Here is a 113,909-nt window from a genome sequence, read left to right as displayed (position 1 = left end):
AAGCACTCGTCGCCGCTCTCCAGGAACCGGTAGTAGAGCCGGTAGTCCGCCGCGTGCACCGGGAACGCGTCCGTGCCGAACAGCACCCGCTCCGGGAACCGCCGGATCAGCGCGCGGGCGGCGCGCGGTCGGCGTCCCAGCTCGGCCATCCGTCCCGCGATGTCGATATGGAAGTTCGGATACCGCTCCAGCAGCGAACCCACCCAGCCCAGATCCTCGGCGCAGCCCGCGTGCGCACCGATGAACACCGTGTCCGGCTGGGCGGCCACCAGCGACTCCAGCGCGCCCAGCAGCGTACGGGCGGACGGGTGGTGCGGGGCGGCGAACGACCAGTCGGGGTTGGCGAGGATCTCCTCCAGCCGCTCGTTCGCGGCATCGGGCGGCTCGAAGAAGGCGAGCGGATCGGCCGTGTGGATGAGGACCGGCAGCCCCAGCGCCCCGGCCTCCGCGAAGACCGGGGCGAGCCTGGGGTCATCGGGCCGCACCAGCGCACCGCCGCCGTCGGTGACGGTCAGCCCGAGGTCCTTCCAGACCTTGAGCCCCCGGGCGCCGGCGGCGGCGGCCCGCCGCAGATCCGCCACCAGCAGGTCCGTACCGTCCGGCTCCCGGAGCCTGCCCCAGTCCAGCTGGGCGAAGGTCAGGAACCGGCCGGGGTGGGCCTGGTCGTACCGCTCGAGGTTCTCCTCCAGGTCCCGCCCCACGCGGCCGTCCAGATTGACCACACAGCGCACCCCGCAGCCGTCCATCACCGCCAGCAGCTCCGCCACGTCGGGCACCATCCAGCCGCCGTCCCCGGACAGCCAGCGGCCCAGGTGGTTATGGACGTCCACGCACTCCGTCCACGGCCGCTCCACCTCGGTGACCGGGCCGGACAGCACCGGGCGTGGGGCGTAGTCGGCGAGCGGCAGGGCGCGGAGCCGGGCGAGTTCGCCGCCCCCCAGGGGCCCGCTCACCCGGCGGCCTTCCCGGCCGATCCCCCGGCCGCCGGCGCCTCGAACGGCGCGGCCACCCGTGCGGCGGACTGCGCGGCCCCCAGGACACCCAGGATCCGCGACACCTCCTGCGCCATCGCCTCCCGGGCGGGGCCCAGGTAGCGCCTCGGGTCGACAAGCTCCGGCCGGTCCGCGAGGACGCCCCGCACCGCGCCGGTGAACACCGAGTTGAGATGCGTGGAGAGGTTCACCTTGCGGATACCGGCCCGGACGGCCGCCGCGAGCACCGGGTCGGGCACGCCGGAGGAGCCGTGCAGCACCAGCGGCACCGGCACGGCCTCGCGCAGCGCACCGATCAGCTCCAGATCGAGCTGCGCCCGCCGCTCGGTCATCGCGTGCGAGGAACCGACGGCGACGGCGAGCGCGTCCACCCCCGTCTCGGCGACGAAGCGCGCCGCCTCGCCCGGATCGGTGCGCACCCCGGGGGCGTGGGCGCCGTCCTTGCCGCCGACCTCACCCAGCTCCGCCTCCACCCAGACGCCGCGCTCGTGGCACCAGTCGGTGATCTCGCGCGTGGTGGCGAGGTTCTCGCCCCACGGCAGCCGCGCGCCGTCGTACATCACCGAGGCCACGCCGCAGGAGACGGCCGCACGGATCAGCTCCGGCTCGGTCGCGTGGTCGAGGTGCAGGGAGGCGGGGGTGTCCGTGGCGGCGATGGCCTCCAGTGCGGCGGCGGCCAGCGGGCGCAGGGCGCCCCGGTAGCCGACCGCGTTCTCGCTGACCTGCACGACCACCGGCGCCCGGGCCCGTGCGGCGCCGTCGAGCACCGCCTCCAGCTGCTCCAGCAGTACGGCGTTGAAGGCGCCCGTGCCGTGGCCGCCCGCCTCGGCGGCGTCCATCAGCCGCGCCGTGCCCAGCAGCGTCATGACGCCTGGGCCAGGACCACGGAGCGGGTGAGGTTCGGCGGGTTGTCGACGTCACGGCCGAGGCCGTCCGCCAGCTCCGCCGCAACCCGCTGCGCCTTGATCATCTCGGCGAGCGGGTCGAGCCCGGACCTCAGCAGGCGGGCACCGGTGGCCCCGATCTGTTCGGCCAGTCCGTCCGGCAGGCCGCCCAGCGCCCAGACGGCGCGGCCGGGCGCCGCGACGCCGATCGGGCCGTGCCGGTACTCCATCGCCGGATACGCCTCGGTCCACCAGGCGGCGGCCTCGCGTACCTTCAGCGCGGCCTCCAGGGCCAGGCCGTTCGTCCAGCCGGTGCCGAGGAAGGTGATCTGCGAGGCCGCCAGCACCTCGGGGTCCAGTGCTTCGCGGACGGCGGTGGAGGCGTCCGCAAGCGCCTGGCCCAAGTCCTCGCCCAGGTGCGCTCGGAGCAGGACGAGCTGGGTGGTGGGGAAGCGCGTCTGGACGACGGAGCGCTCGTCGGCGAAGTCGAGTACGACGGTGTCGTCGGCCAGCGCGGTCACGGGGGAGTCCGGGACGGCGGTCAGGGCGGTGCTGCGGATGCGGCCCCGTACCTGCTCCAAGGCGTGCAGCACCTCGGTCGTGGTACCGGAACGCGTCAGCGCGACCACCCGGTCGTACTCCCGCTCCAGCGGGGCTTCGGAGGCGGCGAAGGCGTCGGTCACGCCGTGGCCCGCGGCCTCGCGCAGGGCGGCGTACGACTGGGCCATGAACCATGAGGTGCCGCAGCCGATGACCGCCACCCGCTCTCCGGACTTCGGCAGCGCGGCGGCGTGGCGCGGCAGCAGCGCGATGGCCTGCCGCCAGCAGTCGGGCTGGGATGCGATCTCGTCTGCGGTGTGCGACATGGCCTCTCCTAGGCTCTGGCGGATAATGCGCAAGTTGAGCAACATTGTGCTCGAAGCTGAGCGGATTTACTCAGTTCTATCAGAACTGCGCGTGCGGGGGCGAGAGCGCCCCGGCGCGGGGGTGAGCGGGGAGGGCGCGAGGAGCGGGTGAGCGGGGCGAGCGCAGCAGGGCAGCCGGGCGCGCCTGCCCGCAGCGCCCGCACGGGAGCGGAGGGTCAGCTCATGCGGAGGGCGAGGAAGAAGTCCAGCTTGTCCTCGAGGCGGGACAGATCGCGCCCCGTCAGCTGTTCGATACGCCCCATCCGGTAGCGGAGCGTGTTGACGTGAAGATGCAGCCGCGACGCGCACCTCGTCCAGGAACCGTCGGAGGCGAGGAACGCCTCCAGGGTGGGCAGCAGTTCCGCCCGGTGCCGCTGGTCGTAGTCGCGCAGCGGCTGGAGCAGCCGCGCGGTGAAGGCCCGCCGCACGTCGTCCGGTACGAAGGGCAGCAGCAGCACGTGTGAGGCCAGTTCCGCGTGCCCCGCCGCGCGGACGCGGCCACTGTGGGCGGCGGCCACCCGCCGGGCGTGCCGGGCCTCCTCCAGCGCGCCGCGCAGACCCTCCGCCGAGTGCACGGCGGCGCTCACGCCCACCGAGAGCCGCCCGTCCTGTGCCAGGCCGCGCTCCAGAGGCTCACGGATTGAGGCGACGAGCTCGGCGGCGTCCAGCTCGGTGGAGTCCCGGGCCGCCCGGTCGCCCGCCCCACCCATTCCTCCGCCGCCGGTCGGGGGCAGCGGCACCAGGGCGACGGCTTCGTCGGCGGCGTGGGCGACGGCGATCCGGTAAGCCGCGTCGGGCGCGTCGACGGCGTCGGCGTCGGAGGCCTGGGCTTCCGGGGCCGGGAGGATCTGCCCGGCGAGGATCTCCTCCAGCAGCGACTGGGTGGCGCTGCCGTCACCGCTGGCGCCCTCGCCCGGCTCCTCCCACTCCACTTGGGCCACCACCACCTGCCAGCACGGCATCGCCCCCGGCTGCAGCTCCGGCACCAGCACCTGGCCCGCGGCCCGCAGCCGCGCGGCGGTCTCGGCGGGCGGCGCGCCGGACTGCACGAGTTCCAGTACCTCCTGGGCGAGCCGCCTGCGCATCGTCAGGGACGAGTCCCCGTGTTCGCGCTCGGCGGCGATCAGCTGGGTGACGCCCTCCAGCAGGTCGAGGCGCTCACCGGGCCAGTCGGCCGGGTCCGCACGCACGGCCAGCAGCCAGTCGGACAGCACGGCGGCGCGCGCATCAGCGGCGCCGGTCCGGACGGGGAAGAGCGCGTAGTCGGCCCCGTCCCCGCCGGTGACGCGGTACGGGCTGCGCTGCCCCGCCCGTACGGCCGCGAGATGGGCGCCCGCCAGCCGGGTGCGGACCGTTTCGGGCAGCCGCTGGGCGCCGCCGCCCGAACCGGCCATCAGCCGGCCGGTGGGGGAGAGCACCCAGGCGCGCAGATCCAGGTCGGAGACGAGCAGATCGAGCACCGCGTCGAGGCCGCCGCCGCCAGGGCCGGAGGACATCAGCCTGCGGTGGCGCTCCACGACGGCAGCCAGATCACCGGCCCGCTCCGTCGACACCTGCCGCACCACATGCTCGGTGATCGTCGCGAAGGCGACATCCTCGACGACTGCGAAGAGCGGCAGCCGGTGGCGGGCGCAGGCGATCGTCAGATCCTCCGGAACCGCGCCCAGCTCGGCCTCGCCGGCCGCCAGCGCGGCCACCCCGGCGGCGGCCAGGATGCGGACGAAGGGCTCGGAGTCCTCCGCCGTGCGGTGCCAGGCGAGACCGGTGAGGACCAGTTCCCCGCCGGAGAGGTAGCGGCTCGGATCGCGCAGGTCGGTGGTCATCACCCCGCGCACGGTGCGGTCCAGTTCCTCTACGCCGCCGAGCAGCCGCAGGCCGAGCTCCGGTGTGTCCAGCAGTGCGCGCAGCCGCATGTCGTCGCCGCCGTTCCGTTGCCCGAATGATGCCGTGCCCAGTGCCAGTGCCAGTGCCAGCGGTCAGTGACCGGTACCCGGTGACCAGTGCAGAGCCGAGTGCGGTGTGCGACGGCGCGGACACCGTGTGCTGATGGCCCCCCGGCTTTCGTTCGAATCTACAAGACGCGGCCCCGGGGCAGCCAGCCGGTTCATGGTTTCGGTGACTGCACCCGATGGCGCGCGCGTCGGTCTACTTGCCCCACAGCTCGTGAACGCAACATGAACCGCCCCGGCTCACCGCAGTCCGAAGCCCGGCCCCAGAGCGACCCGAGAAGAGAAACGCATGGAGTTCCTGCGCCCTGCCGACTGGGGGGAAGCGCTGGCCGCCAAGGCCGAGCATCCCTCGGCCGTTCCCCTCGCGGGCGGCACCGACGTGATGGTCGAGATCAACTTCGACCACCGCCGGCCCGAGTACCTGCTCGACCTCAACCGCATCGCCGAGCTCGGCGAGTGGCAGACGGACACGGAGTACGTACGACTCGGCGCCTCCGTCTCCTACACCAGGATCATGGAGAGCCTCAGCACCGAACTCTCCGGCCTCGCCCTGGCCGGTCACACCGTCGGCTCCCCGCAGATCCGCAACCGGGGCAGCGTCGGCGGCAACCTCGGTGCGGCCTCGCCCGCCGGAGACTCACACCCCGCGCTGCTCGCGGCGGGCTCCGAGGTCGAGGTGGAGTCGGTGCGCGGCAGCCGCCGCATCCCGGTGGAGGAGTTCTTCACCGGGGTCAAGCGGAACGCGCTCGCCGAGGACGAACTGATCCGCGCCGTACACATCAAGAAGGCGTCCGGACCGCAGCAGTTCTCCAAGGTCGGCACCCGCAACGCGATGGTCATCGCCGTCTGCGCCTTCGGTATCGCCCTGCACCCGGACACCCGTACGGTCCGCACCGGGATCGGCTCCGCCGCGCCCACTCCGGTACGGGCCCGCGCCGCCGAGGACTTCCTGGACGCCGCGCTGGAGGAGGGCGGCTTCTGGGACAGCGGCAAGACCCTTCCGCCTTCGCTCGCCGCGGAGTTCGCCACCCTGGCGTCCGGGGCCTGCAACCCCATCGACGACGTGCGCGGCAGTGCGAAGTACCGCCGCCACGCGGTGTCGGTGATGGCCCGCCGGACCCTCGGCTGGACCTGGGAGAGCTACCGCGCCGGACACACGGGCGGCACCGGCGGCACCGGACACAACGGCCACACTCCGGAAGGAGACGCGTCATGCGTGTGACATTCCAGGTCAACGGACGTCCCTACGAGGCCGACGACGTGTGGGAGGGCGAGTCGCTGCTCTACGTACTGCGGGAGCGCATGGGCCTGCCCGGTTCCAAGAACGCCTGCGAGCAGGGCGAGTGCGGCTCCTGCACGGTCCGTCTCGACGGTGACCCGGTCTGCGCCTGTCTCGTCGCGGCAGGCCAGGTCGAGGGCCGCGAGGTGGTCACCGTCGAGGGGCTGGCCGACCTCGCCCGGGAACGCGCGGAGGGCGGCTGCGGGACCGGAGCCTGCGGCAGCCGGGGCGGCGGAGCACGGAGCACCGCGGCGCGCGGCACCTCCGTGGACGAGGCCCGGCGCTGGGAGGCGCGACCGGCGGGCGCGGAGTCCGGCGCACGCACCGGCGAGTCCGCAGCGCTGGCCCCCGTGCAGCAGGCGTTCATCGACGCGGGAGCCGTCCAGTGCGGCTTCTGCACGCCCGGCCTGCTGGTCGCCGCGGACGAGCTGATCGAGCGCACCGGGCAGCCCTCGGACGCGGACATCCGCGAGGCGCTGTCCGGCAACCTCTGCCGCTGCACCGGCTACGAGGCGATCCTCGATGCCGTCCGCCTCGCCGCCGCGCGCAGCACTGACGGCGGCACCGCAACCGACGGCGGCACCGGCCCCGGCGAGGGCACCGGCACCGGAAGTCCCGCGGCCCCGGCCGCCGGAACGGGAGCCTGACCGCCATGGGCGTGACGAGGACACCCACCAGCCTCAGCCAGGGCAGCCGCACCCGGGGCGGCATCGGCGAATCCACCCTCCGCCCCGACGGCACTCTCAAGGTCACCGGCGAGTTCGCCTACGCCTCCGACATGTGGCACGAGGACATGCTCTGGGGCTACACCCTGCGCAGCCCGCACGCGCACGCCGAGATCGTCTCCGTCGACACCTCCGAGGCGCTCGCCCAGCCCGGCGTCCGCGCGGTCCTCACCTACGACGACCTGCCCACCGAGGTGAAGACGTACGGCCTGGAGGTCCCGGACACCCCGGTGCTGGCGCACGGCCGGGTCCGCCATCACGGCGAGCCGGTGGCCATCATCGCCGCCGACCACCCGGAGACCGCGCGCCGGGCCGCCGCGAAGATCAGGGTCGAGTACGCCGAACTCCCGGTCGTGCACGACGAGGCATCCGCCACCGCCCCCGGTGCGCCGCTGCTGCACCCGAACCGCGCAGACGACCACGGGCGGCATGTGCCGCATCCCAACATCGTGCACCGCCAGCCCATCGTCCGCGGCGACGCCGCGGCGGCAAAGGAGACGGCCGACGTCGTCGTCTCCGGCGAGTACGAGGTCGGCATGCAGGACCAGGCGTTCCTCGGCCCGGAGTCCGGCCTCGCCGTGCCCGCCGAGGACGGCGGCGTCGACCTCTATGTCGCCACCCAGTGGCTGCACGCCGACCTGCGCCAGATCGCCCCCGTCCTCGGCCTGCCCGAGGACAAGATCCGGATGACGCTCGCCGGTGTCGGCGGCGCCTTCGGCGGCCGGGAGGATCTGTCGATGCAGATCCACTCCTGTCTGCTGGCCCTGCGCACCGGCAGGCCCGTCAAGATCGTCTACAACCGGTTCGAGTCCTTCTTCGGCCATGTGCACCGGCACCCGGCGAAGCTCTGGTACGAGCACGGCGCCACCAAGGACGGCCGCATCACGCACATGAAGTGCCGGATCGTCCTGGACGGCGGGGCCTACGCCTCCACCTCCCCGGCCGTCGTCGGCAACGCCGCCTCCCTCGCCGTCGGCCCGTACGCGATCGACGACGTGGACATCGAGGCTCTCGCCCTCTACACGAACAACCCGCCCTGCGGTGCCATGCGCGGCTTCGGCGCGGTCCAGGCATGCTTCGCCTACGAGTCGCAGATGGACCGGCTCGCGGCGGAACTCGGACTGGACCCGGTGGAGTTCCGCCGCCGCAACGCCATGTCGCAGGGCACCTTCATGCCCACCGGCCAGCGGGTCGACTCCCCGGCACCGGTCGCCGAGATACTGCGGCGGCTCAAGGCGATGCCGCTGCCGCCCGAGCGCCAGTGGGAGTCCGCGGGCCGCTCGGGCACGGCCACCGACGTGCGGGCGCTGCCCGGCGGCCTCTCCAACACCACCCACGGCGAAGGCGTCGTACGCGGGGTCGGCTACGCGGTCGGGATAAAGAACGTCGGCTTCTCCGAGGGCTTCGACGACTACTCCACCGCCCGGGTACGGCTCCAGGTGGTCGGCGGCGAACCGGTCGCCACCGTGCACACCGCGATGGCCGAGGTCGGGCAGGGCGGCGTCACCGTGCACGCCCAGATCGCCCGGACCGAGCTGGGCGTCACCCAGGTGAGCATCGCACCGGCCGATACGAAGGTCGGCTCGGCGGGATCCACCTCCGCCTCCCGTCAGACCTATGTGACCGGCGGCGCGATCAAGAACGCCTGCGAGGCCGTGCGCGAACAGGTGCTGCAGATCGGCCGCGCCCGGTTCGGCACCTACCACCCGGCCTGGAACACCGCCGAACTGCTGCTGGAGGACGGCAAGGTGGTCACCGACGGCGGTGAGGTGCTGGCCCCGCTGGCGGAGGTGCTGGAGGACGAGACGGTGGAGGCCGATCTGGAGTGGCGCCACCGCCCCACCGAGGCACTCGACGTGCGCACGGGCCAGGGCTTCGGGCACGTCCAGTACTCCTTCGCCGCACACCGCGCGGTCGTCGAGGTCGACACCGAACTCGGCCTGGTCAAGGTCGTCGAGCTCGCCTGCGCGCAGGACGTCGGCAAGGCGCTCAACCCGCAGTCGGTGATCGGCCAGATACAGGGCGGGACGACGCAGGGGCTCGGCCTCGCGGTCATGGAGGAGATCGTGGTGAGCCCGGGGGCGAAGGTGTGCAACCCGTCCTTCACCGACTATCTGATCCCGACGATCCTCGACACGCCGACCATTCCCGTCGACATCCTCGAGCTTGCCGACGAGCACGCCCCGTACGGACTGCGCGGCGTCGGCGAGGCACCCACGCTCTCCTCGACCCCCGCGGTGCTGTCCGCCATCCGGCAGGCGACGGGGCTGGCCCTGAAGCGGGTGCCGGTGCGGCCCGAACACCTGACCGGGACGTAGCGCCGTACCAGCGGCAGGCCGACATGTCACAGGAACCGGCGCAGGCGGCGGCAGGGCTCCGGCCCGCGCCGGAAGCCTGCGGCGGGCCTCGGCGGAGGCCGCCGCACCACGCCGCACCGCCACACAGTTCCACCGCCACACAGTCCCCCGGGTGGGGGTGTCACACGCCCCCGTCCGGACCCGCCGGTCCCCGGAAGACCGGTGCACACCCGAAGCGGCTCCCTCCCGCGGAGCCGCAGACGTCTCGGGCCGTCCCCCGTGTCGTGCGATCCCGAATCCCGTGCATCCGGCGCCGCGTCGGCGAGTCTTGCCCAACGCGGCGGCCAGGTGTCCACGGGTGCCCCTGTGAACCTTGGGAGAAGCCACACAATGACCCAGCCGACAGCGGGGCCGAAAACCACGGTGGAGGACGCGGGCACCGGCTCGCGTCCCCCCGCCGGGCGGTCCTGGCTCGACAGGTACTTCCACATATCCGACCGAGGATCCACCGTCGCGCGGGAGGTGCGCGGCGGCGTCACCACCTTCATGGCGATGTGCTACATCCTGCTGCTCAACCCGGTGATCCTCTCCGTCCCCGATGTCACCGACGCCCGCCTGGACGCGGGCGAGGTGGCCACCGCCACGGCGCTCGCCGCCGCCGCGACCACCCTCGCGATGGGCCTGCTCGGCAACGTCCCGCTCGCGCTCGCGGCGGGGCTGAGCGTGTCCGCCGTGATGGCCTTCCAGGTCGCCCCCGAGATGACCTGGGCCAACGCGATGGCCATGTGCCTGGTCTACGGCGCCGTGATCATCCTGCTGGTCGTCACCGGCCTGCGGGAACTGATCATGCGGGCGATCCCGCTGGCGATGAAACATGCGATCACGATGGGCATCGGCCTGTTCGTCTGCCTCATCGGGCTGGTCCAGGCGGGTTTCGTGACCAGCATGGGAGGCCCCGGCGGGGAGGCAGGTGCCAAGCCGATCCAGCTCGGCACCCACGACCAGCTCAGCGGCTGGCCGGTGCTGTGCTTCGCCGTCACCGTCCTGCTGATCTTCCTGCTCCAGGTGCGCAAGGTCCCCGGTGCCATCCTGATCGGCATCGTCGGCGGCACACTGCTCGCCGCCGCCGTGCACCAGTTCACCGGTATGAGCAAGAAGGACTGGGGTGGACTGAACGCGCCAGAGATCACCGGCTCGGTCGTCAGCGCCCCCGACTTCGGCCTCTTCGGGGACGTGTCCTTCGACGGCATGGCCGACGTCGGCGGCATCACCGTGGCCGTCATCGTCTTCACGCTGGTGCTGGCCGGGTTCTTCGACGCGATGGGCACCATCATCGGCGTCGGCCAGCAGGCCGGACTCGTGGAGAGGGACGGCCGGATGCCCGGCCTCAGCAAGGCCCTCGCGATCGACGGCGCGGGCGGGGTGGTCGGCGGTCTCGCCGGCGCCTCCGGACAGACCGTCTTCGTGGAGTCGACAGCCGGGGTGGGCGACGGCGCCCGTACGGGCTTCGCCAGTGTGATCACCGGCCTCGGCTTCACCCTGTGCCTGTTCTTCACTCCGTTGGCCCAGGTCATTCCCACCCAGGTCGCGGCGGGCGCGCTGGTCGTCATCGGCGCGATGATGATGAGCAACGCACAGCACATCGACTGGAACGACCCGGCCACCTCGATCCCGGTCTTCCTGACGACCGTCCTGATGCCGTTCACCTACTCCATCACCGCGGGGATCGCGGCGGGCGTCATCAGCTACGTCGTCATCAAGGCCGCACAGGGCAGGTGGCGGGAGCCCGGTTGGCTGATGTGGGTGCTCTCCGCCGTCTTCCTCTGCTACTTCTCGCTCGGCCCGATCGAGGGTTGGCTCGGAGTGAAGTAGCCCCGCCCTTCCGCGCACTCCCGCGCACTTCCGCCTTCCGCCCTTCCCGTCCCCTCCGTCCGACAAGGAGAAAGCAGATGCTGGACATCGCCGAAGAACTGAACCGGTGGTGCGAGCAGGGCCGCGACTTCGCCGTGGCCACGGTCGTGGCGGTCAGCGGCAGCGCTCCCCGTGCCCCCGGCGCGGCGCTCGCCGTCGACGCCGACGGCACCGTGATCGGAAGCGTCTCGGGCGGCTGTGTGGAGGGGGCGGTGTACGAGCTGTGCCGCGAGGCGCTCCAGGACGGCGGCACCGTCCTGGAGCGGTTCGGCTACAGCGACGAGGACGCCTTCGCCGTGGGACTGACCTGCGGCGGTGTCATCGACATCCTGGTCACCCCGGTGCGGGCAACCGCGCCGGGGCGGGCAGCTCTCGCCACGGCGCTGGCCGCCGCCGCCTCCGGCGGTGCGGTCGCCCTGGTGCGGGTCACCTCGGGGCCCGCCGAACTGCTCGGCCGGATGCTGTACGTCGAAGGCGGCCCGCAGCAGGGAGCGGAGACCGAGAAGGGTCCCGGAGCGGGCCCCGGAAACGGCCCCGGAAACGGCGGTGGCACGCTCGGCGGCCACCCGGAGCTGGACCGTACGGCCGCCGCCGAGGCCGCCGCCCTGCTCGACGCCGGCCGCACCGGCACCGTGGAGACCGGCGCCGAGGGCGGGCGGTGCGGTCAGCCGCTCACCCTGCTTGTCGAATCCAGCGTCCCGCCCCCGCGCATGCTGGTCTTCGGCGCCGTCGACTTCGCCGCCGCCCTGGTCCGTACGGGCGTCTTCCTCGGCTACCGGGTCACCGTCTGCGATGCCCGGCCCGTCTTCGCCACCCCTGCCCGCTTCCCGGAGGCGCATCAGGTGGTCGTCGACTGGCCGCACCGCTATCTCGACTCCACCGAGGTGGACGGGCGCACCGTGGTGTGCGTGCTGACCCACGAAGCGAAGTTCGACGTGCCGCTGCTGGAGCGGGCGCTGCGACTGCCCGTCGCCTATGTGGGCGCGATGGGCTCCCGCCGCACCCACGAGGACCGTCTCGGACGGCTCCGTGCGGCGGGGCTCGGCGAACTCGAGCTGGCCAGGCTGCGCTCCCCGATCGGGCTCGACCTCGGGGCGCGCACGCCCGAGGAGACCGCGCTGTCCATCGCCGCGGAGATCGTCGCCAACCGCCGGGGCGGCACCGGCGCACCGCTGACCGGGGCGCACACCCCGATCCACCATGACGGGGCCACGCCGCCGGGAAGGATCGGCTCGGTGGCGTGAGGACGGGTCTCGTCGACAGACCCTACGAGGAGGGCGCCGGAAGACGCTCCGGCAGATTCGCCTCCTCGCCGCAGCCCATCGCCGTCGCCATCGCCCGGGACACCGAGTGCAGGATCGTCATGGCCGCCTTGGCGCGGGCGGCGTCACTCATCTTCGCGTGGCCGTCCGTGCGCGGCACGTTCACATGTCCGCCCACCCTGGGCGACGCGCTTCCGGCGAGCGCCTTGCCGCACAGGAAGGTGAGGTCCGCGCCCGAGGCGCTCGCGCGGGCCGCTTCCCCCAGCGGGTAGCCGGTGTCCGTCGCCGTCTCCTCTTCCTCTCCCGCCCGTCCCGCCCCTTCCGGGAGATGGGCGAACTCGATCTCGATGAGCGGGTGTTCGGGAGTGCTGCGCGAGCTGTAGACGAGGCACACCTTGGTGCGCGACGTGATGATCTCCTCGGAGCCGACGATTCTGTCCCGGGCGGTCTCGAAGGAGGCGCCCTCGGGAGCCTGGAAGCTGTCGTCCCGGCTCAGGGTGTCCAGGGCCCGCTGGGCCTCCGCGTTGAGCGAGGAGTGACAGAGCTGGGCTGCGGGCGTGCTGTCCTCCTCCTTCTCCCCGCCCGTGCACGCGGAAGCGACGACTGCCGTCGCCAGTGCGAGAGCGGGCAGCAGCAGCCCGCGGCGGGATGCGGATTCTCCGCTGCGTGATCGCGGCAAGATGCTCATCCTGTGTGCGGTCCCTGGCCTTCGCGGTCGGATGCTCCCGGCCCGTATCCGAGATAGGCGTTCTTGAGTTCCCTGATCAGGGTGCCGTTCGCGTCGGTGTCGCTCCCCTGATTCAGGAGGTGCCTTTCCGCCGTGCCGCCCAGGTCGCGCTCACCCATCTGGAAGATGTCCTCCGTGTTGGGTTTCTCCGGAAGATCCGCGCCGCCGAACAGCGTCTCCCCGCCGAACTGCTTGCCGAACTCGGCAAGCGCGCCCGTGGCGATGGGGATGGCCACCCCCCAGGGCCCTGATTTACCCGCGATGTTGAGCAGCACGTTCTGGGCCGCCGGCGTTCCCGCGCTGATCCCCACCCGCCGCCAGTCGTCGGATTTCAGATAGGCGTCCTGCGCGGCCGCGGAGTCGGCGCCGTACTGCGCTTCGATGGCCCGCATGCGGGACGCGTCGAGGATGCCGCGCGCCTCGGCCTCGGCCAGCAGCGCGCCCTTGCCCGTCACGTAGTTCTCGTCCCCCTCGGAGGGAGGGTTCTCGGCGAACCGGCCCAGGGTGTAGAGGTGTTCCGCCTGGTTCATGAGGCCGTGCGAGGTCTCGTTCTGGCCGAGCACGCTGAGGAAGTCGACCGCCTGTTCGCGGCCGAACTCGGCGTGCCCCTTGTATCCGGGCGGGAAGTACTCGCCCATCTTGGTCTCGCCCAGGCCGGACAGGTCCCGGTTGAGGTCGTCCACGTAGGCCCCGCCCATGGCGCCCAGGGCTTCCGCCATCGCGGGCTGCTCGTTGAGCAGCTTGGGGCCGTCGTCGCCGCCGTAGGTGTGGACGACCTGCTCCATCACGTCCGCGGTGGCGGCCGAGCGCCGGTTCTCGCCGCTGGCGAGCGCCTCGTCATCCCAGGCGTAACCCGTCGTCGCCGCGGTGAGCGCGTGTCCGAGTGCCTCGTGGCCGCCGATCGGTATCGGCTTGCCGTTGTCGCCGGTGTAGAACCAGTCCCGCTCGGTGGTGAGGTACCTGAAGTTGTCGTTGAGCTCGCCGTCGCTGTCCAGGTGGCCGTTCACCTTGTCGGGCCGGAAGTAGTCGGTGGCGACTTCAGGGTTGTGGCCCAGCGCCTCCAGCATGCCCGTGACGGGGTCGTGGCCGGTGTCGTACTCGCCCTTGCCGTGGTGCAGGTTCAGCACTCCGATGTCGGCCTGGTTACCCCAGTAGGGGCGCCCCTCGGTGTTGTTCTTCTTGTCCCAGGCGGTGAGTTCGTCGCTGTACTTGGTGAGGAAACCCGACTCGTACTTCCCGAAGCGCATCAGGTTGCTCATGATCTGGTAGCCGTACGGGTTGCTGCTGCCGCCGGTCTCCACCCGCTGCGGGCCCATCCGGAGGACCTCCTGCTTCCACTCCTTCATCTCCGGGCTGCCCGAGTGCGAGGCGGTGGCCAGCGTCGTGCCGAGGGACTCCTGGAGGCTCTTGGCGGTCTTCCACCACGCCTTCTCGTCGATCTTCGTGTCGGGATACAGCGGATTGTTCGGGTGCGTGGCGTTGTACCAGAGCTGGAGGGTCTTCTCCGGACCGAGCCGGGTGGCGAACTGCTCGGCGAACAGCGGGTCCTGGCTGTGCCGGGCCAGCACGGCGTTCATCTGCGCCAGTTGCGTGGAGGTCACCTTGCCCTGTTCGATCCCGGCCAGGTCCAGCACGGTCCGCAGATCCTCGGCGGCCGCCTTTCGGGCCTCGCCCAGGCTGTTGTAGGCGCCGCTGTTGAAGCCGCGGGCCGTGCCGTTGACATCCGCGGTGAGGGCCTGCACCAGCGCGGCGTCCGCCTCGTTCGCCTTGGTGATCGCGTTGCGGGTGCGCTCCCGGTAGGCCGCGAACGCCTCCTGGTAGGACTTCGTCATCGAGGCGCGGTGCTTCTCCTCGTCGTCCGGCAGATCGAGGTACACGGAGCCGTCCGCCTTGTTCAGGCGGAGGTACTTGTGGCCCTCCAACTCCTTCTCGATGGCGTCCAGCACACCCTTCGCCTGGGAGAACTGCTCCACTCCCTCGCTGAGTACGGAGTGCACCCGGCGTGACTCCTCCGCCGCCGCCGTCAGCTGCGCCCGGACCTTGCGGAACCTGCGCTCCGCGGCGTCGGCGGTCTCGCCCTCCCAGTTGGAGTCGGCGAGCCCCTTGGCGACCTCCGTGTTGAAGTTCGTCCCGACCTGGCTGAACTTTCCCGGTGCCTGGCCCCACTTGGTGACCGCTTCGCGGAGCGCGGTGAGGTCGACGTTCTTCACCTCGGTGTAGGTGAGCTGCCCGGTCACGGGTTCCCCCCGGACTTTCCGCCGCTGCTGCTCCTGGAGCCGCCGAGGGACTGTGCGCGCTTCTTGTCCTCGGCCGTGAAGGCGTCCGCTCCGCTGCGCAGTGCCTTCGCGGTACCGGTGAACTCCTCCTTCACGTAGGACATCTGGTCCCTCCAGCGCTCCTGGAAGGTGGTGATCGCCTTGGCGGTGGCGAAGCCCTTGAGGGAGCCGGTCACCTGCCCGGTCTCCGTCATCACCTCGTCGTCGGCCTTGAGGAACTGCCCGCGCACGGTCTCGGCCTTGCCCGCCCTGCCCCGCAGTACGGACTCCGTCACGTTCAGGGTCTTCCCCCCGCCCGGCCCGCCTCCCGTGCTCGGGTGGCCCCCGCCTCCTCCGCCGCCGTTCAGCCGCATGCTCGTGGACCCGGGTGACTGGTGGGCTGCCGTCAGCTGCGCCCACTCCTCGTCGAATGTCACTCTGTCCTCCTGGTCACTCATTGCCGGCGCGAAGCCTTGCGGGGCAGCCGGAACGTATCGATCCGACACGAACGCCAGATGAAGGGCAGTTGGGGGCCCGCTGAACGCATGGTCCGCTTTCGGCCGAGGGGCAGGGCCGGGAGCACCCGGCCGATTCGCATGAGTGACCGGTCAAGGACAGCCGACAGCCACGGGCTGGCGACTGCGCGGGAGATCGCTGTACGCCGCACCCGGCTCACCGAGCGGAGCCGGACAGTGCGGCAAGCTGCCCGCGCCGCCGAGTCCGGCGCCCAGGGTTTCAGGGCGCGGGGTCCGGCTCTTACGGCTCGTACGCGGTGGTGAGGAAGTCCAGGACGAGGGGGCTGGCGTGGGTGCGGAACTCCTCGAAGTAGGCGTGCCGGGCTTCGGGGATCAGATGGAGTCGGGCGTTGGGGATGCGGTCGGAGAGCAGGTGTGCGTTGGCGGTGGGGTTGAGCAGGTCGTCGCTTCCGTGGACGACCAGGGTGGGTGCGCTGATGTCCGGCAGGATGTCCCAGGCGTCGTGCCGGTTGCTGGCCGCGAGGTGGTGGCGCCGGGCGTGGGCAGGCATAGCGGGGTCGCCGAGGGTGTGGTGCGAGCCGGGATGGGAGGCGAGCCACCGGGGGGTGTACATCAGCTCCAGCAGGGCCTGTCGCGCGGCTCCGGGCTGAGGTTGCGCCAGGGCTTGGCGGACGTCGTTGCCCCGTTCGACGCTGTGCGGGCCGCCGGGTGAGGTGCAGCCGAGAACCAGGGCGCCCACCCGGTGGGGGTGGCGGGCCGCGAGCTGCTGGGCCACCCGTCCGCCCATGGACGCGCCGTAGACGTCGGCCCGGTCGATGCCGAGTTCGTCGAGGACGGCGATGACGTCCTGGGCGAACAGTTGGGTGCTGTAGGGGGTGTCGGGCTTGTCGCTGTCGCCGGTGCCGCGGTAGTCGAGCGTGAGGGTGCTGCGAGCGGGGTGGAAGTCGGCGCGAGTCGCGTCCCACCAGTGGTGGTTGTTGGCCTGGCCCGCCAGCAGGACCAGCGGCGTCCCCTGGCCCTGGAGCTGGTAGGCGACGCGGGTTCCGTCCGGTGCCATCGCGTGCGTCATCGGCTTCCCCGCTCCCGCGGGGGATCTGTCCGGGCCCGAGTGGGCGGTGGAGCCGGGGCGACCGTCTTGGTGTGCTTCGTCGCCACCAGCCGTGCAGGGCGGCCTCTGGAAGAAGTACCGGCCCGGCCCTCAGACACCCGCTGCCACCGCGGCGCCCATCCCCAGCAGGACGAGGCCGGTCGTCACACTGAGCCCCCGCAGGACAGTCGGCCGCGATATCAAGGCGCGCCCTCGGCCGACGGCCCAGGTGAGCAACAGGTACCAGGAGGCACTGACGAGCGCCCACAGAGCTCCCAGGGCGACGGTCGACAGGAACACCGGCCCCTTCGCCGTCACGAATTGGGGCAGCACCGAGACGGCGAACACGCCGGCCTTCGGGTTGCCGAGGTTGGTGCTCAGGCCGGTGAGGTATCCGCCCGCGAAGCCGGTGCGGCGCCCGCCTTCGCGGGGCGGACGGGTGGAGGCGGTGGTGAGCGCGGTCCGCAGCGTGTTCACCCCGAGGATCATCAGCACGATGCCGCCTGCGATCCGGAGCACCGCGTACGCGTGCGGGCTGGCCAGCAGGGCAGCGGACAGCCCGGCCGCGGCGGCCGTGGACCACAGCAGGAAGCCGGTGGCGTTGCCCGCGAGCGTGCCTCGGAATGTGCGCTGCCCGCCTTCCAGAACCTGCCGGATCATCATGGCTTGACTCGCGCCTGGCAGCATCGCCAGCAGCAATGTGGTGGCGATGAAAGCGGGCACATGCGTAGGCATGGGGAGAGAACCCTTCCAGGGGTCGCAGTCGATGGGTGCACCACCAGGCTTCCTCTCCCGCACTTATAAGAGAAGTTAAAAGAGAAGGGTGCAGCGTTAGGGTTGGTGAATGGTGGTGGACCCGGGACAGCTCCGGCTTCTCGCGTTGATCGAGCGGCACGGCTCCTTGACGGCGGCGGCTCACGCCCTCCAGCTCACGCCCGCGGCGGTCACACAGCAGGTGGTCAAGGCCGAGCGCGACTGGCAGGTGCCCCTGGTCAGTCGTGGTCCTCGCGGAGCAACGCTCACCGCGGCCGGTGCGCTGCTCGCCTGCCACGGTCGAACCGTGGAGGAGGCGTCGGACAAGGCCGAGGCGCAACTGGCCGCACTGCTCGGTCACCTCTCCCTACGGCTGCGGATCGGAACCTTCCAGGCGGCTGCCCTGCACCTGCTGCCACCCGCCCTGACGGCCCTGCGGCACCGCCATCCGGACGCCGACGTCTCCGTCGTGGACGTGGTGTCCGGACGCGGAGCGGACGAGATCAGCGCAGGGCGCCTGGACCTCGCCATCGTCGCCTCCTGGGGCACACCGCTCGCGCCGCCCCCGCACCTACGCGCCCACCCGCTCCTGCTGGACCCGATGGTCGTGGTTCTCCCCGACGACCACCCTCTGGCCACCGGGCAGCCCGCGGACACCGAACTGCGACTGAAACAACTGCGCGACGAATCGTGGGTTTCCATCCTGGCCGGCCACGCCGCCCGCGAGCAGTTCCACGACGCTGCCGGCGTGGCCGGCTTCACTCCCACCGTGCGGTTCGAGACCGAGTCCTACGACGTCGTCCAGGCCCTCGTCGGCACAGGCAGCGCTGTGGCTCTGGTATCGCGCCTGGCCCTGACCCATGCGCCCGGCACCACCCATCGCGAACTGGCCCACCCCAGGCCCTACCGCCAGCTCTACGCCCTGACCAAAACCGACGCCAGCCTCACACCACTCGCAGACATGCTGATCGACCTCCTACGCGATGTCGCCCGCGACATTACCGCCACCTGGGAGGCTCCCCTGCAAGAAGAACAACGCTCATCGGACTCACCGCACGGAGCCTGAAAGCCCCCGGTCCTGAATCGGCATGCCTGGTCGATGGGCGGTCGGCCCCGCCGACACGTCCGCAAACAAGTCCGCGGGCCACTCCAGCCGCCGCACCCGCTCCAGCTTGTTCACCTACGCCAGCAGGCTCTCCAGCCCCGGCGCCCCCGGGTCGGCCTTCAGCTCGGCGAAGTGCGACCGCCCGCCGCCTTCTGCTGGGCATGCACCAAGGCTGTGAGGGGGAGGTGGAGCACACCCCCCGTGTTCGCCTGATCTGGCCGGTCGACTTCACCCTCCCCGGGGTGGACCTGGCAGAGAAGGGAAATCGTCGGAAAGCAACGGAACAGCCCTCCTCTCCCTGCGGTGCGGGCACGTACGTGACCAGGTGGCCAGCCGGGGTGACCAGCCTGGGCGACCCGCCTGGGCGGTCCGCCCGGAAAAAACTCAGAAGTTTTCTGTCCGGGATGTCGAGGCGGCCGCCGCGGTTCCGATGTTTCCTGTGAGAGGCGCCCACGAAGGGCGTCACCGGCACAGGGAGCGCCACCATGAAGTACATGCTGATGATTCTCGGCAGGCAGTCCGACTACGACGCCATGAGCGGCACCAAGTCCGCCGACGGACCGGTGTGGACCGAGGCGGACCTCAAGACCATGTTCGAGTTCATGGGCGCGGTCAACAACGATCTCGCCGAATCCGGTGAACTCATCGACGGGCAGGGGCTGGCCGAGCCCTCGCAGGCGCGGCTCGTGAACGGGACCCGGGACGGGCAGCCGGTGGTCTCGGACGGGCCGTACGGAGAGACCAAGGAGGTCCTCGCCGGATACTGGGTACTCGAATGCGAGAGCATCGACCGGGCCACCGAGATCGCCGCCCGCGTCGGCGACTGCCCGGTCCCCGAGGGCGCGGCGCGCTACCCGGTGGTCGTCCACCCGATCGCCGACGGCCCGCCCGCCGATGTGTGACCGGACCAGCCCAGCGCCTGACCGGACAGTGAGCGGACGATGACCGGACAGCCGCCAGCCGAGGACCTGCTGCGCCGCCACGCGCCGCAGGTCCTCGGCGCGCTCGTACGCCGCTACGGGCACTTCTCCGCCGCCGAGGACGCGGTGCAGGAGGCGCTGCTCGCCGCCGCCGTCCAGTGGCGCGGCGAGGGCATACCGGAGAACCCTCGCGGCTGGCTGATCCGGGTCGCCTCCCGGCGGCTGACGGACCAGCTGCGCAGCGAGGAGGCCCGGCGCCGCCGGGAGGAGACGGCCGCCGCGATGACGCCGCGCGACGACTTCGTGGCGCCGCCGCCCGGCGAGGCACGCGCCCCGTCCGAGGACGACACCCTGACCCTGCTCTTCCTCTGCTGCCACCCGCAGCTGTCCGCACCCTCGCAGGTCGCGCTCACCCTGCGGGCGGTCGGCGGACTGACGACGGCGGAGATCGCCCGTGCCTACCTGGTGCCCGAGGCGACGATGGCCCAGCGCATCAGCCGCGCCAAGCAGCGGGTCAAGGCCGCCGGGGCCCGCTTTCGCACACCGCCCCCGAAGGAGCGCGCGGAGCGGCTGGACGCCGTCCTCCAGGTGCTCTACCTGATCTTCAACGAGGGCTACACGGCCTCCGCCGGCGAACAGCTGCACCGCACCGACCTCTCCGGCGAGGCGATCCGCCTCACGCGTGCCGTACGGCGGCTGCTCCCCGACGACGGGGAGGTCACCGGGCTGCTGGCACTGATGCTGCTCAGCGACGCGCGGCGGGCGGCCCGTACGGGGCCGGGCGGCGAGCTGATCCCGCTCGCCGCGCAGGACCGCGGCAGGTGGGACCAGGCCGCCATCAAGGAGGGGGTCGAGCTGGTCGAGCACGCCCTGCGTCACTTCGAACTGGGGCCCTACCAGGTGCAGGCGGCGATCGCCGCGGTCCACGATGAGGCGGCGGATGCCGAGCGCACCGACTGGCCGCAGATCCTGGCCCTGTACGACCTGCTCGACCGCTTCTGGCCCGGCCCGATGGTCTCTCTCAGCCATGCGGTCGCCGTCGCGATGGTGCGCGGTCCCCGGTTCGGCCTGGCGCTGCTGGAGAGGCTGGACGAGGACCCGCACCTGGCCGGGCACCACCGGCTCGCGGCAACGCGCGGCCACCTGCTGGAGCGCGCGGGCGACACCGAGGCGGCGCGCCTCGCACTCAGCCTCCCGGAGCGCCGCTACCTCCAGTCCCGCGCGGCCCGCCTGAGCGCCGGACCGCCCGGCTAGGGCCTGTCAGGCGCCGCGAAGGGCCGCGGTCGGGGGCCTGCGCGCCGTCAGTACATCTTGAGGTCGACCAGCAGGCCCCGGTGGTCGGAGCCCGGCAGGTCGAGGAACTGGGCGTCGGCCGCCTCGAAGTGGCGGCTGAGCAGTACGTGGTCGATCTGCGCGCCCAGCGGCGGGGAGGTGGCCGTCGGCCAGGTGGGTGTGCGGGACTGGCCCTGGAGCCGGGCGGCGTCCCGCAGACCGGTCTCCAGGATGTCCCGGAACGCGGCATGGTCCTGGGTGGCGTTGAAGTCGCCCGCGATGACCCGGGGCTGGTCACCGCGTGCGGCCCAGTCGCGCAGATTGCCCAGTTCGCGCTTCCAGGCGCCCATCGAGCTGGGTTCCGGCGGCATCGGGTGCGCGACCTGGATCCGTACCTCCCTGCCGCCTATCTCCGCGACGGCGCTGGGCATCGTCAGCTGCCCGGGCACCGGTGTCCGGGTGTGCAGCGGGTAGGTGCTCAGCAGGGCGGAGCCGCCCGCGCCGCCGGCCTCGGTGATGACCCGATGGGGGTAGGCCTCCCGCAGTTCGGCGCCGCGCAGCGCCTCGACGCACGTGCTCTCGCACTCCTGTACGGAAACCAGCTGCGGCCGCTCCCGCTGGACCTCCCGCAGCAGCGCCTCGGTGGCCTGGCCGTACTGGAGGTTCGCCGTCAGCACGCGGAAGCGGGCCGTCGGCGGATGCTCCCGCGGCGGCGGCGCGTCGGCACCATAGGGCTGGATGAACCAGCCCGTCGTCGCCAGCACGGCCACCGACCAGACCGTCACCAGCCAGCGCCGCCCCAGTACGGCCAGCGCCAGCGCCAGCCAGGCGGGGGCCAGGAACCAGGGGAGGAAGGCGAGCAGTTGGGGGATGGGAGTGGCGCCGTCGGCGTCGATGCCGCGGAACACCAGCGGCACGCTGACGGGGAACAGCAGCAGCGCCGCGCACCAGCCGAGCACCCGGCGCCGCCGGGCCCGCCGCGCGGCGGAGTCCGGTACGGCGGGCGCGGGGGCCGTGTCCGCGGTGCGCCTGATCTCGGGCGGAACCTCGCCCCGGTACTGCTCTTCCCCCGTGTGCATCCACCCGATACTGCCCCATCACCGGCCCGCGACGCGATCACGGGTCCCGTACCCGCATGTCGACGTGGGCGGAATCCGGCATCTGCGGACTGGATTCGTCCGCAAGCGCCAGTAACCTCCTCCCCATGACGACCGCACCCGTGCTGACCACCCGCGCGCTCAACCGTGCCACCCTCGACCGGCAACTGCTGCTGCGTCGCGCGCCCGTCACCACGGAGCGGGCCGTCGAGCATCTCGTCGGGCTCCAGGCCCAGGTGCCCACCAACCACTACACGTCGCTGTGGTCGCGCGTCGCCGGATTCGACGCGGAGGAGTTCTCGCGGCGCTACGAGCAGCGCGAGTTCGTACGGCTCAGCATGATGCGCGCCACCGTGCACACCGTCACCGCACGGGACGCCCTCGCGCTGCGCCCGCTCTTCCAGGTGACGCACGACCGCAGCTTCCGCTCGAACTTCGCCAAGCGGCTGACCGGCATCGACGTGGACAGCGTCGTGGCGCGCTCCCGCGAGCTGCTGGAGGAGCAGCCGCTCTCCGCCAGCGAGCTGGGGAAGCTGCTGATCGAGGAGTACCCGGAGGGCGACGTGCAGGCGCTCGGCATGGTCGCGCGCCACCTCCTGGCGCTCGTCCAGGTGCCGCCACGGGGGCTGTGGCACCGGGGCGGGCTGGCCCGGCACACCACCATGGAGCACTACCTCGGCGCGGAACCCGCCGACCTCGGCCGCCCGGACGCCTCCGCCGCCGCCCTGGACGGCCTGGTGCTGCGCTATCTCGCCGCCTTCGGCCCGGCGTCCGTGAAGGACGTGCAGACCTGGAGCGGGCTCACCCGGCTGCGCGAGGTACTGGACCGGCTGCGCGCCGAGGTGACCGTCTTCCGGGACGAGGCGGGAACCGAGCTGTTCGATCTGCCGGACGCACCCCGGCCCGACCCGGACTCCCCGGCCCCCGCCCGGTTCCTCCCGGAGTTCGACAACGTCTTCATCGGCTACCAGGACCGCAGCCGGGTGGTGAGCGACGCCGCCCTGCGGCACTTCTGGAAGGGCTTCGAGGCCCTGCCCGTCTTCCTCTCCGACGGATTCATCCGGGGCACCTGGCGGCTGGAAGCGGACAGGAAGCGCACCCGGGCCACCCTGGTGATCCGGCCGTTCGGCGGGCTCCCCGAGGCACGGCGGGAGGAGCTGGAGCAGGAGGGAGCCGAGCTGCTCGCCTTCCACACACCCGGCGCGGAGCACGACGTGAGCTGGGAGCAGTGGGACGAGGAGGAGGACGGGACGGAGGACGGCGCCGACGGGGCCGACGACGGGGAGGGCGACGGCGGCGTCACGGGAAGGGGCGCCTACCAGGACTGAGCGTCACAAGGGCTGGCGTCCGGCGGCCTCCGCGTCCGATGATGGCCGCACCCGCCGACCGACCCCCTCGACCGACCCCTTCGACCGACCCTGCGGGCCGCCCACCTGGGAGAACACATGACCCTGCCCAGCCCGACCGAATCCTTCCGCACCGCCCGGGACACCCTGCTGAGCCACCGCGAGGACTACGAAACGGCCCGCGCGCGCTTCGTCTGGCCGCGGCCCGCACACTTCAACTGGGCGCTGGACTGGTTCGACCGGATCGCGGAGGGCAACGACCGCACCGCCCTGCACATCGTCGAAGAGGACGGCACCGAGGAGCGGATCTCCTACGCGGCGATGCGCGAGCGCTCGGACCGGGTGGCCAACTGGCTGCGGACGACGGCGGGCGTACGGGCGGGCGACCGCATCGTGGTGATGCTCGGCAACCAGGCCGAACTGTGGGAGACGCTGCTCGCCGCCATGAAGCTGCGCGCGGTCGTCATCCCGGCCACCCCGCTGCTCGGCCCGGCCGACCTCGCCGACCGGATCGGCCGCGGCGGCGCCCGCCATGTGCTCGTGAGGACGGAGGACGCGGGGAAGTTCGACGGGGTGCCCGGCGAGTACACACGCATCGCCGTGGGCGGGGCCACGGGCGGCTGGCTCGCCTACGAGGAGGCCTACGACGCGCCCGCCGCGTTCGAGCCCGACGGGCCTACCCGGGCCGAGGACACCCTGCTGCTCTACTTCACCTCCGGCACCACCGCCCAGCCCAAGCTGGTGGAGCACAGCCACGTCTCCTACCCCGTCGGGCATCTGGCCACCATGTACTGGATCGGTCTGCGGCCGGGCGACGTGCATCTCAACATCTCCTCGCCGGGCTGGGCAAAACACGCCTACTCCAACTTCTTCGCCCCCTGGAACGCCGAGGCGACGATCTTCATCCACCACTACACGCGCTTCGACGCCACCCGGCTGATGGCCGAGATGGACCGGGCGGGGGTCACCAGCTTCTGCGCGCCGCCGACCGTGTGGCGCATGCTGATCCAGGCCGACCTGGGCCAGCTGAAGCACGTGCCGCGCGAGGTCGTCGCCGCCGGTGAGCCGCTGAACCCGGAGGTGATCGAGCATGTGCAGCGGCACTGGGGGGTGACCATCCGGGACGGCTTCGGGCAGACGGAGACGGCCGTGCAGGTCGCCAACACCCCGGGCCAGCGGCTCAAGCCCGGTTCCATGGGGCGCCCCACGCCGGGGTTCGAGGTGGTGCTCCTCGATCCGGTCAGCGGCGAGCCGGGCGAGGAGGGCGAGATCTGTCTCGACCTGACGGGCCCCGACGGCCGTCCGGTGGGCCTGATGACGGGCTACCAGGGAGACCCGGAGCGTACGGCTGAGGCGATGGCGGACGGCTACTACCGCACCGGCGACATCGGGACTCGGGACGCGGAGGGCTACATCACCTATGTCGGCCGCTCGGACGATGTCTTCAAGGCGTCCGACTACAAGATCTCCCCGTTCGAGCTGGAGAGTGCCCTGCTGGAACACGAGGCGGTGGCCGAGGCGGCGGTGGTGCCCTCACCCGATCCGGTGCGGCTGGCGGTACCGAAGGCGTATGTGGTGCTGGCCGAAGGCTGGGAGGCGGGAGAGGAGACCGCCAAGGCACTCTTCGCGCACTCGCGCGCGGTCCTCGCGCCGTACAAGCGGGTGCGGGTGCTGGAATTCTCCGACCTTCCGAAGACGATCTCGGGGAAGATCCGGCGGGTGGAGCTGCGTGAGCACGCGGCGGGGGAGCGGGCGTCGGGGGAGCGGGCGTCGACGGAGACCCCGGAACACCGGGAGTACCGCGAATAGCGGGCGCGGTGGCCGCAGTTCAGGCGACCGTGCGTATCAGCGCGTCCGCCGGGTCGTTGACCGGTTGAGGGGTGCCCGTCAGATCCAGTACGAACAACGGGAGCGCCAGCTCGTCCGCGCGGTTGCGGGCGTCGTGCGAATAACCGGCGAGGGAGAAGCACACCGCCGTCGCCGACTCGTTCAGGCCGTTCAGCCAGAGGGTCTCGATGTCGCGCAGCGTGGTGGGGGTGGTCGTCGGATCGACGTGGGCGACCACCTCCGGCCCCCGCAGATCCACCCCGGATGCGGGCCGGTTGCCCGCGATCCGCACCTCCGTGAAGCCCAGCCAGCGCAGATACTGCGCGGCGGCGGTCTTGGCGTCCTGCGCGGTGCGGATGGTGACGGGGCGGAAGGCGGGGCGACGGGCCGGAGGACCGGTGGGGCGGGCCGGGGACGGGCGGGCGGCGGCCGCCTCACGGGTCGCGCGCGGCGGTTCCGAACCCCTGCCGGTTCCCGAGCCCGAGCCAGAGCCGTCCGGCGTACGGTCGGCCGGGCCGCGTGGTGCGGCGGGCCGTGCCGGGCCACCGCCACTGCCCCGGCCGCCGTGCGGGGCGGTCGGCCCGGTCGGTTCGGCGGCAGCCGTCGGCGGCGGGCCGGGCGAGGCGACCGGCACGCGCACGATCGCCCCGCACACGCAGCCGAACTCCGGCTGCGGCCACTCGTCCAGCTTGCCGCAGCTCCCGCACCGCACCGGCACCCAGGACCCCGCCCACGTACGGTGCTGTACCTGGACGGGAACCCCGCCACTCAACAGCGGCAGGCTGACGGGCGCGCCGCAGGAGCACGGATAGCTGGGCGGTGCGTAGGTGTGCTCGCGGCGGCAGGTGGGACAGCGCACGGAGACGCTCTCGGCCATCTCGGGGGCTCCAGCGGGGGTTTCGTCATGACGGCGGGTTCGTCACATCGTCCCCGATGGGGTCGGATTTACGAAGCGGATCGCAGAACCGGGGGGAATCGTTTGCGCTCCGCCCCACCGGGCTGTAGTGCACCGAGCCGCGTCCCCGCGCTCAGACCATCGGCGCGATCGCGGTGGGCGCGTGGCCCGGCTCGGTTGCCAGTTCCTCGAACTCGTTGACGCTCGCGAGGTCGCTGCCGCTCATGGCGATGTTGGTCACCCGCTCCAGGATCGCCTCCACGACCACCGGGACACGGTGCTCGGCGGCGAGCTTCTTCGCCTCCTCGAACGCGGGCAGCAGCCCGTCCGGCTCGGTGACGCGCAGCGCCTTGCAGCCCAGCCCCTCCGCGACCTTGACGTGGTCGACACCGTAGGCGCCGAGTTCGGGCGCGTTGAGGTTCTCGAAGGACAGGGAGACCTGGTAGTCCATGTCGAAGTTCCGCTGCGCCTGCCGGATCAGCCCGAGGTAGGAGTTGTTGACCAGCACGTGCACGTACGGGATGCGGAACTGCGCACCGACGGCCAGTTCCTCGATCATGAACTGGAAGTCGTAGTCGCCCGAGAGCGCGACGACGCTCGCCTCCGGATCGGCCGCGGCGACACCCAGTGCGGCCGGGACCGTCCAGCCCAGTGGCCCGGCCTGGCCGCAGTTGATCCAGTGCCGCGGCCGGTAGACGTGCAGGAACTGCGCCCCGGCGATCTGGGAGAGCCCGATCGTGGAGACATAGCGGGTCTCCGGCCCGAACGCCCGGTTCATCTCCTCGTAGACGCGCTGCGGCTTCATCGGCACGTTGTCGAAGTGGGTGCGCCGCTGGAGACCGGCCCTGCGTTCCTGGACGGAGGCCGCCCAGGCGGAGCGGTCCGGCAGCGTGCCGTCGTCCGCGTGCTCGCGGGCGATCTCGACGAAGAGCGCCAGCGCGGCTCCGGCATCCGAGGCGATGCCGTAGTCCGGGGCGAAGATCTTGCCGATCTGGGTCGGCTCGATGTCGACGTGCACGAAGGTGCGGCCCTCGGTGTACGCGTCCAGCTTGCCGGTGTGGCGGTTGGCCCAGCGGTTGCCGATGCCGAGCACGAAGTCCGACTCCAGGAACGTCGCGTTGCCGTAGCGGTGCGAGGTCTGCAGACCCACCATGCCCGCGTTCAGACGGTGGTCGTCCGGGATGGCGCCCCAGCCCATCAGGGTCGGCACGACCGGGACGCCGGTCAGCTCGGCGAATTCCACGAGCAGTTCGCAGGCGTCGGCGTTGATGATGCCGCCGCCCGCAACGATCAGCGGGCGCTCCGACGCCCTCAGCATCGCCAGCGCCTTCTCGGCCTGCCGGCGGGTCGCGGCGGGCTTGTGCAGGGGCAGCGGTTCGTAGGTGTCCGGGTCGAACTCGATCTCCGTCATCTGCACGTCGATCGGCAGATCGATCAGCACCGGGCCGGGCCGCCCGGAACGCATCAGGTGGAAGGCCTCCTGGAACACCCCGGGCACCTGGGCCGCCTCCAGCACCGTGGTGGCCTTCTTGGTGACGGGCGCCGCGATGGAGGCGATGTCGACCGCCTGGAAGTCCTCCTTGTGGATCACGGCGGTGGGCGCCTGCCCGGTGATGCAGAGGATCGGGATGGAGTCACCCAGGGCGGAGTACAGCCCGGTGATCATGTCGGTGCCCGCAGGCCCCGAAGTGCCGACGCACACACCGACGTTCCCGGCCCTGGCGCGGGTGTAGCCCTCGGCCATGTGGGAGGCGCCCTCGACATGGCGGGCGAGCGTGTGGTGAATGCCGCCACCCGCCCGCAGCGCGGCGTAGAACGGGTTGATCGCGGCGCCGGGCACACCGAAGGCGGTGTCCACACCTTCGAGCTTGAGGATCTCGACTGCCGCGCGGGCAGCGGTCATTCGGGCCATTGCGTGCTCCTGTTCGAACAGGTGGATGGGGTCCGGGCGGCGGCGCCTTGGGCGCGACAGGACAGGTGTCGGCGCCGCCGCCCGGACGACTGGGGGGAGACGGGCTCGGCCGTCTCCGGTCACAGCTGCTGTCAGCCCTGGGGGCCGGACAGGCGCTCGACGCCGCGCAGCAGGGCGGAGTGGTCCAGCCCGCCGTCACCCTGGGCCCGCAGCGAGGAGACCAGGTTGGCCACCACGGCGCCGACGGGAAGGGCCGCGCCGACCTCGCGGGCGGCCTCGGTGACGATGCCCATGTCCTTGTGGTGGAGGTCGATGCGGAAGCCGGGGGCGAAGTCGCGCTTCTTGAAGTTGTCCTTCTTGCGCTCCAGCACCGTGGATCCGGCCAGTCCGCCGCCCAGTACGTCCAGTGCGGCGGCCAGGTCCACCCCGGACTTCTCCAGGAAGACCACGGCCTCGGCGCAGGCCTGGATGTTGACGGCGACGATCAGCTGGTTGGCGGCCTTCACCGTCTGCCCCGAGCCGTGCGGACCGCACAGCACCAGGGTCTTGCCCAGCGCCTCCAGTACCGGCCTCGCCTGGTCGAAGTCTGCCTGCGCACCGCCGACCATGATCGACAGCACCGCCTCGACCGCCCCCGCCTCACCGCCCGAGACGGGGGCGTCCAGCACCCGGAGTCCCCTCGCGGCGGCGGCCTCGGCCAGCTCCACCGAAGTCTGCGGGGTGATCGAGGACATGTCGATCAGCAGCGTGCCGGGCCTGGCGTTCTCCAGGATGCCGCTCTCGCCGTAGGCGATGGCCTCGACCTGGGGAGAGGCGGGGACCATGGTGATCACGATGTCGGCGTCACCGACGGCCGCGGCGATCGACGGCGCCGCCGTACCGCCGTTCCGGGTGAGCCGGTCCATCTTCTCCTGTTCCAGGGTGAAGCCGGTGACGTCGTATCCGGCCTTGATCAGGTTCTCGGCCATGGGGGAGCCCATGATGCCCAGACCGACCCAGGCGATCTTCGGAAGCTTGCTCATGAGGTACTGCCTTTCGGGGCGAGGGAGGACTTGCCCGGCCTGGAGGGGGCTCCCCCTCCGGAGCCGAAGGGCGCGCCGGTGTCGAGAGTGACGAGGTCAAGTGAGCGAGGTACGAGTGAGTGCGGTGCCGAGGAGTGTCGGCATCGGGTCCGAGCGCCCGGAGGCGAGGGAGGAGTATCAGCGCAGCGGGGTGGGGAGCCAGTCGAAGGACTCGGCGCTGGGGGTGTCACCGGGCTTGTATTCGAGGCCGATCCAGCCGTCGTAGCCGGCCTGCTTCAGGTGGCCGAGGAGATCGGGGAAGTCCAGGTCACCGGTGCCGGGAGCGCCGCGGCCGGGGTTGTCCGCGATCTGCACATGGCCGGTGCGGTCCGCGTACGAGGCGATGACCTGGTGCAGGTCCTCGCCGTTCATGGACAGGTGGTAGAGGTCCATCAGGAACCGGGCGTTGTCCAGGCCGGTCGCCGCGTTGACCTTCTCGACGACCTCGACCGCCCGGGGCGCGCTGACGATCGGGCAGCGGGGTGACTCGGGCGCGTTGAGCGCCTCGACGAGCACCACGGCTCCCACCCGGTCGGCGGCGCGGGCGGCGAGTGCGAGGTTCTCCAGTGCGAGCGCGTCCTGCTCGGCCTCGGAGGCGCCGTCGACCCGGTTCCCGTAGAGCGCGTTGAGTGCCGTGCAGCCCGTGGACTGGGCGAAGTCGGCGGCGACGTCGATGTTCGCGCGGAACTTCGCCGATTCCGCACCGGGCACGGACAGCGCGCCGCGATCGGGTCCGGGCAGCTGCCCGGCGTAGAAGTTCAGCCCGGTCAGCTTGGTGCCCGCGCTGTTCAGCGCCTTGCGCAGCGCGTCGAGATCGGACTGCTCCGGCACGGGCGCGTCAACCCAGGGCCACCACAGCTCGACGGCGCTGAACCCGGCGGCGGCGGCAGCGGCCGGGCGCTCCAGCAGCGGCAGTTCGGTGAAGAGGATCGACAGATTGACGGTGAACCGGTGCTCCGTGCTGCCGATCCCTGCGAGGGGGGCCATGGAGATCGCACTCCCTTCCCTGTCATTTCATTTTCCGCAATACGGAAGTGAGTTTCTGTGTAATGGAATACAAGTGGAAGACTGCAACCGCCATCCGGAAACTGTCAAGGGGTCGGCCCGTCGACCGCTTGAGATCCTTCGCCCGGTGCTGCCGGGGCGGTGGTGCCCGGCGGGTGGGCAGCGGGCAAGCTGGGGGCACGTGCAGTGCAGAGGAACAGGGAGTTTCCAGGGTGCGATTGCGAGTGGAGTTCACGACGGAGCCGTTCGACTTGGACGAGGCGCCGCCCCATGCCGTCGTGGCCCGGGAGACCGTGCAGGAAGCCGGGCTGGACGCGGTCGACGTCGGCCCGTTCGGCAATACCGCGGAGGGCTCTGCCGATGCGGTGCTCGACGCGGTGCGGGACATGCTGAGCCGCAGCCTGTCGGCGGGTGCCACCCGGGTCTCGGTCCAGGTGAACGTGCTGCCCGAGGGCACTGGCCAGGCCCAGGGCGAGGCACCGGAGGCGGGCGCGTGAGCGGCGAGCCGGAGCACCCCTTCATCGCCGCCGTGCGACCACTGGTCGACGCCATGGGTGCGGAGATGGTCGTGCCGTCGGAGGCGGCGGGCGACGACGTCGTGCTCAAGTGGGAGGGCGAGGAGGTGGTGGCCGTACGGCTGCCGCATCTCTCCGACTCGCTCGATCACATCCTCGCCGAGTTGGAGCGCCGCCACGGCATACCGCTGGCCCAGCTGGACCGCAGGACCAAGCAGTCGGTGGTGCGGATACTCGAGGTGCGCGGCGCCTTCACCGTGCGGCACGGGGTGGAGACCGTCGCCGGAGCGCTCGGCGTCAGCCGCTTCACGGTCTACAACTACCTGAACCGCGAGTCGGCACGGCGCGCGGAGGGCTAGGGTCTCTCGTTCGGATCGTGCCGGATTCCCGGGCCGCACCCGGGTGGTGATGAGCCGGTGCCGAGATTTCAGCAGACTTTCAACAAAGTGTTGACGCGATGTCCGGCGAGGGCTTAGCTGTTCCCCAGCCCGAACCGCACAACGGCCCCGGAGGCCCCCGTGACGTCGCGTCCCCCACCAGGCCTGACCTGGTTGAACAGCTCAGACGAGGGTGAGGCGCACGGCGCGCTCCGGGAGGTGTGCGCGTCGTTGGTCTGGGCCGAGAAGGTACTCGCCCGGCGGCCGTACGCGGATGTCTCGGCCCTGTTCGACGCGAGCGACGCCGCCATGGCGGAGCTCAGCGCCGGGGACTTGGCCGAGGCCATGTCGGGGCACCCGCCCATCGGGCGGCCCAAGCCCGGTGATCCGGCCTCGGCCCGCGAGCAGCGGGGGATGTCGGGTGCCTCGGCGGAGTTGAAGGCGGAGATGCTCGCACTCAACCTGGACTACCAGGAGCGGTTCGGTCATGTCTTCCTGATCTGCGCCACCGGCCTGAGTGCCGAGCAGCTGCGGGACGCGGTCCGTGCACGCATCGGCAACACGCCGGAGCGGGAGCGGGAGGCAGTTCGCGATGAGCTGGTGAAGATTAATCGCATCCGGCTGACCCGCCTCACGCAGCAGCACGAAGGAGCCTGACCATGAGCACCGAACACGCGCCCCCCCAAGGCAGCACCGAAAGCCCCGCCGGTCACGCAGGCGGCAGCGAGCGCGGCACGACCGTGTCCACGCACATCCTGGACACCAGCGTCGGCCGTCCGGCGGAGGGCGTGGCCGTGCAGCTCTCCGTACGTGCCGGCACGGACACCCTGTGGAAGGGGCACGTGCTCTCGGAGACCGACGCGGACGGGCGCTGCAAGAACCTTCCGGCGCTGCCGGAGGGGACCACCCACGTACGGCTCACCTTCGAGGTCGATTCGTACTTCACCCGCCACAGGCGAGCCGAGGAACAGCAGGACGCCCCCCGCGCAAGGGACAGCGGCCCGGCGAAACCGGCAGGACCGGAGAAGCCGGGGAGCGGAAGTTTCTTCCCCGAGGTGACCATCACCTTCACGGTCAGCCCGGGCGAGCACTACCACGTGCCGCTGCTGCTCAACCCGTACGGCTACTCCGTGTACCGAGGGAGCTGACACCCACATGCCCACGATTCTCGGCCAGAACCAGTACGGCAAGGCGGAGAACCGCGTCGTCAAGGTCATCCGCGACGGGGACACCCACCACATCAAGGACCTCAACGTCTCCGTCGCGCTCTCCGGCGACATGGACGACGTCCACTACTCGGGCTCCAACACCCATGTGCTGCCGACCGACACGACGAAGAACACCGTATTCGCCTTCGCCAAGGAGTACGGGATCGAGTCGCCCGAGCAGTTCGGCATCGAGCTGGCCCGCCACTTCGTGAACAGCCAGGAGCCGATCGGCAGGGCCCGCATCCGGATCGAGGAGTACAGCTGGCAGCGCATCCCGGCATCGGCCGGCGGCGCCGCGTCCGGGGGCGGCGCCGGTGAGCACCGGCACTCCTTCGTGCGGGAGGGGCAGGAGATCCGCACCGCGCAGGTCACCTTCGACGGCGAGAGCGTGGAGGTGCTGGGCGGGCTCAAGGAGCTGACCGTGCTCAACTCCACCGATTCGGAGTTCTGGGGCTTCCTCAAGGACAAGTACACGACGCTGCGCGAGGACTACGACCGGATACTCGCCACCGAGGTGGCCGCCGCCTGGCGGTACCAGTGGGCGGGAGAGGGTGTGCCGGAGCCGGACTGGAACGAGTCGTACGCCGAGGCCAGAGGCCATCTGCTGCGGGCCTTCGCCGAGACGTACTCGCTCTCCCTCCAGCAGACGCTCTACCAGATGGGCGTGCGGGTGATCGAAAACCGTCCGGAGATCGACGAGATCCGGTTCTCGATGCCCAACAAGCACCACTTCCGGGTCGATCTGGAGCCTTTCGGGCTCAAGAACGAAGCAGCCGACGGCGCCGTCTACTACGCGGCGGACCGCCCGTACGGCCTGATCGAGGGCACCGTGCTGCGGGACGGCGCGGAGGCGCGCATCCCCGTGGACCTGACGGCTCCCTGATCCGGCGTGCGACGGCAGTCTGCTGACGGCACGTCAATGAACGGCCAGTGAAGACCGCATCACTCGGCACCCGGAGCGCGCACGGCGGGGACGGTCCTGTCAGCCGTCCCCGCCGGCTCCGGCACTCAAATCACCGAGGGCCCCTGCCGTGCCCATCCGCCGAAGAGAACGAGGAACCGCGATGGCAGACCCAGTGCAGCGCACCGTCATCGAGAACTGTGCGATCGCGACCGTCGACGCCCAGGACACCGAATACACCACCGGGCATGTGGTCGTCGCCGGTGAGCTGATCGAATCCGTGGGCGCCGGGCCGGCGCCCAGGGGGCTGGAGCAGGTCGCGCGGCGCGTCGACGGCAGCGGCCACCTGGCGACCCCGGGGCTGGTCAACACCCACCATCACTTCTACCAGTGGCTCACCCGTGGACTCGCGCAGGACTCCAACCTCTTCCAGTGGCTCACCGCCCTCTATCCGACCTGGGCGCGCATCGACGAGCCGATGGTCTACGCGGCTGCCCGCGGCTCCCTGGGGATGATGGCACGCGGCGGCGTCACCACGGCCTTCGACCATCACTATGTCTTTCCGCGCGGCGCGGGCGATCTGCTGGGCGCGGAGGTCCGTGCCGCCCGCGAGATGGGCGTACGCTTCACCGCCGCCCGCGGCTCCATGGACCGCGGCGCGTCGCAGGGCGGACTGCCGCCGGACTTCGCCGTGGAGACCACCGAGGGCGCCCTGCTGGCCACCGAGGAAGCGGTGGACCGCTACCACGACGCGTCCTTCGGCTCGATGCTGCACATCGCGGTCGCGCCCTGCTCGCCCTTCTCGGTCTCCACCGAACTGCTCAGCCAGGGCGCCCTGCTGGCCCGCCGCAAGGGGGTACGGCTGCACACGCACGGCTCCGAGACGGTGGAGGAGGAGCGGTTCTGCCACGAACTGTTCGGCATGGGCCCTACCGACTACTTCGAGTCGACGGGCTGGCTCGGCGAGGACGTGTGGATGGCGCACTGCGTCCACATGAACGACTCGGACATCGCCGCGTTCGGCCGCACCGGCACCGGCGTGGCGCACTGCCCCTCCTCCAACGCCCGCCTCGCGGCCGGAATCGCCCGCGTCCCCGACATGCTGGCGGGCGGGGTGCCCGTCGGCCTCGGCGTCGACGGCACCGCCTCCAACGAGTCGGGGGAGCTGCACACCGAACTGCGCAACGCGCTGCTGGTCAACCGCCTCGGCGGCCACAAGGAGAGCGCCCTCGACGTCCGCCAGGCGCTGCGGCTGGGGACGTACGGTGGAGCGCAGGTTCTCGGCCGTTCGAGGGAGATCGGCTCGCTGGAGGCGGGCAAGCTCGCCGACCTGGTGCTGTGGAAGCTCGACGGCATCGGTCACTCGACGATCGAAGACCCGGTCGCGGCCCTGGTCCTCGGTGCCGCGGCCCCGGTCACCCTTTCGCTGGTCAGCGGCAGACCGGTGGTCGAAGGCGGGCGGCTGACCACGGCGGACGAGGGCGAGATCGCCAGGAGCGCGCGCGACGAAGCGCGGCGTCTCGCCAGGATCGCCGCCGACGCGGGCTGAACCCGCGCGGCGGCCACAGACTCCGGCCCGGGGGGACGGCCCCGGACCGGCACTGCCCCCGGGGTGCGGCACACCGTCGCACCCCGGGGGCGGGAATGATCGGTACACAGAACACCAGTACCTGGGCGTGACAGGCAGGCACCGCACAACTGCATACCGGCATGTCGATAAATCGATCACCTTGCAACCTTGCACAACGCACCTCCCTGAAACCGCGTGTCGACGGCGACACCGTTCAAACGACAGGAGGAACCGCCGTGGCCGAGACGCCCAGGTTCACCGCGCAAGGCAGTACCCCGGAGGAATCCCCGGAGCGATCCGGAGACCGGCCGGACAGCGGGTCACCACCGCCCAAACACCCCGTCGACCAGACCCTGCCCGCCGGAAAGCTCGTCGCCGCCGGACTCCAGCACGTGGCGGCCATGTACGCGGGCGTCGTGGCCCCGCCGCTGGTCGTCGGCACGGCCGTGGGACTCTCGGTCACCGAACTGACCTTCCTGATGGGCGCCAGCCTGTTCACGGCGGGCATCGCCACGCTGCTGCAGACCCTGGGCATCTGGAAGATCGGCGCCAAGCTGCCCTTCGTCAACGGCGTGACCTTCGCCGGTGTCGCCCCGATGCTGGCCATCGTCAACTCGGAGGGCCCCGAGGACGCGCTCCCCGTCATCTTCGGCTCGGTGATGGTCGCGGGGGCACTCGGCTTTCTCATCGCCCCCTACTTCAGCAAACTCGTACGGTTCTTCCCGCCGGTCGTCACCGGCACCGTCATCACCCTGATCGGCCTGTCGCTGCTGCCGGTCGCCTTCAACTGGGCTCAGGGCGGCGATGCTTCGGCATCCGACCACGGCTCCGTGAAGAACATCGCCATGGCGGGAGCGACCCTCGTCATCGTCCTGCTGCTGCGCCGCTTCACCGGCGGCTTCATGAAGCAGATCGCCGTGCTGCTGGGCCTGGTGGTGGGCACGCTCATCGCCATACCGGTCGGCATCACGGACTTCGGCGCGCTGGGGGAGGCGGACGTCGTCGGATTCCCCTCACCCTTCCACTTCGGGGCGCCGCAGTTCGCCGCCGCCGCGATCCTGTCGATGTGCATCGTCATGATCGTCTCCATGACGGAGTCCACCGCCGACATGCTGGCACTCGGCGAGATCGTCGACCGGCCCGCCGACGAGAAGACGATCGCCGCCGGTCTGCGGGCCGACACCCTCGGCTCGTTCGTCAGCCCCTTCTTCAACGGCTTCACGTGCAGCGCCTTCGCACAGAACATCGGGCTCGTCGCGATGACGCGGGTACGCAGCCGGTTCGTGGTGGCGACCGGCGGCGGCATCCTGATCCTGATGGGCCTGTGTCCCGTCGCCGCGGCGCTGATCGCGACCGTGCCGCTGCCCGTACTGGGCGGCGCCGGAGTCGTGCTCTTCGGGTCGGTTGCCGCCAGCGGCATCCAGACGCTGGTCAGGGCCCGGCTGGACCAGGACAACAACGTGATGGTGGTTGCCGTTTCGCTCGCCGTCGGGATCATCCCGATCACGGCGGAGGGCTTCTACCACTCCTTCCCGGAGAGCGCGCGGATCGTCCTCGACTCGGGCATCTCCACGGGCTGTATCGCCGCGATCGTGCTCAACTTCCTCTTCAACCACCTCGGCGGGGGCCGCGACGGGGAGCCCACCGCATCCGCCACCGAGGTCACCGCAACCGCCGATTCCGGCTCACGCAAAGAGCCCGCCCAGCCCCACGTACCGCATCCGCACGGTGAGCACCCGCTGCCGCACCCGGACCAGAAGGGCGCACCGGCGGCCTCCGGCTGAGAACCCGTGTCCCCAGAGTCTGCCGGGATCTGAGCCACCGGTGAACGGCGGCTGTCCGCAGGGCGTCAACCACCCTGCGGACAGCCGCCGTTCAGCTCGTGTTCAGCCTCTCGCGAGGCTCCCGCCACCCCACTCGCACACCGGATACCGAAGCGGTATCGATACGACGCCGGCCGGCCCGCCCCGGCCCGCCGCCGACAATCCTTCTGAGCAGTAAAGCCCCGAAGGAGCCAACCTCTTGCACGTCACCACCACCAGCCGCCGTCGGCTGCTCGCCGGCGGGTCCGCCGTCGTGGGCCTCGCCGGAATGGGCGCGGCAGCCACCGCCTTCGGCGACGAAGGCCGCACCGCCGGCGCACTCGAGCCCGACCGCGGCAAACAGTCGCGCCGCACTCCCAACTTCGTCCTCGTGCTTGCCGACGATCTCGGGCACGGCGAGGTCGGCGCCTACGGACAACGGCTCATCGCCACCCCCCGCCTGGACGAAATAGCCGCCGGCGGACTGCGGTTCACCCAGGCCTACGCACCCGCCCCGGTCTGCGCGCCCTCCCGCTGCTCAATGCTCACCGGCCTGCACAGCGGTCACGCCACCGTACGGACCAACCCCTTCCGCGGCGGCCAGCCCGGACTCGGCGACGACGACACCACCTTCGCCGAACTGCTGAGCGAACGCGGCTACCGCACCGCCTGCATCGGAAAGTGGGGCTTCGGTCCCGAGGAAGCCGACCAGCCGAGCCACCCCAACCGGCGCGGCTTCCAGGAGTTCTACGGCTACATCTCGCACGGCGCGGCGCACGACTACTACCCCGCCGAACTCTGGGACAACGGGAGACCGGTCCCGGTCCCGGCCAACCGAGGGGATGAACGAGGCAGTTACGCGCCGGAACTCTTCCGGCAGCGGGCCCTGGACTTCGTCTCCCGGCAAGCAGCCGACGACAAGCCCTTCCTGCTCTACCTCGCCCCCACCACCCCGCACGCGCCCAGCCGCGAAGTCGACCACGGCGACTACGCCGGCCACCCCTGGCCCGAGGCCGACCGGGGCCACGCCGCCCAGGTGAGCCATCTCGACGCGCTCGTCGGCGACCTCGTCGACCTGCTGCGCGCCGAGGGCCTGGCCGAGGACACCGTCCTGCTGGTCAGCAGCGACAACGGCGCGCACGAGGAAGGCGGCACCGATCCCGAACGCTTCGACGCCAACGGCTCACTGCGCGGCTACAAGCGGAACCTGTACGAGGGCGGCATCCGCGTACCGCTGATCGCCTGGGCACCCTCCCGGATCGCGCCCGGCAGCGAGACCGGCCGCCGCACGCCGCTCACGGACATGCTGCCCACCCTCGCCGAACTGGCCGGTGCCAAGGTGCCGGGCGGCCTCGACGGACTGTCACTCGCCGGACTCATCGGCGGCGACCGGTCGCCGCCGCACCCGTACCTCTACTGGTACCGCAACGATCCGCACACCTCCCCGCGCGCCCAGGCCGCCGACCGGGGCCGGGGCCGCCGGGCGTGCGAGGCGCTGCGGCAGGGCGACTGGAAGGCCGTACGCTTCGCCCCCGCCCGCGACCGCTCCGCGCCGGACGACAGCTGGGACGTAGAGCTCTACAACCTGCGCGACGACCCGGGCGAGCGGCGGAACGTCGCCGCCGAACACCCCCGGACCGTGAAGCGGCTCGTCGCCCTGATGCACGAGGCCTGGCGCGACCCGGCGCTACCCGCCCCCACGGACCGGCCGCCCGTGCACGCCTGACCCGTACCGCCGTCCGGCCTGGGGTTATCCCCACCACTGGTCCGCCAGCAGCCGTCATGGTCCGCAACGGCCGCGATCCGTAGCTTCGAGTCATCGGCTCGGAGAAGATCGCGAGAGGACGGACATGAGGCTGCGCGGCGGCAAAGGACAGAAGACGGGCGACCGGCCGGAGAGTCAGGGCACACCCGGTCACGCCGTCGAACTGCGCGGCGTCCGGCGGCAGTACGGTCGCGGCGCCGGTGCCGTGCACGCCCTCGCAGGCATCGATCTCGCCCTGCCGCGCGGCACGTTCACCGCCGTGATGGGCCCGTCCGGCTCCGGCAAGTCCACCTTCCTGCAGTGCGCGGCCGGCCTCGACCGGCCGTCGGCCGGCTCCGTACGCCTCGGGGGTACGGAGATCACGGGCATGCGCGAGAACCAGCTCACCGAGCTCCGCCGCAGCCGCCTCGGCTTCGTCTTCCAGGCATTCAACCTGCTGCCCTCCCTCACCGTGGAGCAGAACGTGCTGCTCCCGATGCGCCTCGCCGGGCAGCGCCACGACCGCCGCCGGGCGGACGCGGCACTCGCGCAGGTCGGGCTCGGTGACAAGGCGAAGCGCCGCCCCGGCGAGCTCTCCGGCGGCCAGCAGCAGCGCGTGGCCATCGCCCGCGCCCTGGTCACCAGCCCGGACGTGGTCTTCGCCGACGAGCCCACCGGCGCACTCGACACCGGCACCGCCGCCGAGATCCTCGGCCTGCTCCGGCACGCGGTGGACACCCTCGGCGCCACCGTCGTCATGGTCACCCACGATCCGGCCGCGGCCGCCTGGACCGACCGCGTGCTGTTCCTCGCGGACGGAGTCTTCACCGGCGGGCTCGACCGCGGCTCGGCGGAGCAGATCGCGGCGCGCATGGCCGCCCTCACCTCCCGCACGGGCCCGATGGCAGGGGCTGCGGCGTGAGGAGCTTCGCCCCCAACGGCCTCGCCCGCGCGGCCGTGCGCTTCAAACCCGCGTCGTTCGCGGGCACCTTCGTCGCGCTGATGATGGCGGCGCTGATCGTCTCCGCCTGCGGCATCCTCCTGGAGACGGGCGCCCGCGCGTCGGTGCCGGCGGAGCGGTACGCGAAGGCGCCGGTCGTCGTGGCGGCGGACCAGTACGCCCGCCTCGTCACGGGCAGCGGCGACAGCCGCTCCGAGTCGGCGGACCCGCTGCCGGACACGGCACCCGTGGACGCCGCGCTGGCCGAGAAGGCGGCCCGTGTGCCCGGCGCGGAGGCGGCGGTGCCGGACTTCACGTTCCCGGCGCGCCAGGGCGACGGCGCGCTGACCGGTCACGGCTGGGGATCGCACGCCTTCACCGGAGCCGCACTCACCTCCGGGGCCGCGCCCCGTACCGGCGAGGTCGTGCTCGACGCCGCCGCCGCACGGGCCGCGAAGGCCGGTGTCGGAGACACCGTCGCGCTCGAAACCGCCGCCGGCCGCGCCGGCTTCCGCGTCTCCGGACTGGCGAAGGACGGACCCGGCGACGTGCTTGAGGGAGCCACAGGCTGGTTCGCCGACACCCAGTCTCCCGCGCTCGCCGGGCATCCCGGAAAGGCCGACGCCATCGCCGTACTGGCGAAGGACGGGGCGTCCCCCGCAGACGACGCGGCCCTCGCCGCCGCCGTGAAGAAGGCGCTCGCCGGCTCCGGCGCCAAGGTGCACACCGGTGACAGCCGCGGCGGCGTCGAGGACCGCGGGCTCGGATACGCCAAGGAAGCACTCACAGGACTCGGCGGGTCCTTCGGCGGGATCGCCGCCGTGGTCGCCGTCTTCACTGCGTCCGGCACGGTGGCGCTGTCCGTCGCCCAGCGCGCCCGCGAGTTCGCGCTGCTGCGTGCCGTCGGCGCCACTCCGCGGCAGGTCCGCCGCGCGGTCGCCGCGGAGGCGCTGCTCGTCGCGCCGCTCGCCGGGCTGGTCGGCTGCCTGCCCGGGATCGGGCTCGCGCACTGGTGGTTCGGGCAGCTGGACGACCGGGGGGCCATCCCCGAGCCCGTGGACCTGCACGTCTCCTGGATCCCGCTCCTCGTCGCCGTCGGCATGGGGCTGCTGACCGCGCTCACCGCCGGCTGGGCGGCCGGGCGGCGGCCTGCGAAGACCAAGCCGGGGCAGGCGCTCACCGAGGCGTCGGTGGAGCGGCTGCGGCCGGGCGTGATCCGTACCGTGCTGGGCCTGGGTGCTGTCGTCGGCGGCGGGTTCCTCACCGTCCTCGCCGCCCGTTCGGCCGGGGATGACGCGGCCAACGCCGCCCTCGGCGTCGTCATGCTGTTCATGCTCGCCGTCGCGCTGCTCGGCCCGCTGGTGGCGCGGCTGTGCGCGGCGCTGTTCGGGCTGGCGCTGCGCGCCGGCGGCGCCGAGGCCTCCCTCGCTGCCGCCAACTCCCGTACGAACGCCCGCCGGCTGGCCTCCGCGATCACCCCGATCGTACTGGCCATCGCCTTCGCCTCGACGCTCGTGTTCATGCACACGAGCGAAAGCCACGTCGCCGCGGAGCAGCTGCGCGCCGGCGTCACCGCGGATCACGTCATCACGCACCCCGACGGGCTGCCCGCCGGGGCCGCCGACCGGGCCGCCCGCGCACCCGGCGTCGACGCGGCCGTTGGCCTGCTCGACACGCAGGTGCTGGTGCCCGTCGGGTCGGGCGGTGACCGGTGGCTGCAGGGCTCGTCAACCCAGGGCATCTCCGGCTCCGGCGCGCAGCTCGCGAAGGTGCAGGATCTCGACGTGCGCAGCGGCAGCCTGGACGGTGTCGGCAAGGGCCGTATCGCCATCGACAGGACGCTCGCCACCTCGGCGAAGGTCAAGGTCGGCGACAAGCTGCCGATGTACCTCCCGGACGGCACCGAGACCAGCCCCGAAGTCGTCGCCGTGTACGGCCGCGGGCTCGGCCTCGCCGCCGTGACCATGGACCGCGCGTCCCTCGCCGCCCACGTCACCTCGGGCTTCGAGACCACGCTGCTGGTACGTGGCGGAGACGCGAAGGCCCTCGCCCCGCTGGGCAAGGTCGCCGACGCGTCCGGCTACGCGGTCGAGCGGACGACCGACCGCGAGCTCAACGCCTGGGCCAACTACACGATGGCCGGAGTCCTGGGCGGCTTCGCCGCCGTCGCCGCCGTCAACACCCTCGTGATGACCGTCCTCGACCGCCGCCGCGAACTCGGCATGCTCCGCCTCGTCGGCGCCACCAGGCGCCAGGTGATGGACATGCTGCGCTGGGAAGGTCTGCTGGTGGCGGTGGCAGGCACCGTCCTGGGCACGGCCATCGCCGCGGCCACCCTGGTCCCGATGATGCGCGGCCTGACCGGCGAGGGCCCGTACGTACCCCCGCTCGTGTACGGCTCCTTCGCCGCGGCTGCGGTGGGCCTCGCCCTGCTCGCCGTCACGCTCCCGGCGCGAGCGGCCCTCCGCGACCGGGAGGCGCAGCGGCCGAAGCCCGCCGGGAAGCTCAGGCACCTGCCGTAGGCAGTCTCAGCGTGCCGCGTCCAGCATCCGCGTGCCCACCGTGCGCAGGTGGTCCACGAGTGCCTGCGGCTCGTGGACCTCGAACGGCACCCCGAGCAGCGCCAGCCGGTACGCCAGCCAGTCCAGCGCGTCACCGCCGGTGCGCAGCAGGCAGCGGTCAGGGCCGTCCGCCTCCAGGACGCCGGTGCCCGGCGGGAGGCGGGCGGCGGCGTCCTCCAGCGTGGTGCGGAGTGTGACCACGGCACGGTGCCGGGCGCGGGGCCCGACGATCGACGCCGTGACGAAGGCCGCCGCGTCCTCCGCGGGGAGCGTGCGGGCTTGTGCCCGTACCCCGGTGGGCCGCGGGTCAAAGACACGGTCGGCGCGGAAGGTGCGCCAGTCGTCGCGGTCCAGGTCGTAGGCGACGAGGTACCACCGCTGGTCCGCGCTGACCAGGCGGTGCGGCTCGGTGTGCCGTCGGCTCACCGCGCCGTCCCGTGCGGCGTACGAGCAGCGCAGCCGCTCGCCGTGACGGCACGCGGCGGCCAGGACGCTCAGTACGGCGGGGTCGGTCTCCGGTGCCGGTCCGCCCGTGGTCAGCACCCCGTACAGCGGGACGGTCGTGTCCTGGAGGGCCCGGACGCGTCGGCGCAGCCGCGCGGGCAGCACCTGTTCGAGCTTGGCCAGGGCGCGCAGTGAGGTCTCCTCGATGCCGGTGACACCGCCGTGCGCGGCGGTGTGCAGTCCGACGGCGATGGCCACCGCCTCGTCGTCGTCCAGCAGCAGCGGAGGCATGGCGGTGCCCGCGGCGAGGCGGTAGCCGCCGAGGGCGCCGATCGTCGCGTCGACGGGATAGCCGAGTTCCCGCAGCCGGTCGATGTCGCGGCGCACGGTGCGCGGGCTGACACCGAGCAGTTGGGACAGCTCGGTGCCGGTGCGCTCGCGTCCGGTCTGGAGGAGGGAGAGAAGCCTCAGCAACCGGCCAGGAGTGTCGCTCATGCTCCCCATGCTGCACCGGAAGGCGGCCATGTCCTGACCTGCTTCGCTCCTAGCGTGACACGCATGCACACCTCTCGCATGCACACGGAAGACGGCATCCGGATCAGCGGCGCCCGCGAGCACAACCTCCAGGACGTGTCACTGCGGATCCCCCGGGGAAAGATCACGGTCTTCACGGGTGTGTCCGGGTCCGGGAAGTCCTCGGTCGTCTTCGACACGGTCGCGGTGGAGTCGCAGCGGCAGCTGGCCGAGACCTTCACCTGGTTCGTCCGCAACCGCCTGCCCCGGCAGGAGCGGCCGAAGGCGGACGCGATCGAGCGGCTCTCCCCGGCGATCGTCGTCGACCAGCGGCGCCTGGGCGGCGGCGCGCGTTCGACGGTCGGCACGGTGACGGACATCCACGCCGTGCTGCGCGTGCTGTTCTCGCGCTGCGGCACACCGAGCGCAGGGGAGGCCTCGGCGTACTCGTTCAACGATCCGGGCGGCATGTGCCCTGGCTGCGACGGCCTCGGGCGGGTTGTGCGGCTGGACCTGGACCGTGCGCTGGACACCTCGAAGTCCCTCAACGGGGGCGCGATCCTCTTCCCCCCGGCCGCCATCGGCACCGCATGGTGGCAGATCTACGGTGAGTCCGGCCTGTTCGACCCCGACAAGCCGCTCGCACGGTACGACGACCGCGAGTGGCAACTCCTGCTGCACGGCAAGGGGTTCAGCGTGAAGCGCAGGGGCAGTACCGGCACGTACAACAACGTCTACGACGGGCTGGTCGTCGGCTTCGAACGGCTCTATGTGCACCGTGACCTCTCCACGCGCACAGAGCGCGTCCGGGAGATGGCCCGGCGCTACACGCACCACGGGGTGTGTCCGCGGTGCGCCGGCGCGCGGCTTGCCGCGCCCGCGCTGGCCTCGCGGCTGCTGGGCCGGAACATCGCCGAGATGGCGGCACTGGAGATCGGCCACCTGATCGGGGTGCTGAAGGCAGTCGAGGGGCCGGTCGGTGAGGCGGTGGCGGCACAGGCGGTGGCCTCCCTGGAACGGGTCGAGGGCATCGGGCTCGGCTATCTGAGCCTGGACCGGGAGACCTCGACCCTCTCCGGCGGGGAGGGCCAGCGGCTGCGCATGGTCCGTCATCTGGGCAGCAGCCTGACGGGGATGACGTACATCTTCGACGAACCCACCACCGGCCTGCACCCGGGCGACGTGGCGCGGCTGGGCGACCTGCTGCTGCGGCTGCGGGACAAGGGCAACACGGTGCTCGTCGTCGAGCACGACCCGGACGTGATCGCCGTCGCGGACCATGTCGTCGACATGGGGCCGGGCGCGGGGACGCGGGGCGGACACGTCATGTTCGAGGGGACCCCCGAGCAGCTGGCGGCGGCCGACACCCCGACCGGGCGCGGGCTGCGGCGGGTGACCGGGGTGAAGCGCGAGGTACGGGAGCTGGGGGAGTGGCTGACGGTCTCCTCCGCGTCGTCCGCCGCACCCGTGCACAACCTCAAGGACGTCACCCTCTCGGTACCGACCGGGGTCCTGACCGTCGTCACGGGCCCGGCGGGGTCCGGTAAGAGCACTTTGGTGTCGGAGGTGTTCGTGGCGGCGCACCCCGAGGCGATCGTGGTCGACCAGTCGGCGATAGGCGGCTCGGTGCGCTCCACACCGGCGTCGTATCTCGGCGTGCTGGACGCGATCCGCCGGGCCTTCGGGAAGGCGAACGCAGTCGCCCCCGGCCACTTCAGCTTCAACTCCGCCGGTGCCTGCCCCGGTTGCCGGGGGCGCGGCGAGATCCAGACCGATCTGGCGTTCATGGACCCGGTGACCACGACCTGCGAAGCCTGCGGCGGACGGCGCTTCACGGACGCCGTACTGGCGATGAAGCTGCGGGGGAAGTCGATCGCGGACGTGCTGGAGCTGACGGCGGGGGACGCGGTGGAGTTCTTCGCGGCCGACGAGGGGCAGGCAGCCCAAGGGGAGTTGGAGCGACGGCTGCGCGCCCTGGTGGAGGTCGGCCTCGGCTATCTGACGCTCGGTCAGCCGGTGTCCACCCTCTCAGGTGGTGAACGGCAACGGCTGAAGCTGGCGACCAGACTGCACCTGACGGGCAGCCTGTACGTACTGGACGAGCCGACGACCGGACTGCACATGACGGACGTCGACGCCCTGCTGGCACTCCTCGACCGCCTGGTCGGCAGCGGCAACACGGTGGTCGTGATCGAGCACGACCCGCAGGTCGTCAAGCACGCGGACTGGGTCGTCGACCTGGGCCCCGGCGGCGGCATGCGGGGAGGCGAGATCGTCTTCACCGGCACACCAGGCGAACTGCTCGGCCACCCCACCTCCCTGACGGCTCTTCACCTGCGCCGCACCGTCGACCGGACCGCCCGACCGGACCACCCGGCGGGGCCTCCGGTAGGCAGCCGGTAGGGCCAGCCCGACCCTGCCAGTCCACCACCTGGTGGACGGGAGGTTCAACCGGCCGATGCTGTCGGCGGCGCACCCGCGCCGACCAGCATGGATGCCATGACGAATATCCCTGTACGCATGGCCCGCTGGAGTGCCGGGCACCCTTGGCGCGCGATCGCCGGATGGTTCCTCTTCGTCGCGCTCTGCCTCGGAGCCGGGATCACGGTCGGCGGGAACGCCGCCACCGGCGAGGACTTCCGCATCGGTGAAGCAGGCAGGGGAGAGGCCCTGGCGGCCGAGGGCGGCCTGGAGCAGAAGCCGCTGGAACGCGTGCTCATCACCGCGCCGCCCCACACCGGCACACTGGACAGAGCCGCCGCCGACGCCGCCGCGCGGGACGTCACCCGACGGATGGAGAAGCTGCCCGAAGTCCGGTCAGTGGCCCCGCCGGTGCGTTCGGACGACGGCACGGCCCTCCGCGTCGACGTCACCCTCAAGGGCCCCGAACTCGAAGGCAAGAAGCATGTCGATCCCCTGCGCGCGCAGACCGAAGAGGTGCGGGAGCGCCATCCCGGTGTGCGAGTGGAGGAGACCGGCAGTCCGTCCATCAGCCAGGGTGTCGAGGAGCAGCGGGGGAGCGACCTCGCGCGCACCGAGATGGTCGCGCTGCCCGTCACACTGATCGTGCTGCTGATCGTCTTCCGCTCGGTGGCGATGGCCATGGTGCCGCTGCTGCTCGCGCTCTCCTCGATCGCCGGGGCCATCGGCCTGTCCATGCTGGCCTCGCACGCCTTCCCGGACAACGGAGTCGGCACCAACGTCATCCTGCTGATCGGCCTGGCGGTCGGTGTCGACTACACCCTCTTCTATCTCAAGCGGGACCGGGAAGAGCGGTCCCGTTCCGGCGGAGGGCTGACGTCGGAGGCCGTGGTGGAGCTGGCGGCAGCCACCTCGGGCCGGGCCGTGGTCGTCTCCGGGATGGCGGTCGCCGCCTCCAGCGCGACGCTGTACCTCGCGGGCGACGTGATCTTCTCCTCGATCGCGACCGGCGCGATCGTCGTCACCCTCGTCGCCGTGGCCAGTTCGCTGACGGTGCTGCCCGCGTTGCTGGCGAAGCTCGGCATACGGGCGGAGCGCCGGGCGGAGCGGAAGGCCGCCCGCGCGGAACAGCGGGGAAAGCCGGAGCAGCCGGCCCGGCCCCGCCGCGACACGGGCCGGTTCACCGCAGCCACGCTGCGCGTCACGAGCAGGCGGCCGGGCACCATGCTGGGCCTCGCCGTCGCCTTCATGCTCGCTCTCGCCGCTCCGCTGCTGAGTCTCAACCTGACCGACATGGGCCGCGAGATCCACTCCCGCGAGATCCCCGCCATGCAGACGTACGACCGGCTCAACGCCGCGTACCCGGAACTGAAGTCCATGCACCAGGTGCTCGTACGCGCGGAGCCCGGCCAAGCCGACGAGGTGGCCGACGCGTTGGGCGAGCTGCGACAGCGTGCCGAGGACGACCCGCTGCTCGCGGGCAAGGCGAAGCTGGCCACCTCGCCCAACCAGCGGATCAGTCTGCTGGAGTTGCCCGTGCCGCACCATGTGAGCACCGACGAGGCCCAGGAATCCCTTGACCGCGTCCGCGACACCTATGTCCCCGCCACCGTCGGCGCGTTGACCGGCACCGACGTCGCGGTGACCGGAGACGTCGCCCGCTATGCCGACTACCCCGACCACCAGAAGCGGAAGCTGCCACTGATCATCGGAGCCCTGCTGCTGGTCACCTTCGCCATGACGGTATGGGCCTTCCGCTCCGTGGTCCTCGGCCTGGTCGGCGTGGTGCTGAACCTGCTCTCCGCCGCCGCCTCGCTCGGACTGCTGGTGTTCGTCTTCCAGGGCAGCTGGGCCGAGGGGCTGCTCGGCTTCGACTCCACCGGCTCGATCGGCTCCCGCGTGCCGCTGCTCCTGCTCGTGATCCTCTTCGGCCTGTCGATGGACTACCAGGTGTTCGTCATCAGCCGGATCAGGGAGGCCGCGCTGCGCGGTGTGCCGACCCGCGAAGCCGTACTCGAAGGCGTCGGCAGCTCGGCGAGGGTGGTGACCAGCGCCGCCCTCGTGATGGTGACCGTCTTCGGCAGCTTCGTCGGCCTGCACATCATGGAGATGAAGCAGATGGGCTTCAGCCTGGCGGCCGCCGTACTGCTGGATGCCGTCATCATCCGGATCACCATTCTGCCCGCGATGATGCTGCTGCTCGGCAAGGCGAGCTGGTGGCCCTCCCGGAGCATGGCGCGGGCACAGGGCACCGACCGCACGCCCGCCGCCCCGCCGCTGGAAAAAGTAGGCTGACCAGCATGGATCAACGGCCGCAGCCCCACGACCGGTACGGAATGCGGGCGCTCCGCCGGTGGAACGACGCCCTCTGGATCGTCTTCGGCCTCTGGCCCCCGGCCATCGGTGCCTGGGACGAGTCGACGCGGTACTGGTCGTGGGCGCTGCTGGCCGTACTCGCCGTGTGCTACGCGCTGCTGCGAGGGCTTCCCGGCAACGCCTTGGTGCAACGCGGCTATCCGTACGTGCTCGTCCTGGGGCTCGGCGCGCTGTCCGTGCTGAGCAGCGGTGTGCCGGTGTTCGTGGTGGCGATGCCGCAGTTCTGGATCTTCGCGCGAAGCCCGCGGTCCTCGATCGTCCTCAGCGGCGCCGCCGCCGTGGCCTCCGTTGCCGGAAACATCCTCCGGCAGGGCGGGAACGAGGAGTTCCACACCGGAAGGCTCGTGCTCACCCTCATCGGCTACGCCGCCAGCGTGCTGATCGGAGTGTGGGTGCACCGGCTCGTCGAGCAGAGCGACGAGCGCGCCCGCCGCCTGAGCGCGGAGCTGGAGACCGCCCAGCAGCGCCTGGCCGAGGCACACCAGCGCCAGGGCGCGGCGGACGAACGGGAACGGCTCGCACGGGAGATCCACGACACCCTCGCCCAGGGCTTCGCCTCCATCATCGTGCTCGCGGAGTCGGCCCGCTCCGGCCTGGAGGCCGACCCGGCCAAGAGCGCCCAGCAGCTGCGCTCGATCGAGCACACCGCGCGGGAGAACTTCGCCGAGGCACGGGTGCTGGTCGGCTCCGCCCCGCGCAGCGGCCTCGCACCCGGCTCGGTCGCGGCCACCCTGCGCCGGACCCTGGACCGGTTCGCCGAGGACACCGGGCTCACCGTCGACGCGGACCTGCCGGACGTCGAGTGCGACCAGCAGACGCGGATCGCGTTGCTGCGCTGCACGCAGGAGTCGCTGGCCAACGTGCGCAAACACGCGCACGCCAGCACGGTCGGCGTCATCCTTGCCCAACACCCGTACGGCATCGAGCTGGAGCTCACCGACGACGGACGCGGCTTCGTCGTCGAGGACTCGCACGGCTTCGGACTCGACGGCATGCGCAAGCGCCTGGCCGAACTCGGCGGCCAACTCACCGTCACCAGCGCGCCGGGCGACGGCACCCGCGTCCTCGCGACGATCTCCACGGCGACGGCGACGGCGACGGCGGACTGACGGCTCCGCGTACCGCCGCACAGAAGCAGCCCCACTGCGCGGACTGAGCAGCGTGCTGCCCCGGTATCCGCTGGTCAGCGGCAGCAAAGCTGAACGGCCGTACTGCCTCTACGTCGTGAAGAAGTCGGTGAGCGCGCGGCCGATCTGGCCGGGGGCGTTCTCCGTGGGGATGTGATCCGCATTCGGGATACGGAGGAGCGTGGTGTGAGGCATCTCGGCGGCGAACCGCTCGGCGTACGCCACCTTCTCATGGAGATCGTCCTCGCCCCAGATCAGCAGCTTGGGCACGATGGACCTCCGCAGCGCGGGAACGAGGTCGAGGGTGTAGCGATTGTCGGCCGCGCCCGCCAGGGCCATCCAGGAGCGGCGCACCCGCTCATCGGTCCACGGATCCGCGTAGTCCGCGATCAACGACTCAGTGGCGACACCGGGCAGCACCCTCGCAATCGCCTTCCGTCGGGCGGCGAGCACGCCCTCGCCCGTGTCCGAGTCCGAGTCCCGGAATTGGGCCACGTGGGGCGCGGGCCAGGAGTCGTAGAGGACCGAGTTGACCAAGGCGAACCGGGACACGTCGAGCCGGTTGTGGGCAAGGAGGTGCTGGGCGATGGCGCCGCCGATGTCGTGGCCTGCCAGGGCGATGGGGCCGGAGAGGTTCAACGCGGCGACGAATCGAGTCACCCAGTCGGCGAGGGCTGGAACCGTGGCCGTTTCCGGGGCGAGTTGGCCTCCTGAGCGTCCCAGTCCGGGGAGGTCGACCGCGAGGGGCCGCAGCCCCGCGTCAGCGAGGTGGCCGAGCACGGGGAGCCAGACCCGGCTCCAGTACGTTCCGTGCAGCATCAGCACGGGCGGGGCGTCCTGCCGCCCTGCGGTCAAGTAGCTGGCCGGCTCGCCGCCGACCTGGACCGCGGTCCTCAGCACTGTCGTTTCGGTGGTTTCGCTCATGGGTCCACTGTGTCCTGTGCGGGTCATCCGGCCGAGAGTCCTGAAAGACACCTGAGGGTACAATCTTGCCATGCGTCCTCATCGGGTGGTGGCCCTGCTCAACCCGCCGCAGTCGCCCTTCGAACTCGCCTGCGCCACCGAGGTCTTCGGCGCCGCCCCGCAGGACGAGCCGCCCCGCTACAGCTTCCGGATCTGCGCCGAGCACCCCGGCCCTGTGCAGACCACCGCTGGCTACGCGATGCTCGTCGACACCGGCCCTGAGGCCCTGGAGCAGGCGGACACCGTGGTCGTCCCCGGCTGGCAGCCGCCGGGCGCACCCGTGCCACCGGCCGTCACCGCGGCGCTGCGGGCCGCCCACCGGCGCGGGGCGAGGATCGTCGCCATCTGTACGGGGGCCTTCGTCCTCGCCCAAGCCGGACTGCTCGACGGCCGCCGCGCCACCACCCACTGGCGCGACACCGCCCGGCTCGCCGCCGCCTTCCCCGAGGTGCAGTTGGACCAAGACGTGCTCTTCGTAGACCACGGCGACGTGGCGACCAGCGCCGGAACCGGCGCGGGCATCGACCTGTGCCTGCACCTCGTACGCTCCGACCACGGCGCGGCCTACGCCACCCAGATCGCCAGAAACATGGTCCTGCCGCCACACCGGGAGGGCAGCCAACTCCAGTACGCAGCACAGCCCGCACCAGCCAAGGCGGACGCGTCACTGGCGCCACTGCTGGAGTGGGCCACCTCCCGGCTCGACACCCGACTCACCCTCGACCGCCTCGCCGAACGCGCCGGACTGTCCAGCCGTACCCTCGCCCGGCGGTTCACAGAACAGCTCGGCACCAGCCCCGGACACTGGCTGCTCGGCCAACGCATCAACGCAGCACGAGTATTGCTGGAGCAGACCGACCTTCCGGTCGAAGCCATCGCCACCCGCGTCGGACTCACCTCGGCAGTCAACCTGCGCCGCCGCTTCCGGGCGCATCTGGGCACCACGCCCGGCGCCTACCGACGCACCTTCAGTCAAACCTGATGGTCGGGTAGCCCGAGGGCGAGATCCCCTCGGGCTACCCACCGACCGAGATCGTGCCAAACGTGCCTGGAGGCGGCCATGCGGCCATGCCCTCTGACTCGGACCCATCCGTGACAGCTACAGATAGTCCTCGATGCCCGCGCCGAACACCGCATCTTAGTTCGGCCGGGACGCTACCGCCCCCGCACCACCGGAGTGATCGCGCGGGGCATCGGCCGTCCAGGCCGGAACGGGCGCACGTGGCTTCGTGGCCGAGGAGTCGCACGGTCTTCGCGACTCGACGGCCTGCGCAAGCGCCTGGCCGAACTCGGCGGCCAACTCACCGCCACCAGCGCCCCCGGCGACGGCACACGCCTCCTGGCCACGGTTCCTTTCGGCGGCAGAGCCCTGACGGTGCTCGGTGCCCGCTTCTCCCCGATGCCGCTCACGCCTGGGCGGAGGTTCCCGAGGGTGCGGTCGGCCGGGACATCGGCGACGCCGTCGACCGGCCCTGGCTACCAGTCCTCGCCGTGCCGTAGACCGCTCTGAACTTGCGCAGTCCACAGCTGGGGCCGCGCCTCTCACCCCGGACCACAGCCTCACCCGAACGGGTGAAACCCCGGGCCGTGGTGCTGGCCTGCGACCGCGGGCGACCAGGGACGATCCCCAGCGCGACGCAACAATCCCGTTGCCCGGACACCCCGTTGGGCCCGTGATGGGCTCGTGAATTCTTCCGTATCCTCGCCGCCCGTGATGCGTCTTGCCTCCGATCCGCACTTCGAGGCAAGCGTCAACCTGGCCACCTGGGCGATGGCCCGCCGTCTGCCCCACACCCTCATGGAAGCGATCCGGCTCGGCTGGCGCACCGACCGCCGGGCCGTCATTGCCCTGGCCCTCTGCCAGCTCGGCGCCGCAGCCTTCACCTCGACGGCGCTGGCGGCCACCACCCGGGTGCTGGCGGCCGTGTTCACCGGAGACGACATCGCTGCCGGTCTTGGCGACAACCTGACCGCCGTGGTGGTGCTCGCCCTCGCCGCGTCTGGCCGCTACCTGCTGGATGCCGCCGCCCGCGCGCCCGCCGCCCGGCTCGCCCCAAGAGCCGTACGGGAGGCCGACCTGAAGGTGATCGCCGCGGCCACCGCCGCCGAGCTGGCCGCATACGAGGACCCCGGCTTCGAGGATGCCCTCGCCGCCGCGTCCGACGGTGCGGAGAAGACCGGCGAACTCATCCTCGAAGCCCAGCTGCTGACCTCGGCCGCCGCCCAGATGGCCGCCGCCGCAACCGTCGTCACCGTCCTGCACCCGATGATGCTGCCCCTGCTCGTCGCCTCGGTCATCCCGTGCGCCTGGGGCGCAGTACGGGGGCACGGATCGAGCACGCTGCCCACCACCGCAACCCTGCCGACTCCCGGCTCCGTTCGGTCTTCCGCTGCTATACCACCGAGCGCAACACGGCCGATGAGGTCCGCGCCGGCACCATGGCCGGTTTCCTCATCCACCAGTACCGCATCGTCTCCGGCCACCTGGAGGCCGAACAGCTCAAGGCCACCCGGCAGGCCCTGGTGGTACAGGGCATCGGCGACGCGCTCACCGCCGTCGGCACCGCCGCGACCTGGGGTGTGCTCGTCCTCCTGGTGGCGAGTGGCCGGATGGAGCGAGGCTGTTCCGCATCTCCCTTTCCCTGGACGACTGGGCCCGCTTCCTCGCGGTGGCCAAACCGTGGACGGCCCGCTGCGGTTCGGCCCAGGTCGCCGGGGACGGGCCGCAGCTGATCAGCGCTACGGACGTCTTCTTCACCTATCCCGGCGCCGACCGCCCCGCGCTCGACAGCGTCAGCCTGGACCTCAAGCGCGGTGAAGTCATTGCCCTGGTGGGCGAGAACGGTGCCGGCAAGAGCACCCTCGCCCAGGAGGATCGGGGCTGACCGCGAACGGTGGACTGCCCGGCGGACTCGACGGCATACGCAAGCGGCTCGCCGAACTCGGCGGCCGACTCACCGCGCGTACCGTCTTTTCCCTACTGACCGAGGCGGCAGGCGTCGTCTGCCGCTTGAACGAACTCGCGGACGCGGTGAGTGGTGTTGGTCTTCAGCCACATGGGGCCCCACCGGATCGGTGGGGCGTCGGTGAAGGGCAGGTAGACGACGTCGGGGCGCGGGTAGATCCGGGCGACGTTGTCGCCGACGGGGAAGACGCCACGGCCGAAGGCGACCAGGGTGAGGGTCTCGGTGAAGCTGGCGGCACGGGGACCGCGCGGCACCGGCGCGCCCGACGGCGTGACCGCCGGGTTCCGGTCGGCACGGAAAGCCTCGGGCATGTCGGCGGGCACCAGGACCACGGGGTGATCCGCCAGTTCCTCCACCGACACCGCCTGGCGGCCGGCCAGCGCGTGCCCGGTCGCCACCGCCAGCAGCCGCGGCTCGGACAGCAGGACCGGCCCGGCCACCACACCGGGCTGTGCGGCGATGAGGATGTCGGTGATCAGGACGTCGAGGGCACCACTTCTGAGGCGGGTGACGGCGTCATGGCCCTGCGCCTCATGGATGTGGACCTCGCAGTCGGGGTGCCGCTTGGCGAACAACGCGACCGCCTTGAGCAGCAGTTGTCCGGCGACTCCGCTGAGGAACCCCACGCGCAGTTCCCCGGTGATGCCGCGTCCGGCGTCGACCGCCCGGCGCACGGCCTCGTTCACCCCGGCGACCAGCGGGGTCAGGTCGTCGGCCAGCTGCCGGCCGATCGCCGTCAGGCGCACCTGACGGCTGGTGCGCTCGAACAGCGGCGCGCCGACCATGCGCTCCAGCTTCTTGACGGTCTGGCTCACCCGGCCGGTGGTGACTCCCAGCCGTGCGGCGGTGCGGCCGAAATGCAGCTCCTCGGCCAGCGTCAGGAACGCCTCGATCTCGTACCGTTCCAGCAATACCGCTCCCTTGAGTTCAGCTAAACGATCGTAGCGCGATCGTGCGTTGATGCCCCCACCTTCGGGCGGCATCGTTGATCACACCTCACCCGGGTGTCCCCGACAAGAACGCCGAGGGTGAGGAGTCGTGACAACCCCCGTTGGTGAGGAGATTCCGATGGCCGCTGCGCGCAAGGTCGTGGCCGGGCTGTTCGTGTCGCTGGACGGTGTGGTGGAAGCGCCGGAAGCCTGGCACTTCCCGTACGTGAACGAGGAGATGGGAGCCGCGGTCGGGCAGATGCACGCCGAGGCCGACACCATGCTGATGGGGCGGGTGACCTACGAGGCGTTCGCCGCGGTCTGGCCGCACCAGACAGGCCCCATGGCCGACGCGATCAACGGCATCCGCAAGCTCGTCGCCTCCACCACCCTGCATGAGCCCGGCTGGAACAACGCCACCGTGATCGACGGCGACGTCATCGCCGCGGTCAAGGACCTCAAGCAGCAGCCGGGCCGGAACATCAACCTGTCCGGCAGCATCAGTCTGACCCGCGCCCTGCTGGAATTCGGGCTGCTGGACGAGCTGCGACTCCTGGTCCACCCCCTCGTGCTGGGCACCGGACAGCGGCTGTTCCCGGATGGAACGAGCCAGGTACCCCTCGCCCTCACCCGCTCGGCCGTTTTCTCCACCGGCGTGCTGGACCTCACCTACCAGCCCGCCTGATCCATCCCCTTCGCAAGAACGGAAACACCGATGAACAACGCCGAGACCAAGACCCTCCAGGTTCCCGGATCCCAACTGCACTACGAGGTCCGCGGGTCGGGTCCCCTACTGCTGATGATTCCGGGCGCACCCGCCGACGCCGGAGCGCTGGCCGGGCTCGCCGACTGCCTCTCCGACCGCTACACCGTCGCCACCTACGACCAGCGCGGCCTGTCCCGCAGCCCCCTGACCGGCCCCGCCGAGGACCAGACCGTCGCGGCCTTCAGCGAGGACGCGCACCACCTGCTGGCCGCCCTGACCGACGAGCCCGCCTACGTGCTCGGCACCAGCGGCGGCGCCCTGACCGGCCTCGACCTCGCAACCCGCCACCCCGAGCAGATCCGCGCCCTGATCGCACACGAACCGCCGCTCCCGGAGGTCCTGAGCGACGCCGCGCACTGGCGGGAAGCGTTCCGCGAGGTGCACGAAACCTACCGGAGCCAGGGCCCGGGGGCGGCGATGCAGAAGTTCGTCGCCACCATCGCCGGGGACACCGAGGCATCTCCGGCAGCGATGCCGGACCCCTCCCAGATGCCGCCCGAGGCGCTGGAGATGATGGGCCGCATCCAGGGCAACCTCGACTACTTCTTCGCCCATGTGCTGCTGCCCGTGCTGCGCTTCGAACCCGACATCACCGCGCTGCGTGCGGGCCCCGTGCGGGTTGCCGTCGGCATCGGAGCCGCCTCGGGTGCAGGCGTTCCCCTCAACTCCGCCCTCGCGCTGGCCGAAAGCCTGGACGCCAAGCCGATCGAGTTCCCCGGCGACCACCAGGGCCTGGCCCTCGATCCCGTCACCAGCGCCGACATCATCCACTCCGCCCTCGCCTGACAACCCCGCCACGAGCAGAACGGATCTCCGAACATGACCGCACCGGCCAAGGGAAACCCCGCCAGCTACTTCCCCTCGATCGAGAAGAAGTACGGCCGTCCCGTCCAGGAATGGATCGACCTCATCGACGCCTCACCCCTGACCAAGCACATGGAACTGGTCACTTGGCTCAAGACCGAGCACGGCCTCGGCCATGGCCACGCGTACGCCCTCGTCGCCCACACCCTCGCTCTCGGAACGGCCTGACGACGCTCAGAGTGCGCCGTCCTTGATGGCGGCTATCAAGCTGTGCAGTTGCTCGCGTGTTGTGGTGAGGGTGACGGAGGGTTCGTCGCTCTCTCGGAGCTTGACGGCTCCGCCGGCGGCGGCAACGCCGACGCAGCTGTTGCCCTCGCCGCAGTGGGAGGAGACCTGCCACTCATGGGTCTGCACGATCTATGCCTTTCCTAGCTGATGCGCGATGTCATTGATGAAGTCACGGGACTTCTTCGGCGTCAGGGCAACGGCCTCCAGCCGGTCCAGGAGGGTCCGGTACTTGGACAGTTGGGCCTCGGCATCGAGAAACACCGGCCCGTGCGACTGGTCCAGCTGGACCGTATCGAGCTGAGGTACCGGCGCCGCAGCGTAGAAGGCGGATTGGCCTGAGCCGGGGAACCCGCCTGCGTCGAATGGGATGACCTGAATCGTCACATGGCTCAGCGTGCTCGCCTCAGCCAAGTGTCGCAACTGATCGCGAGTAACCTCCGGACCGCCGAACTTCATCCGCAGCGCGGCCTCATGGAGCACCACCGTGAGCGACGCCGCTGCGTCGCGATAGAGGATCGTTTGTCGCTTGATCCGGTGCGACACGCGGTGCTCAACCTCGTGGGGCGGCAGCGTCGGAACCACTTGACGGAACACCGTACGGGCGTGCTCCGCTGTCTGGAGCAGGCCGGGAAAGTGCAGGGAGTGGGCGATTCGCAACGCCGTTGCATGATGTTCCAGTTCGGCGAGATCCTGCATCGCAGAAGGCAGCACGCCCCGGTACTCCTCCCACCAGTGGCGCTCGCGGTCTCCCGTCATGCCGACGAGTGCACTGATGAGCTCTTCATCAGTGCACTCGTAGTTGCATGCCAGCGTGCGCACCCGGTCCGCGCTCACTCCATGGCGTCCTGACTCGATGTTGCTGATCTGGGCCTGATTGCCGCCGAGGAGCCCGGCTGCTGCGGTCGCGGACATGCCTGCGCGTTCGCGAAGTCTGCGCAACTCAGTGCCCAGGCGCTGTCGGCGCACGGTTGGAATCTTGCTCGCCACCACGCCACTGCTCCCCTCGTTATCGCCCGCCAGGCGAACACATTAGATCAGGTGCATGTAATGCATTCAATTCTACGTTACCGTGTGACGCAGAGCACCCGAGCTCTGACTCTCGGTCGGATTCCGCGCGTTCACCGTACCCCCGCACGTCTCCGGCCTGGGCTCCCACTCAACAACGCGTGCTGGAGGACTGGATGGACTGCGACTACGGGCGTGACGACAAGCGCGGCGGCGCGGCAGCGGAAGCGTACGAGCGGGAGGTGCGGGCAATGGTCGACGCGTACGCGCCACGCATGTTCGCGGTGGTGCAGGAGTGCGGTCGGGGGACCGTCGACGCGGACGGGTGGATCGCGGCCTGGGGCGTCCATCACGAGGACGGTCGCACCGAGGTGACCAGCGTTGATGGGCGTACGCGCGGCAGCCTCAACTCGCCCGAGCGGGCGGCCTGGTGGTACGGGCGCGGGGACGGGATGTCCGCGCGGCTCGTGTGGCTGGGCCGGGGCGCGGCAGACGACCCCTTCGTCTGACGTGCGGCTGCCGGGTGCGGCACGCACACCGTGCCGCACCCGGCAACCGTTTGGCGGCGCGGAACGCGCCTACTTGGATTCGATGGTTCCCAGCGCGTCGGGGTCGGCTGTCAGCGCGGCACGCGCCGACCCCCAGGCAGAGTCTCCGGCGTAGAGCGCGGTGCGGAGATAGGCCCAGGTGAGCCGCTGGACTGCGGACACGCGCTCGGGGCTCTCGTCCGTGGTCTCCGCGACGTCGTATCCGGAGATCCCGCCGAGCCCGTGCTCTGCGCCGAACAGGGTGAGCAGGGACTTGGGACCGGGGGAGAGGTGGTACGGATCCGTGTGCCACTCCGGGCCGCGAACCGTCAGATGTGCGGAGGCGTCCTTGTCCCCGGCTACCACGAGCGTGGGCGTCGTCATCTGGGAGAAGTCCGGGGTCGTCAGGAAGGGAAAGCTCTCGGCCATGGATTCGATGAGGGCGTCGCCGCCTCTGCCGGGGGCGGCGAGCAGTACACCCGCCTTGATGCGGGGTTCGGTCAGGTTCACCTCCGTCCCGTCCTCCGGGTCCGTGAGCCGGGCGCCCAGCAGCAGGCTCGCCGTGTGCCCGCCCATGGAGTGCCCGACGACGGCGACCTTGCTGTGGTCCAGGCGCCCGAGGAGTTGCGGGACGGCGTCCTCGATCGCGTCGAACTGGTCGAGGATGCGCTTCATGTCCTCGACCCGTGAACGCCAGTGCATTGGCGCCCCGGGGGTGTCGGGGGCCAGGCTCAGCGTCGTGGAGCTCAGGTGGGTGGGCTGGATGACGACGAAGCCGTGCGCCGCCCAGAAGTTGGCGAGGGGTGCGTAGCCGTTCAGGGAGGAGAGGTTGTGGGAGTGGCCCTGACCGTGTGACAGGAGGATGACCGGCAGGCCGCTCCCGCTCACGGGCGCGGAGACTCGCAGCTCCAGGTCCACGGCTCGGCCGGGAGCGGGCAGCGCCACCGGGCTGACCGAGAGGACGGGTGTGGGTGAGTTGAAGGTGTCGGCTGGGTAAGTCGGTTCACTCATGATGCGTATTCCATTCGAGGGCCTCTGCTGCCGGGCTCGTGCGCCCGGCAGCAGGAAAGACTGAAACGGATCGTTGTCCCGTTTAATATACGGAACAGTGTCCCGTTTCGTCAACGGCCATGGATTGCCGGGTCACCGGTGCCGGGTCACTGGTGCCTGGAGCTCCGTGACCCAGCCGTCGCGGTCGTCCGGGCACTCCAGGGTGACCTCTCGTGGAAGCCCGGTGGACCGGTATCCGTTGCCGTCGATCCAGCGGGCCAGGGCCTGGACGGTGGGCAGCACCGTGTCCATCGACCCGTGGTGGACGAGGGCCGCCGCCTGGTCGAGAGGCGGCAGGTCGAGCACCCGGAGCTCGCCGTCGTCCTGGAGCGGGACTGCGGCCGCGACCTGAACGGTGGCGTGGACGCTGATGTGGCCGCCGCCCTCCGGGGAGTCCTCGTAGCAGGCGACGCCGGGCCCGGCGGGCGCGATGCCCGCCGCCTCCAGGCGCCGGAACAGCTCACCGTAGAGCGGCTGGATGACCGGGCCGATGTGCTCGGGGTCGAAGCTGGCGGCGGTCGCGGTCAGCTCCGCCACCCGGATCGCCGGGACACTCTTGAGGACGATGTCGTCGGTGGGCATGTGCCCCTCACTCTCGATCGAGCGGAGCCTCGCCTCGACCTGGACCAGCCGCGCCGCCGCTGCAGTCATCGTGGCTTCCAGATCGGCCCGCCGCAGCCGCAGCATGCCGCGCAGCGCCTCCGTACTGACCCGCTCCTCCACGATGTCGTGGACCTGCTGGAGCGTGAAGCCGAGTTCCTTGAGCGCGATGACGCGGTTCAGACGGGACAGCTGGGCGGCCGAGTAGTAGCGGTAGCCGGTGGCCGGGTCGACGTGGGCCGGGCGCAGCAGCCCCGTCGCGTCGTAGTGACGCAGCATCCGGACCGATACGCGGCCGTGCCGGGCGAATTCTCCGATGGTGAACATGACGTCCCCCAGTTGAGCGCCTGACACGGTGTGAGGGTCAACCGGTCGTGAGGGTTAACCGGGTGCGGCCCCGTGCGGGGCCGCACCCGGCGACGGCGGGTATCAGGAACGGCCGGTGTCAGGCGGGCGTCAGGGCAGCAGCGAATACGCGGGGAGGGTCAGGAAGTCGACGTAACGATCGTCCAGGGAGACCTGGAGGAGCAGGTCGTGGGCCTGCTGCCAGCGGCCCGAGGCGTAGGCATCCTCGCCCAACTCCGTGCGCAGTGCGGCCAGGTCCTCGGCCGCGAGCTCGCGGACCAGGTCCGGTGTGACGGTCTCGCCCGTGTCCAGGACGACGCCCGCGTTCACCCACTGCCAGATCTGCGAGCGGGAGATCTCCGCCGTCGCCGCGTCCTCCATCAGGCCGAAGATCGCGACGGCGCCCATCCCGCGCAGCCACGCCTCGATGTAACGGGTGCCGACCTGCACCGCGTTGCGCAGTCCGGCGTGGGTCGGCTTCGCCTCCAGGGTGTCGACGGCGATGAGGTCGGCGGCCCCCACCCGCACGTCCTCGCGCAGCCGCTCCTTCTGGTTCGGCCGGTCGCCGAGCACCGCGTCGAAGGACGCCTGCGCGACCGGCACCAGGTCGGGGTGGGCGACCCAGGAGCCGTCGAAGCCGTCGGCCGCCTCGCGGTCCTTGTCGGCGCGCACCTTGGTCATCGCCACCTCGTTGGCCTCCGGGTCGCGGCGGTTGGGGATGAACGCCGCCATGCCGCCGATCGCGTGCGCGCCGCGCTTGTGGCAGGTGCGCACCAGGAGTTCGGTGTACGCGCGCATGAACGGCGCGGTCATGGTGATGGCGTTGCGGTCCGGCAGTACGAACTTCGCACCGCCGTCACGGAAGTTCTTGATGATGGAGAAGAGGTAGTCCCAGCGCCCGGCGTTCAGGCCGGAGGCGTGGTCGCGCAGTTCGTAGAGGATCTCCTCCATCTCGTACGCGGCGGTGATCGTCTCGATGAGGACGGTGGCGCGGATGGTGCCGTGCGGGATGCCGCAGTACTCCTGCGCGTAGCTGAAGACGTCGTTCCACAGGCGCGCTTCGAGGTAGGACTCGGTCTTGGGAAGGTAGAAGTACGGGCCCTTGCCCTGGTCCAGCAGCCGCTGCGCGTTGCGGAAGAAGTAGAGCCCGAAGTCCACGAGCGCGCCCGGCACGGGGCTGCCGTCGACCTGGAGGTGGCGCTCGTCCAGATGCCAGCCGCGCGGCCGGATCACGGCGGTGGCCAGCTCTTCGGCCGGGCGCAGTGCGTACGCCCGGCCGCGCTCGTCGGTGAAGTCGAGGCGGCGTTCGTAGGCGTCGGTCAGGTTGAGCTGCCCGCCGATGACGTTCTCCCAGGTGGGCGCGGAGGCGTCCTCGAAGTCCGCGAGCCAGATGCGGGCGCCGGAGTTGAGCGCGTTGATCGTCATCTTCCGGTCGGTCGGACCGGTGATCTCCACCCGGCGGTCGTTCAACGCGGCGGGGGCGGGCGCCACCTGCCAGTCGCCTTCCCGGATGTGCGCGGTCTCGGGGCGGAAGTCCAGCGCGCTGGTACGGGCGATGTCGGCGCGGCGTTCGGCGCGTGCGGCCAGCAGTTCGTCACGGCGCGGGGTGAACCGGCGGTGCAGCTCGGCCAGGAAGGCGAGGGCCGCGTCGGTCAGCACCTCGCCCTGGCGGTCGACGGGCGCGGCGTCGACAAGGACCGGCTGGGACGGCGCTGGTGCGGACATGTGGGGTCACTCCTTCAGCGAACGGTGTCCGCAGCCGCCGGGTCGCCGCGTACGGTCGCCTGGCACGGGGTGCCATGCGGGTCCGGCGGCTCCGAGCTACGGCCGCGGGCGCCGTCGGTGTCAACGGCGCATCTGACCAGTGGAGAATAGTTTCCTCATAGTGGAACTTCAATGGTTTGTTGATGTCGAGAGACTCTTCACATTTCCACGCTCCCCCGCGGTGGCGCCGGGTGCCATCGGACAGACCCCAGGCGCACTGATCGCCTCGCTACGACCCCAGATACCGGAGCACCGCCAGGACGCGGCGGCTGTAGCCCTCCGCGCCCGCCAGGCCCAGCTTGTCGAAGATCGCGTTGCTGTGCTTCTCCACCGCGCTCTGCGAGATGTACAGCCGCTCCGCGATCGCCGCGTTCGTGTGGCCCTGCGCCATCAGGTCGAGCACCGAGCGCTCGCGTGCGGTGAGGCGCTGCAAAGGGTCCGTGTGGGTGCTGCGGGCCACCAGCCGCCGTACGACCTCGGGGTCGAAGGCCGTACGCCCGGAGCCGACCCGCGCCAGGGCGTCCAGGAACTCGTCGATCTCCACGACCCGGTCCTTGAGCAGGTAGCCGACGGCCTCCGTGTTGCGTTCGAGCAGCTCGGCGGCGTAGCGCTTCTCCACGTACTGGGAGAGGACCAGCACCCCCACCGACGGGTGCTCCTCGCGGATGCGCAGCGCCGCGCGCAGGCCCTCGTCGGTGTGCGTCGGCGGCATCCGTACGTCGACCACCGCCACGTCCGGCGGCTCCGCGGCCACCGCCGCCAGCAGCGCCTCCGCGTCGCCGACGGCGGCGGTCACCTCGTGGCCCTCATCCGTCAGCAGGCGGGCCAGGCCCTCGCGCAGCAGGGTGGAGTCGTCGGCAAGGATCAGTCGCACGGCAGCTCCGCGGTCAGTACGGTGGGCCCGCCCGGCGGGCTGGTGACGCGCAGTTGCCCGTCGAGCGCGGATACCCGGCGGGCCAGCCCGAGCAGGCCGCCGCCGCGCGGGTCGGCGCCGCCCCGGCCGTCGTCCTCGACCCGGACCGCGAGGGTGCCGGGATGCTGGGTGACGCGCACGCTGACATGGCTGGCACGGGAGTGCTTCGCGGCGTTGGTCACCCCTTCGCTGACGACGAAGTAGGCGACCGTGCGCACGGCGTCCACAGGTTCCTTCGTCAGGTTGTCCTCCAGCTGGACCGGCAGGCCGGAGCGCTCGGCGATGCCCTCCAGGGCGGCGTGCAGTCCTGCCTCGTCCAGCACCGCCGGATAGACGCGCCAGGCAACGTCGCGCAGTTCGTCCAGCGTACGCCGCGCCTCGTCGTGGGCCTGTCTCACCAGTTCGGCCGAGCGCGCCGGGTCGTCGGTGCGCCGGGCACGGCCCAGCAGCATGCCGAGTGCGACCAGTTGCTGCTGTACCCCGTCGTGCAGATAGCGCTCGATCCGCCGCTGCTCGTCGTGCACCACATCGAGCACCCCGGCCCTGCTGCTCGCCAGTTCGCTGATGCGGCGGCGCAGCAGGTCCTGCGCGCTGGGACCGAGGTAGCGGCGGGCGAGCGAGGTCTCGAACGTGGCGACGCCGAACAGGCCGTTGACGCCGAGGAAGAGGAGGAAGCAGCCGCCCAGCACGGACGGGAGCAGCGCCGGCACACCGTGCTCGGGAGTCTGGAAACCGAAGAGGAACCAGCCCCAGAAGAGCACCGTCGCGTACAGCACGCCCAGCGCGACCGTGATCAGCACCAGCGCGCCCAGCAGGCCCACCGCCCAGCGCACCGCGATATAGCGCAGCGCCCGCTCGGGCGGATAGCTCTCGCCCACCGAACTGCCGTAGAAGGACGCAAGCCGCCGCCGCTCCAGCCGGGTCAGCGCTCCGGCGGCGGCCCCGGCCCGCGCCAGCACCGGGCGCTGCCGCTGCGACGAGCCCAGCACCGGCAGCAGGCACAGCCCGGTGAGCAGGAGAAAGAGCATTTCGACGACGGCCGTCACCGACCCCGCCAGCACCCCGAAGCCCACCCGGACCACCCGGCCCAAGATCCTACGCATGATCACCACGCTAGCCGCCGCGGAGGGTGCCACGGACTGCGGTTTTCCGCAGTACCGCCGTACGGAGTCCACCATGGAAGTGCTGACCGCGGCGGACCCAGGCTGGTGAGCATGATCGAAGAATGGGCAACGGACCTCATGGAGTCCCTCGGCGCGCCGGGCGCCGGAATCGCCATCGCGCTGGAGAACCTCTTCCCCCCACTTCCCAGCGAGCTGATCCTGCCGCTGGCGGGCTTCACCGCGAGTCAGGGGGACATGAACCTGCTCGCGGCCATCGTCTGCACGACACTCGGCTCCGTCATCGGCGCGTACGCCTTCTACGCGATCGGCGCGCTGCTGGGCCGCGACCGTACGGTCGCACTCGCCGTACGGCTGCCGCTGCTGAAGCTCTCGGACATCGAGCGGACGGAGGCGTGGTTCGACCGGCACGGCACGAAGGCCGTCTTCCTGGGACGGATGATCCCGCTCTTCCGCAGCTTCGTCTCGCTGCCCGCAGGGGTGGAGCGGATGCCGCTGGGCACCTTCGGACTGCTGACGGCGCTGGGCAGTCTCATCTGGAACTCCCTTTTCATCCTGGCCGGTTACGCGCTGGGGGAGAACTGGGAGCGGGTCACCGACTATGTCGGCCTGTACTCCAAGGGCGTGCTGGCCGCGGTGCTGGTGTGCGTACTCGCCTTCGTCGTACTGCGGATGCTGCGGGCAGGAGGCGGCAGCCGCCGGGCGCGGCGCTGAGGCGGACCCCAGAGCGGACAGCCCCTACGGGGTGAGGCGGCCGAGGTCGGCCGGGGTGTCGATGTCGCCGGGGTCGGCGACATCGCCGCACTCCACCAGGGTCAGCAGCGCGGCGTGCGCTTCCAGGTACGCCCGCGCCCCCTTGTCGCCCGCCGCGTCGCGCAGGATGCCCGGCCAGTGTCCCGCGCCGAGCAGTACCGGATGGCCGCGCCGTCCCCCGTACGAGGCGGCGGCCAGCGAGGCGGGGGAGTGGCAGGCCCGGCGCACCCGGGACACGGCCGCAGCCCCGATGCCCGGCTGGTCGACGAGCAGTACGAGCGCGGCGTCGGTCTTCGTGCCGTCGAGCGCGCCGAGTGCCGTCCGCAGCGAGGAGCCCATGCCCTGCTCCCAGTCCGCATTCTCCAGCAGGAGGCACCCGGAGAGGTCGGCGCGGTCGCGGACTTCGGAGGCGGCGGCACCGAGCACGACGCGGACCGCCGGATCGCAGCCGCCCTCCCGCAGGGCCCGCACGGCGTGCTCCACGAGGGGCCTGCCGTGCTGGCTGAGCAGCGCCTTGGGGCGCCCGCCGAGACGCCGTCCGCCGCCCGCCGCGAGCAGCACCGCGGTGACGTGCGGCACCGTGTGAGGGTTCTGTTTCATAACTGCTGCTCAGCATACGAGGCAGTACCCCGTATCCCCCGATAAGGTCGGCCCCGGCTATTCGACCAATCACAGGGGCGGGGTTCAGCAGTTGATGGGCAGCGATGCGAGTGCCGGAGTGTTCCAGCCACTGGACGGGGACGACCCGCGGACGCTGGCGGGCTACCGCCTGACGGCGAAGCTCGGCGCGGGCGGCATGGGGAAGGTCTACCTCTCGTACACGCCGGGCGGCCGCCCCGTGGCGATCAAGGTGATCCGGCCCGAGTTCAGTGAGGACGCGGAGTTCCGGCGCCGCTTCCAGCAGGAGGTACGGGCCGCCCAGCGGGTGCAGGGCCTCTACACGGCGCCGGTCATCGACTGCGACACCGAGAGCAAGAACCCCTGGCTTGCCACCGCTTACGTGCCCGGACCCTCGCTGACGGACGCGATCGGCGAGCACGGCAAGCTGCCGGCGCCGACCGTACTGCTGCTGGTCGCGGGCATCGCGGAGGCGCTCCAGGTGATCCACGGCGCGGGCATCGTGCACCGGGACCTCAAGCCGTCCAACGTACTGCTGGCCTCCGACGGTCCGCGTGTCATCGACTTCGGCATCGCACGGGCGGCCGACGCGACGTCGCTCACCGGCAGTGGTGTCACCGTGGGCACACCGTCGTTCATGGCCCCCGAACAGGCGTCCGGTGAGAGCGTCACCGAGGCGACGGACATCTTCGCGCTGGGCCAGGTCGCCTCGTTCGCCGCGATGGGAATCCCCGCGTTCGGCGAGGGCACGGGACACGCGGTGCTGTACCGCATCGTGCACGAGGAGCCCCGGCTGAGCGCACTTCCGGAGGAGCTGCGGGAGTTGGTGTCCCGCTGCCTGCGGAAGGACCCGGCGGAGCGGCCCTCGGTCGAGGAGGTCATCGGCCTGTGCCGGACGGCGTCGGCGGAGACCCAACTGCGGCGCCCCGAGGACTGGTTGCCCGTCGCGGTCGCCGCGGACATCACCGGACGGGCCGCCGCTCCGGCGCCGCCGATGACACCGCCGCCGCCGATGGCCCCGCCCGCGGGCGCGCCGCCCGCACAGCCCCCGATGCCCTCCGCAGGGCCGGCACCGGCGGCCCCCGCGGCGCCCCCCGTGCCCACGGCTGAGCCGCACCCGGCTGCTCCGGCGCAGCCCGCGCCTGCCGCGCCTGCCGCGCCTGCCGCGCCTGCCGCCACCTCCGCGGAGCCCGCTGCCACCCCGCCTCCCGGCGCGCAGACCCCGCCTCCCGGCTTCGGGCCCGCCGCCACGATGCTCGACTCCGGAGCCCAGCACGGCATGCCGGGCCATGGCACGCCGGGCACCGGGACCACACCGCTGGTACGGACCCAGCCCGGCCAGCCGGGTGCCGCCACCCCGGAGCCGGTGAAGAAGAACGGCAGGAGCAAGGCGATCCTCCTCGTGCTGGCGGCCGTGCTCGTGTTCGCGGGGGGCGGCGCGACCGCCGTGGTGCTGAGTCAGGACGACGACAAGGGCGGTTCCGGGGACAACGCGGCGGCCGGCGACTCCGGGGACTCGGGGGACTCCGACGCGAAGGCGGAGGACAAAGGAGCGGATCCCACGGAGGCACCCGAGCCGGACGCGACGGGCGAGCCGAGCGACGGCGCCTCGGCCGGTCAGGACGGGAGCGGCACGGAACCGCTGCCGGATCCGGAACCGGTCGAGTACAACGGCATCAACCTGCCCGAGGGATACCACCTCTACTTCGCCAGCGACCCGGTGAAGCCCGACGACGGCGAGACGGAGCAGGACATCGCCTACGACAACAGCTTCGGGGACAAGGAGCTGAACACGCAGCAGGGCAACAACCTCATCCTGCTGAACAACGCGCAGAAGGGCACCCTGGAGACCTGCCGCAACGAGACCCGGTACGCGGAGAAGGTCAGCTTCAGCCAGTTGACCAAGGGGTCGCAGGTCTGTGTCCGTACCTCCTCCGGCCACCTCGGGCTGATCACCTTCAAGGGCATGGCACCGGAGTCCGACCCCAGCGACTTCGTGAAACTCGACCTCACCGTGTGGCGCAACGCGCTCGCGGTGGAGGATTCGGATTCCGGTCTCTACGAGTGAGGCTGCTCCGGGGCACGGAGTGATAACAATAGCGGCCTGAATTTCGCCCTCCGTGTGGCGGGATGCGCGGAGAGTGGCGTTTACTGTGCGAACCTCTCGCGTGAGGGCAGCACGGGGAGGCCGCGAACACCCGTGGGGGGAGAGACCAGCATTGCGCATGGAGACTGCGGGCCGGCGGGCCGTGGCGGAGGGCGGAGAGGATCCGCGCGTCACCGGCCTGCGCAGGGCAGTTGACCGGGTGCGGCGTGAACTCGCCGCGCATCCCGCGGACCTGTCGGACCGGCAGGCCGCGGAGGAGGAACTCACCGCTCTCGACGCCATAACCTGCGGGGGCATACCCGAGGTGCCCAGGCTGCGGCGGTCCCTGCTGGTGCTCGCCTCGGCGCTCGGTTCGGTGAGCGCGCTCGGTGCCTCACTGGCGGAGTTGCGCCAGGCGATAGAGCTCTTCGGCGAGCCCTGCCGGACGCGGCGCTAGGGCCTGTCGGGCCGGGCCGGTTGGATCAGGCCGAGTTCGCCCCGGCCAGGGCGGTGGACAGCTCCCCGGCGACTTCGTGCAGCAGCGGGACGAACTTGTCGGTCGCCGCCTCCGTGACCCGACCCGCCGGGCCGGAGATGGAGATCGCCGCGGCCGTGGGCGAGTCCGGCACGGACACGGCGATGCAGCGCACGCCGATCTCCTGCTCGTTGTCGTCCATCGCGTAACCGGTCTCCCGTACGTGCGCGAGGGCCTCGAGGAACGCGTCCGGCGTGGTCAGCGTCTTCTCGGTGGCCGCGGGCATCCCGGTACGCGCCAGCAGCGCCCGCACCTCCGCGGGCGGGGTGTGCGCGAGCAGCGCCTTGCCGACCCCGGTCGAGTGCGGCAGCACCCGGCGGCCCACCTCGGTGAACATCCGCATCGAGTGCCGTGAGGGCACCTGTGCGACGTAGACGACCTCGTCGCCGTCGAGCAGCGCCATGTTCGCCGTCTCGCCGGTCTCCTCGACCAGCCGGGCCAGATGCGGGCGGGCCCAGGTGCCGAGCAGCCGGGAGGCGCTCTCGCCCAGCCGGATCAGCCGGGGGCCCAGGGCGTAGCGCCGGTTGGGCTGCTGGCGTACATAGCCGCAGGCCACGAGGGTGCGCATCAGCCGGTGGATGGTGGGCAGCGGGAGGCCGCTGCTGCCTGCCAGCTCGCTGAGCCCGACCTCGCCTCCGGAGTCGGCCATCCGCTCCAGCAGGTCGAAGGCGCGCTCCAGGGACTGGACGCCGCCCGAGGGGGCGGGGGCGGAGGTGGGCTTGTGCTCGGCGGACGGCGGCACTTCGCGTTCCTTTCCTGGCGGTCGTGGCGCATGTTACCGCTCTGATGCTCCGGCGACCCGGCCGCCCGCCCGACGTTGTCGCCGGTCACGGCTGGTCCGCACGGGCACTGCGGAGTCTGCGCGAGGTCCGGCAGCCGTGCGGTGCCTTGGGTGTGCACTTCTACTCATCGGAAGTGTACTTCCATTAGGTGGAATTCACAGCCCTGGACACCCTTGACGCAGGAGGGCTCCAGGATGAAGAATTCTCAACAGAACGTTTAATTTCCACTATGCGGAAGTGTGTCAGAGCAAAAGCCGTACGAGAGCAGAAGGAGAACCGCGTTGCCGGAAGCGCCGGACGGACCCGAGGTGTCACTCGTACTGCGCTCGACGCGCGTCATCACCCCCGAGGGAGTCCGGGCCGCCTCCGTGGCCGTCGCGGACGGCCGCATCGCGGCGGTGCTTCCGTACGGCGCCGGGGTGCCCGCCGCCGCCCGGCTGGTCGACGTGGGGGACGACGCACTCCTCCCCGGGCTCGTCGACACGCATGTCCATGTGAACGACCCCGGACGCACCGAGTGGGAAGGCTTCGCCAGCGCCACCCGGGCCGCCGCCGCCGGTGGCATCACCACCCTTGTGGACATGCCGCTCAACTCCCTTCCGCCGACCACGACCGTCGGCAGTCTGCGCGTCAAACAGGAGGTGGCACGGGAGCAGGCGTACATCGACACCGGCTTCTGGGGCGGCGCCGTGCCGGGCAACGCGCGGGAGCTGCGCCCGCTGCACGAGGCGGGGGTGTTCGGCTTCAAGTGCTTTCTCTCCCCCTCCGGCGTCGAGGAGTTCCCGGAGCTGGACCCGGCGGCGCTGGAAACCGCGCTCACCGAGATCGCCTCCTTCGACGGACTGCTGATCGTGCACGCGGAGGATCCCGGCCATCTGGCCGCCGCCCCGCAGCAGCACGGCCCCCGCTACGCCGACTTCCTCGCCTCCCGTCCGCGCGCCGCCGAGAACGAGGCGATCGCCCTGCTGATCGCGCTCGCCCGCAGGCTCCGCGCGCGGGTGCACGTCCTGCATCTCTCCTCCGGCGACGCGCTGCCGATGATCGCCGCCGCCCAGCGGGAGGGCGTACGGCTGAGCGTCGAGACCTGCCCGCACTTCCTCACCCTCACCGCCGAGGAAGTCCCCGACGGCGCCACCGAGTTCAAGTGCTGCCCGCCGATCCGGGAACAGGCGAACCAGGATGCCCTGTGGCAGGCCCTGGCCGACGGCGTCATCGAGAGCGTGGTCTCCGACCACTCGCCCTGCACGACCGACCTCAAGACCCCCGACTTCCTGGACGCCTGGGGCGGCATCTCCTCGCTCCAGCTCGGGCTGCCCGCCGTGTGGACGGCGGCCAGGGCGCGCGGCCACTCCCTGGCGGACGTCGCCCGCTGGATGTCGACGGGCCCCGCCCGGCTGGCCGGACTGACGGGCAAGGGTGCCATCGAGGCGGGCCGCGACGCCGACTTCGCCGTCCTGGCACCGGAGGAGACCTTCACGGTGGACCCGGCGGCGCTGCACCACCGCAACCGGGTGACCGCCTACGCGGGGCGGACGCTGCACGGCGTGGTCCGCTCCAGTTGGCAGCGCGGGCGGCAGATCACCGACGACGGGTGCACCACCGACGACGGGCGCACCACCGACCACAGGACCGGACGACTCATCGAGAGGAACGCCGTATGACCGCAGATGCCCCCGTGACCCCCCACTTCACCGGTGACGCGAGCCCCTACCCGGGCGGCGACCCGTACGCCGACTACCGCACCGCCGACTTCCCCTTCGCGGCGCTCACCGACCTGGCCGGGCGGGAGCTGGGTGCGGGCGTCATCGCGGCGAACGACGAGTTCTTCGCCGAGCGCGAGAACCTGCTCAGGCCCGGCCCGGCCGAGTTCGACCCGGAGCGCTTCGGCCACAAGGGCAAGATCATGGACGGCTGGGAGACCCGGCGGCGGCGCGGCGTCTCGGCCGAGGTGCCGCACCCGCACGAGGAGGACCACGACTGGGCGCTGATCCGGCTCGGCGCACCCGGTGTGATCCGCGGACTGGTCGTGGACACCGCGCACTTCCGCGGCAACTACCCGCACGAGGTGTCGGTACAGGCCGCCTCCGTACCGGGTGCACCCTCCCCGGAGGCGCTGCTCGGCGAGGACGTCAAGTGGACCGAGATCCTGCCGCGTACGGCGATCGGCGGCCACGCCGCCAACGGGTTCACGGTCACCGCCGAAGCCCGCTTCACCCACCTGCGGCTGCGGCAGCATCCGGACGGCGGCATCGCCCGGCTGCGGGTCTACGGCGAGGTGGCGCCTGATCCCGGCTGGCTGGCCACGCTGGGCACCTTCGACCTGGTCGCGCTGGAGAACGGCGGTGCCGTCCAGGACGCCTCCGACCGCTTCTACTCGCCGCCCACGAACACCGTCCAGCCCGGCCGTTCGCGCAAGATGGACGACGGCTGGGAGACGCGGCGGCGGCGTGACAAGGGCAACGACTGGATCCGCTACGCGCTCACCGGCCGGTCCGTGCCCCGGGCCGTCGAGATCGACACCGGGTATCTCAAGGGCAACGCGGCGGGCTGGGCCACGCTGCTGGGCAAGGACGGCGAGGACGGCGAGTGGCGCGAACTGCTGCCGCGCACCAGGCTCCAGCCGGACACGGTGCACCGCTTCCCGCTGGAGGAGGCGCCTGCGGTGACGCATGTGCGGATCGACATCTTCCCGGACGGTGGCATCGCCCGGCTGCGGGTGTACGGCTCGCTCACCGCCGACGGTGCCGAGCAGCTGGCGGCTCGCCACCGGGAGTTGGGCGGCTGATCCCGCACCCGCCGAGCACACGCGGCTGAGCCGGGCCCGCCATGGCGGGCCCGGCTCAGGGTGTGGGGTGGAGGCGGGGGTCAGGGGGCGGGTCAGGCCGCGCGGCGGCTGTGGCGGCGGTGGGAGTCGACGATGTCGGCGTAGCGGTGTCCGCTGTCCTTGATCGTCCGCTTCTGGGTCGCGTAGTCGACGTGGACGAGACCGAAGCGCTTCTCGTAGCCGTAGGCCCATTCGAAGTTGTCGAGCAGCGACCAGGCGAAGTAGCCCTCCAGCGGCACGCCCTGCCGTACGGCCTCCGCGCAGGCGGCCAGGTGCTCCTCCAGATAGGCGGTGCGCTCCGGGTCGTGCACCTGCCCGTCGGGCCCGAGCGTGTCGGGGTAGGCCGAGCCGTTCTCCGTCACGTACAGGTGCTGGGCGCCGTAGTCCTCACTCATCCGGCGGAGCGTGGCGGTCAGGCTCTCCGCGTGGATCTCCCAGTCCATTCCGGTACGGGGGGCGCCCGGGGTGTCGACCGGGCGGACGTGCGGCGGCGGTCCGTCGGGGTCGTCGGCGACGACGGTCCGGAAGTAGTAGTTCAGGCCGAGCCAGTCCAGCGGGGCGGCGATGGTCTCCAGATCGCCCGGCTTGACCGGCACGTCGACGCCGTAGACCGCGAGCATGTCCTCCGGGTAGCCGCGGCCGTGGATCGGGTCCATCCACCAGCGGTTGGTGTGGCCGTCGGCACGCCGGGCCGCGGCGACGTCGGCCTCGCTGTCGGTGGCGGGCTCGCACCGGGTGAGGTTGTTGACGACACCGATCTGCGCCCCCGGCACCGCGGCGCGCAGCGCCTGCACGGCCAGCCCGTGGCCCAGGTGCAGGTGGTGGGAGGCCCGTACGGCCGCGTCGATGTCGGTGAGCCCCGGCGCCATCCGGCCCTCCAGATGGCCGATCCAGGCGGAGCAGAGCGGTTCGTTGAGGGTGGCCCAGTGGGTGATGCGGTCACCGAGCCGCTCGGCGACGACGGCCGCGTACGCGGCGAAGTGCTCGGCGGTTTCGCGCGCGGGCCAGCCGCCCCGGTCCTGGAGGGCCTGCGGCAGATCCCAGTGGTAGAGGGTGGGGAAGGGGGTGATCCCGGCTTCCAGCAGGGCGTCCGTGAGCCGGTCGTAGAAGGCGAGCCCGGCCTCGTTGACCGCGCCGTCGCCGCCGGGGACGATGCGCGGCCAGGCGAGGGAGAAGCGGTAGGAGTCCACGCCCAGCCGCCGCATCAGGGCGAGGTCCTCCGGCCAGCGGTGGTAGTGGTCGCAGGCCACGTCTCCGGTGTCGCCGCCCGCGACCGCGCCGGGGGTGTGCGAGAAGGTGTCCCAGATCGAGGGAGAGCGGCCGTCCTCGGCGGCGGCGCCCTCGATCTGGTAGGCCGCGGTGGCGACGCCCCAGCGGAAGTCGGCGGGCAGCGGGAAGGGGGACAGGTCGTTCACGGACTGCCTTTCGTACGGTATGGAGGAATGCGCCGGAGCGCCGTTCGCCGGCGAGCTGGTCACTTGACGGCTCCGGCGGTGAGCCCGGCGACGAGGTAGCGCTGGAGCAGCAGGAACCCGGCGACGATGGGCAAGCTGGCGACCAGGGAGGCGGCCATCACCTGGTTCCAGTACACCTGGGTCTGGGTCGCGTAGCCGTTGAGGCCGATGGCCAGGGTGCGGGTCTGTTCGTTGGTCATGACGGAGGCGAAGAGGACTTCGCCCCAGGCCGTCATGAAGGAGTAGATGGTGACGGCGATGATCCCGGGCACGGCGGCGGGCACCACGACACGGAACAGCGCGCCGAGCGCTCCGCAGCCGTCGACCATCGCCGCCTCGTCCAGGTCGCGCGGGATGGAGTCGAAGTAACCGATCAGCATCCAGATGGAGAAGGGGAGGGTGAAGGTGAGATAGGTGAGGATCAGCGCGCCGCGTGAGCCGTAGAGCGCGATGCCCGTGGTGTTGCCGATGTTGACGAAGATCAGGAACAGCGGCAGCAGGAAGAGGATGCCGGGCAGCATCTGGGTGGAGAGGATCGTGACGGTGAACACCCGCCTGCCGCGGAAGCGGTAGCGGCTGACCGCGTAGGCGGCGAACGTCGCGATCACGACCGAGCACGCGGTCGCCGCGCCCGCCACGATCAGCGAGTTCAGGAAGTAGCGGGCGAGCGGGACGGTGTCCCAGATGTCGACGTAGGCGCTGAAGGTGATCTCGCTGGGGATCCACTGGAACGAGCCGGTGACGTCGTGCAGCGGCTTGAGGGAGCTGCTGATCATCACGTAGAGGGGCACGGCCGTGAACAGCGCCAGCAGCGTCAGGATGACGCGCCGGGTCCACATGAAGGAGTTCGGCGGTGCCGTCGGTGACCGCCGGATCGTGTCAGCCATCGTGCTTCCTCTCCCGGCTGGTCACCAGCAGGTACACGGCCGTCACCACCATCAGGAAGAGGAGCAGCAGTACGGACATCGCCGCGCCCGCCCCGAAGTCCCAGGTGACGAAGGACGATTGGTAGATGTGGATGGAGATGAGGTCGGCCGACTCCGGCGCGGCCTTGCCGAACAGCAGGTACGGCACGTTGAAGTCGTTGAACGTCCACAGGAAAAGGACCAGGACCAGCACCTGGTTGACGGGCCGGAGCGAGGGCAGCGTGATCTTCCGGATCTGCTGCCAGATCCCCGCACCGTCCACCTGCGCGGCCTCGTACAGCTCGCGCGGGATGTTCTGGAGCGCCGCCATGATGATCAGGAAGGCGAACGGCCAGGTGCGCCAGACGGCGACGACGACGAGTGAGACGAAGCTGTTGTCGCCGATCAGCCAGAACGGCGGGGTCTCGGTGAGTCCGAGCTGCTCGTGGACCACGTGGTTCACCATGCCGTTGTCCCGCTGGAGCATGAAGGACCAGGTGATGACCGCGGCGTAGACGGGCAGGGCGTACGGGGTCAGGAAGAAGCCCCGCAGCGCGCCCCGGCCCCCGAAGTTCTCCTGCATCAGGATGGCCGCCGTGACCCCCAGCAGCCAGGCGAGGCCGACGGCGAGCACGGTGAACGCGCAGGTGACGAAGAAGGACTGGAGCAGCGCCTCGCCCACCGGGGCGTCGACGTCCACGGCCACGCTGAAGTTGTCCAGGCCGACCCAGGGCGCGGTGTCCCAGGTGCGGATGTACTGCTGGGTGAGATCCCGGAAGCTCATCCAGATGCCGACGGCCATCGGGCCTATGTGGATGAGCAGTTCGAGCAGCACCGCGGGCAGCAGCAGCAGATACGGCAGACCGGCGCGGCGTACCCGGGCGGAGAGGCGCGGCCCACGCCGCCGCCGGGACTTGACGGGCGGTCCCGGAGGCGGCGCGGTGGGGCGCGTGGTGACGGTGGTCATCGGTGCCGCGGCCTCACTTCTGCATCTGCTGCTGGGCCTCGGTCAGCCGTTCCTTGATGTCCCCGGTGGTGACCTCCTTGCCCGCGGCGGCCTGGGCGAACAGCTCCTTCATCGCGGTGCCGACCAGCGTCTCGAACTTGGACTCGTCGGGGACCTGGGGCAGCGGCGCGGAGGATTCGGCGAGCACCTTGCGCAGCACCTTGAGGTCGGGGGTGCTGAACGCCTTGTCCTTCGCGGCCTCTTCGACCGGCGGGATGGAGCCGTAGGCGCTGTTGAGGATCGTCTGCTCCTCGGTCGAGGTCATGAACTCCACGAACTTCAGCGCCCCGTCGATGTTGTCCGTGTTCTTGAAGACGGACATGTTGATGCCGGCGACCATGGAGTTGATCTGGGCGTCCGTGCCGGCTTCCGCACCGGGAAGCGGGATGGGTACGACGCCGTACTCGTCGGGCTTCATGCCGTGTGAGGCGAGGGAGGAGGCGGCGGCCTGCCACATCAGCATCCCGGCCTTGCCGGTGGCGAAGTCGCGGACCGACTCGTTCTTCGTGTACTCGGCGTTGCCCTCGGCGGCGATGCCGTCCTTGCCGAGGAAGTCGATGTACTGCTTGACGGCGGCGACGTTCTCGGGGCCGTCGAAGGTGGGCTCTCCGGCGATGTCGAAGAAGTCGGCGCCGTGCTGCTTGCCGAAGACGAAGGCGTGGTGCGCGTTCTCGACCGGGTTGCCGCCCTCGACGGCGAGGCCGTACTTCCCGTCCTTGGTGAGCTTCTCGCCGGTCTCCTGGAACTCCTCCCAGGTGGCCGGGGGCTTCTCGATGCCGGCGTCGGCGAACATCTTCTTGTTGTAGTAGAGGCCGTAGGCGAGCGAGTAGAGCGGTACGGCCGCCGGGTCCTTGCCCTCGGCACCGGCCGCGGCGAGGGCCGAGGAGGAGAAGCGGTCCCTGCCGCCGATCTTCTCCAGGTTCTTCGCGTCCCAGGGCAGCAGCGCTCCGGTGGCCTGGAGTGAGGCGGACCAGGTGTTGCCGATGTTGAGGACGTCGGGGCCCTGGCCGGAGGAGGTGGCTGCCAGGATCCGGTCCAGCAGGCTGTCCCAGGGCACGACTTCGAGCTTGACCTCGATGCCGGTCTCTTTCTCGAACTTCTCCAGTTCCGGTTCGAGCACCTCCTTGTCGTGCTCGATGCTGCTGCCCTGGTTGCTCGCCCAGTAGGTGAGCGAGTCCGGGCTGTCGTTCGAGCCCTTGTCGCCGCCGGTGCTGCCGCCCCCGCATGCGGTCGCCAGCAGGGCGAACGCGGCGGTGGCGGCCAGGGCGGCGGTTCTGCGGCGCCGCGGCGCGGCGGGGGAGTGAGGGCGTGTGCGCATGATCGGTGGCCTCTCCGGGAGGTGGCTGTGCTGCGGGAGGGGGCAGAGCGAGGGAGCTCGCGTGTTCGACTCTTGAAAGGAGTTCGCGAGTTAATTTATGTCGTGAGTTAAGTAGTGAACAAGGGTCGCGTCAAGACCCGGGACACAGATAGATTTGACCGGGCGGGCGATCCGTCCCCGGGCCCGAGTGAGGAGCCAGATGGCTGAGCGGCACAAACGCACCGTGCGCGACCTGCGGCGCACGAACCGCGCGGCGGTTCTGCGGAGGCTCTACTTCGAAGGCCCTCTCAGCCGCCAGGAGCTGGGCCCGCTCACCGCCCTCAGCTCCGGCTCCATCAGCAACGTGGTGGCCGACCTGCTCGCCGACGACCTGCTGGAGGAGGCGGGCTCGGTGGAGTCCGACGGCGGCCGGCCGCGCACCCTGCTGCGCGTCGCCCCGCACAGCGGCTGCCTCATCGGAGTCGACGTCGGAGAAACCCGCGTCCGCGTCGAGCTGTTCGACCTCGCGCTCAAGGAGGTCGCTCGCGCGCAGCGCCCGCTCGACGACGCGGGACACGACGCGGACCGGGTCGTCCGCCATGTGCTCGACGGCCTCGGCACCGTGCTCGACGCGGCGGGCCCGCCCGCCGGGCGGCTCGTCGGCGTCGGCATCGCAGTCCCCGGCATCGTGGAACACGACACCCCGGACGGCACCGTCGTCCACGGCCAGACGATCGGCTGGGACGCCGTACCGCTGGAGGCCCGGCTGCGCCGGGGCCTTCAGCGGGAACTCCCCGCCCTCGCCCCCGAGGTGCCCCTGCTCATCGACAACGGCGCCCGCACGATGGGCCAGGCCGAGATGTGGTTCGGCGCGGGCCGCGGCGCCAAGGACGCCGTCATCGCCCTCATCGGCTCCGGCGTCGGCGCCTGCGTCGTCACCGCGGGCGAACCGTACGGCGGAGCCACCAGCAGCGCGGGCGAGTGGGGCCACACCGTGCTGAACCTCGGCGGCCGTACGTGCCGCTGCGGGGCCCTCGGCTGCCTGGAGGCGTACGTGGGGGCGGGCGCCGTGCTGAGCCGCTGGCGGGAGGCGGGCGGGGTGCAGCACGACACCGACGAGGAAGCCGCGCTGGCCGGACTGCTGGCCTCGGACGGGGAGCCCGCCGAGACGGTGCTCCAGGAGACCGCGGAGTACCTCGGCGCGGGCATCGCCGACCTCGTCAATCTCTTCAACCCCGAGCGCATCGTGCTCGGCGGCTGGGCCGGGCTGGCCCTCGGCCGCCGGCTGCTGCCCGCCGTACGCCGCAGCGCCGCCCGGCACGCGCTGCGCCATCCGGCCGCCAGCACCGTCATCGAACTCGGCAGGCTGGGGCCCGACGCCGTCACCGTCGGCGCGGCGACGCTGCCGCTGCGCGGGTTCCTGGACGCGGGCGGTCAGCAGGAGGGGCCCCCGAGGATGCTGATCAAGAGGCGGACCGGTAGCGTTCAGCACTAGGGCGTGTGACGGGGCGGCGGCACGGAGGTAGTGGTGACAGCTGGACCGGAGGCGGTGACCTGCGGCGAGGCGATGCTGCTCATGCTCGCCGAGCCGGGCGTACCGCTTGAGCGGGCGGTGCATTTCCGCCGTTCGGTCGCGGGCGCCGAATCCAACGTCGCCGCGGGCCTGGCCCGCCTGGGGCACCAGGTGCGCTGGCTCGGGCGGCTCGGCGCGGACCCGGCGGGCGACGCCGTGCTGCGGGAGCTGCGCGCCGACGGCGTGGACGTCTCGTACGCCGGGAGGGACCCGGAGGCCCCCACCGGACTGCTGCTGCGCGACAGCCACCCCGGGCGCGCGATCGACGTGCAGTACTACCGCACCGGTTCGGCCGCCGCCGCACTGGAGCCCGCACACATCGGCCCGGACGCGCTGGCCGGAGCGCGGCTGCTGCACCTCACCGGCATCACCCCCATGCTCTCGCCGTCCGCCGCCGACGCGACCCGCAGCCTGATCGAACTCGCACGGCGCGCGGGCGCGGCGGTCTCCTTCGACCCCAACGTGCGCAGCAAGCTCGGCACGGAGCACGAGTGGATCCGTACGGTCGGGCCGCTGCTGCGGGAGGCCGACCTCGTGCTGGCCGGCGAGGACGAACTGGAGCTGCTGCTCGGCGGCGGCGCCGAGGAGGGCGCCAAGGCGCTGCTGGAACTGGGCCGCGCCCGTGCCGTCGTCATCAAGCGCCGGGACCACTCGGCGACGGCGGTCAGCCGCTCGGGACGCTGGGAGCAGCGGCCCTTCCCGGTACGGGTCGCCGACCCGGTGGGGGCGGGGGACGCGTTCGCGTCGGGATGGCTCTCCGCCTGGCTGCGGGGCGTCGCGCCGCAGCGGGCGCTGGCCGAGGCCGCGTGCGTGGCCGCGCTCGCCGTGCAGGCACCCTCCGACACCGAGGGGCTGCCGTCGGCCGAGTGCCGTGACCGCACGCTCGACTCCATACTCGGCGGCGCCGACTCCGTACACCGCTGAACGGCCCGCCGTTCGACCGCGCACGCCGAATCGGCGCACGGGCCCTCCTGTGCGCCGCCGACTGGACCGGAAGGGTGGCGAACCGCCGTGTACCGCTGGGAGATCACCCGCGCCGCGCTGGCACAGCGCGTCCTGGCCATCGTGCGCGCCGACAGCGCCGAGCGGGCGACCGAGACCGCCCGCGCCCTGCTCGACGCCGGAATCACCAGCCTGGAGATCTCGCTCACCACACCCGGCGCCACGGGTGCGGTGGCCGCGCTGCGCCGGGAGACGGGCGACGACGTGATGATCGGCGCGGGCACCGTGCTCGACGCCGCCGCGGCCCGCACCGCGCTGGACGCGGGTGCCCGCTTCCTGGTCAGCCCCAATCTCGACGCCGAGGTGATCCGCACCGGACACCGCTACGGCGCACCGGTCTTCCCCGGGGTGGCCACCGCGAGCGAGGCGGTACGGGCACTGGAACTGGGCGCGGACGCGCTGAAGCTCTTCCCCGCCTCGGCGCTCGGTCCCCGCTGGGTCTCGGACGTGAGGGCCGCGCTGCCGCAGGCACCGCTGGTGCCCACGGGCGGGATCACCCCCCGGTCCGCACCCGAATGGATCGCGGCCGGAGCCGTCGCCTGCGGCATGGGCGCGGCGCTCGCCGAGGGCGACGGCGCCGCCGTCCGTGCCCGGGTCACCGACCTGCTCAGACGGCTGGCGGAAGCCGCGCGGTAGGGCCCGCCGTGGGGCCCGTCGTGACACTGGCCCCTCTGACGCGGCGTCAGGACGGGCGCCCAGGGTGAAACTTTGGCCGATACGGCACTAGGCTGCGTTCCCACGGCGCGGACGGTGCCGGACGCAGAGACCCCAGCACGCGCACACGCACGCACACAGGCGCGCCAGGACGGCCGCGCCGCCACTCGCAGTTCAGCCGGAGACCCCTCACACGCAGCCCCGGCGGGGTGTGCGAGGCGGCGGGCGGCAGGCGGCCGGACGCCAGGTGAGGCCCCCGTACAGCACGACCGCAGCCCACGAGGATCAGCGAGCCATGAGGATCACCGAATGCCGGGAGGATGATGTCGCCCTTCTGGAGCGCCAGTTGCCGTCACCGGGGACAACCTCCGGGCACGCGGAGCGCTTTGCCCGGCACCAGAAGGGCACCGGGACTCTTCTCGTCGGCTGGCAGGGCGGGTTGCCCGTCGCCAGCTGCGAGGTGCGCTGGGACGGCTGCCCGGCCCCGGAGGTGCGGGCGGTGCACCCCGGCTGCCCGGAGCTCAGCGGCTTCGGTCTCTGGCCGGGCGTGCTGCGCTCGCCGCGCACCGGCGCCCTCCTCCTCCTCGCAGCCGAGGACCTGGTCAGGAAGCGGGGGCTGCGCTCGGCGGGCCTCGGCGTGGAGAAGAACAACCCGCGCGCCGAAGCGCTCTACGGGCGGCTGGGCTACCAGCTGTCGGTGGCGTACCTTGCCTGCTGGTCGTACGAGGACGCGGCAGGGATGACCCATCAGGTGGCGGACGCCTGCACCTTCATGCACAAGGTGCTCGGCGACACGCCCCAGGGCGTGTTTCGAAAGTAGCGTCGTGGCGCCCTGGTGCCCCTCCACGAACTGGCGTGGAGCAGCACCGGAGCCGGGGCGGCACCGGCGTGGGGCGCCGGGGGTCAGTTCAGCAGGAAGTCCGCGTCGCCCTTCTTCGCGCCCTCTATGAAGGTCTCGATCTCGTGCGGCGTGTAGATGAGTGCGGGGCCGTCCGGATCACTCGACTGCCGCAGCGCCACCCGGCCGTCGTGCAGCTTCAGCGCCTCGACGCAGTTTCCCCCGTTGGTGCCGCTCCAGGGCTTGTGCCACCCCTGGGCGCCAAGGTCCTTGGCCGGCATGCCGTTGTAGATGCGATTCATGGTCCAAACTCCTTGCGCAGGTCACCGAGGATCTGCTCGGTGTCTCCTATCGGCGCGGCCTGCGCGCCCATCCGGTCCAGGGCCTCCAGGTAGGCCACTGTGTCGGGGCGCTCATCGTGGTAGACGGCCCCCGTCAGGCTCTCGCTGTAGACGATGTCGGGCAGTTCGGGGATCTCGAAGCGGAAGAGCTGGAACGGGCCGAACATGCCCGGGTGCGGCCCGGAGCTGAACGGCAGGATCTGCAGCGTGACGTTGGGCAGCGAGGCGGCCTGGATCAGCCGGTCGAGCTGTGCCCGCATGACCTCCGGACCGCCGACGGGCCGGCGCAGCACGGTCTCGTCGATCACGGTCCACAGCCTCGGCGGCTTGGTACGTGTCAGCAGGGCCTGGCGCTCCATCCGCAGAGCGACCCGGCGGTCCAGTTCCTCGGACGGGCCGTGCGGGAAGCCGACCCGCAGCAGTGCGCGGGCGTAGTCCGCCGTCTGCAGCAGTCCGGGCACGCAGTGCGGCTCGTACGCCCGGATGATTTCGGCGGCCTCCTCCAGGCTCACGTAGAGACTGAACCAAGCGGGCAGCACGTCGCGGAAGCGGTGCCACCAGCCCGGATTTCCGGCCTCCTCCACCAGGGACAGGAAGGAGTCCGTCTCCGAATCCGGCACCTGGTAGACCTGAAGCAGCTTCTCCACGTAGACCGGCTTCAGGCCGACGTCGGCCTTCTCCATGCGCCGGATCGTCGTCTGGTTGACACTCAGCGCCCGGGCAGCCTGCTCGAACGTGACCCCCGCCCGTTCGCGCAGATCCCTCAGCCGGAGGCCGAGGACGATCTGTCCCACGGTCGGTGCTGTTCGTGCGTCAGGCACCGTCCCCTCCCTCGCGATGTAAGTCATTGAGGCGTCAACAGCCTGTAGGACAAGCAGTGTTACATGCCAGCCACGGAACGAACAGCCTGCGCCACCTATTATGCAATTCGCAGAATGACCCTTGCCATCTGCCCCTGGCGGGCTGGATAGTGTGCGGGGAGACGTTCGGTAGTCCCCAGCTACTCGTGGACGGAAGGCGGAATAACCGTGGCCTTACCTCGTGGCACTACGGTGCTCGCGCTGCCGCAACAGGACGGCGCGGACACCGAACTGCTGTGGGCGGGCTTCGAGCTTCCCGCCCACGACACCGCAGTGGCGGACGCCCGGCGCCGCGTGCGCCGGCAGCTCCGCCGCTGGGCCTTCCCGGCGGACGTGTGCGACACCGCACAGTTGCTCGTCTCCGAGCTCTTCACCAACGCCGTGCTGCACAGCGACAGCTCACGAATCAGCTGCCTGCTGCACGGGGGCGGCACCCGGCTGCGGATCGAGATCCACGATCAGGGCAGCGAGACGACGGTGCCGCTGCCCGGGTGGGCGACGCCTGATGACGAGCACGGGCGCGGACTCCTGCTGGTCGACGCACTCTCCGAGGAGTGGGGCGTGGACCGCACGGAGGACGACGAGGGCCGTGTGGTCTGGGTGGAGTTGGGTCCCATCTCCACCTGACCGCACAAGGCGGGAGGCCGGTACGGCGCGGGGGGACGTACCGGCCACACCGCACCGAGGGGGCTGCCTCGGATTGTCCGGACAACCGAACGTATCGCTTCCGGTGTCCCGGCCCGGGGGATACGCTCCCCACGTGGCCAAGAAGGAACCGGTGGATCTCCAGCTCAGCGTGGACCGCAACAGCCCGGTCCCGCTGTACTTCCAGCTGTCCCAGCAGCTCGAAGCCGCCATCGAGCGGGGAAAACTCTCCCCGGGCAGCCTCCTGGGGAACGAGATCGAGCTGGCCGGGCGGCTCGGCCTCTCCCGGCCCACCGTCCGGCAGGCGATACAGGCACTCGTCGACAAGGGCCTGCTGGTGCGCCGCCGGGGCATCGGCACCCAGGTCGTGCACAGCCAGATCCGCCGCCCGCTGGAACTGAGCAGCCTCTACGACGACCTGGAGGCGGCGGGGCAGCGTCCCGCCACCCGGGTGCTCAGGCTGGAGACGACGGCAGCGGACGCGGAGGCCGCCGCCGCCCTGGCCGTCGCCGAGGGCGCCGAGGTGCGGCTGCTCGAACGGCTGCGGCTGACGCACGGCGAACCGGTGGCCTTTCTGCGCAACCAGCTGCCGCCGGACCTGCTGCGGCTGGAGGCCGGGGAGCTGGAACGCACCGGCCTGTACCGGCTGATGCGCGGCGCGGGAATCACCCTCCACAGCGCCCGCCAGACGATCGGCGCCCGCGCCGCGAGCCCGGCCGAGGCCGAACTGCTGGGGGAGGAGCCGGGCGCCCCCCTGCTCACCATGCAGCGGGTCACCTTCGACGACACCGGGCGGGTGGTGGAGTACGGCTCCCACCTCTACCGCGCCTCCCGGTACGCCTTCGACTTCCAGCTGCTCGTCCGCAGCTGAGCCTGTCGGGTGTGAGATCCATTGACGCTGGGGAGCCGGCCCGCTACAAATCCGCCATGCGCTGCCGACGACCGGGCAGGACCCGGGGGGATGCTTTCCGGCAGTGGTGACCGATACTTGTCCGAAATCCGCAGAGGTCGCGATGACCTGCGGCGGAAACCGCGTCGAAAGGACAGGGCCACGTGTCCACGGTGGAGAAGGTCCGCAGGCGCAGCAGGCGTCCGCGGATGACGGCTGCCGCCATGGCGGCAGTGATAGCCGCCACCCTGGCGGCGGGGTGCAGCAGCACGGGCGGCAAGCGCGCCGAGGAGGAGCGGGAGCAGTCCAAGGGCCAGTCGGCCGTGGACACCCCGCGCTGGAAGATCGCCATGGTGACGCACTCCGGCGAGGGCGACACGTACTGGGACATCGTCCAGAGCGGTGCCGAGCAGGCGGCCGTCAAGGACAACATCGAGTTCCTCTACGGGCATGACAAGGAAGCCGGGCGGCAGGCCCAGCTCGTCCAGTCGATGATCGACAAGAAGGTCGACGGGCTGATCGTCACCCTCGCCAAGCCCGAGGCCATGGAGAAGGTCGTCAAGAAGGCGGTCAAGGCGGGCATTCCGGTCGTCACCATCAACTCCGGACAGGACCAGTCGAAGGCGTTCGGGGCCCTCAGCCACATCGGCCAGGACGAGAACATCGCCGGAGAGGCGGTGGGGACCGAGCTGAACGAGCGTGGCCGCAAGAAGGCCCTCTGCGTCCTGCACGAGCAGGGCAACGTCGGCCACGAGCAGCGCTGCGCGGGTATCGAGAAGACCTTCAAGGGCAAGGTCGACAAGCTCTACGTCGAGGGTACGAACATGCCTGACGTGGACTCCTCGCTTACCGCGAAGCTCCAGACGGACAAGAAGATCGACGCGGTCGTCACCCTGGGCGCGCCCTTCGCCGCCACCGCCGTCAAGGCCGTGGACCAGGCGGGCAGCGACGCCGAGGTCGACACCTTCGACCTCGACGCCAAGGTCGCCGCCGGACTGGAGGACGGCTCGGTCGGCTTCGCCGTCGACCAGCAGCCCTACCTCCAGGGCTACGAGGCGGTCGACCTGATGTGGCTGTACCGCTCCAACGGCAACATGCTCGGCGGCGGCCAGCCCGTACTGACCGGCCCGCAGATCCTCACGAAGAAGGACGCCCCCGCGCTGAAGAAGTACACCGAACGGGGGACGCGATGAAGGCAGCCCCGACGGCGGAGCCGGCCGTCGCGGAGCGGGAGGGCGACCAGCCGGGGCACAAGTCCCTGGGGCGGCTCATGCGCCGGCCGGAGCTGGGGGCCGTCGTCGGCGCGGTCGCCGTCTTCGTCTTCTTCTCGTTCGTCGCCGACAGCTTTCTGCAGACCTCCAGCTTCTCCACGGTGCTGTACTACTCCTCGACGATCGGCATCATGGCGGTGCCGGTCGCCCTGCTGATGATCGGCGGCGAGTTCGACCTGTCGACCGGCGTCATGGTCACCAGTTCGGCGCTGGTCTCGACGATGTTCAGCTACCAGATGACGGCGAACGTGTGGGTGGGCGTCGGGGTCTCACTGCTGGTCACCCTGGCACTCGGCCTCTTCAACGGCATCATGCTGGTGCGTACGAAGCTGCCCAGCTTCATCATCACGCTCGGCACCTTCCTGATGCTGACCGGACTCAACCTCGGACTGACCGAACTCATCAACGGCACCGTCTCCACCAAGAGCATCAGCGACATGGAGGGGTTCGCCTCCGCGCGTGACCTCTTCGCCTCGCAGCTGACGCTCTTCGACGTCGAATTCCAGGTCACCATCCTGTGGTGGCTCGGGCTGGTCGCCGTGGCCACCTGGATACTGCTCCGCACCCGGACCGGTAACTGGATCTTCGCGGTGGGCGGGGGAGCGGAATCCGCCCGCGCGGTCGGCGTCCCCGTCGCCCGCACCAAGATCGGCCTCTACATGGGGGTGGCGTTCGCCGCCTGGATCTCCGGTCAGCACCTGCTCTTCAACTACGACGTGGTCCAGTCCGGCCAGGGCGTCGGCAACGAGCTGATCTACATCGCCGCGGCCGTCATCGGCGGCTGCCTGCTGACCGGCGGCTACGGCTCGGCCGTCGGCGCGGCGGTGGGGGCCCTGATCTTCGGTATGACGAACAAGGGCATCACCTACGCGCAGTGGGAAGCGAACTGGTTCAAGTTCTTCCTCGGGGCGATGCTGCTGCTCGCCACCCTGCTCAACGCGTGGATTCGCAAGCGTGCGGAGGCGAAGTCATGAGCGCCCTGATCGAGCTGACCGGGGTCAGCAAGCGCTACGGCAACATCAAGGCCCTCGAAGCGGTCTCACTGGAGGCCCACCAGGGCGAGATCACCTGCGTGCTCGGCGACAACGGCGCCGGAAAGTCCACCCTGATCAAGATCATCGCCGGGCTGCACCAGCACGACGCGGGGGACTTCACCATCGAGGGCGAGGAGGCCCGGCTCCGCTCGCCGCGCGAGGCACTGAACCGGGGCATCGCCACGGTCTACCAGGACCTCGCGGTCGTGCCGCTGATGCCCGTCTGGCGGAACTTCTTCCTCGGCTCCGAGCCCACGATCGGCCGCGGCCCCTTCGCCCGGCTCGACGTCGAACGCATGCGGCGTACGACGCACCAGGCGCTGCTGCGGATGGGCATCGACCTGCGCGACGTCGACCAGCCCATCGGCACCCTCTCGGGCGGCGAACGGCAGTGCGTGGCCATCGCCCGCGCCGTGCACTTCGGCGCGAAGGTGCTGGTGCTGGACGAGCCGACGGCCGCGCTGGGCGTGAAGCAGTCCGGGGTGGTGCTGAAGTATGTGACCGCCGCACGGGACCAGGGGCTCGGCGTCGTCCTGATCACGCACAACCCGCACCACGCGTATCTGGTCGGGGACCGCTTCGTCCTGCTGATGCGGGGGGAGATGGCGGGCAGTTACCAGAAGGAGGAGATCAGCCTCGAGGAGCTGACGCGCCAGATGTCGGGAGGAAGCGAACTGGAACAGCTCAGCCACGAGCTGTCCCGGACCGACACCGCCTGACGCTTCCCGCCCGCCCACCCGTCACGCTCCCCGCGGCGGGGCGCGGACCGCCGGGCGTGCGCCAGCCGCCAGGCCCGCTTCCGGCCCGGCGGACAACGCGGCGCCTGCGGCGCGCGGGGAGTGCGCCTGGTGGAGTTCGATTGCCTGGCCGCCCCACCCCGGCCTGGTCTGGACCGCTGGGCGGGCCTGTCGCATGCCGCCGGGCGGGCGTCGGCTGCCCGGCTCGCTTCCGGCCCCGGCGCCTCCCGGTGGACCCGCCCGGTGCCTGAGGCGCGCGGGGTGCGCCTGGGAGAACTCTGTTGCCTGGCCGCCGCGCCTCCGGCCTTGGTGCCGGGGCCGGTGTCCTGCCTGGGGGCCGGACCCGGGGGTACGACCCGAGTCGGCCGGGGCGGGGGCCCGACCAGGCATGGTCGGCCCAACGGCTGGTCGAGCCCGGCCAGCGGCCGCGGGGCGGGCTCGGGCGGGTGGGGGCAGACGCTCCGCAGGTGGTCACCCGGCCGCACACGGCAACGTACGACCCCTCACCCCCACGTGGCACAATCGGCACGCGGGCTCTGATGCCTGTCCGGCCGACCACCGAGATCACGCAGAGACGAGACGACCGTTGCGCGCACCCACTCGCAGCCGCCATCGCACCCGCTCCGCGCAGACGGCAGGTGTGCCAGCGTGAGCATGTACCGCGACCGCGCGTATCCGCGCAACGCTCCCAGCGCGAGCGTGCTGCGGACCGTCGGTACGCGTGAGCGCCGCTCGCATCTGTCCGCGCCCCGCGTGCCCACCGTCGGTATCGACATCGGGGGTACGAAGGTGATGGCCGGTGTCGTCGACGCCGACGGTCACATCCTGGAGAAGGTGCGCGCCGAGACCCCGGAGAAGTCCAAGAGCCCCAAGGTCGTCGAGGACACCATCGCCGAACTGGTGCTGGATCTCTCCGACCGGCACGACGTGCACGCGGTCGGCATCGGCGCCGCCGGCTGGGTGGACGCCGACCGCTCCCGTGTGCTGTTCGCCCCCCATCTGGCCTGGCGCGACGAGCCGCTCAAGGACGCGCTGACCGCCCGGCTCGCGGTCCCGGTGATGGTGGACAACGACGCGAACACCGCTGCCTGGGGCGAATGGCGCTTCGGCGCCGGCCGGGGCGAGGACCATCTGGTGATGATCACCCTCGGTACGGGCATCGGCGGGGCCATCCTGGAGGACGGCCGGGTCAAGCGCGGCAAGTACGGCGTGGCGGGCGAGTTCGGCCATATGCAGGTGGTGCCCGGCGGGCACCGCTGCCCGTGCGGCAACCGCGGCTGCTGGGAGCAGTACAGCTCCGGCAACGCGCTGGTCCGGGAGGCCCGCGAGCTGGCTGCCGCCGAGTCACCCGTCGCCTACGGGATCACCGCCCGTACCGGCGGTCAGGTCGGCGACATCACCGGGCCGCTGATCACCGAGCTCGCCCGTTCGGGCGACGCGATGTGCGTGGAGCTGCTCCAGGACATCGGCCAGTGGCTGGGCATCGGGATCGCCAATCTCGCCGCCGCCCTCGACCCGGGCTGCTTCGTCATCGGCGGCGGAGTCAGTGCCGCCGACGAACTGCTCATCGATCCGGCGCGGGAGGCGTTCCGGCGCCATCTGACCGGCCGCGGCTACCGGCCGGAGGCCCGTATCGCCAAGGCACAGCTCGGTCCCGAGGCGGGCATGGTCGGCGCCGCAGACCTCGCCCGGCTGGTCGCCCGCCGCTTCCGGCGCGCGAACCGTCGCAGACTCGAGCGCTACGAGCGGTACGAACGCGCCGCCGACAACCTCCGCCGGGCGGTGGGCCAGTGACCGCCTCGTCCACGGGACGCCTCGGCACACCGACCACGCCGACCGAGCCGACCACTCGTACCGCCTCCGGGGAGCCGATGGAACCGCGGACGCAGAGCCAGCGCAGCGGGCAGCGCCCCCCGCGCAGGCCGCGCCACCGGATGGTGACGCTGCTGATCGTCGTGCTGCTCATCGCGATCCCGGCGGGCTACCTGGTGATGTCCGCCTTCGTCAGCCGGCAGAGCGGCCAGGAGAAGCAGAAGGACGCGGCCCTGGACAACCTGACCTGGGACTGGCCCAGCAAGGTGCAGCGGCGCATCTACGACGTGCCGCTGCCGCTCGGCTCCAGCTATGTCGCGCACTACGAGGCCAACTCGTGGAAGACCAGCTCGCTGCACGTGCAGTTCCGTACGACGGACAAGAAGCTGGGCACCTTCCTCAAGGAGGTCGGCACCGAGCGGGCGAAGCTGGAGGACGGCCGTGTCACCATCACCGACAAGCAGGCGGCCGAGGTCGGCTGGCGGTTCCTGAGCCGGGGGCACACCTACTCGGGCCTGGAGTACCAGCGGTCCAAGAGCACCCCTGAGTTGAACATCACGGTGGACACCACGGCCAAGGACCGGCCGCGGGTCTATGTGGTCTCGACCGTGCGGTTCACGGGCCCTTAGAGCCCCTCACAGAATGGGCGGTCGGCTTGCGACGCCTGGCACGCGCGCTCGCCGCGTTGTCGGAGTCGTCCATCTACGCCCAGTACGAGGACGATCCTCCGCCTTGCGAGCGCACGCACCAGACGCCGCAAGCTGATCGGCCGCCCATTCTGTGAGGGGCTCTTAGGGCCTCTCCGGTGGCCTGCCGGGCGACCTCGGGCCGGGAGATTTCCGGACCCGTGAAGCGGAGGCCCCGCCTCCCTCGATAGCGTGCGGGGGTGAGCGAGACGAAGACCCTTCAGCATCGGACCGACGGCCCCGACGACGCACCGCTACTCGTCCTGGGCCCCGCGCTCGGCGCGACCTGGCACATGTGGGACCGGCAGATACCAGAACTCACCCGGCACTGGCGGGTGCTCCGCTTCGATCTGCCAGGTCACGGCGGTGCACCCGCGCATCCGGCCGTCGCGGCGACGGACCTCGCCGAACGCCTGCTGGCAACCGTCGACGCGCTCGGCGTTGACCGGTTCGGCTTCGCGGGCTGCTCGCTGGGCGGTGCCATCGGCGCTCAGCTGGCGCTCGACCACCCGGAGCGGGTCTCCTCGCTCGCGCTCATCTCCTGCTCGGCCAGACACACCACCCCCGACGCCTGGCGGCAGCGGGGTGTCGTGGTCCGCACCAACGGCCTGGACCCGATCGCCGCCTCCACCCCGGAGCGCTGGTTCACCGCCGGATTCGCCACCGCGCAGCCCGCGATCGTCGAATGGGCCGTGCAGATGGTCCGGACGACCGACCCAGGGTGCTACATCTCGGCCTGCGAGACGATGGCCGCCTTCGACATCCGGCAGGAGCTGGGCCGGATCGGTGTGCCCGCGCTGGTCGTGGCCGGCGCCGAGGACGAGGCCACCCCGCCGGCCGACGCGCGTGCGCTGGTCGCCGGGATACCGGACGCCCGGCTCGCCATCGTGCCCGGCGCCTCGCACCTGGTGCCGGTCGAGCAGCCCGGCGCCGTCACCGAACTGCTCATCCGCCATCTGACGACGACCTGGCAGCAGTCCGCCGCCGGACCGCCCGCCCCGGCACCGGTCATCGCGCCGGCACCGCCGCAGGCCACCGTCGTGGCGGAACTGGAGGCGGGCGAGACCTCCAGCGTGCGGGTGGACCCGTACGACGCGGGGATGAAGGTACGCCGCGAGGTGCTCGGCGACGCCCATGTCGACCGTGCGGCGGAGGCCGCCGACGACTTCACCCAGGACTTCCAGGACTTCGTCACCCGCTACACCTGGGGAGAGATCTGGGACCGCCCCGGCATCGACCGGCGTACCCGCTCGGTCTCCACCCTCTCCGTGCTGGTCGCGGGGGGCCACCTGGAGGAGCTGGCCTTCCACACGCGCGCCGCGCTCCGCAACGGTCTGACCCCGGCGGAGATCAAGGAGGTGCTGCTGCACACCGGTGTCTACTGCGGGGTGCCCGCCGCCAACGCCGCGTTCGCCGTCGCGCAACGCGTCATCAAGGAAGAGACCACGCCGGAGGAGCAGACCGCACCATAATGGCGGCATGGAGCTGACGAAGAAGGGCCATGCCTGCGTACGCCTCGAGAAGGACGGACGGACCCTGGTCATCGACCCGGGCGCCTTCAGCGAGGAGGACGCCGCGGCGGGTGCCGAGGCGATCCTGATCACCCATGAGCACGCCGACCACTTCGACGAGGGGCGGCTGCGCGCAGCCCTGGACGCGAATCCCGCCGCCCGGATCTGGACCTTGGCCGGTGTCGCCGGGAAGATCTCCGCCGCTTTCCCCGGCCGGGTGCACACCGTCGGGAACGGGGACACCTTCGAGGCCGCCGGTTTCGAGGTCGAGGTGCACGGCGAACTGCACGCCCTGATCCACCCGGACATCCCGCGCCCCACCAACGTCGGATACTTCGTCGAGGACACCGTCTTCCACCCGGGCGACGCCTTCACCGTGCCCGGGCGGCCCGTGGACACCCTGATGGTGCCGGTGCAGGCCCCCTGGAGCAAGGTGGCCGAGGTCATCGACTACCTGCGCGAGGTCCGACCGCGGCAGGCGTACGACATCCACGACGGACTGCTCTCCGACCTCGCCCACCCGGTCTACGGGCGGATGCTGGGCCCGAACGGCGCGGGCCTCGGGGAGACCGTGCACACCCGGCTGGCACCCGGCACGCACACCACTGTCAGTGGCGGCCGGTAGGTTCTACCCATGCGTATCGCGACGTGGAACATAAACTCCATCACCGCCCGGTTGCCCCGACTGCTGGCCTGGCTGGAGTCCTCGGGCACCGATGTCGTCTGCCTCCAGGAGCTGAAGTGCTCCGCCGAGGCGTTCCCCGCCGAGGCGCTCCGCGAGCTGGGATATGAGGCTGCGGTGCACGGCACCGGGCGGTGGAACGGCGTGGCGGTGCTCTCCCGCGTCGGCCTCTCCGAGGTGGTGACGGGCCTGCCGGGCGGCCCTACGTTCGACGGCCTCCAGGAGCCGCGCGCGGTCGCGGCGACGTGCGGCGGCGTCCGCGTCTGGTCGGTGTACGTACCGAACGGCCGCGAGGTCGGCCACCCGCACTTCGCGTACAAGCTGGCGTGGCTGGAGGCCCTGCGCAAGGCGGCGGAGCCCGGCGCGGCGGGCGCGCTGCCCTTCGCCGTCCTCGGCGACTACAACGTCGCGCCGACGGACGACGACGTCTGGGACATCTCCCTGTTCGACGGCGCCACCCATGTCACGGCCGCCGAGCGCGAGGCGCTCTCCGCCCTGCGGGAGCTGGGCCTCGCCGATGTGGTGCCGCGTCCGCTGAAGTACGACCGCCCGTTCACCTACTGGGATTACCGGGAGCTCGGCTTCCCGAAGAACAAGGGCATGCGAATCGATCTCGTCTACGGGAACGCGCCGTTCACCGCGGCCGTGCGCGACTCCTACGTGGACCGCGAGGAGCGCAAGGGCAAGGGCGCCTCCGACCACGCTCCGGTGATCGTCGACCTCGACGTCTAGGCTTGTTTGAGAAGTAGCGCCGGCCGCCCGGAGGGCGGGTCTCGCGGGGTCGGCCGCGGCGCTAGCGCCGCGGCACGAGTGCGCGCAGCTCGACCGACTCGCCCAGGGCCTTCAGCCCCGCGTCCCCCGGGTGCAGATGGTCGCCGCTGTCGTAGACCGGGAGCATCCGCTCCGGCCGCTCCGGATCCCGCAGTACCCGGTCGAAGTCGAGCACGGCGTCGAATGCGCCACCGCTGTCCCGCACGAAGTCGTTGACGGCCCGCCGCCGCCGGTCGACGTCCTGGGTGCAGTCCTTGTAGCCCCCGCAGGGGGTGACCGTGGCGCCGACGACCCGCAGCCCGCGCTCCCGTGCCCGCTCGGCGATGTTCCGCATGCCCTGGATCACCTCCTCCGCCGTGGCCCCCCAGCGCACGTCGTTCACGCCTTCGAAGAGCACAACCGTCTGCGCCCCGGTCTGCGCCAGGACGTCGCGCTCCAGCCGGTGCTGGGCGCTCACGCCGCCGGTGTCGGTGCTGATTCCGTCGCCCGGATAGCGGTCCGTGACGACGCGGTTCGCCGAGATCCCGTGGTTGAGCACCCCGTAGGCGGGCACCTCTCCGCCGCCTGCGGACTGCTCCCGCAGCCGCCGCGCCAGTACGTCCGGCCAGCGCCGGTTGGCGCCCGGCGTCGACTTCACCCCGTCCGTGATGGAGTCGCCCAGCGCGACGACCGATCCCGGTCCGCCCTGCACGTCGATCCCGGTGAGATACGGCCATGTCTTCAGCGATCCGGTGAACGTCCCGCCGTCCCGCTCTCCCGTTCGGTCGCCGCTGCCGCCCTCGCTGAGGTAGGAGGTCTGGAGCGCCTGGCTGTGCAGGGGCGCCGCCGCGACGGGGCCGGGGAGGTGCAGGCTGACCAGGAGGTTCGTGTCCGCGGGCACATCGAAGCCGACCGGATCGCTGAACGCCTGCGCGCCCGCCGGGATCGTCACCTCGCTGCGGCCTCCGAACCGCAGCGGCACCGGGTCGCGCCGTGCCGCCGCGCCCTCGGCCTGCACGGCGATCGAGGCGGCGCCGATGGTCACCGGTGCCGAGGCGAAGGTGTTCTCCAGCCGGATGCGGGCGCGCGGCCCGCCCGCCGAGGTGTGCACCACGAGCCGCACCGTCTGGTCCTGCCAGGCGCCGACACTCGGATACCCGGCAGTGCTCGTCGACCAGCTGCCGGTCCAGCCCCGGGTGTCCTCGCGCACCGAGGCCGCGAAGACGTGCAGATCGGCCCGCGGCCCCGGATCGGCGGGGAGCGTCACCGAACGGACCTTCCGCCTGGTGTCCGCCGGCACCGTTACGGCGTACAGCTTGGCCTTCTCGGTCTGCTGCCCGCCCTCGGCGCTGTTGAGGTGCGGCAGGGCCACCGCCTTGGTGCTCAGCGGGCCGCCGCGCCAGTCCGGGGCCCGAAGCCGGTACGAGGAGGCCGAGCCGTCCTCGTACCGGATGGTGCCGGTGCCGGTGACCTCGGCGCCGGACACGTCCGGCGAACTGGCGGCGACCAGGAAGGAGACGGCGTTGCCGCGGCCGTGCAGCTTCACCTGCTGCCCGTCCGCGCGGACGTTGTCCGGCTGGCCGGGGCGGCGCTCCGGCCACCGCAGCCGCGCCGCGTCGATGTCGAGGTCCTGCCCCGGGGTCCAGCCCGCCGCCTTGAGGTCCTGGGCGGAGAGCGAGTTGCCCGCACCGTCGAAGTCCGCCCGTCCGGGCCGCGCGTCGTCGCTGATCGCCCGGTTGTCGAAGAGGCGTTCCAGCGGCAGCGGTCCGGACGGCTCGGCTCGCGGGGAGACCGCGGTGGAGGCGACGGCGGGCGCCGCCATGGCTGTCGGGACTGTCAGGACGGCCAGACAGACGGTGATCGCGGTGCTCCACGGGCCTCTGCGCACGTGTGTCCCCTCCGACGGCTCCAGCTCCGGCGTCCGGAGCTCCAACAGGTGGTGTGCCTTGCCGATTCCACACGTGCGAGGAAAAATTAGGGCAGCGTGCGGATGGCGTCAAGGCACAGCGTCGGCGACATCACGCCTGCCCCGGCCACCGGTCGCAGCGCGCCTGTGGTGTTCGGGGCCGTCCGGATGACACCCTGAAGCGTATGAACATCCCTTTCCTGGACAACTGGCGCAAGCGCCACGGAGAGTCCGGAGGAATCACCCTCACGGGTGCACTGTCCGGCGACCCGGAGGGCGTGACCCAACTGCTGTCCGAGTGCGAACTGCTGCGTGTCCACGCGGAGCAGTCGGGGGTGGAACTCAACGACACGGCGGAGTCGTTGGCCGCGCTCGACCAGTTGCCGCCCCGCTGGCGCGACGATCCCGAGGTCTCTCCCTGGCTGGGCGCCGACGCGGGCCTTTATCTGGGCACCGTCATCGTCCGTACGACACGCGGCGCCGCCTGGGAGCTGCGGCCCGACGGGCAGCCGGTGGTGCGGCTGCCGTCGGGGCGGACGGTGGACGTGCTGGAGGAGGGGCAGTCCTGGGCGGACACCGGCACGCCCGAGCTGTCGCAGATCTGCGCGGAGGTCTCCGAATCCTGACCGCCGAATCCTGACCGCCGAATCCTGGCCGCTCAGCCGTGGCCCGCCGCCGGGTCAGCCGCTCGCGCGGTGGTTCCCCTTGCGCGAGCTGCCCGCCGCTGGGGGAGTGGTGGCGACGCGGGTGACGTCGGCGACCAGTTCGACCACGTCGGGGCCGTACGCCTGGGAGTTGACGACGCGCAGCAGCAGGCAGAAGTCGCCGCTGAGCCCGTACTTACGGCCCAGCCGGACGTGGTGGCGGGCGAGATAGCGCGCAGCGGCCTGCGCGGTGATCGAGCGCTGGCCGCAGAAGAGGAAGACGGGGCGGGTGTTCTGCGACTGGCCGGCGGTCAGGCGGGCGAGGAGCACATGCTCGGTGGTGCCGTTCTCCAGCCGGTAGCGCTCGTTGCCGATGCTGAAGGCGCCGCGGTCCGGGCTGGGCTCCATGTCGGCGTTCACCGAGACGCCGGGCAGCAGCGACTGCATGTGCGCGGCGATCCGGCGGTGTGCGACGGGGCCGCCGACGCAGAACTCGGTGCGCTCCCCGAAGCCCTGGGGCGCGGTGTCGTGGGATATGACATCCAGGTGCGCGTCGCAGTCCTTGATGAGGGGCGACAGCTCCAGCATCGCGAAAACGTCGTGCCGGGCGACGGCCCAGTCACTCGCCCCGGCGTCGCGGTTGACGACGAGCACGCACTCGGAGCTCGGGGGCAGGCCGAAGAAGCGTTGCTTGCGCCGGAGTCTGCGGCGCCACACGTACGAACGGGTGAGCCAGCCAAGGGAGGCCGCGACCCCGGCCACGAGCACGCCGAGCACGATCTCACGAAGGTTGTCTGTCATGGGGCGGCAGCGTACCGGTCGGACGGGACGCGTGTTCGAGGGTGTGCGGAGCCGACGACTGGTGTGAGCCCTCGGCCTACGCGTTCGGAAGGGCTACCCTGCGCGTCAGGTCGAACACATGGAGGTTGTATGCGCAGCCGTTCCCCCCGTGCCGTGTCCCTGCTGACGGCCGTCGCGGCCGTCGCCGCGCTCACCGCCGCGACGGGCTCCCCCGCGGAGTCGCCGCACACGCCGTCCCCGCCCTCTCCGCCGTCCAGGTCGCCGGTCGCCATCGGTGACGGCGGCGCCGTCTCCAGCGTGGACCCGGAGGCATCCGCCGTCGGCATCGACGTCCTGCGCCGGGGCGGCAACGCGGTGGACGCGGCCGTCGCCACCGCCGCCGCCCTCGGAGTCACCGAGCCCTACTCCGCGGGACTGGGGGGCGGCGGCTACTTCGTCCACTACGACGCGGGCAGCGGCAAGGTCACTACGATCGACGGCCGCGAGCGCGCGCCGCTGAGTGCGGACGAGGACCTCTTCCTGGAGGACGGCGCACCGCTGCCCTTCGACGACGCGGTCACCAGCGGCCTCAGCGTCGGCACCCCGGGGACGCCCGCCACCTGGGAGGCGGCGCTCGACGCCTGGGGCACCGTCTCCCTGCGCCAGGCGCTGCGCCCGGCGGAGCGCCTGGCACGCCGGGGCTTCACCGTCGACGAGAACTTCCGCGGGCAGACGGCCCAGAACGAGGACCGCTTCCGCGACTTCCCCGCCTCCGCCGAACTCTTCCTCCCCGACGGCGAACTGCCCGAGGTCGGCTCCACCCTGCGCAACCCCGATCTGGCCCGTACGTACCGGATGCTCGGACGGCAGGGCGGCGACGCGTTCTACCGGGGCGTGCTGGCGCGCGACGTGGTCCGTACGGTGCGCAAGCCGCCGGTGGACCCGGACGCCGACCGGGAGGTGCGGCCCGGTGACCTGCGCGCCGCGGACCTGCGTGCCTACGACACGAAGTTCCAGGCTCCCACCCGGATCGACTACCGGGGCCTGGACGTCTACGGCATGGCGCCCTCCTCGTCCGGTGGCACGACGGTCGGCGAGGCTCTCAACATCCTGGAGCGCTACGACATGGGCGCCGCCGAGCGGACGGACTCCCTGCACCGCTACATCGAGGCGAGCCGCATCGCCTTCGCCGACCGGGGCCGCTGGCTCGGCGACCCGGCGCACGAGGACGTACCCACCCGGGGGCTGCTCTCCCAGCGCTTCGCGGACGCGCGGGGGTGCCTGATAAGTGACGACAAGGCGCTCACCAGCCCGCTCGCGCCCGGCGACCCGCGTGACCCGGGCGACCCGCAGTCGTGCGGCGGAAAGGGCGAGGCGGCACCGCTGACGTACGAGGGGGAGAGCACCACCCATCTGACGGTCGCCGACAAGTGGGGCGACGTCGTCGCCTACACCCTCACCATCGAGCAGACCGGCGGCAGCGGCATCACCGTGCCCGATCGGGGCTTCCTGCTGAACAACGAGCTGACGGACTTCTCCTTCGCCCCCGCCGACCCCGGCGTCCCCGACCCGAACCTGCCCGGTCCGGGCAAGCGCCCGCGCTCCTCCATGTCCCCGACGATCGTGCTGGAGGACGGCGAGGCGGTGCTGGCACTCGGCTCCCCGGGCGGTTCCACCATCATCACCACGGTGCTCCAGACACTCGTCAACCACCTCGACCGGGGCATGCGGCTGGACGCGGCCATCGCCGCGCCCCGCGCCAGCCAGCGCAACACGGAACGGACACAGCTGGAGCCGGGCCTGTGGGACAGCCCGGTCCGGGCCCGGCTGGAGGCGCTGGGGCACCGGTTCACCCTCAGCTCGAGGATCGGCGCCGCCACGGGCGTGCAGCGGCTGCCGGACGGGCGCTGGCTCGCGGGGGCGGAGGAGGAGCGGCTCGGCGGCGGCTCCGCTCGCGTGGTCCACCCCACTGCCTACCCCACCGCACGCCCGGGCAGTCCGTACTGACACTCGTGGCTGAATCGATCAGGTGACCCGGCGCCGATGCCCTTGCCAGCGTCCATACCGGCCTCTACGGTCGCATCCTTACGCGGATCTACGCGGGTCATACCCGCCTGACGCCGTACAAAGGAGCTGTCCATGCCCGATGTTGTGCGCGCCGCACTCGTGCAGGCCACCTGGACCGGCGACACCGAGTCGATGATCGCCAAACATGAGGAACACGCCCGGGAAGCGGCCCGTCAGGGCGCCCGGGTCATCGGCTTCCAGGAGGTCTTCAACGCCCCCTACTTCTGCCAGGTGCAGGATCCGGAGCACTACAAGTGGGCGGAGCCGGTGCCCGACGGGCCGACCGTGCGGCGGATGAGCGCACTGGCACGGGAGACCGGCATGGTCATGGTCGTGCCGGTCTTCGAGGTCGAGCAGTCCGGCTTCTACTACAACACCGCCGCCGTCATCGACGCCGACGGCACGGTGCTGGGCACCTACCGCAAGCACCACATCCCGCAGGTGAAGGGCTTCTGGGAGAAGTACTACTTCAAACCGGGGAATCTGGGCTGGCCGGTCTTCGACACGGCGGTCGGCCGGGTCGGCGTCTACATCTGCTACGACCGGCACTTCCCGGAGGGCTGGCGGGAGCTGGGCCTGGCCGGCGCCCAGCTCGTCTACAACCCCTCGGCCACCTCGCGCGGCCTCTCCGCGTACCTGTGGCAGCTGGAGCAGCCCGCCGCCGCCGTCGCCAACGAGTACTTCATCGCCGCCATCAACCGTGTCGGCACCGAGGAGCTGGGCGACAACGACTTCTACGGCACCAGCTACTTCGTCGACCCGCGCGGCCAGTTCGTCGGCGAGACGGCAAGCGACAAGGAGGAGGAGCTGGTCGTACGCGACCTCGACCTGTCGCTGATCGACCAGGTGCGGCAGCAGTGGGCGTTCTACCGCGACCGGCGCCCCGACGCGTACGGCGGGCTGGTGCAGCCGTGAGCGCGCTCCACGACCGGCACCGCGCCGTCCTCCCCGACTGGCTCGCGCTCTACTACCAGCGCCCGCTGGAGATCACACACGGCGAGGGGCGGCACGTCTGGGACGCCGAAGGCCGCCGCTATCTCGACTTCTTCGGCGGCATCCTCACCACCATGACGGCACACGCCCTGCCGGAGGTCACCAAGGCGGTCGCCGAGCAGGCCGGGCGCATCCTGCACACCTCCACCCTCTATCTCGACCGGCCGATGGTGGAACTGGCCGAACGCATCGCCGCGCTCTCCGGCATCCCCGACGCCCGCGTCTTCTTCACCGCCTCCGGCACCGAGGCGAACGACACCGCGCTGCTGCTGGCCACGGCCTACCGCCGCTCGAACCAGATCCTGGCGATGCGCAACAGCTACCACGGCCGCTCCTTCTCGGCCGTCGGCATCACCGGCAACCGCGAGTGGTCGCCGACCAGCCTCTCCCCGCTCCAGACCCTCTACGTGCACGGCGGAATCCGCACCCGCGGGCCGTACGCACACCTGGACGACGCGGAGTTCCGGGCCGCCTGCGTCGCCGACCTGGAGGACATGCTCGGCCAGACCCGCGGCGGGGTGGCGGCGCTGATCGCCGAACCGGTGCAGGGCGTCGGCGGCTTCACCGCCCCGCCCGACGGCCTGTACGCCGACTTCCGCGAGGTGCTCCGGGAACACGGCATCCTGTGGATCTCCGACGAGGTGCAGACCGGCTGGGGCCGCACCGGCGACAACTTCTGGGGCTGGCAGGCGCACGACCGTGCCGGGCCGCCGGACGTGCTGACCTTCGCCAAGGGCCTCGGCAACGGCATGTCCATCGGCGGTGTCGTCGCCCGCGCCGAGGTCATGAACTGCCTGGACGCCGGCTCCATCTCCACCTTCGGCGGCAGCCCCGTCACCATGGCCGCGGGCAACGCCAACCTCGCCTATCTGCTGGAGCACGACCTCCCCGGCAACGCCCGCCGGGTGGGCGGCCTGCTGCTGGAGCGGCTGCGCGGGGCCGGCGCGGGCCTGGAGGTCGTACGGGAGGTGCGCGGCCGGGGCCTGATGATCGGCATCGAACTGGTCCGCCCCGGCACCGACGAACCATGCGGTGAGGCCGCCTCGCTGGTACTGGAGGCCGCCCGCGAGGGCGGACTGCTGCTGGGCAAGGGAGGCAGCAGGCTGGGCAGCGTCCTGCGTATCGCGCCGCCGATGACACTGACCGTCGCCGAGGCGGAGGAAGGCGCCGGCATCCTGGCGGCCGCCCTGCACAGCGCCGAGGCCGAACTCGGAGGGAGGGCCCGCCAGTGAGCCGTACAGCGATCCGGGGCGGCCTCGTGATCACCGCCGCCGACGAACTGCACGCCGACGTCCTCATCGAGAACGGCCGCATCGCGGCGCTCGCCACCCACGGCAGCGCGTACGCGGACGGCTGGACCGTCGAGCGCACCCTCGACGCCACCGGGAAGTACGTGATCCCGGGCGGCGTCGACGCGCACACCCACCTGGACTTCCCCTTCGGCGGCACCTTCTCCTCCGACACCTTCGAGACCGGCACCCGCGCGGCGGCCTGGGGCGGCACCACGACGATCGTCGACTTCGCCGTGCAGGCCCGCGGGCACGCCCTGCGCGAGGGTTTGGACCGGTGGCACGCGAAGGCCGACGCCCAGTGCGCCGTCGACTACGCCTTCCACATGATCCTCTCGGACGTCAACGAAGGCACCCTCAAGGAGATGGACCTGCTGGTCGAGGAGGGCATCACCTCCTTCAAGCTGTTCATGGCCTACCCCGGCGTCGTCTACAGCGACGACGGGCAGATCCTGCGCGCCATGCAGCGCACCGCCGCCAACGGCGCGCTGACCATGATCCACGCCGAGAACGGCATCGCCATCGACGTCCTGGTCGAGCAGGCCCTCGCCGCCGGGCGCACCGACCCGCGCTACCACGGCGAAGTCCGCAAGGTGCTGCTGGAGGCCGAGGCCACCCACCGGGCCATCCAGCTCGCCAGGGTCGCCGGATCGCCCCTGTACGTCGTCCACGTCTCCGCGGAGGAGGCCGTGGCCGAGCTGGCCGCCGCCCGCGACAAGGGCCTGCCGGTCTTCGGCGAGACGTGCCCCCAGTACCTCTTCCTGTCGACGGACAATCTCGCCGAGCCGGACTTCGAGGGCGCCAAGTACGTGTGCTCCACGCCGCTGAGGCCGCGCGAGCACCAGGCGGCCCTGTGGCGCGGGCTGCGTACGAACGACCTCCAGGTCGTCTCCACCGACCACTGCCCGTTCTGCTTCACCGGCCAGAAGGAACTGGGGCGCGGCGACTTCTCCAAGATCCCGAACGGTCTGCCCGGCATCGAGCACCGCATGGACCTGCTCCACGAGGCGGTGGTGGAAGGGCACATCGGCCGCCGCCGCTGGATCGAACTCGCCGCCGCCGCACCCGCGCGGATGTTCGGCCTCTACCCGAAGAAGGGCACGATCGCTCCCGGATCGGACGCCGACGTGGTGATCTACGATCCGGCCGCCGGACACACCCTCTCGGCCGAGACCCACCACATGAACGTCGACTACTCCGTCTACGAGGGCAAGCGGATGACCGGCCGGGTGGAGACCGTGCTCTCGCGCGGCGAGAAGGTCATCGACCGGCACACCTACACCGGCCGCGCCGGCCACGGGCAGTACATCCCGCGCGGCCTCTGCCAGTACCTCGACCACGGGAGCGGCAGACCATGACCCAGGGCATCCTGGACTTCGGCCTCGTCCTGCAGACCGACCCGCCCGGCGCCGCCACCGTCGGCTTGATGCGCCGCGCCGAACGCAACGGCTTCCGCTACGGCTGGACGTTCGACTCGTCGGTGCTCTGGCAGGAGCCCTACGTCATCCACAGCCGCATCCTGGCCCATACCCAGCGGCTCATCGTCGGTCCCATGGTCACCAACCCGGGCACCCGCACCTGGGAGGTCACCGCCTCCACCTTCGCCACCCTCAACGAGATGTACGGCAACCGCACCGTGTGCGGCATCGGGCGCGGCGACTCCGCCATGCGCGTCGCCGGGCGCAAACCCAACACGCTGGCCCGGCTGAGCGAGGCCATGTCCGTCATCCGCGATCTGGCCGAGGGCCGGGAGGCGGTGGTGGACGGCACCCCGCTGCGCCTCCCCTGGGTCCGGGACGGCAAGCTGCCCGTCTGGATGGCGGCGTACGGCCCCAAGGCGCTGGCCATGGCCGGGCGGGAGGCGGACGGCTTCATCCTCCAGCTCGCCGACCCGTATCTGACCGAGTGGATGGTCAAGGCCGTCCGGATGGCCGCCGCCCAGGCGGGCCGCGACCCCGGCGAGATCACCGTCTGCGTGGCGGCACCGGCGTACATCAGCGAGGACACTCCGGAGGGGCTCGCGCACGCCCGCGAGCAGTGCCGGTGGTTCGGCGGGATGGTCGGCAACCACGTCGCCGACCTGGTCTCCCGCTACGGCACCGACACCGCACTCGTACCGGCCGCCCTCACCTCCTACATCGCCGCCCGGCAGGGCTACGACTACGCCCACCACGGGCGTGCGGGCAACCCGGACACCGCCTTCGTACCCGACGAGATCGTGGACCGCTTCTGCCTGCTGGGGCCCGCCGAGGCCCACATCGAGAAGCTGCGGGCCCTGCGGGCGCTGGGCGTCGACCAGTTCGCGCTCTACGCCATGCACGACGCGAAGGAACACACGATCGACGCCTACGGATCGGACATCATCCCCGCCCTCCAACGCTGAGCCCGACTGCGCCGCCCACCCGAACCCGGGGGTCACCCGACAGACTCTGAGGTGCCCGATGACCGACACCGCACCCGGCTCCCCGGGCTCCGGCAGCTTCCAGCAGGCCACCCGCCCGGACGGCCGGGTCGAGCTGCCCGACGGCGCGATACCCGCCGACAGCCGCTACGACAACGCCGACCTCCACCCCGTACCACTGGCCGAACGCCGCTGGACCACCTACAACTTCGCCGCGCTGTGGGTCGGCATGGCCGTGAACATCCCCTCCTGGACCCTGGCCTCCGGGCTGGTCGCGCTCGGCATGGACTGGAAACAGGCGGTCCTCACCATCGCCCTGGCCAATGTGATCGTGCTCTTCCCGATGCTGCTCACCGGGCACGCCGGGCCGAAGTACGGCATACCCTTCCCGGTCCTGGCCCGTGCCTCCTTCGGCGTCGTCGGTGCCAATCTGCCCGCCCTGCTGCGGGGACTGGTCGCCTGCGCGTGGTTCGGCATCCAGACCTGGATCGGCGGGCAGTCGATCTACTTCCTCCTCGGGAAGGTCCTGGACGGCGCGGACTGGTGGGTGGACCCGGCCGGATTCATGGGCTACCCGGTGACCCAGTGGCTGTCCTTCCTGGCCTTCTTCCTCATCGAGATCGCCGTCATCCTGCGCGGTATGGACGCCGTCCGGCGCCTGGAGAACTGGGCCGCCCCGCTGATGCTCGCGGGCGCCCTCGCCCTGCTCGTCTGGATCGCCGACAAGGCGGGCGGCTTCGGCCCGCTGCTGGACCAGCCGTCCCAGCTGGGCTGGGGTGCCGACTTCTGGCCGGTCTTCTTCCCGGCCCTGATGGGCATGATCGGCTTCTGGTCCACCCTCGCCCTGAACATCCCCGACTTCACCCGCTTCGGTGCCGGCCAGCGCGCCCAGGTCCGGGGCCAGACGCTCGGGCTGCCCACCACCATGGCCGCGTTCGCCCTGCTGTCCGTGCTGGTCACCTCCGGCTCCCAGGCCGTCTACGGCGAGCCCGTGTGGGACCCCAGCGAACTCGCCGCCCGCATGGACAGCACGGTCGGCGTCCTCTTCGCACTTCTGGTGGTCCTGATGGCGACGCTCTCCACCAACATCGCCGCCAACCTGGTAAGCCCGGCATACGACCTGTCCAACCTCGCGCCCCGGCTCATCAGTTTCCGCACCGGTGCCCTGCTGGCCTGCACCATCGGCGTGCTCATCTTCCCCTGGAAGCTGATCGAGAACCCGAGCGTCTACATCTTCACCTGGCTCGGCACCGTCGGCGGGCTGCTGGGCACCGTCGCCGGAATCCTGATAGCCGACTACTGGCTGGTGCGCCGCACCCACCTGGACCTGGCCGACCTGTACCGCCGGGGCGGCCTCTACTGGTACGACTCCGGCTGGAACTGGCGCGCCCTGGCCGCATTCGGCGTGGGCGGCGTCCTCGCGGTGGGAGGCTCGTACTCGAAACCGGGCCAGGGCCCCTTCCCCGCCGACGGCCTGATCCCCTTCCTCCAGCCGCTCGCCGACTACAGCTGGGCCGTCGGAATGGCAAGCTCCCTGCTGCTCTACGTGCTGCTGATGCGGGTCAGCCCGCCCCCGCCCGGTCCCCGGCTTCCGCCTCGCGACGGCGCGCTCAAGGCACCCGGGCCGTCCACTCCGGTGAGCTGAACTTCGTCGCGGCCAGCTCACGCGCCCGCCGCATCTCCTGCTCTGTGAGGCCGTCCAGGGTGAGGCCGTAGCGGTTGCGGAAGGAGGCGATCATGCGGTCGATGACCTCGGTGCGTGCCAGCCCGGTCTGGCGGCGCAGCGGATCGACCCGCTTGCGGGCGCTGGCCGTCCCCTTGTCGGAGAGCTTCTCCTTGCCGATGCGCAGCACCTCGACCATCTTGTCGGCGTCGATGTCGTACGCCATCGTCACGTGGTGCAGCACGGCGCCGGACCCGGCAAGGCGCTTCTGTGCGGCGCCCGCGATCTTGCCCCCGGGTGAGGCGATGTCGTTGAGCGGCTGGTACCAGGCCTGGACGCCCATGTCGGCGAGCGCGCCCAGCACCCAGTCGTCCAGATAGGCGTAGCTGTCGGCGAAGGACAGCCCGTGGACGAGCGAATCGGGCACACACAGGGAGTAGGTGATCGTGTTCCCCGGCTCGACGAACATCGCGCCGCCGCCGCTGATCCGGCGCACCACCTCGATGCCGTGCCGCTCGGCGCCCTCCGGGTCCACCTCGTTGCGCAGCGACTGGAAGCTGCCGATGATCACGGCGGGGGAGGCCCACTCCCAGACCCGCAGCACCGGTGGCCGCAGCCCGGCTGCGACCTGCTCGGTCAGCACCTGGTCGAGCGCCATGTGCAGGGCGGGCGACTGCGGCCCCTCGTGGATCAGCTGCCAGTCGTAGTCCGTCCAGTCGGTCGCCTCGGCGAGGGCCCGGCGCACGGCGATGCCCACCGCGTCGGCCGAGAAGCCGAACATCACGGTGCCCTCCGGCAGCGTCGCGCGGATACGGGCGGCCAGCTGCCCTGCGTCCGCCTCGGCGGGCGCGCCCTCCAGCCCCTGGTCGATCAGCGCGAGCGCCTCGTCCGGCTCCAGGAAGAAGTCACCGGCGACCTGTACGTTCCGCAGCACGCCGTCCTGGACCTCGCAGTCCACCACGACGAGCTTCCCACCGGGGACTTTGTATTCACCGTGCATGGGGACCACGGTAACTCGGCGGCTTCTTCCCGCCCCCCCCCAACCGACTCAGTGGGGTCAGTGCGGGTCCATCTGCTGGTTCCAGGGGGGCGCGACCGACTCGTTCGGGCCAGAGCTGCGCCCGATCACGAACGCTCTTGCTTTCCCGTCCTATGGCAATGGCGTTTGTCAAGTCCAGCTTGTTGAAAGCGGCCCTGATCTACATGCGGCTACCCGGCGCGGCTGTCAGCCCGTACCGCTCCTGCGGATAGTGCTCACCCCGTGATGTGCGTCTTTGGGCAACTCGCAGCGACCGCGTCGGCGAAGCTCCGAGCGAGCGGGGAGAGGGCGTCCCAGCGGCGTACGGCCCAGCCGACCGACAGCGGCGGCAGCGCCGGAATGGGGATGAGGCGCAGGGGGCTGCCGTCACCAGGTGTCGGGAGACCCGGTACTGCGGGCACGACAGCGTGGCCCAGGCCGAGTTCGGCAAGGAGCAGGGCTGTGTCCCAGTCGGCGACGCTGGTGTCCGAGCCGGTCCGGATCCCCAGTTCGGCGAAGACGATGTCCAAATGGGCGCCGGAGGTGGAGTTCGGCGGCAGCCGGATGAGGCGGATGCCCGTGAGGTCGGGGGCGTCGATGCGCGTCCGGGCCGCGAGCGGATCGTCGGACCGCATGGCGAGCACCCAGGGCAGATCGGCGACGGGGCGCTGCTCGATGCCGCGCACTGGGCCGCCGACGGTGATCCAGGCAAGGTCGAGGTTGCCGGCCAGGAGAGCGTCGAAGCATCCGCGGCTGGAGGTCTCGGTCTGGAACTCCAGGCTCACCTTCGGGTAGCGCCGGCGGAAGGAGACGATCGCTTCGGCCATGAAGTGCCGGACGGTCGTTCCGCCGGTCGTGATCCGCACGAAACCGCTTTCGCCGTTCACGAGGTCTCCCAGACGGCGCAGCGCAAGATCGAGCCCGGCGATCCCGTCGGCGGCGGCATCGCACAGGATGCGCCCCGCCGTTGTGGGAACAACCCCGCGCGGCTGGCGTTCCAACAGGCTCATGCCCGTTTCCCGCTCCAGACGCTTGACGTGCTGGCTCACCGCGGACTGGGTACAGGACAAGTCACGGGCCACGGCGCTGAGGCTTCCCGCCCGGCACACGGCGACGAACACGCGCAGGTCATCCAGAGTCATAATACCCAAGCTATACCTGGGGTGAATGGAGTAATCCCCAGGATTGACTGGGGTACCGAGGTGTCAGAAGATCGTCGCAGGGCCCAGGCGGCAACCCGTACAGCGCCCTCGTACGGATCCGGACCGTTAAAAGCGCTGTACGGGTGCCGACCAACCCACTACCGACGGGACACGGACACTGTGCCTGCTCTCCCTGCCACGACTGAACGGGCTGTCATCCTGCTGCGTGAGTTCGGTGCAGAAAGCATCGCCCACCCCGGCGGCACTCTCCTTACCCACCTCGAGCGCGTACAGGCGCGGCTCACGACGTGGAAGGCCCGCCCGGCCCTCCAACTCGCCGGCCTGTGTCACGCGTTCTACGGCACGGACGGCTTCCCCACAGCACTGCTGCCACTGGACCGTCGCAATGACCTTGCAGCGGTGATCGGCGCCGAGGCCGAGGCCATCGTGTACCTGTACGCCTCATGCGACCGGAAGGCAACGTACCCGGCTCTCAACAAGGCCGATGCTCCCTTCCACGACAGGTTCACCGGCCGCTCCCACATGCCAGGGCCACAGTTGCGCCGGGACTTCACCGAACTGTCGGCGGCCAACGAACTCGATCTCGCCATCGCCGATTCCGCCTTCCGTGACAAGTGGGGGCCCCAGCTGCTCGCCCTGTTCACCGGACTCCAGGATTCGCTGAGTGCTCACGCCTGGCTCGAGTGCCGCACGGCGCTTGCTACTCCTGCCTCCCAGCCGACGAACCAACACGCCAGTTCTGGCTGCGATCAACGGGAGTTGAGGAACTGAGACACGCCAAGAAATCAGCGACAAACCGGGTCCGGGCATACCCTCAGGCGCATGGTGACGACCCGGCCCACCCTCCAGGGCACCTTCGGCATGGCCTCCACCACCCACTGGCTGGCCTCGCAGACCGCGATGGCGGTGCTGGAGGACGGCGGCAACGCGTACGACGCGGCGGTGGCGGCCGGTTTCGTCCTCCAGGTCGTCGAGCCCCACCTCAACGGCCCGGCGGGCGAGGTGCCCGTCCTGATCGCCCCCGGCGACGGCCGCCCCGTGCGGGTGCTCTGTGGCCAGGGCACCGCCCCGGCCGGTGCCACCCTCGCCCACTACACCGGGCTCGGGCTGGAACTGGTGCCGGGCACCGGCCCGTTGGCGGCGGCCGTGCCCGGCGCCTTCGACGCCTGGATGCTGCTGCTGCGCGACTACGGCACCAGGACGCTGGCGCAGGTGCTGACCTACGCGATCGGCTACGCCGAGGGCGGCCACCCGGCCGTGGAACGGGTGGGGGAGACCGTCGAGTCCGTACGGGAACTCTTCGAAACCGAATGGACCGCCTCCGCCGAGGTCTATCTGCCCGGCGGACGCGCACCGCGCCCCGGAGCGCTGCTGAGGAACCCGGCACTGGCCGGGACCTGGCGGCGGCTGATCGCGGAGGCCGAGGCGGCCGGACCGGGCCGCGAGACGCAGATCGAGGCGGCGCGGCACACCTGGCGGCAGGGCTTCATCGCCGAGGCGCTGCTGCGGACCGCGGGCACCCCCGCCATGGACACCAGCGGCGAACGCCACCGCTCCACCCTCACCGGCGACGACCTCGCACGCTGGGAGGCCACCTACGAGGAGCCCGTCGGCTACACATGGAACGGCTGGCGGATCTGCAAGGCGGGCCCGTGGTCCCAGGGGCCCAGCCTGCTCCAGCAGCTCGCCCTGCTGCCCGCGGACTGGACCGCATGGGACGACACCGAGCGCGTGCACCGGCTGGTGGAGGGCACCAAGCTCGCCATGGCCGACCGCGAGGCGTGGTACGGCGACGCGGCGGGCGCGGCGGCCGTACCGGTGGACGCGCTCCTGTCCGGCACCTACAGCCACGCACGCCGCTCACTCATCGGCGAGGGCGCCTCGTACCAACTGCGGCCCGGCAGCCCCGGCGGCCGTACGCCACAGCTGGCCCGGCACGCGCACACGGCCGCCGCGGCGGGCTCGGCCGGGGAGGCCGCCGCCGACGCGCACCGGCCCGTCGGCGCGGGCACCGGCGAACCGACCGTGGGTGAACCGACCGTCTCCTCGGACGGATCGACCCGTGGCGACACCTGCCACCTCGACGTGGTCGACCGCTGGGGGAACATGGTCAGCGCCACGCCCAGCGGCGGCTGGCTCCAGTCCAGCCCCGTCGTCCCGGAGTTGGGCTTCCCGCTGGGCACCCGGCTGCAGATGGCCTGGCTGGAGCCCGGCCTGCCCAATTCCCTCACTCCCGGCCGCCGCCCCCGCACCACCCTCACGCCCTCGCTGGCGCTGCGCGACGGCGTGCCGGTGCTGGCCTTCGGCACCCCCGGCGGGGACCAGCAGGAACAGTGGCAGCTGCACTTCCTGCTCGCCGTCGCCAGCAGGCCCCCGGTGCGCGGCGGCCCGGACCTCCAGGGCGCCATCGACGCCCCGAACTGGCACACCGAGAGCTTCCCCGGCTCCTTCTATCCGCGGGCGATGCGACCCGGCAGCGTCACGGTGGAATCCCGCATCGGGGAGGAGGTCATCGACGGCCTCCGCCGCCGCGGCCACCGGGTCACGGTCGGCCCGCCCTGGTCGGAGGGCCGCCTCTGCGCGGTCGCCCGCGACCCGGAGACCGGCATCCTCAGCGCCGCCGCCAACCCCCGCGGCGCCCAGGGCTACGCGGTGGGTCGCTGAACGGCACGCACGGCTCGCTTCGCATGGTCGTGTTCAGACTTCGACCCGCCGGACCAGGTTGTAGTAGATCCCGACGTCCTCCGGGGCGTGGAGGCGCATGTCCGCGCCGTCAGCGCTCACCATGCAGACCCACCCGGACGGAGCGGAATCGGGTTTCGTGAGAGTGAACGGACCTTGCCCGTTTATCGCCCACACCGTGCTTCCGAAACGGACGGTGTGACCGTCTTTTGTGCGGTAGGTAGAGGCCATGCAGTAGTCGTACCACTGCTTCTGACGCTCTGGGGCGTGGCGGGACGTGGCGGATTACGGCCATGAGGTGGCAGCAATCCGCCACGAAGGCGCTTCAGCGCGACGGAAGGCCGCCGAGGCGGCCCGCCTTGACGGACGTCAGGAGCGCGGCCAGGGCGGGGCGGGTGGTCGCGAGTATGGTGTCGGGCTCGTCGCTTTCGCGGAGCATGAGAGTGTGCCTGTCGCGCGCGGCGACGAATACGCAGTTCGACGAGTCTCCGCTGTACGAGGACTTCTGCCAGGCGTGGGCGAGTGTGTTCATGTGTCCTGGATACCCCGAGCGATGTGGTGGATGAAGTCGCGTGACGCGGATTCCGTGAGGGCGCTGCGCTCCATGCGGTCGAGTACGGTCCGGTACTTCTGCAACTGCGCCTCGGCATCCAGGAACTCGCAACCGTGGTGGACGTCGAGCTGCACGGTATCCAGCTGCGGTACGTCACCGCACACGTAGTCGAACGGCTGGCCGTTGCCCGGGAAGTCGCCCTGTTCGAAGGGGATAACCCGCACCGAGACGTTCCCCAGCTCGCTCATCTCGATGAGATGGCCGAGCTGCGCGCGGGCCGTGTCACGGCCGCCGAACCGCATCCGCAGCGCCGCCTCGTGAATGATCGCCGAGTACGGCCGGGCGTGTTCACCGAAGAGGACTGCCTGCCTCTTGATCCGGTGTGAGAGCCGGTGCTCGACCGCGTGCGCCCGGAGTTGGGGAACGACCTGACCGAACAGGGCGCGGGCGTGATCCGTTGTCTGGAGCAGCGCGGGGATATGGATGGTCAGGACGGCCCGCAGCTCCCGAGCGTGATGCTCCAGTTCGGCCAGATCCGTGAGTGTGGCAGGGAGGTGCTCCCGGTACTCGTCCCACCAGCCACGCGCGCGTCCTCCGGTCATGGCTGCCAGCGCCTCGACGAACTCCTGGTCCGGGCAGGTGTAGATACCCGCCATGGCCCGGACGCGGTCCGCACCGACGGCGTATTTGCCCGCCTCGATCATGCTCATGCGTGCCTGATTGACGCCGAGGCGGGAGGCCGCCTCGGTCGAGGACAGCCCGGCGCGCTGTCGTAGCTTGCGCAGCTCGGTGCCGAGTCGCTGCTGCCTCAGCGTCGGGATGGTGGTTGGCGGCATCTCTGACCCTGTCTGTTGCGCTACGTAGATGTCACCCACACGAGGGTTATTGGGAGTATTCTCATCGAGTCGCTGGTATTTCTACCATCACGCACTCTACATTGTGAGCCGTGCCACTCCACCTGGCCCCACCTCACCCGGCGACAGGAGACTTCCATGGCCACCGTATCCCCGCAGAATCCCGGCTCCGCGCCCGACGGCGACGACTGTGACGGCCTCACCGCCCTTCCTTCCGCCTTCGCGGAGGAGCTGTGCGCGCTCGCGCTGGATATCGCGCCTCGGCTGTTCGCCGTGGCGCAGGTGCATGCGCCCGGCACCGATGAGGCCGACGGGCGGGTCGCGGCCTGGGGCATGGCGTACGAGGACGGGCGTGCGCAGGTGGTCAGCGTGGACGGCGGCGCCCGGATGAGTGTCGGCTCAGCCGAAAGCGCGCTGCGGTGGTTCGCCCGGCGGGAGGGGATCACGGCGCGGCTGGTGTGGCTGTCCCCTCCCGCTGCCGCCTCACTCCAGCGTGACGCGGACGGGTGACGCGGCCGACGCCCGGAAGCCGTGCTTCCATGGACGTATGATCGATGATGCGCTGGTCAACGGCGCCGAGGAAGCCGTACGCAAGGCAGTGGCCCAGGAGGTCATGCCCCGCTGGCGGCAGCTGGCGTCCCACGAAGTGGTCCAGAAGAGCGGACCGCACGACGTAGTGACCGTCGCCGACCAGCTGGCAGAGGAACATCTGACGCGCTCGCTGACCGCGCTGCTGCCCGGCTCGGTGGTCGTGGGCGAGGAGGCCGTGCACGCCGACCCGGGCTCGTACGGCGCGCTGCGCGGCCCTGACCCGGTGTGGATAGTGGACCCGGTGGACGGCACCCGCCAGTTCGTACGCGGTGAGGACGGCTTCTGCACGCTGGTCGCCCTCGCGCACCACGGCGAGGTGCTGGCCTCCTGGACCTACGCCCCGGTGCTGGACCTGATGGCCATCGCCCGCCTGCGCGGTGGCGCGCTGCTCAACGGCGAGGCACTGCGTGCCGGGTCGCCGGAGCCGGCCGAGGACCTCGTCGTGGCCACCTCGCACCCCGACTTCACCACTGACGCGCAGAAGCGCGCGCTGCTCGGGCTGTGGTCCGACGGCATCGCACCGCGCCCGTGCGGCTCGGCCGGGCTGGAGTACCTCAACGTCGCACGCGGGGAGCTGGACGCCGTCGCCTTCTCCTGGGAGCTCGCCTGGGACCACGCAGCCGGACTGCTGCTGGTCTCCGAGGCGGGCGGTACGAGCGGCACCCTCGAAGGCAAGCCCTTCCGGCTCGCGGGCGGGAACGCGCTGCCGTTCACCGCGGCGCGTGACAGCGAAACCGCGCGGCGTATCCTGACTGTGCTTCAGCGGGCCAGCTGAGCGAGCGGTGAGGGGAGAGTCGACAGTGCCGTCGATCCTGGACGCGGTGGTGGTGGGAGCCGGTCCCAACGGACTGACCGCAGCGGTCGAACTCGCCCGCCGCGGCTACGCGGTGGAGATCTTCGAGGCGCTCGACACCGTCGGGGGAGGGGCCCGGACGGAGGAGCTGACGCTCCCGGGTTTCCGTCACGATCCCTGCTCCGCCGCACACCCGCTCGGCATCACCTCACCCGCCTTCCGCTCCATGCCCCTGGAGCGGCACGGACTGGAGTGGCTGCACTCCGGCCTCCCGATGGCGCATCCCTTCCCGGACGGCAGCGCGGCGGTCCTCGCCCGCTCCGTCGCGGAGACGGCCGCCTCGCTGGGCATGCGTGACGCGGGCAGCTACCGGCGGCTGGTCGAGCCCCATCTGGCCAGATGGGACCAGCTGGCCGAGGACTTCCTGGGCCTCGGCTCGGCGCTCAACGGGCGGCTGCCGCAGGACCTTGTCTCGCTCGCCCGCTTCGGCCTGACCGGTCTTCAGCCCGCCTCCTGGGTCAGCCGCCGCTTCCGGGACGAGAAGGCGCGTGCGCTGCTGGGCGGGCTCGCCGCCCATGTCATCGCCCCCACCAGCACTTTCGCCACCGCCGGTATCGCCCTGGTCTTCGCGCTGGCCGGGCACGCCCGCGGCTGGCCGGTGGCCCGCGGCGGCTCCCAGTCGGTCTCCGACGCGCTGGCCGGATATCTGCGGGAGCTGGGCGGCACCGTGCACACCGGTGTCGAGGTCAAGCGACTGGACGAACTGCCGCCCGCCCGCGCGTACATCTTCGACACCTCGCCCACCGCGCTCGCCCGTATCGCCGGGCTCGGTCACGCGTACGCCGGGTTCCGCTACGGCCCCAGCCTCTTCAAGATCGATTACGCCCTGGACGGGCCGGTGCCGTGGACCGCCGAGCCGGCGCGGCGGGCGACAACCGTCCACATCGCCCCGACGGTCGGCATCATCGACGACGCGATGCGCCGCGCGGTGGCCGGACGCGACCCGGACCGGCCCTTCCTCATCACCGTCCAGCCCTCGATCGTCGACCCCGGGCGTGCGCCCGAGGGCAAGCACACCTTCTGGGCGTACGGGCATGTGCCGAACGGCTGGCAGGGGGACGCGACGGAGCTCGTCGAGCGGCAGATCGAGCGCTTCGCACCGGGGTTCCGCGACCTCGTCCTGGCCAGGGCCACCGCAGGGCCGCCCGAGCTGGCGCAGCGCAACGCGAACTACGTGGGCGGGGACATCGCCTGCGGCGCCGCCTCGGGGCTCCAGCTGATGCTGCGCCCCAAGCTGGCCCGCGTCCCGTACGCCACCGCGCATCCGGCGGTCTTCCTGTGCTCCTCCGCGACTCCGCCGGGGCCCGGTGTGCACGGCATGTCCGGCCACCACGCGGCCCGCGCGGTCTGGCGCAGGCTCTCCCTCGGCCGCTGACGGGGCCCTCCGGGAGCAGAGCCGGAGCGGGTGATGCCGTGGCGCGGCATGAACCCGCCGGGTCGACCCGCGACGGCTCCCGCCCGGGGCCTGTCCGGCGGATCTCTGCGGAGTCGCCCGCAGGGGCACCCTCCGGGGCCTTCGGGCTCGGGGAGCCGGGTGCGCCGCGTGTGCTCGGCTCGCTCCGTCCCGGATCTCGTCCCAGCACGCCGGCGGCCCAGTTCGGTCGCGAGGCGGTGCCCGCCCTCGCAGTGGGCTGCTCGGGCGATTCCGCCGACGCGGCGAGCGTGCGCCCGCCGCGTCGGCGGCTCGCGTCACCGCGGCCTCGCGGGCCGGGGAAGATCCGCCGGACAGGGCCCTACGCCGCCGCTCTGCGGTCCGCGAGAACCAGATCGCGGACCGGGGACGGGTCGATCCCGAGCCGCTCGAAGAGCGCGAGCGTGATCCGGTCGTTGGAGCGCAGCAGCCCCAGCACCACGTGCTCGACTCCGATCGCACGGTCCTTGAGCGCGAGCGCCTCGCGCAGCGACAGCTCCAGGGCCTTCTTGGCCCGGGACTCGAACGGCATGTGCCCCGTCTCGATGCCCTCCTCGCGACGGCGGCCCAGCGGCAGCAGCCGTCGCGGCTTGTCCCGCGGTGCGGCGGCGGGCCCGTCCAGCGCGCCGGGTCCGAAGGACTCCTCCGTTCGGCGCCGGACCTCTTCGAGGTCGATCCCGAGTGCCTTGAGCGCCTCGGCGTCCTCCGGCCCCAGCGCGTCGGTGTCTCTGGTGACCAGCGCGGCGACCGCCGCCCGGCAGGTCTCCGCCGTCACCCCCAGCCGTTCCAGCGTCGCGGCCCCCGGCTCCTCGGGGTGCCGGAGCACCGACAGGAGCAGATGCTCGGTGCCGATGCGGTCGTGCCGGAGTCCGCGTGCCTCCTCCTGTGCGCCGACGACAACGGAACGCGCCGGTTTGGTGAATCGCTCGAACATCCCCGCTACCTCCTGGAGTGCTTCTTGTGTACGGCCTGCCTGCTGACCCCGAGAGCCGCGCCGATCTCCTCCCAGGACCAGCCCTGTCTCCGTGCGCTGGCGACCTGCAGGGCCTCCAGCCGTTCGACCAGCCGCCGCAGCGCGGCGACCGAGCGCAGACCCACCTGCGGATCCCGGTCTGCTGCTGCCTGGGCGGCGTCGAGTGCGTCCCGTGCGTCGGTCTGTCCGGTCATGGCGTCAACCTAGGATGACAAGCCGAGGCGTGTCAACTGTTGTTGACGCCTCTGGTCGCGGCCCGCCGCTGCCGGATAGGGTCTGGGCGGCGCGACTGCTTGTTCGACTGCAAGGGACGACACAAATGGCTCATCCGGCGCGCGTGCTGATCGCCGCGGACAAGTTCAAGGGATCGCTGACAGCGGTGCAGGTCGCGGAGCACGTCACCGCCGGTCTGCGCCGCGCACGCCCCGACCTGCACATCGAGACCCTGCCGGTGGCCGACGGAGGCGACGGCACCGTCGCCGCCGCGGTGGCGGCCGGCTTCGCGCGCCACGAGGCGCAGGTGACCGGCCCGCTCGGCGCCCCGGTGACGGCGGCGTACGCGCTGCGCGACGGCACCGCCGTCGTCGAGATGGCCGAGGCGTCCGGCCTCCAGCTGATGCCGGAGGGCGTCTTCGCGCCGCTCACCGCCACCACGTACGGCAGCGGCGAAGTGCTGCTCGCGGCGATCGAGGCGGGCGCGCGCACCGTGGTCTTCGGCGTCGGAGGCTCCGCGACGACCGACGGCGGCGTCGGCATGCTCCAGGCACTCGGCGCGCGGTTCCTCGACGAGGACGGCGACCCGGTGGCTCACGGCGGCGGCCCGCTGCGGGAGCTGGAGAGCGCCGACCTGTCGGGGCTCGACCCGCGCCTCGAGGACGTCGAGATCATCCTCGCCAGCGACGTCGACAACCCACTCACCGGCCCGAAGGGCGCACCCGCGGTCTACGGCCCGCAGAAGGGGGCGACCGAGGAGGACGTGGCGGTCCTGGACGCCGGACTCACCCGTCTCGCGCAGGTGCTCGCCGAGACGGTCGGCACGGCGGCGTCGGACGCGGCGGAGGCGCCCGGCGCGGGCGCGGCCGGGGGCATCGGCTACGGTGCGCTGGTGGCACTCGGCGCGCGGTTCCGTCCGGGCATCGAGGTGCTGCTCGAGGTGCTGGGCTTCGCCGCGGCCCTGGAGCGCGCGGACCTGGTCATCACGGGCGAGGGCTCACTGGACGCGCAGACGCTGCACGGCAAGGCCCCCGCCGGGGTGGCGGCGGCCGCCCGCCAGGCCGGGAAGCCGGTGCTCGCGGTCTGCGGGCAGCTGGCCATCGACGAGGCCGCGCTTTCCGGCGCGGGCATCGAGGCGGCGTATGCGCTGGTGGAGATCGAGCCCGACCGCGTGAAGTGCATGGTCAACGCGGGCTCCCTCCTCGAAGGCGTCGCGGAGCGCCTCGCCACCGAGCACATCCCGCCCACCCAGCCCTGACCTCACCGGCTCCCGGCCCCCCGGCGCGCGGAGGGCGCGGCCTGCCGGCCCGCCCCCGCAGGCTCCGGGATGGCGTGCAGCACCCGCCCGCGCCGCGGCCAACGAAGGTCGGCCCCGTACGCGACCGGAACTCGGAACGCCCCACTGCACGCATGCGCTCCGGGCCCGCCCGCCCTGCCCGCTGCCTCCTGCTCCGGGTCGCCTGCTCTGCGTGGCTGCCTCCTGCTGCCCCGGGGCGGCAGCGGCGTCGCCTTGGGGCGGGGCTGGCGGCGTGCCCGTCCGCAGGGCCCTCCCCGGGTCGGCGGCGCTGTGCCCGTGCGGGCCGCCGCCCGTGCAGCCATGCCAGGTCAGGGTGCCGCCCGGCGCGGCTGCGAGGCCGGTCGGCGGGAGAGCGTCCCGCCAGGGGTCAGGCAGGAGCCGCACGGAGCTGGGCCCCGCCCGCCCCTGCGGGGCCGCCCCGGGGCCTGTCCGGCGGAGGGGCCACGCCCCTGGCGCGGCCGGGCTCGCGCCGCGCCGGAGGTGCCGGGCGGCATGCGCGCGGGCCCGGACGGAAGCCTCCCGGCGGGGCCC

At 71.5% G+C, this 113,909-nt stretch carries 102 protein-coding genes and 1 pseudogene (1 of these 103 running past the window's edge); 63 read left to right on the top strand and 40 right to left on the bottom strand.

From position 1 onward, the window contains the following. The 4 genes from LHJ74_RS30365 to LHJ74_RS30350 form a co-directional block, all read right to left on the bottom strand. A protein-coding gene (locus tag LHJ74_RS30365; RefSeq protein WP_260221457.1) for an amidohydrolase family protein crosses the window boundary here: on the bottom strand, positions 1-953 show its 5' portion. Its footprint begins 124 nt before the window's first position; only the first 953 of its 1,077 coding nucleotides appear in the window; the start codon lies at positions 951-953; the stop codon falls past the left edge of the window. Then, positions 950-1,858 carry a class II fructose-bisphosphate aldolase gene (locus LHJ74_RS30360; protein ID WP_260221456.1) on the bottom strand — a complete coding sequence of 303 codons (909 nt, stop codon included), beginning with the start codon at positions 1,856-1,858 and terminating at the stop codon, positions 950-952. The genes LHJ74_RS30365 and LHJ74_RS30360 overlap by 4 nt, the downstream gene beginning before the upstream one ends. Next, complete coding sequence (locus LHJ74_RS30355) at positions 1,855-2,742, bottom strand: SIS domain-containing protein (RefSeq protein WP_260221455.1); 888 nt, start codon at positions 2,740-2,742, stop codon at positions 1,855-1,857. The genes LHJ74_RS30360 and LHJ74_RS30355 overlap by 4 nt, the downstream gene beginning before the upstream one ends. A gap of 215 nt (positions 2,743-2,957) precedes the next feature. Continuing rightward, positions 2,958-4,694: a PucR family transcriptional regulator gene (locus tag LHJ74_RS30350; protein ID WP_260221454.1), complete on the bottom strand. Its 1,737-nt coding sequence runs from the start codon at positions 4,692-4,694 to the stop codon at positions 2,958-2,960. Positions 4,695-5,019: 325 nt separating this feature from the next. On the opposite strand from LHJ74_RS30350, the gene LHJ74_RS30345 reads away from it, so the two are divergent. From LHJ74_RS30345 to LHJ74_RS30325, 5 genes are all read left to right on the top strand, one after another. Further along, positions 5,020-5,952: an FAD binding domain-containing protein gene (locus LHJ74_RS30345; protein ID WP_260221453.1), complete on the top strand. Its 933-nt coding sequence runs from the start codon at positions 5,020-5,022 to the stop codon at positions 5,950-5,952. After that, complete coding sequence (locus LHJ74_RS30340; protein WP_260221452.1) at positions 5,943-6,656, top strand: (2Fe-2S)-binding protein; 714 nt, start codon at positions 5,943-5,945, stop codon at positions 6,654-6,656. Before LHJ74_RS30345 ends, LHJ74_RS30340 begins: the two co-directional genes overlap by 10 nt. Before the next feature lie 5 nt (positions 6,657-6,661). Further along, positions 6,662-9,052 (top strand): xanthine dehydrogenase subunit D, encoded by a 2,391-nt coding sequence (pucD, locus tag LHJ74_RS30335; protein ID WP_260221451.1) that lies wholly within the window; start codon positions 6,662-6,664, stop codon positions 9,050-9,052. A 369-nt stretch (positions 9,053-9,421) separates the two neighbouring features. After that, the gene (locus LHJ74_RS30330) at positions 9,422-10,903 is read left to right on the top strand and encodes an NCS2 family permease (protein ID WP_260221450.1); all 1,482 of its coding nucleotides are present in this window, start codon (positions 9,422-9,424) and stop codon (positions 10,901-10,903) included. 77 nt (positions 10,904-10,980) lie between these two features. Further along, positions 10,981-12,186 carry an XdhC family protein gene (locus LHJ74_RS30325; RefSeq protein ID WP_260221449.1) on the top strand — a complete coding sequence of 402 codons (1,206 nt, stop codon included), beginning with the start codon at positions 10,981-10,983 and terminating at the stop codon, positions 12,184-12,186. A 22-nt stretch (positions 12,187-12,208) separates the two neighbouring features. Here the strand turns inward: LHJ74_RS30325 and LHJ74_RS30320 are convergent, their stop codons facing one another. From LHJ74_RS30320 to LHJ74_RS30300, 5 genes are all read right to left on the bottom strand, one after another. After that, positions 12,209-12,883: a hypothetical protein gene (locus tag LHJ74_RS30320; RefSeq protein WP_260221448.1), complete on the bottom strand. Its 675-nt coding sequence runs from the start codon at positions 12,881-12,883 to the stop codon at positions 12,209-12,211. 5 nt (positions 12,884-12,888) lie between these two features. Beyond that, on the bottom strand, positions 12,889-15,168 hold the full coding sequence (locus LHJ74_RS30315; RefSeq protein ID WP_260221447.1) for a WXG100 family type VII secretion target: 2,280 nt from the start codon (positions 15,166-15,168) through the stop codon (positions 12,889-12,891). After that, entirely contained in the window at positions 15,165-15,623 is a 459-nt protein-coding gene (locus LHJ74_RS30310; protein ID WP_260221446.1) for a hypothetical protein, read from the bottom strand. Before LHJ74_RS30310 ends, LHJ74_RS30315 begins: the two co-directional genes overlap by 4 nt. 319 nt (positions 15,624-15,942) lie before the next feature. Then, a complete protein-coding gene (locus tag LHJ74_RS30305; protein ID WP_260221445.1) occupies positions 15,943-16,731 on the bottom strand; it encodes an alpha/beta fold hydrolase in 789 nt (262 codons plus the stop codon). A 129-nt stretch (positions 16,732-16,860) separates the two neighbouring features. Further along, entirely contained in the window at positions 16,861-17,484 is a 624-nt protein-coding gene (locus LHJ74_RS30300) for a LysE family translocator (protein WP_260221444.1), read from the bottom strand. A 109-nt stretch (positions 17,485-17,593) separates the two neighbouring features. On the opposite strand from LHJ74_RS30300, the gene LHJ74_RS30295 reads away from it, so the two are divergent. From LHJ74_RS30295 to LHJ74_RS30285, 3 genes are all read left to right on the top strand, one after another. Next, on the top strand, positions 17,594-18,568 hold the full coding sequence (locus tag LHJ74_RS30295) for a LysR family transcriptional regulator (protein WP_260221443.1): 975 nt from the start codon (positions 17,594-17,596) through the stop codon (positions 18,566-18,568). A gap of 524 nt (positions 18,569-19,092) precedes the next feature. Beyond that, positions 19,093-19,509, top strand: a complete 417-nt coding sequence (locus LHJ74_RS30290; RefSeq protein ID WP_260221442.1) for a YciI family protein — start codon at positions 19,093-19,095, stop codon at positions 19,507-19,509. Positions 19,510-19,548: 39 nt separating this feature from the next. Beyond that, positions 19,549-20,781, top strand: coding sequence for an RNA polymerase sigma factor (locus tag LHJ74_RS30285; protein ID WP_260221441.1), 1,233 nt, complete (start codon positions 19,549-19,551; stop codon positions 20,779-20,781). A gap of 47 nt (positions 20,782-20,828) precedes the next feature. On the opposite strand, the gene LHJ74_RS30280 is transcribed toward LHJ74_RS30285, so the two are convergent. Further along, complete coding sequence (locus LHJ74_RS30280; protein WP_260221440.1) at positions 20,829-21,878, bottom strand: endonuclease/exonuclease/phosphatase family protein; 1,050 nt, start codon at positions 21,876-21,878, stop codon at positions 20,829-20,831. 125 nt (positions 21,879-22,003) lie between these two features. On the opposite strand from LHJ74_RS30280, the gene LHJ74_RS30275 reads away from it, so the two are divergent. After that, a complete protein-coding gene (locus LHJ74_RS30275; RefSeq protein WP_260221439.1) occupies positions 22,004-23,224 on the top strand; it encodes a winged helix DNA-binding domain-containing protein in 1,221 nt (406 codons plus the stop codon). A gap of 117 nt (positions 23,225-23,341) precedes the next feature. Then, positions 23,342-25,051, top strand: coding sequence for an AMP-binding protein (locus LHJ74_RS30270; protein ID WP_311203372.1), 1,710 nt, complete (start codon positions 23,342-23,344; stop codon positions 25,049-25,051). A gap of 19 nt (positions 25,052-25,070) precedes the next feature. Here the strand turns inward: LHJ74_RS30270 and LHJ74_RS30265 are convergent, their stop codons facing one another. From LHJ74_RS30265 to LHJ74_RS30250, 4 genes are all read right to left on the bottom strand, one after another. Further along, on the bottom strand, positions 25,071-25,946 hold the full coding sequence (locus LHJ74_RS30265; RefSeq protein ID WP_260221438.1) for a hypothetical protein: 876 nt from the start codon (positions 25,944-25,946) through the stop codon (positions 25,071-25,073). 151 nt (positions 25,947-26,097) lie between these two features. Then, positions 26,098-27,876 (bottom strand): glyoxylate carboligase, encoded by a 1,779-nt coding sequence (gene gcl, locus LHJ74_RS30260; RefSeq protein WP_260221437.1) that lies wholly within the window; start codon positions 27,874-27,876, stop codon positions 26,098-26,100. Positions 27,877-28,007: 131 nt separating this feature from the next. After that, a complete protein-coding gene (locus LHJ74_RS30255) occupies positions 28,008-28,898 on the bottom strand; it encodes a 2-hydroxy-3-oxopropionate reductase (protein ID WP_260221436.1) in 891 nt (296 codons plus the stop codon). Positions 28,899-29,075: 177 nt separating this feature from the next. Continuing rightward, entirely contained in the window at positions 29,076-29,924 is an 849-nt protein-coding gene (locus LHJ74_RS30250) for a TIM barrel protein (RefSeq protein ID WP_375546870.1), read from the bottom strand. Positions 29,925-30,154: 230 nt separating this feature from the next. On the opposite strand from LHJ74_RS30250, the gene LHJ74_RS30245 reads away from it, so the two are divergent. The 10 genes from LHJ74_RS30245 to LHJ74_RS30200 all read left to right on the top strand — a co-directional run bounded on the left by LHJ74_RS30245 (position 30,155) and on the right by LHJ74_RS30200 (position 41,521). Further along, entirely contained in the window at positions 30,155-30,439 is a 285-nt protein-coding gene (locus tag LHJ74_RS30245) for a thiamine-binding protein (protein ID WP_260221435.1), read from the top strand. A 53-nt stretch (positions 30,440-30,492) separates the two neighbouring features. Beyond that, positions 30,493-30,816, top strand: a complete 324-nt coding sequence (locus LHJ74_RS30240; RefSeq protein ID WP_375546872.1) for a helix-turn-helix domain-containing protein — start codon at positions 30,493-30,495, stop codon at positions 30,814-30,816. Positions 30,817-30,975: 159 nt separating this feature from the next. After that, on the top strand, positions 30,976-31,491 hold the full coding sequence (uraD, locus tag LHJ74_RS30235) for a 2-oxo-4-hydroxy-4-carboxy-5-ureidoimidazoline decarboxylase (RefSeq protein WP_260221433.1): 516 nt from the start codon (positions 30,976-30,978) through the stop codon (positions 31,489-31,491). Positions 31,492-31,493: 2 nt separating this feature from the next. Further along, positions 31,494-31,982, top strand: coding sequence for a hydroxyisourate hydrolase (locus tag LHJ74_RS30230; RefSeq protein WP_260221432.1), 489 nt, complete (start codon positions 31,494-31,496; stop codon positions 31,980-31,982). A gap of 7 nt (positions 31,983-31,989) precedes the next feature. Further along, positions 31,990-32,925, top strand: coding sequence for a factor-independent urate hydroxylase (gene pucL, locus LHJ74_RS30225; RefSeq protein ID WP_260221430.1), 936 nt, complete (start codon positions 31,990-31,992; stop codon positions 32,923-32,925). Positions 32,926-33,106: 181 nt separating this feature from the next. After that, positions 33,107-34,492, top strand: a complete 1,386-nt coding sequence (locus LHJ74_RS30220; protein ID WP_260221428.1) for an 8-oxoguanine deaminase — start codon at positions 33,107-33,109, stop codon at positions 34,490-34,492. 257 nt (positions 34,493-34,749) lie between these two features. Beyond that, on the top strand, positions 34,750-36,297 hold the full coding sequence (locus tag LHJ74_RS30215) for a nucleobase:cation symporter-2 family protein (protein ID WP_375546869.1): 1,548 nt from the start codon (positions 34,750-34,752) through the stop codon (positions 36,295-36,297). A 238-nt stretch (positions 36,298-36,535) separates the two neighbouring features. Next, entirely contained in the window at positions 36,536-38,041 is a 1,506-nt protein-coding gene (locus LHJ74_RS30210; RefSeq protein ID WP_260221427.1) for an arylsulfatase, read from the top strand. A gap of 124 nt (positions 38,042-38,165) precedes the next feature. Next, on the top strand, positions 38,166-38,981 hold the full coding sequence (locus tag LHJ74_RS30205; protein ID WP_260221426.1) for an ABC transporter ATP-binding protein: 816 nt from the start codon (positions 38,166-38,168) through the stop codon (positions 38,979-38,981). After that, entirely contained in the window at positions 38,978-41,521 is a 2,544-nt protein-coding gene (locus LHJ74_RS30200; protein ID WP_260221425.1) for an ABC transporter permease, read from the top strand. The genes LHJ74_RS30205 and LHJ74_RS30200 overlap by 4 nt, the downstream gene beginning before the upstream one ends. A gap of 6 nt (positions 41,522-41,527) precedes the next feature. Here LHJ74_RS30200 and LHJ74_RS30195 read toward each other — a convergent pair whose 3' ends face one another. After that, complete coding sequence (locus LHJ74_RS30195) at positions 41,528-42,499, bottom strand: helix-turn-helix transcriptional regulator (RefSeq protein ID WP_260221424.1); 972 nt, start codon at positions 42,497-42,499, stop codon at positions 41,528-41,530. 78 nt (positions 42,500-42,577) lie between these two features. On the opposite strand from LHJ74_RS30195, the gene LHJ74_RS30190 reads away from it, so the two are divergent. From LHJ74_RS30190 to LHJ74_RS30180, 3 genes are all read left to right on the top strand, one after another. Continuing rightward, positions 42,578-44,920, top strand: a complete 2,343-nt coding sequence (locus LHJ74_RS30190) for an ATP-binding cassette domain-containing protein (RefSeq protein WP_375546871.1) — start codon at positions 42,578-42,580, stop codon at positions 44,918-44,920. 96 nt (positions 44,921-45,016) lie between these two features. After that, a complete protein-coding gene (locus tag LHJ74_RS30185; protein ID WP_260221422.1) occupies positions 45,017-47,233 on the top strand; it encodes an MMPL family transporter in 2,217 nt (738 codons plus the stop codon). A gap of 5 nt (positions 47,234-47,238) precedes the next feature. Further along, a complete protein-coding gene (locus tag LHJ74_RS30180; protein WP_260221421.1) occupies positions 47,239-48,423 on the top strand; it encodes a sensor histidine kinase in 1,185 nt (394 codons plus the stop codon). 108 nt (positions 48,424-48,531) lie between these two features. Here the strand turns inward: LHJ74_RS30180 and LHJ74_RS30175 are convergent, their stop codons facing one another. Beyond that, entirely contained in the window at positions 48,532-49,365 is an 834-nt protein-coding gene (locus tag LHJ74_RS30175) for an alpha/beta fold hydrolase (protein ID WP_260221420.1), read from the bottom strand. 70 nt (positions 49,366-49,435) lie between these two features. Here LHJ74_RS30175 and LHJ74_RS30170 point away from each other — a divergent pair, with 70 nt between their 5' ends. The 3 genes from LHJ74_RS30170 to LHJ74_RS30160 all read left to right on the top strand — a co-directional run bounded on the left by LHJ74_RS30170 (position 49,436) and on the right by LHJ74_RS30160 (position 52,289). Further along, complete coding sequence (locus LHJ74_RS30170; protein ID WP_260221419.1) at positions 49,436-50,386, top strand: GlxA family transcriptional regulator; 951 nt, start codon at positions 49,436-49,438, stop codon at positions 50,384-50,386. A gap of 729 nt (positions 50,387-51,115) precedes the next feature. Then, complete coding sequence (locus LHJ74_RS30165; RefSeq protein WP_260221500.1) at positions 51,116-52,222, top strand: hypothetical protein; 1,107 nt, start codon at positions 51,116-51,118, stop codon at positions 52,220-52,222. Continuing rightward, the gene (locus LHJ74_RS30160; RefSeq protein WP_260221494.1) at positions 52,203-52,289 is read left to right on the top strand and encodes an ATP-binding cassette domain-containing protein; all 87 of its coding nucleotides are present in this window, start codon (positions 52,203-52,205) and stop codon (positions 52,287-52,289) included. Before LHJ74_RS30165 ends, LHJ74_RS30160 begins: the two co-directional genes overlap by 20 nt. Positions 52,290-52,381: 92 nt before the next feature. Here the strand turns inward: LHJ74_RS30160 and LHJ74_RS30155 are convergent, their stop codons facing one another. Then, positions 52,382-53,281 (bottom strand): LysR family transcriptional regulator, encoded by a 900-nt coding sequence (locus LHJ74_RS30155; RefSeq protein ID WP_260221418.1) that lies wholly within the window; start codon positions 53,279-53,281, stop codon positions 52,382-52,384. Positions 53,282-53,408: 127 nt separating this feature from the next. Between LHJ74_RS30155 and LHJ74_RS30150 the strand changes: the two genes are divergently transcribed. The 3 genes from LHJ74_RS30150 to LHJ74_RS30140 are packed head-to-tail and all read left to right on the top strand — an operon-like array spanning position 53,409 to position 55,097. After that, on the top strand, positions 53,409-53,984 hold the full coding sequence (locus LHJ74_RS30150) for a dihydrofolate reductase family protein (protein ID WP_260221417.1): 576 nt from the start codon (positions 53,409-53,411) through the stop codon (positions 53,982-53,984). Positions 53,985-54,014: 30 nt separating this feature from the next. Next, on the top strand, positions 54,015-54,851 hold the full coding sequence (locus LHJ74_RS30145; protein WP_260221416.1) for an alpha/beta fold hydrolase: 837 nt from the start codon (positions 54,015-54,017) through the stop codon (positions 54,849-54,851). Between the two features lie 33 nt (positions 54,852-54,884). Then, entirely contained in the window at positions 54,885-55,097 is a 213-nt protein-coding gene (locus LHJ74_RS30140) for a DUF4287 domain-containing protein (RefSeq protein ID WP_260221415.1), read from the top strand. A 6-nt stretch (positions 55,098-55,103) separates the two neighbouring features. On the opposite strand, the gene LHJ74_RS30135 is transcribed toward LHJ74_RS30140, so the two are convergent. Together LHJ74_RS30135 and LHJ74_RS30130 are read right to left on the bottom strand one after the other, a co-directional pair. Further along, positions 55,104-55,283 carry a DUF397 domain-containing protein gene (locus LHJ74_RS30135; RefSeq protein WP_260221414.1) on the bottom strand — a complete coding sequence of 60 codons (180 nt, stop codon included), beginning with the start codon at positions 55,281-55,283 and terminating at the stop codon, positions 55,104-55,106. 3 nt (positions 55,284-55,286) lie between these two features. Continuing rightward, positions 55,287-56,147 carry a helix-turn-helix domain-containing protein gene (locus LHJ74_RS30130; RefSeq protein WP_260221413.1) on the bottom strand — a complete coding sequence of 287 codons (861 nt, stop codon included), beginning with the start codon at positions 56,145-56,147 and terminating at the stop codon, positions 55,287-55,289. A gap of 176 nt (positions 56,148-56,323) precedes the next feature. Here LHJ74_RS30130 and LHJ74_RS30125 point away from each other — a divergent pair, with 176 nt between their 5' ends. Continuing rightward, complete coding sequence (locus LHJ74_RS30125; RefSeq protein ID WP_260221412.1) at positions 56,324-56,671, top strand: hypothetical protein; 348 nt, start codon at positions 56,324-56,326, stop codon at positions 56,669-56,671. Between the two features lie 69 nt (positions 56,672-56,740). Here LHJ74_RS30125 and LHJ74_RS30120 read toward each other — a convergent pair whose 3' ends face one another. The 5 genes from LHJ74_RS30120 to LHJ74_RS30100 form a co-directional block, all read right to left on the bottom strand. Then, positions 56,741-57,700 (bottom strand): alpha/beta hydrolase family protein, encoded by a 960-nt coding sequence (locus LHJ74_RS30120; RefSeq protein WP_260221411.1) that lies wholly within the window; start codon positions 57,698-57,700, stop codon positions 56,741-56,743. Between the two features lie 132 nt (positions 57,701-57,832). After that, entirely contained in the window at positions 57,833-58,666 is an 834-nt protein-coding gene (locus LHJ74_RS30115; protein WP_260221493.1) for a MerR family transcriptional regulator, read from the bottom strand. A 129-nt stretch (positions 58,667-58,795) separates the two neighbouring features. Further along, positions 58,796-60,409: a malate synthase A gene (gene aceB / locus LHJ74_RS30110; protein WP_260221410.1), complete on the bottom strand. Its 1,614-nt coding sequence runs from the start codon at positions 60,407-60,409 to the stop codon at positions 58,796-58,798. Between the two features lie 268 nt (positions 60,410-60,677). Then, positions 60,678-61,322 (bottom strand): response regulator transcription factor, encoded by a 645-nt coding sequence (locus LHJ74_RS30105; protein WP_260221409.1) that lies wholly within the window; start codon positions 61,320-61,322, stop codon positions 60,678-60,680. Continuing rightward, positions 61,313-62,464: a sensor histidine kinase gene (locus LHJ74_RS30100; protein ID WP_260221408.1), complete on the bottom strand. Its 1,152-nt coding sequence runs from the start codon at positions 62,462-62,464 to the stop codon at positions 61,313-61,315. The genes LHJ74_RS30105 and LHJ74_RS30100 overlap by 10 nt, the downstream gene beginning before the upstream one ends. Before the next feature lie 111 nt (positions 62,465-62,575). Here LHJ74_RS30100 and LHJ74_RS30095 point away from each other — a divergent pair, with 111 nt between their 5' ends. Continuing rightward, positions 62,576-63,196 (top strand): DedA family protein, encoded by a 621-nt coding sequence (locus tag LHJ74_RS30095; protein WP_260221407.1) that lies wholly within the window; start codon positions 62,576-62,578, stop codon positions 63,194-63,196. A gap of 24 nt (positions 63,197-63,220) precedes the next feature. On the opposite strand, the gene LHJ74_RS30090 is transcribed toward LHJ74_RS30095, so the two are convergent. Continuing rightward, the gene (locus tag LHJ74_RS30090) at positions 63,221-63,835 is read right to left on the bottom strand and encodes a nucleotidyltransferase family protein (RefSeq protein WP_260221406.1); all 615 of its coding nucleotides are present in this window, start codon (positions 63,833-63,835) and stop codon (positions 63,221-63,223) included. Positions 63,836-63,929: 94 nt separating this feature from the next. On the opposite strand from LHJ74_RS30090, the gene LHJ74_RS30085 reads away from it, so the two are divergent. Next, the gene (locus tag LHJ74_RS30085; RefSeq protein ID WP_260221405.1) at positions 63,930-65,921 is read left to right on the top strand and encodes a serine/threonine-protein kinase; all 1,992 of its coding nucleotides are present in this window, start codon (positions 63,930-63,932) and stop codon (positions 65,919-65,921) included. A 157-nt stretch (positions 65,922-66,078) separates the two neighbouring features. Beyond that, positions 66,079-66,396, top strand: coding sequence for a DUF5955 family protein (locus tag LHJ74_RS30080; RefSeq protein WP_260221403.1), 318 nt, complete (start codon positions 66,079-66,081; stop codon positions 66,394-66,396). Between the two features lie 25 nt (positions 66,397-66,421). Here LHJ74_RS30080 and LHJ74_RS30075 read toward each other — a convergent pair whose 3' ends face one another. After that, on the bottom strand, positions 66,422-67,216 hold the full coding sequence (locus LHJ74_RS30075) for an IclR family transcriptional regulator (protein WP_260221401.1): 795 nt from the start codon (positions 67,214-67,216) through the stop codon (positions 66,422-66,424). A gap of 321 nt (positions 67,217-67,537) precedes the next feature. On the opposite strand from LHJ74_RS30075, the gene allB reads away from it, so the two are divergent. Together allB and alc are read left to right on the top strand one after the other, a co-directional pair. Beyond that, on the top strand, positions 67,538-68,917 hold the full coding sequence (gene allB / locus LHJ74_RS30070; RefSeq protein WP_260221399.1) for an allantoinase AllB: 1,380 nt from the start codon (positions 67,538-67,540) through the stop codon (positions 68,915-68,917). Continuing rightward, positions 68,914-70,041, top strand: coding sequence for an allantoicase (alc, locus tag LHJ74_RS30065; protein WP_260221398.1), 1,128 nt, complete (start codon positions 68,914-68,916; stop codon positions 70,039-70,041). The genes allB and alc overlap by 4 nt, the downstream gene beginning before the upstream one ends. Before the next feature lie 92 nt (positions 70,042-70,133). On the opposite strand, the gene LHJ74_RS30060 is transcribed toward alc, so the two are convergent. From LHJ74_RS30060 to LHJ74_RS30045, 4 genes are read right to left on the bottom strand one after another with little or no spacing between them, the layout of a single operon-like run. Further along, entirely contained in the window at positions 70,134-71,495 is a 1,362-nt protein-coding gene (locus tag LHJ74_RS30060) for a GH1 family beta-glucosidase (RefSeq protein WP_260221397.1), read from the bottom strand. 59 nt (positions 71,496-71,554) lie between these two features. Next, entirely contained in the window at positions 71,555-72,421 is an 867-nt protein-coding gene (locus LHJ74_RS30055) for a carbohydrate ABC transporter permease (RefSeq protein ID WP_260221396.1), read from the bottom strand. Next, positions 72,414-73,406 (bottom strand): carbohydrate ABC transporter permease, encoded by a 993-nt coding sequence (locus LHJ74_RS30050; RefSeq protein ID WP_260221395.1) that lies wholly within the window; start codon positions 73,404-73,406, stop codon positions 72,414-72,416. Before LHJ74_RS30050 ends, LHJ74_RS30055 begins: the two co-directional genes overlap by 8 nt. Before the next feature lie 13 nt (positions 73,407-73,419). Beyond that, complete coding sequence (locus tag LHJ74_RS30045; protein ID WP_260221394.1) at positions 73,420-74,763, bottom strand: ABC transporter substrate-binding protein; 1,344 nt, start codon at positions 74,761-74,763, stop codon at positions 73,420-73,422. A 199-nt stretch (positions 74,764-74,962) separates the two neighbouring features. On the opposite strand from LHJ74_RS30045, the gene LHJ74_RS30040 reads away from it, so the two are divergent. The 4 genes from LHJ74_RS30040 to LHJ74_RS30025 all read left to right on the top strand — a co-directional run bounded on the left by LHJ74_RS30040 (position 74,963) and on the right by LHJ74_RS30025 (position 78,791). Then, complete coding sequence (locus LHJ74_RS30040; RefSeq protein WP_260221393.1) at positions 74,963-76,237, top strand: ROK family protein; 1,275 nt, start codon at positions 74,963-74,965, stop codon at positions 76,235-76,237. Between the two features lie 33 nt (positions 76,238-76,270). After that, positions 76,271-77,239, top strand: a complete 969-nt coding sequence (locus LHJ74_RS30035) for a sugar kinase (protein ID WP_260221392.1) — start codon at positions 76,271-76,273, stop codon at positions 77,237-77,239. Between the two features lie 87 nt (positions 77,240-77,326). Continuing rightward, a complete protein-coding gene (locus LHJ74_RS30030) occupies positions 77,327-77,953 on the top strand; it encodes a bifunctional 4-hydroxy-2-oxoglutarate aldolase/2-dehydro-3-deoxy-phosphogluconate aldolase (protein ID WP_260221391.1) in 627 nt (208 codons plus the stop codon). A gap of 313 nt (positions 77,954-78,266) precedes the next feature. Next, entirely contained in the window at positions 78,267-78,791 is a 525-nt protein-coding gene (locus LHJ74_RS30025; protein ID WP_260221390.1) for a GNAT family N-acetyltransferase, read from the top strand. 83 nt (positions 78,792-78,874) lie between these two features. On the opposite strand, the gene LHJ74_RS30020 is transcribed toward LHJ74_RS30025, so the two are convergent. Further along, positions 78,875-79,111: a DUF397 domain-containing protein gene (locus LHJ74_RS30020; protein WP_260221389.1), complete on the bottom strand. Its 237-nt coding sequence runs from the start codon at positions 79,109-79,111 to the stop codon at positions 78,875-78,877. Continuing rightward, entirely contained in the window at positions 79,108-79,971 is an 864-nt protein-coding gene (locus LHJ74_RS30015) for a Sco1979 family transcriptional regulator (protein WP_260221388.1), read from the bottom strand. Before LHJ74_RS30015 ends, LHJ74_RS30020 begins: the two co-directional genes overlap by 4 nt. 207 nt (positions 79,972-80,178) lie before the next feature. Between LHJ74_RS30015 and LHJ74_RS30010 the strand changes: the two genes are divergently transcribed. From LHJ74_RS30010 to LHJ74_RS29965, 10 genes are all read left to right on the top strand, one after another. Next, a complete protein-coding gene (locus tag LHJ74_RS30010) occupies positions 80,179-80,637 on the top strand; it encodes an ATP-binding protein (protein ID WP_260221387.1) in 459 nt (152 codons plus the stop codon). 151 nt (positions 80,638-80,788) lie between these two features. Continuing rightward, positions 80,789-81,526 (top strand): GntR family transcriptional regulator, encoded by a 738-nt coding sequence (locus tag LHJ74_RS30005; RefSeq protein ID WP_260221492.1) that lies wholly within the window; start codon positions 80,789-80,791, stop codon positions 81,524-81,526. Positions 81,527-81,753: 227 nt separating this feature from the next. Further along, positions 81,754-82,737: a sugar ABC transporter substrate-binding protein gene (locus LHJ74_RS30000; RefSeq protein WP_260221491.1), complete on the top strand. Its 984-nt coding sequence runs from the start codon at positions 81,754-81,756 to the stop codon at positions 82,735-82,737. Beyond that, positions 82,734-83,789 carry an ABC transporter permease gene (locus tag LHJ74_RS29995; protein ID WP_375546868.1) on the top strand — a complete coding sequence of 352 codons (1,056 nt, stop codon included), beginning with the start codon at positions 82,734-82,736 and terminating at the stop codon, positions 83,787-83,789. The genes LHJ74_RS30000 and LHJ74_RS29995 overlap by 4 nt, the downstream gene beginning before the upstream one ends. Beyond that, positions 83,786-84,568, top strand: coding sequence for an ATP-binding cassette domain-containing protein (locus LHJ74_RS29990; RefSeq protein WP_260221386.1), 783 nt, complete (start codon positions 83,786-83,788; stop codon positions 84,566-84,568). The genes LHJ74_RS29995 and LHJ74_RS29990 overlap by 4 nt, the downstream gene beginning before the upstream one ends. Before the next feature lie 666 nt (positions 84,569-85,234). Continuing rightward, positions 85,235-86,380, top strand: a complete 1,146-nt coding sequence (locus LHJ74_RS29985; protein WP_375546867.1) for an ROK family glucokinase — start codon at positions 85,235-85,237, stop codon at positions 86,378-86,380. Then, positions 86,377-87,027 (top strand): hypothetical protein, encoded by a 651-nt coding sequence (locus LHJ74_RS29980; protein WP_260221385.1) that lies wholly within the window; start codon positions 86,377-86,379, stop codon positions 87,025-87,027. The genes LHJ74_RS29985 and LHJ74_RS29980 overlap by 4 nt, the downstream gene beginning before the upstream one ends. A 257-nt stretch (positions 87,028-87,284) precedes the next feature. Next, positions 87,285-88,556 (top strand): bifunctional 3-oxoadipate enol-lactonase/4-carboxymuconolactone decarboxylase PcaDC, encoded by a 1,272-nt coding sequence (pcaDC, locus tag LHJ74_RS29975; protein ID WP_260221384.1) that lies wholly within the window; start codon positions 87,285-87,287, stop codon positions 88,554-88,556. A 7-nt stretch (positions 88,557-88,563) separates the two neighbouring features. Continuing rightward, the gene (locus tag LHJ74_RS29970; protein WP_260221383.1) at positions 88,564-89,220 is read left to right on the top strand and encodes an MBL fold metallo-hydrolase; all 657 of its coding nucleotides are present in this window, start codon (positions 88,564-88,566) and stop codon (positions 89,218-89,220) included. Positions 89,221-89,229: 9 nt separating this feature from the next. Further along, positions 89,230-90,009, top strand: a complete 780-nt coding sequence (locus tag LHJ74_RS29965) for an exodeoxyribonuclease III (RefSeq protein WP_260221381.1) — start codon at positions 89,230-89,232, stop codon at positions 90,007-90,009. 61 nt (positions 90,010-90,070) lie between these two features. Here LHJ74_RS29965 and LHJ74_RS29960 read toward each other — a convergent pair whose 3' ends face one another. Beyond that, the gene (locus LHJ74_RS29960; protein WP_375546866.1) at positions 90,071-91,915 is read right to left on the bottom strand and encodes an SGNH/GDSL hydrolase family protein; all 1,845 of its coding nucleotides are present in this window, start codon (positions 91,913-91,915) and stop codon (positions 90,071-90,073) included. Between the two features lie 203 nt (positions 91,916-92,118). On the opposite strand from LHJ74_RS29960, the gene LHJ74_RS29955 reads away from it, so the two are divergent. Beyond that, the gene (locus LHJ74_RS29955; RefSeq protein ID WP_260221380.1) at positions 92,119-92,559 is read left to right on the top strand and encodes a DUF6278 family protein; all 441 of its coding nucleotides are present in this window, start codon (positions 92,119-92,121) and stop codon (positions 92,557-92,559) included. A 54-nt stretch (positions 92,560-92,613) separates the two neighbouring features. Here the strand turns inward: LHJ74_RS29955 and LHJ74_RS29950 are convergent, their stop codons facing one another. Beyond that, the gene (locus LHJ74_RS29950) at positions 92,614-93,378 is read right to left on the bottom strand and encodes a hypothetical protein (RefSeq protein ID WP_260221379.1); all 765 of its coding nucleotides are present in this window, start codon (positions 93,376-93,378) and stop codon (positions 92,614-92,616) included. Between the two features lie 129 nt (positions 93,379-93,507). Here LHJ74_RS29950 and ggt point away from each other — a divergent pair, with 129 nt between their 5' ends. From ggt to LHJ74_RS29920, 6 genes are all read left to right on the top strand, one after another. Further along, positions 93,508-95,364 (top strand): gamma-glutamyltransferase, encoded by a 1,857-nt coding sequence (ggt, locus tag LHJ74_RS29945; RefSeq protein WP_260221378.1) that lies wholly within the window; start codon positions 93,508-93,510, stop codon positions 95,362-95,364. A 132-nt stretch (positions 95,365-95,496) separates the two neighbouring features. Beyond that, positions 95,497-96,339, top strand: coding sequence for a nitrilase-related carbon-nitrogen hydrolase (locus LHJ74_RS29940; protein WP_260221377.1), 843 nt, complete (start codon positions 95,497-95,499; stop codon positions 96,337-96,339). Further along, positions 96,336-97,649 (top strand): aspartate aminotransferase family protein, encoded by a 1,314-nt coding sequence (locus LHJ74_RS29935; RefSeq protein ID WP_260221376.1) that lies wholly within the window; start codon positions 96,336-96,338, stop codon positions 97,647-97,649. Before LHJ74_RS29940 ends, LHJ74_RS29935 begins: the two co-directional genes overlap by 4 nt. Then, on the top strand, positions 97,646-99,064 hold the full coding sequence (gene hydA / locus LHJ74_RS29930; RefSeq protein ID WP_260221375.1) for a dihydropyrimidinase: 1,419 nt from the start codon (positions 97,646-97,648) through the stop codon (positions 99,062-99,064). Before LHJ74_RS29935 ends, hydA begins: the two co-directional genes overlap by 4 nt. 11 nt (positions 99,065-99,075) lie before the next feature. Beyond that, positions 99,076-100,089 carry a TIGR03842 family LLM class F420-dependent oxidoreductase gene (locus LHJ74_RS29925; protein WP_260221487.1) on the top strand — a complete coding sequence of 338 codons (1,014 nt, stop codon included), beginning with the start codon at positions 99,076-99,078 and terminating at the stop codon, positions 100,087-100,089. A 58-nt stretch (positions 100,090-100,147) separates the two neighbouring features. After that, entirely contained in the window at positions 100,148-101,752 is a 1,605-nt protein-coding gene (locus LHJ74_RS29920; protein ID WP_260221374.1) for an NCS1 family nucleobase:cation symporter-1, read from the top strand. Here the strand turns inward: LHJ74_RS29920 and lplAB are convergent. Then, entirely contained in the window at positions 101,718-102,770 is a 1,053-nt protein-coding gene (lplAB, locus tag LHJ74_RS29915; protein ID WP_260221373.1) for a lipoate-protein ligase LplAB, read from the bottom strand. The genes LHJ74_RS29920 and lplAB overlap by 35 nt on opposite strands. Positions 102,771-102,834: 64 nt before the next feature. Here lplAB and LHJ74_RS29910 point away from each other — a divergent pair. Beyond that, positions 102,835-102,936, top strand: a pseudogene (locus tag LHJ74_RS29910) (peptidase E); the annotation flags it as partial. An 88-nt stretch (positions 102,937-103,024) separates the two neighbouring features. Here LHJ74_RS29910 and LHJ74_RS29905 read toward each other — a convergent pair. Beyond that, a complete protein-coding gene (locus LHJ74_RS29905; protein WP_260221372.1) occupies positions 103,025-103,930 on the bottom strand; it encodes a LysR family transcriptional regulator in 906 nt (301 codons plus the stop codon). A 180-nt stretch (positions 103,931-104,110) separates the two neighbouring features. Here LHJ74_RS29905 and LHJ74_RS29900 point away from each other — a divergent pair, with 180 nt between their 5' ends. Further along, complete coding sequence (locus LHJ74_RS29900) at positions 104,111-104,722, top strand: DUF6817 domain-containing protein (RefSeq protein WP_260221371.1); 612 nt, start codon at positions 104,111-104,113, stop codon at positions 104,720-104,722. A gap of 51 nt (positions 104,723-104,773) precedes the next feature. Then, positions 104,774-106,615: a gamma-glutamyltransferase family protein gene (locus LHJ74_RS29895; protein WP_260221370.1), complete on the top strand. Its 1,842-nt coding sequence runs from the start codon at positions 104,774-104,776 to the stop codon at positions 106,613-106,615. Between the two features lie 343 nt (positions 106,616-106,958). On the opposite strand, the gene LHJ74_RS29890 is transcribed toward LHJ74_RS29895, so the two are convergent. Together LHJ74_RS29890 and LHJ74_RS29885 are read right to left on the bottom strand one after the other, a co-directional pair. Then, on the bottom strand, positions 106,959-107,165 hold the full coding sequence (locus LHJ74_RS29890) for a DUF397 domain-containing protein (protein ID WP_260221369.1): 207 nt from the start codon (positions 107,163-107,165) through the stop codon (positions 106,959-106,961). After that, complete coding sequence (locus LHJ74_RS29885) at positions 107,162-108,022, bottom strand: helix-turn-helix domain-containing protein (RefSeq protein ID WP_260221368.1); 861 nt, start codon at positions 108,020-108,022, stop codon at positions 107,162-107,164. Before LHJ74_RS29885 ends, LHJ74_RS29890 begins: the two co-directional genes overlap by 4 nt. A gap of 156 nt (positions 108,023-108,178) precedes the next feature. Between LHJ74_RS29885 and LHJ74_RS29880 the strand changes: the two genes are divergently transcribed. The 3 genes from LHJ74_RS29880 to LHJ74_RS29870 are packed head-to-tail and all read left to right on the top strand — an operon-like array spanning position 108,179 to position 110,859. Further along, a complete protein-coding gene (locus LHJ74_RS29880) occupies positions 108,179-108,550 on the top strand; it encodes a hypothetical protein (protein WP_260221367.1) in 372 nt (123 codons plus the stop codon). 37 nt (positions 108,551-108,587) lie between these two features. Continuing rightward, positions 108,588-109,406, top strand: a complete 819-nt coding sequence (locus LHJ74_RS29875; protein ID WP_260221366.1) for an inositol monophosphatase family protein — start codon at positions 108,588-108,590, stop codon at positions 109,404-109,406. A gap of 25 nt (positions 109,407-109,431) precedes the next feature. Beyond that, positions 109,432-110,859, top strand: a complete 1,428-nt coding sequence (locus tag LHJ74_RS29870) for a phytoene desaturase family protein (protein WP_260221365.1) — start codon at positions 109,432-109,434, stop codon at positions 110,857-110,859. A 358-nt stretch (positions 110,860-111,217) separates the two neighbouring features. Here the strand turns inward: LHJ74_RS29870 and LHJ74_RS29865 are convergent, their stop codons facing one another. Both LHJ74_RS29865 and LHJ74_RS29860 read right to left on the bottom strand, forming a co-directional pair. After that, positions 111,218-111,829, bottom strand: a complete 612-nt coding sequence (locus LHJ74_RS29865; RefSeq protein WP_260221364.1) for a Clp protease N-terminal domain-containing protein — start codon at positions 111,827-111,829, stop codon at positions 111,218-111,220. A gap of 5 nt (positions 111,830-111,834) precedes the next feature. Further along, entirely contained in the window at positions 111,835-112,062 is a 228-nt protein-coding gene (locus tag LHJ74_RS29860; protein ID WP_260221363.1) for a helix-turn-helix domain-containing protein, read from the bottom strand. A 125-nt stretch (positions 112,063-112,187) separates the two neighbouring features. On the opposite strand from LHJ74_RS29860, the gene LHJ74_RS29855 reads away from it, so the two are divergent. After that, positions 112,188-113,339 (top strand): glycerate kinase, encoded by a 1,152-nt coding sequence (locus LHJ74_RS29855; RefSeq protein WP_260221362.1) that lies wholly within the window; start codon positions 112,188-112,190, stop codon positions 113,337-113,339. Positions 113,340-113,909: the final 570 nt, after the last annotated feature.

The sequence above is a fragment of the Streptomyces gossypii genome, from assembly GCF_025165795.1.
In the GTDB taxonomy this organism is placed as follows: Bacteria; Actinomycetota; Actinomycetes; order Streptomycetales; family Streptomycetaceae; genus Streptomyces; species Streptomyces gossypii.
This window is presented reverse-complemented; position numbering and strand designations above follow the sequence as displayed.

What these genes read in the sequence shown, in the direction of transcription:
- LHJ74_RS30275 (WP_260221439.1), top strand. Translation starts at nt 22,004, where the DNA reads ATGACGACCGCACCCGTGCTGACCACCCGCGCGCTCAACCGTGCCACC.
- LHJ74_RS30340 (WP_260221452.1), top strand. Translation starts at nt 5,943, where the DNA reads ATGCGTGTGACATTCCAGGTCAACGGACGTCCCTACGAGGCCGACGAC.
- LHJ74_RS29970 (WP_260221383.1), top strand. Translation starts at nt 88,564, where the DNA reads ATGGAGCTGACGAAGAAGGGCCATGCCTGCGTACGCCTCGAGAAGGAC.
- LHJ74_RS29860 (WP_260221363.1), bottom strand. Translation starts at nt 112,062, where the DNA reads ATGACCGGACAGACCGACGCACGGGACGCACTCGACGCCGCCCAGGCA.
- LHJ74_RS30080 (WP_260221403.1), top strand. Translation starts at nt 66,079, where the DNA reads ATGGAGACTGCGGGCCGGCGGGCCGTGGCGGAGGGCGGAGAGGATCCG.
- LHJ74_RS29920 (WP_260221374.1), top strand. Translation starts at nt 100,148, where the DNA reads ATGACCGACACCGCACCCGGCTCCCCGGGCTCCGGCAGCTTCCAGCAG.
- LHJ74_RS30095 (WP_260221407.1), top strand. Translation starts at nt 62,576, where the DNA reads ATGATCGAAGAATGGGCAACGGACCTCATGGAGTCCCTCGGCGCGCCG.
- aceB (WP_260221410.1), bottom strand. Translation starts at nt 60,409, where the DNA reads ATGTCCGCACCAGCGCCGTCCCAGCCGGTCCTTGTCGACGCCGCGCCC.
- LHJ74_RS30290 (WP_260221442.1), top strand. Translation starts at nt 19,093, where the DNA reads ATGAAGTACATGCTGATGATTCTCGGCAGGCAGTCCGACTACGACGCC.
- LHJ74_RS30025 (WP_260221390.1), top strand. Translation starts at nt 78,267, where the DNA reads ATGAGGATCACCGAATGCCGGGAGGATGATGTCGCCCTTCTGGAGCGC.
- pucL (WP_260221430.1), top strand. Translation starts at nt 31,990, where the DNA reads ATGCCCACGATTCTCGGCCAGAACCAGTACGGCAAGGCGGAGAACCGC.
- LHJ74_RS29895 (WP_260221370.1), top strand. Translation starts at nt 104,774, where the DNA reads ATGGTGACGACCCGGCCCACCCTCCAGGGCACCTTCGGCATGGCCTCC.
- LHJ74_RS30205 (WP_260221426.1), top strand. Translation starts at nt 38,166, where the DNA reads ATGAGGCTGCGCGGCGGCAAAGGACAGAAGACGGGCGACCGGCCGGAG.
- LHJ74_RS30020 (WP_260221389.1), bottom strand. Translation starts at nt 79,111, where the DNA reads ATGAATCGCATCTACAACGGCATGCCGGCCAAGGACCTTGGCGCCCAG.
- LHJ74_RS30140 (WP_260221415.1), top strand. Translation starts at nt 54,885, where the DNA reads ATGACCGCACCGGCCAAGGGAAACCCCGCCAGCTACTTCCCCTCGATC.
- pucD (WP_260221451.1), top strand. Translation starts at nt 6,662, where the DNA reads ATGGGCGTGACGAGGACACCCACCAGCCTCAGCCAGGGCAGCCGCACC.
- LHJ74_RS30330 (WP_260221450.1), top strand. Translation starts at nt 9,422, where the DNA reads ATGACCCAGCCGACAGCGGGGCCGAAAACCACGGTGGAGGACGCGGGC.
- gcl (WP_260221437.1), bottom strand. Translation starts at nt 27,876, where the DNA reads ATGGCCCGAATGACCGCTGCCCGCGCGGCAGTCGAGATCCTCAAGCTC.
- LHJ74_RS30345 (WP_260221453.1), top strand. Translation starts at nt 5,020, where the DNA reads ATGGAGTTCCTGCGCCCTGCCGACTGGGGGGAAGCGCTGGCCGCCAAG.
- LHJ74_RS29990 (WP_260221386.1), top strand. Translation starts at nt 83,786, where the DNA reads ATGAGCGCCCTGATCGAGCTGACCGGGGTCAGCAAGCGCTACGGCAAC.
- LHJ74_RS30185 (WP_260221422.1), top strand. Translation starts at nt 45,017, where the DNA reads ATGACGAATATCCCTGTACGCATGGCCCGCTGGAGTGCCGGGCACCCT.
- LHJ74_RS29905 (WP_260221372.1), bottom strand. Translation starts at nt 103,930, where the DNA reads ATGACTCTGGATGACCTGCGCGTGTTCGTCGCCGTGTGCCGGGCGGGA.
- lplAB (WP_260221373.1), bottom strand. Translation starts at nt 102,770, where the DNA reads ATGCACGGTGAATACAAAGTCCCCGGTGGGAAGCTCGTCGTGGTGGAC.
- LHJ74_RS30295 (WP_260221443.1), top strand. Translation starts at nt 17,594, where the DNA reads ATGGTGGTGGACCCGGGACAGCTCCGGCTTCTCGCGTTGATCGAGCGG.
- LHJ74_RS30120 (WP_260221411.1), bottom strand. Translation starts at nt 57,700, where the DNA reads ATGAGTGAACCGACTTACCCAGCCGACACCTTCAACTCACCCACACCC.
- LHJ74_RS29875 (WP_260221366.1), top strand. Translation starts at nt 108,588, where the DNA reads ATGATCGATGATGCGCTGGTCAACGGCGCCGAGGAAGCCGTACGCAAG.
- LHJ74_RS30100 (WP_260221408.1), bottom strand. Translation starts at nt 62,464, where the DNA reads ATGCGTAGGATCTTGGGCCGGGTGGTCCGGGTGGGCTTCGGGGTGCTG.
- LHJ74_RS29855 (WP_260221362.1), top strand. Translation starts at nt 112,188, where the DNA reads ATGGCTCATCCGGCGCGCGTGCTGATCGCCGCGGACAAGTTCAAGGGA.
- LHJ74_RS30300 (WP_260221444.1), bottom strand. Translation starts at nt 17,484, where the DNA reads ATGCCTACGCATGTGCCCGCTTTCATCGCCACCACATTGCTGCTGGCG.
- LHJ74_RS30000 (WP_260221491.1), top strand. Translation starts at nt 81,754, where the DNA reads ATGACGGCTGCCGCCATGGCGGCAGTGATAGCCGCCACCCTGGCGGCG.
- LHJ74_RS30195 (WP_260221424.1), bottom strand. Translation starts at nt 42,499, where the DNA reads ATGAGCGACACTCCTGGCCGGTTGCTGAGGCTTCTCTCCCTCCTCCAG.
- LHJ74_RS30170 (WP_260221419.1), top strand. Translation starts at nt 49,436, where the DNA reads ATGCGTCCTCATCGGGTGGTGGCCCTGCTCAACCCGCCGCAGTCGCCC.
- LHJ74_RS30175 (WP_260221420.1), bottom strand. Translation starts at nt 49,365, where the DNA reads ATGAGCGAAACCACCGAAACGACAGTGCTGAGGACCGCGGTCCAGGTC.
- LHJ74_RS29865 (WP_260221364.1), bottom strand. Translation starts at nt 111,829, where the DNA reads ATGTTCGAGCGATTCACCAAACCGGCGCGTTCCGTTGTCGTCGGCGCA.
- LHJ74_RS30360 (WP_260221456.1), bottom strand. Translation starts at nt 1,858, where the DNA reads ATGACGCTGCTGGGCACGGCGCGGCTGATGGACGCCGCCGAGGCGGGC.
- LHJ74_RS29940 (WP_260221377.1), top strand. Translation starts at nt 95,497, where the DNA reads ATGCCCGATGTTGTGCGCGCCGCACTCGTGCAGGCCACCTGGACCGGC.
- LHJ74_RS29890 (WP_260221369.1), bottom strand. Translation starts at nt 107,165, where the DNA reads ATGAACACACTCGCCCACGCCTGGCAGAAGTCCTCGTACAGCGGAGAC.
- LHJ74_RS30115 (WP_260221493.1), bottom strand. Translation starts at nt 58,666, where the DNA reads ATGTTCACCATCGGAGAATTCGCCCGGCACGGCCGCGTATCGGTCCGG.
- LHJ74_RS29995 (WP_375546868.1), top strand. Translation starts at nt 82,734, where the DNA reads ATGAAGGCAGCCCCGACGGCGGAGCCGGCCGTCGCGGAGCGGGAGGGC.
- LHJ74_RS30190 (WP_375546871.1), top strand. Translation starts at nt 42,578, where the DNA reads ATGCACACGGAAGACGGCATCCGGATCAGCGGCGCCCGCGAGCACAAC.
- LHJ74_RS30265 (WP_260221438.1), bottom strand. Translation starts at nt 25,946, where the DNA reads ATGGCCGAGAGCGTCTCCGTGCGCTGTCCCACCTGCCGCCGCGAGCAC.
- LHJ74_RS30280 (WP_260221440.1), bottom strand. Translation starts at nt 21,878, where the DNA reads ATGCACACGGGGGAAGAGCAGTACCGGGGCGAGGTTCCGCCCGAGATC.
- LHJ74_RS30255 (WP_260221436.1), bottom strand. Translation starts at nt 28,898, where the DNA reads ATGAGCAAGCTTCCGAAGATCGCCTGGGTCGGTCTGGGCATCATGGGC.
- LHJ74_RS29965 (WP_260221381.1), top strand. Translation starts at nt 89,230, where the DNA reads ATGCGTATCGCGACGTGGAACATAAACTCCATCACCGCCCGGTTGCCC.
- LHJ74_RS30040 (WP_260221393.1), top strand. Translation starts at nt 74,963, where the DNA reads ATGGCTGAGCGGCACAAACGCACCGTGCGCGACCTGCGGCGCACGAAC.
- LHJ74_RS30285 (WP_260221441.1), top strand. Translation starts at nt 19,549, where the DNA reads ATGACCGGACAGCCGCCAGCCGAGGACCTGCTGCGCCGCCACGCGCCG.
- LHJ74_RS30350 (WP_260221454.1), bottom strand. Translation starts at nt 4,694, where the DNA reads ATGCGGCTGCGCGCACTGCTGGACACACCGGAGCTCGGCCTGCGGCTG.
- LHJ74_RS29955 (WP_260221380.1), top strand. Translation starts at nt 92,119, where the DNA reads ATGAACATCCCTTTCCTGGACAACTGGCGCAAGCGCCACGGAGAGTCC.
- LHJ74_RS30325 (WP_260221449.1), top strand. Translation starts at nt 10,981, where the DNA reads ATGCTGGACATCGCCGAAGAACTGAACCGGTGGTGCGAGCAGGGCCGC.
- LHJ74_RS29950 (WP_260221379.1), bottom strand. Translation starts at nt 93,378, where the DNA reads ATGACAGACAACCTTCGTGAGATCGTGCTCGGCGTGCTCGTGGCCGGG.
- LHJ74_RS30145 (WP_260221416.1), top strand. Translation starts at nt 54,015, where the DNA reads ATGAACAACGCCGAGACCAAGACCCTCCAGGTTCCCGGATCCCAACTG.
- ggt (WP_260221378.1), top strand. Translation starts at nt 93,508, where the DNA reads ATGCGCAGCCGTTCCCCCCGTGCCGTGTCCCTGCTGACGGCCGTCGCG.
- LHJ74_RS30180 (WP_260221421.1), top strand. Translation starts at nt 47,239, where the DNA reads ATGGATCAACGGCCGCAGCCCCACGACCGGTACGGAATGCGGGCGCTC.
- LHJ74_RS30240 (WP_375546872.1), top strand. Translation starts at nt 30,493, where the DNA reads ATGGGTGCGGAGATGGTCGTGCCGTCGGAGGCGGCGGGCGACGACGTC.
- LHJ74_RS30250 (WP_375546870.1), bottom strand. Translation starts at nt 29,924, where the DNA reads ATGGCCCCCCTCGCAGGGATCGGCAGCACGGAGCACCGGTTCACCGTC.
- LHJ74_RS29885 (WP_260221368.1), bottom strand. Translation starts at nt 108,022, where the DNA reads ATGCCGCCAACCACCATCCCGACGCTGAGGCAGCAGCGACTCGGCACC.
- LHJ74_RS29880 (WP_260221367.1), top strand. Translation starts at nt 108,179, where the DNA reads ATGGCCACCGTATCCCCGCAGAATCCCGGCTCCGCGCCCGACGGCGAC.
- LHJ74_RS30085 (WP_260221405.1), top strand. Translation starts at nt 63,930, where the DNA reads ATGGGCAGCGATGCGAGTGCCGGAGTGTTCCAGCCACTGGACGGGGAC.
- LHJ74_RS30220 (WP_260221428.1), top strand. Translation starts at nt 33,107, where the DNA reads ATGGCAGACCCAGTGCAGCGCACCGTCATCGAGAACTGTGCGATCGCG.
- LHJ74_RS30270 (WP_311203372.1), top strand. Translation starts at nt 23,342, where the DNA reads ATGACCCTGCCCAGCCCGACCGAATCCTTCCGCACCGCCCGGGACACC.
- alc (WP_260221398.1), top strand. Translation starts at nt 68,914, where the DNA reads ATGACCGCAGATGCCCCCGTGACCCCCCACTTCACCGGTGACGCGAGC.
- LHJ74_RS30230 (WP_260221432.1), top strand. Translation starts at nt 31,494, where the DNA reads ATGAGCACCGAACACGCGCCCCCCCAAGGCAGCACCGAAAGCCCCGCC.
- LHJ74_RS30090 (WP_260221406.1), bottom strand. Translation starts at nt 63,835, where the DNA reads ATGAAACAGAACCCTCACACGGTGCCGCACGTCACCGCGGTGCTGCTC.
- LHJ74_RS30045 (WP_260221394.1), bottom strand. Translation starts at nt 74,763, where the DNA reads ATGCGCACACGCCCTCACTCCCCCGCCGCGCCGCGGCGCCGCAGAACC.
- LHJ74_RS30055 (WP_260221396.1), bottom strand. Translation starts at nt 72,421, where the DNA reads ATGGCTGACACGATCCGGCGGTCACCGACGGCACCGCCGAACTCCTTC.
- LHJ74_RS30050 (WP_260221395.1), bottom strand. Translation starts at nt 73,406, where the DNA reads ATGACCACCGTCACCACGCGCCCCACCGCGCCGCCTCCGGGACCGCCC.
- LHJ74_RS30305 (WP_260221445.1), bottom strand. Translation starts at nt 16,731, where the DNA reads ATGACGCACGCGATGGCACCGGACGGAACCCGCGTCGCCTACCAGCTC.
- LHJ74_RS30355 (WP_260221455.1), bottom strand. Translation starts at nt 2,742, where the DNA reads ATGTCGCACACCGCAGACGAGATCGCATCCCAGCCCGACTGCTGGCGG.